The organism is Candidatus Ornithobacterium hominis, assembly GCF_900538215.1.
GTDB classification, from domain to species: Bacteria; Bacteroidota; Bacteroidia; order Flavobacteriales; family Weeksellaceae; genus Ornithobacterium; species Ornithobacterium hominis.
The window spans coordinates 1-115,343 of sequence record NZ_UNSD01000006.1; the positions used below are offsets into that span (position 1 = coordinate 1).

At 36.1% G+C, this 115,343-nt stretch carries 95 protein-coding genes, 5 tRNA genes and 1 other RNA gene (1 of these 101 running past the window's edge); 50 read left to right on the forward strand and 51 right to left on the reverse strand.

The window, feature by feature from the left end; genetic code table 11:
- Positions 1-473 precede the first annotated feature (473 nt).
- The 4 genes from D5J18_RS06155 to D5J18_RS06170 all read left to right on the forward strand — a co-directional run bounded on the left by D5J18_RS06155 (position 474) and on the right by D5J18_RS06170 (position 6,618).
- On the forward strand, positions 474-1,511 hold the full coding sequence (locus D5J18_RS06155) for an FISUMP domain-containing protein (RefSeq protein WP_119058142.1): 1,038 nt from the start codon (positions 474-476) through the stop codon (positions 1,509-1,511).
- A gap of 328 nt (positions 1,512-1,839) precedes the next feature.
- Complete coding sequence (locus tag D5J18_RS06160) at positions 1,840-3,189, forward strand: Gfo/Idh/MocA family protein (RefSeq protein ID WP_260377560.1); 1,350 nt, start codon at positions 1,840-1,842, stop codon at positions 3,187-3,189.
- Positions 3,190-3,344: 155 nt separating this feature from the next.
- Positions 3,345-5,465, forward strand: a complete 2,121-nt coding sequence (locus D5J18_RS06165) for a S46 family peptidase (RefSeq protein WP_119058144.1) — start codon at positions 3,345-3,347, stop codon at positions 5,463-5,465.
- Between the two features lie 133 nt (positions 5,466-5,598).
- Entirely contained in the window at positions 5,599-6,618 is a 1,020-nt protein-coding gene (locus D5J18_RS06170; protein WP_119058145.1) for a M28 family metallopeptidase, read from the forward strand.
- Between the two features lie 115 nt (positions 6,619-6,733).
- Here D5J18_RS06170 and D5J18_RS06175 read toward each other — a convergent pair whose 3' ends face one another.
- Together D5J18_RS06175 and D5J18_RS06180 are read right to left on the reverse strand one after the other, a co-directional pair.
- Positions 6,734-10,126, reverse strand: coding sequence for a glycosyltransferase family 117 protein (locus D5J18_RS06175; RefSeq protein ID WP_119058146.1), 3,393 nt, complete (start codon positions 10,124-10,126; stop codon positions 6,734-6,736).
- Positions 10,127-10,280: 154 nt separating this feature from the next.
- Positions 10,281-10,670 carry a hypothetical protein gene (locus D5J18_RS06180; RefSeq protein WP_119058147.1) on the reverse strand — a complete coding sequence of 130 codons (390 nt, stop codon included), beginning with the start codon at positions 10,668-10,670 and terminating at the stop codon, positions 10,281-10,283.
- 86 nt (positions 10,671-10,756) lie between these two features.
- Between D5J18_RS06180 and guaB the strand changes: the two genes are divergently transcribed.
- The 5 genes from guaB to rnhB all read left to right on the forward strand — a co-directional run bounded on the left by guaB (position 10,757) and on the right by rnhB (position 17,879).
- Complete coding sequence (gene guaB, locus D5J18_RS06185; protein ID WP_119058148.1) at positions 10,757-12,226, forward strand: IMP dehydrogenase; 1,470 nt, start codon at positions 10,757-10,759, stop codon at positions 12,224-12,226.
- Between the two features lie 189 nt (positions 12,227-12,415).
- The gene (locus D5J18_RS06190) at positions 12,416-13,048 is read left to right on the forward strand and encodes a porin family protein (protein ID WP_119058149.1); all 633 of its coding nucleotides are present in this window, start codon (positions 12,416-12,418) and stop codon (positions 13,046-13,048) included.
- Positions 13,049-13,183: 135 nt separating this feature from the next.
- A complete protein-coding gene (locus D5J18_RS06195; RefSeq protein WP_119058150.1) occupies positions 13,184-15,928 on the forward strand; it encodes a 2-oxoglutarate dehydrogenase E1 component in 2,745 nt (914 codons plus the stop codon).
- Between the two features lie 8 nt (positions 15,929-15,936).
- Positions 15,937-17,178, forward strand: a complete 1,242-nt coding sequence (gene odhB, locus D5J18_RS06200; RefSeq protein ID WP_119058151.1) for a 2-oxoglutarate dehydrogenase complex dihydrolipoyllysine-residue succinyltransferase — start codon at positions 15,937-15,939, stop codon at positions 17,176-17,178.
- Positions 17,179-17,282: 104 nt separating this feature from the next.
- Positions 17,283-17,879, forward strand: a complete 597-nt coding sequence (gene rnhB, locus D5J18_RS06205; RefSeq protein WP_119058152.1) for a ribonuclease HII — start codon at positions 17,283-17,285, stop codon at positions 17,877-17,879.
- Between the two features lie 29 nt (positions 17,880-17,908).
- On the opposite strand, the gene coaD is transcribed toward rnhB, so the two are convergent.
- Together coaD and D5J18_RS06215 are read right to left on the reverse strand one after the other, a co-directional pair.
- Positions 17,909-18,373, reverse strand: coding sequence for a pantetheine-phosphate adenylyltransferase (coaD, locus tag D5J18_RS06210; protein WP_119058153.1), 465 nt, complete (start codon positions 18,371-18,373; stop codon positions 17,909-17,911).
- Between the two features lie 16 nt (positions 18,374-18,389).
- A complete protein-coding gene (locus D5J18_RS06215) occupies positions 18,390-19,367 on the reverse strand; it encodes a D-alanine--D-alanine ligase (RefSeq protein WP_119058154.1) in 978 nt (325 codons plus the stop codon).
- Positions 19,368-19,487: 120 nt separating this feature from the next.
- Here D5J18_RS06215 and D5J18_RS06220 point away from each other — a divergent pair, with 120 nt between their 5' ends.
- Positions 19,488-20,486, forward strand: a complete 999-nt coding sequence (locus D5J18_RS06220; protein WP_119058155.1) for a PASTA domain-containing protein — start codon at positions 19,488-19,490, stop codon at positions 20,484-20,486.
- A 3-nt stretch (positions 20,487-20,489) separates the two neighbouring features.
- Positions 20,490-21,533, forward strand: coding sequence for an RluA family pseudouridine synthase (locus D5J18_RS06225; protein ID WP_119058156.1), 1,044 nt, complete (start codon positions 20,490-20,492; stop codon positions 21,531-21,533).
- On the opposite strand, the gene D5J18_RS06230 is transcribed toward D5J18_RS06225, so the two are convergent.
- On the reverse strand, positions 21,512-22,876 hold the full coding sequence (locus D5J18_RS06230; protein ID WP_119058157.1) for a hypothetical protein: 1,365 nt from the start codon (positions 22,874-22,876) through the stop codon (positions 21,512-21,514). The two genes, D5J18_RS06225 and D5J18_RS06230, sit on opposite strands and share 22 nt — an antisense overlap.
- A gap of 89 nt (positions 22,877-22,965) precedes the next feature.
- Between D5J18_RS06230 and D5J18_RS06235 the strand changes: the two genes are divergently transcribed.
- The 22 genes from D5J18_RS06235 (at position 22,966) to D5J18_RS06340 (ending at position 41,367) form a co-directional block, all read left to right on the forward strand.
- Positions 22,966-23,217, forward strand: coding sequence for a type B 50S ribosomal protein L31 (locus tag D5J18_RS06235; protein WP_119058158.1), 252 nt, complete (start codon positions 22,966-22,968; stop codon positions 23,215-23,217).
- A gap of 171 nt (positions 23,218-23,388) precedes the next feature.
- Positions 23,389-24,384 (forward strand): PLP-dependent cysteine synthase family protein, encoded by a 996-nt coding sequence (locus tag D5J18_RS06240; RefSeq protein ID WP_375730850.1) that lies wholly within the window; start codon positions 23,389-23,391, stop codon positions 24,382-24,384.
- A 5-nt stretch (positions 24,385-24,389) separates the two neighbouring features.
- On the forward strand, positions 24,390-25,241 hold the full coding sequence (locus D5J18_RS06245; protein WP_119058159.1) for an SDR family oxidoreductase: 852 nt from the start codon (positions 24,390-24,392) through the stop codon (positions 25,239-25,241).
- Positions 25,242-25,244: 3 nt separating this feature from the next.
- Positions 25,245-26,504: an aminotransferase class I/II-fold pyridoxal phosphate-dependent enzyme gene (locus D5J18_RS06250; RefSeq protein WP_119058160.1), complete on the forward strand. Its 1,260-nt coding sequence runs from the start codon at positions 25,245-25,247 to the stop codon at positions 26,502-26,504.
- A gap of 60 nt (positions 26,505-26,564) precedes the next feature.
- The gene (rpsU, locus tag D5J18_RS06255; protein ID WP_119058161.1) at positions 26,565-26,759 is read left to right on the forward strand and encodes a 30S ribosomal protein S21; all 195 of its coding nucleotides are present in this window, start codon (positions 26,565-26,567) and stop codon (positions 26,757-26,759) included.
- A gap of 55 nt (positions 26,760-26,814) precedes the next feature.
- On the forward strand, positions 26,815-27,702 hold the full coding sequence (locus D5J18_RS06260; protein WP_119058162.1) for a tyrosine-type recombinase/integrase: 888 nt from the start codon (positions 26,815-26,817) through the stop codon (positions 27,700-27,702).
- Positions 27,703-27,707: 5 nt separating this feature from the next.
- Entirely contained in the window at positions 27,708-28,007 is a 300-nt protein-coding gene (hpf, locus tag D5J18_RS06265; protein WP_119058239.1) for a ribosome hibernation-promoting factor, HPF/YfiA family, read from the forward strand.
- A 107-nt stretch (positions 28,008-28,114) separates the two neighbouring features.
- Positions 28,115-28,188 (forward strand) — tRNA-Thr (locus tag D5J18_RS06270).
- A 12-nt stretch (positions 28,189-28,200) separates the two neighbouring features.
- A tRNA-Tyr gene (locus D5J18_RS06275) sits at positions 28,201-28,283 on the forward strand.
- An 8-nt stretch (positions 28,284-28,291) separates the two neighbouring features.
- Positions 28,292-28,364 (forward strand) — tRNA-Gly (locus tag D5J18_RS06280).
- Positions 28,365-28,373: 9 nt separating this feature from the next.
- Positions 28,374-28,445: transfer RNA gene (locus D5J18_RS06285), tRNA-Thr, on the forward strand.
- A 51-nt stretch (positions 28,446-28,496) separates the two neighbouring features.
- Positions 28,497-29,684: an elongation factor Tu gene (gene tuf, locus D5J18_RS06290; protein ID WP_119058163.1), complete on the forward strand. Its 1,188-nt coding sequence runs from the start codon at positions 28,497-28,499 to the stop codon at positions 29,682-29,684.
- Between the two features lie 61 nt (positions 29,685-29,745).
- Positions 29,746-29,818 (forward strand) — tRNA-Trp (locus D5J18_RS06295).
- 15 nt (positions 29,819-29,833) lie between these two features.
- On the forward strand, positions 29,834-30,028 hold the full coding sequence (gene secE, locus D5J18_RS06300; RefSeq protein WP_119058164.1) for a preprotein translocase subunit SecE: 195 nt from the start codon (positions 29,834-29,836) through the stop codon (positions 30,026-30,028).
- Between the two features lie 6 nt (positions 30,029-30,034).
- A complete protein-coding gene (nusG, locus tag D5J18_RS06305) occupies positions 30,035-30,577 on the forward strand; it encodes a transcription termination/antitermination protein NusG (RefSeq protein WP_119058165.1) in 543 nt (180 codons plus the stop codon).
- Positions 30,578-30,622: 45 nt separating this feature from the next.
- Complete coding sequence (gene rplK / locus D5J18_RS06310) at positions 30,623-31,063, forward strand: 50S ribosomal protein L11 (protein WP_119058166.1); 441 nt, start codon at positions 30,623-30,625, stop codon at positions 31,061-31,063.
- 4 nt (positions 31,064-31,067) lie between these two features.
- Positions 31,068-31,757: a 50S ribosomal protein L1 gene (gene rplA, locus D5J18_RS06315; protein WP_119058167.1), complete on the forward strand. Its 690-nt coding sequence runs from the start codon at positions 31,068-31,070 to the stop codon at positions 31,755-31,757.
- An 18-nt stretch (positions 31,758-31,775) separates the two neighbouring features.
- On the forward strand, positions 31,776-32,300 hold the full coding sequence (gene rplJ, locus D5J18_RS06320; protein ID WP_119058168.1) for a 50S ribosomal protein L10: 525 nt from the start codon (positions 31,776-31,778) through the stop codon (positions 32,298-32,300).
- A 45-nt stretch (positions 32,301-32,345) separates the two neighbouring features.
- Complete coding sequence (gene rplL, locus D5J18_RS06325) at positions 32,346-32,723, forward strand: 50S ribosomal protein L7/L12 (RefSeq protein ID WP_119058169.1); 378 nt, start codon at positions 32,346-32,348, stop codon at positions 32,721-32,723.
- A 148-nt stretch (positions 32,724-32,871) separates the two neighbouring features.
- Positions 32,872-36,705 carry a DNA-directed RNA polymerase subunit beta gene (gene rpoB, locus D5J18_RS06330; RefSeq protein ID WP_375730851.1) on the forward strand — a complete coding sequence of 1,278 codons (3,834 nt, stop codon included), beginning with the start codon at positions 32,872-32,874 and terminating at the stop codon, positions 36,703-36,705.
- Between the two features lie 41 nt (positions 36,706-36,746).
- Positions 36,747-41,042: a DNA-directed RNA polymerase subunit beta' gene (gene rpoC, locus D5J18_RS06335; protein ID WP_119058170.1), complete on the forward strand. Its 4,296-nt coding sequence runs from the start codon at positions 36,747-36,749 to the stop codon at positions 41,040-41,042.
- Between the two features lie 7 nt (positions 41,043-41,049).
- Positions 41,050-41,367, forward strand: coding sequence for a DUF3467 domain-containing protein (locus tag D5J18_RS06340; RefSeq protein WP_119058171.1), 318 nt, complete (start codon positions 41,050-41,052; stop codon positions 41,365-41,367).
- A 61-nt stretch (positions 41,368-41,428) separates the two neighbouring features.
- Here D5J18_RS06340 and speB read toward each other — a convergent pair whose 3' ends face one another.
- The 4 genes from speB to D5J18_RS06360 are packed head-to-tail and all read right to left on the reverse strand — an operon-like array spanning position 41,429 to position 44,645.
- Positions 41,429-42,280 (reverse strand): agmatinase, encoded by an 852-nt coding sequence (speB, locus tag D5J18_RS06345; protein ID WP_119058172.1) that lies wholly within the window; start codon positions 42,278-42,280, stop codon positions 41,429-41,431.
- Between the two features lie 18 nt (positions 42,281-42,298).
- Positions 42,299-43,378 (reverse strand): glycine cleavage system aminomethyltransferase GcvT, encoded by a 1,080-nt coding sequence (gene gcvT / locus D5J18_RS06350; protein WP_119058173.1) that lies wholly within the window; start codon positions 43,376-43,378, stop codon positions 42,299-42,301.
- Positions 43,375-43,890, reverse strand: coding sequence for an isopentenyl-diphosphate Delta-isomerase (idi, locus tag D5J18_RS06355; RefSeq protein WP_119058174.1), 516 nt, complete (start codon positions 43,888-43,890; stop codon positions 43,375-43,377). Before idi ends, gcvT begins: the two co-directional genes overlap by 4 nt.
- Before the next feature lie 17 nt (positions 43,891-43,907).
- Positions 43,908-44,645: a biotin--[acetyl-CoA-carboxylase] ligase gene (locus D5J18_RS06360; RefSeq protein ID WP_119058175.1), complete on the reverse strand. Its 738-nt coding sequence runs from the start codon at positions 44,643-44,645 to the stop codon at positions 43,908-43,910.
- A gap of 77 nt (positions 44,646-44,722) precedes the next feature.
- Here D5J18_RS06360 and rsfS point away from each other — a divergent pair, with 77 nt between their 5' ends.
- Complete coding sequence (gene rsfS, locus D5J18_RS06365) at positions 44,723-45,082, forward strand: ribosome silencing factor (protein WP_119058176.1); 360 nt, start codon at positions 44,723-44,725, stop codon at positions 45,080-45,082.
- Positions 45,082-47,073 (forward strand): ATP-dependent zinc metalloprotease FtsH, encoded by a 1,992-nt coding sequence (gene ftsH, locus D5J18_RS06370; RefSeq protein ID WP_119058177.1) that lies wholly within the window; start codon positions 45,082-45,084, stop codon positions 47,071-47,073. Before rsfS ends, ftsH begins: the two co-directional genes overlap by 1 nt.
- Before the next feature lie 263 nt (positions 47,074-47,336).
- Here the strand turns inward: ftsH and D5J18_RS06375 are convergent, their stop codons facing one another.
- The 20 genes from D5J18_RS06375 to dinB all read right to left on the reverse strand — a co-directional run bounded on the left by D5J18_RS06375 (position 47,337) and on the right by dinB (position 72,219).
- Positions 47,337-48,002 (reverse strand): copper homeostasis protein CutC, encoded by a 666-nt coding sequence (locus tag D5J18_RS06375; protein ID WP_119058178.1) that lies wholly within the window; start codon positions 48,000-48,002, stop codon positions 47,337-47,339.
- A 262-nt stretch (positions 48,003-48,264) separates the two neighbouring features.
- Positions 48,265-49,515 carry a DUF4302 domain-containing protein gene (locus D5J18_RS06380; protein ID WP_165844973.1) on the reverse strand — a complete coding sequence of 417 codons (1,251 nt, stop codon included), beginning with the start codon at positions 49,513-49,515 and terminating at the stop codon, positions 48,265-48,267.
- A 4-nt stretch (positions 49,516-49,519) separates the two neighbouring features.
- A complete protein-coding gene (locus D5J18_RS06385; RefSeq protein WP_119058180.1) occupies positions 49,520-50,431 on the reverse strand; it encodes a zinc-binding metallopeptidase in 912 nt (303 codons plus the stop codon).
- 29 nt (positions 50,432-50,460) lie between these two features.
- The gene (locus tag D5J18_RS06390) at positions 50,461-52,026 is read right to left on the reverse strand and encodes a RagB/SusD family nutrient uptake outer membrane protein (RefSeq protein ID WP_119058181.1); all 1,566 of its coding nucleotides are present in this window, start codon (positions 52,024-52,026) and stop codon (positions 50,461-50,463) included.
- 12 nt (positions 52,027-52,038) lie between these two features.
- Positions 52,039-55,368, reverse strand: coding sequence for a SusC/RagA family TonB-linked outer membrane protein (locus tag D5J18_RS06395; RefSeq protein ID WP_119058182.1), 3,330 nt, complete (start codon positions 55,366-55,368; stop codon positions 52,039-52,041).
- A gap of 729 nt (positions 55,369-56,097) precedes the next feature.
- Entirely contained in the window at positions 56,098-57,927 is a 1,830-nt protein-coding gene (yidC, locus tag D5J18_RS06400; RefSeq protein WP_119058183.1) for a membrane protein insertase YidC, read from the reverse strand.
- A 5-nt stretch (positions 57,928-57,932) separates the two neighbouring features.
- The gene (pyrG, locus tag D5J18_RS06405) at positions 57,933-59,552 is read right to left on the reverse strand and encodes a CTP synthase (RefSeq protein WP_119058184.1); all 1,620 of its coding nucleotides are present in this window, start codon (positions 59,550-59,552) and stop codon (positions 57,933-57,935) included.
- Positions 59,553-59,741: 189 nt separating this feature from the next.
- An RNA gene (gene ffs / locus D5J18_RS06410) (signal recognition particle sRNA small type) lies at positions 59,742-59,840 on the reverse strand.
- 61 nt (positions 59,841-59,901) lie between these two features.
- Positions 59,902-60,486: an acyl carrier protein phosphodiesterase gene (locus D5J18_RS06415; protein WP_119058185.1), complete on the reverse strand. Its 585-nt coding sequence runs from the start codon at positions 60,484-60,486 to the stop codon at positions 59,902-59,904.
- A gap of 85 nt (positions 60,487-60,571) precedes the next feature.
- Complete coding sequence (locus tag D5J18_RS06420) at positions 60,572-61,933, reverse strand: tetratricopeptide repeat protein (RefSeq protein ID WP_119058186.1); 1,362 nt, start codon at positions 61,931-61,933, stop codon at positions 60,572-60,574.
- Positions 61,934-62,011: 78 nt separating this feature from the next.
- The gene (gene menD, locus D5J18_RS06425) at positions 62,012-63,682 is read right to left on the reverse strand and encodes a 2-succinyl-5-enolpyruvyl-6-hydroxy-3-cyclohexene-1-carboxylic-acid synthase (protein WP_119058187.1); all 1,671 of its coding nucleotides are present in this window, start codon (positions 63,680-63,682) and stop codon (positions 62,012-62,014) included.
- A 72-nt stretch (positions 63,683-63,754) separates the two neighbouring features.
- Positions 63,755-64,882, reverse strand: coding sequence for an N-acetyl-alpha-D-glucosaminyl L-malate synthase BshA (gene bshA / locus D5J18_RS06430; RefSeq protein ID WP_119058188.1), 1,128 nt, complete (start codon positions 64,880-64,882; stop codon positions 63,755-63,757).
- A gap of 224 nt (positions 64,883-65,106) precedes the next feature.
- Positions 65,107-66,042, reverse strand: a complete 936-nt coding sequence (locus D5J18_RS06435) for an aldo/keto reductase (protein ID WP_119058241.1) — start codon at positions 66,040-66,042, stop codon at positions 65,107-65,109.
- Positions 66,043-66,180: 138 nt separating this feature from the next.
- On the reverse strand, positions 66,181-66,423 hold the full coding sequence (locus tag D5J18_RS06440; RefSeq protein ID WP_119058189.1) for a hypothetical protein: 243 nt from the start codon (positions 66,421-66,423) through the stop codon (positions 66,181-66,183).
- A 54-nt stretch (positions 66,424-66,477) separates the two neighbouring features.
- A complete protein-coding gene (locus tag D5J18_RS06445) occupies positions 66,478-67,656 on the reverse strand; it encodes an aspartate aminotransferase family protein (protein WP_119058190.1) in 1,179 nt (392 codons plus the stop codon).
- Between the two features lie 8 nt (positions 67,657-67,664).
- A complete protein-coding gene (locus tag D5J18_RS06450) occupies positions 67,665-68,012 on the reverse strand; it encodes a hypothetical protein (protein WP_119058191.1) in 348 nt (115 codons plus the stop codon).
- On the reverse strand, positions 68,009-69,295 hold the full coding sequence (locus D5J18_RS06455; RefSeq protein ID WP_119058192.1) for a glycosyltransferase family 4 protein: 1,287 nt from the start codon (positions 69,293-69,295) through the stop codon (positions 68,009-68,011). The genes D5J18_RS06450 and D5J18_RS06455 overlap by 4 nt, the downstream gene beginning before the upstream one ends.
- Positions 69,289-69,954, reverse strand: coding sequence for a uracil-DNA glycosylase (ung, locus tag D5J18_RS06460; protein WP_119058193.1), 666 nt, complete (start codon positions 69,952-69,954; stop codon positions 69,289-69,291). The genes D5J18_RS06455 and ung overlap by 7 nt, the downstream gene beginning before the upstream one ends.
- 56 nt (positions 69,955-70,010) lie before the next feature.
- Positions 70,011-71,078 (reverse strand): glycoside hydrolase family 18 protein, encoded by a 1,068-nt coding sequence (locus D5J18_RS06465; RefSeq protein WP_119058194.1) that lies wholly within the window; start codon positions 71,076-71,078, stop codon positions 70,011-70,013.
- Positions 71,079-71,142: 64 nt separating this feature from the next.
- On the reverse strand, positions 71,143-72,219 hold the full coding sequence (dinB, locus tag D5J18_RS06470; protein WP_119058195.1) for a DNA polymerase IV: 1,077 nt from the start codon (positions 72,217-72,219) through the stop codon (positions 71,143-71,145).
- A 373-nt stretch (positions 72,220-72,592) separates the two neighbouring features.
- Here dinB and D5J18_RS06475 point away from each other — a divergent pair, with 373 nt between their 5' ends.
- Positions 72,593-73,615, forward strand: coding sequence for a TIGR04086 family membrane protein (locus D5J18_RS06475; RefSeq protein ID WP_119058196.1), 1,023 nt, complete (start codon positions 72,593-72,595; stop codon positions 73,613-73,615).
- Between the two features lie 286 nt (positions 73,616-73,901).
- Positions 73,902-74,696 (forward strand): thymidylate synthase, encoded by a 795-nt coding sequence (locus D5J18_RS06480; protein ID WP_119058197.1) that lies wholly within the window; start codon positions 73,902-73,904, stop codon positions 74,694-74,696.
- A 371-nt stretch (positions 74,697-75,067) separates the two neighbouring features.
- On the opposite strand, the gene cysK is transcribed toward D5J18_RS06480, so the two are convergent.
- Positions 75,068-75,979, reverse strand: coding sequence for a cysteine synthase A (gene cysK / locus D5J18_RS06485; protein ID WP_119058198.1), 912 nt, complete (start codon positions 75,977-75,979; stop codon positions 75,068-75,070).
- Entirely contained in the window at positions 75,976-76,800 is an 825-nt protein-coding gene (locus D5J18_RS06490) for a serine O-acetyltransferase (RefSeq protein ID WP_119058199.1), read from the reverse strand. Before D5J18_RS06490 ends, cysK begins: the two co-directional genes overlap by 4 nt.
- A 179-nt stretch (positions 76,801-76,979) precedes the next feature.
- Here D5J18_RS06490 and lpxK point away from each other — a divergent pair, with 179 nt between their 5' ends.
- The 3 genes from lpxK (at position 76,980) to D5J18_RS06510 (ending at position 80,468) form a co-directional block, all read left to right on the forward strand.
- A complete protein-coding gene (gene lpxK, locus D5J18_RS06495; protein ID WP_119058200.1) occupies positions 76,980-78,008 on the forward strand; it encodes a tetraacyldisaccharide 4'-kinase in 1,029 nt (342 codons plus the stop codon).
- The gene (locus D5J18_RS06500; RefSeq protein WP_119058201.1) at positions 77,992-78,813 is read left to right on the forward strand and encodes a purine-nucleoside phosphorylase; all 822 of its coding nucleotides are present in this window, start codon (positions 77,992-77,994) and stop codon (positions 78,811-78,813) included. The genes lpxK and D5J18_RS06500 overlap by 17 nt, the downstream gene beginning before the upstream one ends.
- A 581-nt stretch (positions 78,814-79,394) precedes the next feature.
- The gene (locus tag D5J18_RS06510) at positions 79,395-80,468 is read left to right on the forward strand and encodes an FISUMP domain-containing protein (RefSeq protein ID WP_119058203.1); all 1,074 of its coding nucleotides are present in this window, start codon (positions 79,395-79,397) and stop codon (positions 80,466-80,468) included.
- Between the two features lie 183 nt (positions 80,469-80,651).
- On the opposite strand, the gene hutU is transcribed toward D5J18_RS06510, so the two are convergent.
- From hutU to lptB, 5 genes are all read right to left on the reverse strand, one after another.
- Positions 80,652-82,652, reverse strand: coding sequence for a urocanate hydratase (gene hutU, locus D5J18_RS06515; RefSeq protein WP_119058204.1), 2,001 nt, complete (start codon positions 82,650-82,652; stop codon positions 80,652-80,654).
- Between the two features lie 29 nt (positions 82,653-82,681).
- The gene (locus tag D5J18_RS06520; protein ID WP_119058205.1) at positions 82,682-84,139 is read right to left on the reverse strand and encodes a polysaccharide deacetylase family protein; all 1,458 of its coding nucleotides are present in this window, start codon (positions 84,137-84,139) and stop codon (positions 82,682-82,684) included.
- A 36-nt stretch (positions 84,140-84,175) separates the two neighbouring features.
- Positions 84,176-85,408, reverse strand: a complete 1,233-nt coding sequence (gene hutI / locus D5J18_RS06525; protein WP_119058206.1) for an imidazolonepropionase — start codon at positions 85,406-85,408, stop codon at positions 84,176-84,178.
- 4 nt (positions 85,409-85,412) lie between these two features.
- Positions 85,413-86,912 carry a histidine ammonia-lyase gene (gene hutH / locus D5J18_RS06530; RefSeq protein ID WP_119058207.1) on the reverse strand — a complete coding sequence of 500 codons (1,500 nt, stop codon included), beginning with the start codon at positions 86,910-86,912 and terminating at the stop codon, positions 85,413-85,415.
- A 289-nt stretch (positions 86,913-87,201) separates the two neighbouring features.
- On the reverse strand, positions 87,202-87,930 hold the full coding sequence (gene lptB / locus D5J18_RS06535) for an LPS export ABC transporter ATP-binding protein (protein WP_119058208.1): 729 nt from the start codon (positions 87,928-87,930) through the stop codon (positions 87,202-87,204).
- A 115-nt stretch (positions 87,931-88,045) separates the two neighbouring features.
- Here lptB and D5J18_RS06540 point away from each other — a divergent pair, with 115 nt between their 5' ends.
- From D5J18_RS06540 to mutS, 4 genes are all read left to right on the forward strand, one after another.
- Positions 88,046-88,333, forward strand: coding sequence for a hypothetical protein (locus D5J18_RS06540; protein WP_133298118.1), 288 nt, complete (start codon positions 88,046-88,048; stop codon positions 88,331-88,333).
- A complete protein-coding gene (bshC, locus tag D5J18_RS06545) occupies positions 88,333-89,904 on the forward strand; it encodes a bacillithiol biosynthesis cysteine-adding enzyme BshC (RefSeq protein WP_119058210.1) in 1,572 nt (523 codons plus the stop codon). The genes D5J18_RS06540 and bshC overlap by 1 nt, the downstream gene beginning before the upstream one ends.
- Before the next feature lie 135 nt (positions 89,905-90,039).
- Positions 90,040-91,950: an amino acid ABC transporter substrate-binding protein gene (locus D5J18_RS06550; protein WP_119058211.1), complete on the forward strand. Its 1,911-nt coding sequence runs from the start codon at positions 90,040-90,042 to the stop codon at positions 91,948-91,950.
- Between the two features lie 88 nt (positions 91,951-92,038).
- Positions 92,039-94,630 carry a DNA mismatch repair protein MutS gene (mutS, locus tag D5J18_RS06555; protein WP_119058212.1) on the forward strand — a complete coding sequence of 864 codons (2,592 nt, stop codon included), beginning with the start codon at positions 92,039-92,041 and terminating at the stop codon, positions 94,628-94,630.
- A 96-nt stretch (positions 94,631-94,726) separates the two neighbouring features.
- Here mutS and D5J18_RS06560 read toward each other — a convergent pair whose 3' ends face one another.
- The 7 genes from D5J18_RS06560 to D5J18_RS06590 form a co-directional block, all read right to left on the reverse strand.
- Positions 94,727-96,040, reverse strand: a complete 1,314-nt coding sequence (locus D5J18_RS06560) for an ABC transporter permease (RefSeq protein WP_119058213.1) — start codon at positions 96,038-96,040, stop codon at positions 94,727-94,729.
- Between the two features lie 2 nt (positions 96,041-96,042).
- Entirely contained in the window at positions 96,043-96,957 is a 915-nt protein-coding gene (locus tag D5J18_RS06565) for an ABC transporter ATP-binding protein (RefSeq protein WP_119058214.1), read from the reverse strand.
- A 41-nt stretch (positions 96,958-96,998) separates the two neighbouring features.
- Positions 96,999-98,474: a polysaccharide deacetylase family protein gene (locus tag D5J18_RS06570; RefSeq protein ID WP_133298119.1), complete on the reverse strand. Its 1,476-nt coding sequence runs from the start codon at positions 98,472-98,474 to the stop codon at positions 96,999-97,001.
- A gap of 130 nt (positions 98,475-98,604) precedes the next feature.
- A complete protein-coding gene (locus D5J18_RS06575) occupies positions 98,605-99,312 on the reverse strand; it encodes an LOG family protein (protein ID WP_119058216.1) in 708 nt (235 codons plus the stop codon).
- A complete protein-coding gene (locus D5J18_RS06580; protein WP_119058217.1) occupies positions 99,281-100,591 on the reverse strand; it encodes an exonuclease domain-containing protein in 1,311 nt (436 codons plus the stop codon). The genes D5J18_RS06575 and D5J18_RS06580 overlap by 32 nt, the downstream gene beginning before the upstream one ends.
- 29 nt (positions 100,592-100,620) lie before the next feature.
- Positions 100,621-100,836, reverse strand: coding sequence for a helicase HerA-like domain-containing protein (locus D5J18_RS06585; RefSeq protein WP_119058218.1), 216 nt, complete (start codon positions 100,834-100,836; stop codon positions 100,621-100,623).
- Between the two features lie 58 nt (positions 100,837-100,894).
- Positions 100,895-101,872 carry an endonuclease/exonuclease/phosphatase family protein gene (locus D5J18_RS06590; RefSeq protein ID WP_119058219.1) on the reverse strand — a complete coding sequence of 326 codons (978 nt, stop codon included), beginning with the start codon at positions 101,870-101,872 and terminating at the stop codon, positions 100,895-100,897.
- A 152-nt stretch (positions 101,873-102,024) separates the two neighbouring features.
- Here D5J18_RS06590 and D5J18_RS06595 point away from each other — a divergent pair, with 152 nt between their 5' ends.
- The 4 genes from D5J18_RS06595 (at position 102,025) to D5J18_RS06610 (ending at position 104,026) form a co-directional block, all read left to right on the forward strand.
- On the forward strand, positions 102,025-102,222 hold the full coding sequence (locus tag D5J18_RS06595; protein WP_119058220.1) for a membrane or secreted protein: 198 nt from the start codon (positions 102,025-102,027) through the stop codon (positions 102,220-102,222).
- Positions 102,219-102,764 carry an RNA polymerase sigma factor gene (locus tag D5J18_RS06600; RefSeq protein ID WP_119058221.1) on the forward strand — a complete coding sequence of 182 codons (546 nt, stop codon included), beginning with the start codon at positions 102,219-102,221 and terminating at the stop codon, positions 102,762-102,764. Before D5J18_RS06595 ends, D5J18_RS06600 begins: the two co-directional genes overlap by 4 nt.
- A 50-nt stretch (positions 102,765-102,814) precedes the next feature.
- Complete coding sequence (gene lipA, locus D5J18_RS06605) at positions 102,815-103,687, forward strand: lipoyl synthase (RefSeq protein WP_119058222.1); 873 nt, start codon at positions 102,815-102,817, stop codon at positions 103,685-103,687.
- A 129-nt stretch (positions 103,688-103,816) separates the two neighbouring features.
- Complete coding sequence (locus D5J18_RS06610) at positions 103,817-104,026, forward strand: CinA family protein (RefSeq protein ID WP_221407274.1); 210 nt, start codon at positions 103,817-103,819, stop codon at positions 104,024-104,026.
- A gap of 49 nt (positions 104,027-104,075) precedes the next feature.
- On the opposite strand, the gene rimM is transcribed toward D5J18_RS06610, so the two are convergent.
- The 5 genes from rimM to D5J18_RS06635 form a co-directional block, all read right to left on the reverse strand.
- Complete coding sequence (gene rimM / locus D5J18_RS06615; protein WP_119058223.1) at positions 104,076-104,594, reverse strand: ribosome maturation factor RimM; 519 nt, start codon at positions 104,592-104,594, stop codon at positions 104,076-104,078.
- Complete coding sequence (locus D5J18_RS06620; RefSeq protein WP_119058224.1) at positions 104,595-105,086, reverse strand: 30S ribosomal protein S16; 492 nt, start codon at positions 105,084-105,086, stop codon at positions 104,595-104,597. It abuts the gene before it with no gap.
- Between the two features lie 343 nt (positions 105,087-105,429).
- The gene (gene gldD, locus D5J18_RS06625) at positions 105,430-105,996 is read right to left on the reverse strand and encodes a gliding motility lipoprotein GldD (RefSeq protein WP_119058225.1); all 567 of its coding nucleotides are present in this window, start codon (positions 105,994-105,996) and stop codon (positions 105,430-105,432) included.
- Positions 105,980-107,329: a gliding motility-associated protein GldE gene (gene gldE / locus D5J18_RS06630; protein WP_260377559.1), complete on the reverse strand. Its 1,350-nt coding sequence runs from the start codon at positions 107,327-107,329 to the stop codon at positions 105,980-105,982. Before gldE ends, gldD begins: the two co-directional genes overlap by 17 nt.
- 26 nt (positions 107,330-107,355) lie before the next feature.
- Entirely contained in the window at positions 107,356-107,817 is a 462-nt protein-coding gene (locus D5J18_RS06635; RefSeq protein ID WP_119058227.1) for a single-stranded DNA-binding protein, read from the reverse strand.
- Between the two features lie 152 nt (positions 107,818-107,969).
- On the opposite strand from D5J18_RS06635, the gene uvrA reads away from it, so the two are divergent.
- The gene (uvrA, locus tag D5J18_RS06640; RefSeq protein WP_119058228.1) at positions 107,970-110,771 is read left to right on the forward strand and encodes an excinuclease ABC subunit UvrA; all 2,802 of its coding nucleotides are present in this window, start codon (positions 107,970-107,972) and stop codon (positions 110,769-110,771) included.
- 602 nt (positions 110,772-111,373) lie between these two features.
- The gene (locus D5J18_RS06645; RefSeq protein WP_119058229.1) at positions 111,374-113,095 is read left to right on the forward strand and encodes a phage tail-like protein; all 1,722 of its coding nucleotides are present in this window, start codon (positions 111,374-111,376) and stop codon (positions 113,093-113,095) included.
- Between the two features lie 312 nt (positions 113,096-113,407).
- Here the strand turns inward: D5J18_RS06645 and D5J18_RS08820 are convergent, their stop codons facing one another.
- The 3 genes from D5J18_RS08820 to D5J18_RS06655 form a co-directional block, all read right to left on the reverse strand.
- Positions 113,408-113,578 (reverse strand): hypothetical protein, encoded by a 171-nt coding sequence (locus D5J18_RS08820; protein WP_165844974.1) that lies wholly within the window; start codon positions 113,576-113,578, stop codon positions 113,408-113,410.
- A 42-nt stretch (positions 113,579-113,620) separates the two neighbouring features.
- Positions 113,621-114,817, reverse strand: coding sequence for a tRNA 2-thiouridine(34) synthase MnmA (mnmA, locus tag D5J18_RS06650; protein WP_119058230.1), 1,197 nt, complete (start codon positions 114,815-114,817; stop codon positions 113,621-113,623).
- A gap of 141 nt (positions 114,818-114,958) precedes the next feature.
- A protein-coding gene (locus tag D5J18_RS06655) for a Crp/Fnr family transcriptional regulator (RefSeq protein WP_165844975.1) crosses the window boundary here: on the reverse strand, positions 114,959-115,343 show its 3' portion. 179 nt of this gene lie beyond the right edge of the window; the window shows 385 of its 564 coding nt (coding positions 180-564); its start codon lies off the right edge, out of view — the gene reads right to left on this strand; the stop codon is at positions 114,959-114,961.

Sequence of the window (115,343 nt, forward strand, 5' to 3'; positions counted from 1 at the left end):
ATGTTAGCACAAGGTGTAGTGTAAATGATCATTTAAGTTCACCTACCTCAAAACAAATTTGCATAATTCAAAAACGTAAAATACATTTGCGGGCAGGTTGAGAGAAGAGAAAAATCTCAACGAAAATTTTTAACAAAAAAATAACGAAATTTTAACAAATGAAATTTGTGAGTTTCAAAATAAAGTGTAAACACACACACACACACACACAAGCAATGAGCTAAACAACTCATTATCAGTAACTTATAATAATTTTTTGCTTCCCCTCGGGAGCGAACCGCAAAACCGTGCAAGAAAATCTTGTGCGGTTTTTCTATTTTCACCTGTGTGGAAGTAGTAATTTCTTCAAAAAGAAGAGCCTCACGGGTTGGGGCTCTTTCTAAAAGAAGAAGCAAAAAAACAGCAAAAAAACAGCAAAAATTTAATTAAGAAAAGAATAAATCAATAAAATATTAACCAAAAAATTAAAACAAATGAAGAAATTATTACTTTCTTTCGTTGTATTGCCAGGGGCTTTAGCTATGGCTCAGGTGGGCATTAATACAGATGAGCCAAAAGCCATGCTAGACATCAGCGCAAAAGGCAACCAAAGAGGAGACCTGCGCATACAAGATGTTAAGGAGGAAAAATCTACCCAATGGCTTTTAATTTGGGATGAAAAAGATAATAAGCTGGTGAAGCGTACAAGTCTTTCAGAGATTAAAAGAGAAATATTGAATGAGATAAGGATAGATTATATTCGTAAGAAGTATCCAGACAGAGCAGGGGAGATCATCAATAAAATCAAACAATGTACGCCAGAAAACATACTTTTTGACAAGCACTTTGGTGACGGCAAGCATGATTTTGTGTATTGTGCCACAATTGTAACTGAAACTGCTACTAATTATAATAAAACATGGCTCAACCTCAACCTTGGTGCAGAATATGCAGACATCCATAGTTCTGATTTTAACCCTACCGTTAATAAAACAGGAGAAACTATCCACGGTGACAAAAATCTCTACGGTTCATTATACCAATGGCAGAGAGTGAGTGATGGGCATGAGTTTAGGAATAGAGTTAGGAGTAGAGAAAAGACCTTTGTAAAAGCCCCAAGTTGGACAAACACAGACAAAGCAGCAGGGAAGTTTATTTTTGAAGACCCTAACTGGGTAGAGGGTGGTGAAAATGCATCAGGTTCAGATTTAGCGTTGTGGAGAGCAGGAGGACGTAATAACCCTTGCCCGTCTGGTTACCATGTTCCGACGCTAGAGGAGTGGGAGGAATTACTCAAAGCTGTAAGACAAGTAGGTTCGAGTCAAGATGTATTGCCAAACCTTGCAGCTGCTGGCTACTATTACTATCTCGATGGTCTACTGAGCTACGAGGATTCTGGCGGGTACTACTGGAGTAGCTCTGCTAGCGACAGGAACTTCGCTCACCACATGTACTTCAACAGTGGCAACAGCGGTGCGAACGGCCGCAGCAGCCGAGCTAACGGGTTCAGCGTGCGTTGTATTAAAAATTAAAGCTTTTTAGCCCTCCGTAAGGAGGGCTATTTTTTTATAGCTTTTTTTAGTTTAATGCTTTTTATTCTGCTAAATCAAAAGGCATGAAGGGTTAATTATTTAAAAGATTCAGTTATTTAAAATGCACAACGGGCCAAAAACATGATATTCTCCTAAAATTTGTAATTACAAGAGGAAAAAATTAAATTTGAGAATTCATAAAAAACAATAGAAAATTAAAAATAGAATGAAAAAAGTTACATTGTTTTTCCTGTTGTTAAACTCCTTTTTATTTTGGAGCTGTGCAACACAAAACTCAAACACCGCTAAGACGACAGTAAATTCAAACATGAATTTTAATGACTATGAAAGAAATGCTCTGGGGCAGATTGTAACCAAAGTACCCACAAGACCTGCAGGGCAAAAAGATGTTGTGGGCTTACGAGCACCTAAGCTAGAGACCGTACGCGTAGGTTTCATCGGCTTAGGAATGCGGGGGCCAGGTGCTGTAGAGCGATTCACGCACATCCCTGGGACTCAGATTGTTGCTTTGTGTGATATTGAGCCAAAGCGTGTAGAGAAAACACAAAGAATATTGGCTAAAGCTGGCCTGCCAAAAGCCGCAGATTATTCTGGCAGTGCAGATGCTTGGAAAAAAATGGTGGAGCGAGATGATATTGATTTAATTTACATCGTTACCGACTGGAGAACACATGCAGATATGGCTGTGTATGCAATGGAACAAGGAAAACATGTAGCTGTAGAGGTACCAGGAGCAATGACAATGAAAGATCTTTGGCGTTTGATTGATACTTCAGAAAGAACTCAAAAACATTGCATGATGTTAGAAAACTGTGTTTATGACTTCTTTGAATTAACGACTTTGAATATGGCACAGCAAGGTGTTTTTGGAGAAGTTTTACATGCAGAAGGAGCTTATATTCATAATCTAGCAGACTTTTGGAAAGCTTATCACGACAACTGGCGTTTAAAATTTAATAAAGATAACAGAGGAGATAATTACCCAACGCATGGCATGGGGCCAGCGGCACAACTTCTAGACATTCACCGTGGAGATAAGATGAATTATTTGGTTTCAGTAGATACCAAGGCAGTGAACGGCCCTGAAGCTTGGAAGAGTGCTTATGGCGTAGCTCCAGATCATTTTGAGAATGGAGACCATACCATCACGATGATAAAGACTGAGAAGCAAAAAACCATCCAAATTCAGCACAATGTAGTGAATCCAAGACCTTACTCTAGAATGTACCAATTGACTGGAACAAAAGGTTTTGCCAATAAATATCCTGTGTCAGGTTATGCGCTGGAGCCAGAGCAAGTTTCCTCTGATATAACGCCAGACCATGAAAACTTAAATTCCCATGGCTTTGTACCTGAAAAAGTAAAAAATGCATTGATGGCAAAATATAAACACAGAATTCACAAAGAATTAGAAGAAAAAGCAAAGCAAGTAGGAGGCCACGGAGGGATGGATTTTATCATGGATTACCGCTTGGTATATTGCTTACAAAATGGGCTGCCATTAGATATGGATGTTTATGATTTAGCGGAATGGAGTTGCTTGCCAGAGCTTTCTAAAATTTCTTTAGAAAACGGTAGCGCACCAGTTGTAATTCCTGACTTCACGAGAGGTCATTGGGATGATGTAAAAGGCTACAGACACGCTTTTGTAGATTGATTTTCTTTTTAAAAAAAATTAAGCCTTTAAAAATCCGTTAGAATAATTTTCTAATGGATTTTTTTAAGCCTTAAAAAATTTAAATCAAATTCACAAAAAAGTTAAAAAGCATCTATTTCACAGATATTAATTATATTTAATGCAAAATAAAACGAATGAACTTTAAATTTTCAACACTACTGATTTTTGTCGGGAGTTTTCTTTTCGCCCAAACTGGCGGCGGAATGTGGATCCCTACAGAATTGAACGAAAAAGAAATGAAAAAAATGGGCATGAATATATCTGCAAAAGATATCTTTAATTCCCAAAAAGCCAGCATCAAAGATGCAATAGCGCATTTTGGCGGTGGTTGTACCTCAGAAGTCATTTCACCGCAAGGGCTTCTGTTGACCAATCACCACTGTGGGTACAGCCAAATTCAGTCGCACAGTACCTTACAAAATAATTATTTGCAAGATGGATTCTGGGCAAAAAGTATGAGCGATGAATTGGCTAATCCTGGCCTGACGGCGACTTTCATTATTGATATTAAAGAAGTTACAAACGAGGTTTTGATAGGTGAAAATATGACTGAGAGTGCAATAAAGGAGAACATAAAAACTATTGTAAATAAGACTAAAAAAGAAAATTGGCAAGAGGCTTTTGTGAAGCCATTCTACAAAGGGAATAAATACTACCTATTCATCACAGAAACCTATAGAGATGTTCGCTTAGTGGGGGCGCCACCTAGTAGTATTGGGAAATTTGGTAGTGATACCGATAATTGGGTTTGGCCACGCCATACGGGAGATTTTTCTTTGTTTAGAATTTATGCCGATAAAAATAATCGACCAGCAGAATATTCCCCAGAAAATATTCCTTATAAGCCAAAACATTTTTTACCAATAAATATCAAAGGTTTAGAAAAGAATGATTTTACTTTTGTTTTTGGATTCCCAGGTTTGACGGATGAATATTTGCCAGCTTCTGCTATTGAGCAAACGGTGAAAACTTTGAATCCTGCAAAAGTTGAAGTAAGAGATGAGGCACTGAAAATTATGGATGCTTACATGAAGCAAGACCAAAACATTAAAATCAAATACGCATCAAAATATGCGAGTATTGCCAATTATTGGAAGAATATGATTGGTGTAAATCAAGGAATTCAGAAGTCTGGAGCTATTCAGATAAAACGAGATTACGAGCAGCGTTTGCTGAACAAAATCAGAGAAAAGTGTAAGACAGAAAAAAGTGAAAGATGCGTACAATACCCATCGATGATTGAAGATTTAAATCAATTGTACCAAAAGATAGAGCATTATAATTTAGCGAAAGCTTATTTTGATGAAGCGATTTATAGAAATTCTGAAACCTTCCGCATAGCGTTAACTTTAAGTGATTTATCAAAAAATGAAGGGCAAGTCTCTCATGAACTTAGAAACCGAGTTTCTGATTATTTAAAGTCTCTGTATAAAGATTATGAACCTCAAGTAGATAAAGATGTTTCTTTAGCCGTTTGGAATTTGTATAAAAAAAATGTTCCTGCTGAATTTCAGCCAGATAACACCAATATCACAGCAGAGGATTTAGATACATCAATCATTACAGGTGGTAGAAAAATCAATCAAATTTCTTTGATTGAAAATCCGAAATTATTTTTGAGTCAAGAAAATTTAAAGGAAATTTTGAATGCAGATCCTTTGATTCAAAAAATCAGAGCAATAGAATCTGCTTACAGTGCAAAAGCCTCTCCCAAGCGAATAAGCTTGCAGAATAAAATAGATGATTTGCTCAAAAAATATATGAAAGCGCAAATGGACTTTATGCAAGATGAAAAGAAATTCTTTCCTGATGCGAATTCTACTTTGCGCGTGACTTATGGTAAAGTGAATGGCTATGCGCCGAGAGACGCCGTGTATTATGACAATACAACTTACCTGAAAGGCGTGATGGAAAAGTATGTTCCTGGTGATTACGAATTTGATGTTCCAGAAAAATTAAGAAGTTTGTACGCAAAAAAAGATTATGGCGTTTATGCTAAAAATGGCAAAATGCCCGTTAACTTCATTGCCACAAACCACACGACAGGTGGTAACTCGGGTTCGCCAGCCTTGGATGCAGACGGGAATTTAGTTGGATTGAACTTTGACCGTGTGTGGGAAGGAACGATGAGCGACTTGTACTATGACCCAGAAATTTCTAGAAACATCATGGTAGATGCGCGGTATATTTTATTCATTATTGATAAATATGCTAACGCCGACCGACTAATCAAGGAAATGAAATTGGTGAAATAAATTTCCTAAGGCTTTTTAAAGAAAAAGCTACTTTCGAACTGAAGGTAGCTTTTTTTTATGGAAAATTTTTTAAGCCTTAAAAAATTTTAAGCTATTAATCAGATTTCCATTAATTTTACAAAAAATCGAATGAATGAATTTTAAAACCTTACTTTTAAGCTTTTGTAGTGTCATTTTCAGTCAATGTCAGTCACAAAATGAAGTGAAAAATGCTTTACCCAAAATTGAAACTTTAGACTTCAAACCAGAATATTTAGAACTAATAGATTCAATCGAAGTCAAAAAAGAACTTTATGTTTATGCTAGCGATGAAATGAAAGGTAGAGAAGCTGGGACAGAAAATGAAGCTTTAGCAACTGATTTTTTGGTAGAAAAATATAAGGATTTAGAAATCAAAGGAGCTGGAGAGAATGGCGATTATTTGCAAGCGATTCCTAAAGGAACGTTTCGTGCGATGGAGGAAGTCGGGCACAATGTCATTGCTAAAATTGAAGGAAGCGAAAAACCTGATGAATATGTTGTGATCTCTGCACATTTAGACCACGTGGGCGAGCAGTATGGGGAAATCTTTAACGGAGCAGATGATAATGGGAGCGGTACCATTGCAATTCTAAATATTGCCAAAGCCTTTAAAAAATTGGAACAAAAGGGATTTAAACCAAAGCGGAGTCTCATCTTTTTGCATGTGACTGGTGAAGAAAAAGGGCTTTTGGGCTCTAAATATTATGTTGAAAATTCATGGTTTCCTTTAGGAAATACAGTGGCGAATTTGAATATTGACATGATTGGTCGTGTAGATGAAAAGCATCAAAATCAGCCGAATTACCTTTATCTGATTGGCGGAACGCGCCTTAGCAAAGAATTGGGCTCAATTGCAGAGAAGCTTAACGAAAATCACTTTGGCTTGGCATTAGATTATACTTACGATGCTCCAGACCACCCAGAGCGTTTGTATTATCGTTCAGATCACTATAATTTCGCTAAAAATAATATTCCCTCTATTTTCTTTTTTAATGGAATTCACGAGGATTATCATAAACCGACCGATACTGCTGATAAAATCAATTACCCTTTGTTGACTAAAAGAACGCAGTATGTTTTTGCGATAGCTTGGGAATTAGCTAACCGAAAGGAGCGACTGAAACTGGATTGATTTTCAGGCAAGAAAATTAAGAAAAGGGAGAAATTTTTTAAGCCTTAAAAAATTTCTCCTTTTTTTTGATTTAAGAATTTGTTTGAAAATTTAGACGGATTTTTGCTAAAATTTATTATTTCTCGATGCCTATTTGAGACATTATATTCTTGACTTCATCAAATTTTTCTTCCGCATAGATGGAGTCAATTTCTGCTGCCAGCGGGATCAGCGAACGTTGAGAAGAAATCGCACTTGTTAGTTCGTTTTGTTCTTTTTCGGTTAAATTATTTAGTCCGACGCTTTTGGCTTTTTCTATCAAACTAGAAATTTGCTGAACCACAGGAAGGTAAATTTTTTCAAAAGCTTTTTTAGCTTCCTCTTTTTGTCCCTTTTTCAAATAATTTTCAATTAAAATTCCAGCAAAATATTGTTGTTCACTTTGCAGTCTTCGCCAGTCAGAGAGGATGCTTTGCTGTTTTCTTGGAGGCAAAGATTCATAGAAGTTTAATTCCTCTTGATTTTGTTTTAGCAAATAATCTTGGAGTTTTTCTGCTTTTTGATTTTCGCCTAAATTTTGATAAATCGGGATGAGCCCATAGAGAGAATAGCCTGTTTCGTAACGTTCTAGTGGAATTTTTTCCATCAGTAAGTCAATGATTTCCTTCGCTTTTTCTTTTTCTCCATTATCGGTTAAATCTTTCGCCGTTCTTATCACCGCATTGCGGTAAGTAAGAATATTATTGGTGCTAGTTTGGTCAAAATAAGCATCAGGATTGTTAAAATTAGCCCATCGGTATTTTTTGATTTGTTGATACATATCTTCACTGTCTACCAGTGCATCGCTACCGTATTGCGATTGAGAAGCCAAGAGAGGAACTAGTTTATAGCTGAAGCCTTCAAATTGTAAATAATCATTGGTATAGAAAATATTTGCATTATCATATAAACCGCCGCTGGAGAAGTAAATCGGGCGAGTCCAGTCGTAATTTGCAAACAAATCTAGCATGAAGAGCTCGTTCTTGTAGTTGATGGCATTGCTAGGAATCGTAATGCTAAGATTCGGTAAAATTTTATCGTAATATTGGGGTGAAACTAATTTGTTTTTGATTACATTTTCTTTGTTAACTGGGATAATGATTTTGTTGGTAGGTAAAATATTATCTAGATTAGGATTATAAATTTGCTTTAGAATAGAAAGCAATTCATTTTTGGCGGGATTTGGTTTTAGAATCCAATTCATGGCTTCTTTTGCTGTCATTCCGTTATCGTTGTAAGGCTGAATTTTATCTAAACTTGGTAGCAATTCAGGGTTTTGTTCAGCGGCATATTCTCTTAATTGACTGAGAAGATTCGCTGATAAAATCAAAATTGCTTCATTCCGGCCTTCACGGTAATCGCTTTCAGTCATCTGATGGGGTATGGCCTCAGCTTGGTAAGTTTTTCTATGGGCTTGGCTGATGTTCCAAGGGGAACCCAAAAGCGTGTAATTAGCAATTTTGATATCGGTTCGGAACTCTTCTGTCTCTTGAATGGCCCACAGCGGATACGTATCATTATCGCCATAAACGAAGAGAATGGCGTTGGGGTCTAAATTGACTAAATAATTGTAAGCCAAGTCGTGTGCTGCTAATCGCTCAGATCGGTCATGGTCGTCCCAGTTTTGGAAGCCCATCAAGAGTGGAGCGATAAATGCCAAAGCAGTAACGCCGAGTGAGGGTTTTACGTCTATTTTTATTTTGGAACGAAGGAATTTAAAAATCGATAATAAACTTAATCCAATCCAAATAGCAAATACAAAAAAGGAGGTCACCACGGCATAATCTCGCTCACGTGGCTCAAAAGGTTTGTTGTTGGTGTATAAAATAATGCCTAATCCCGTTAGTAAAAATAGGGAGATGAGTGCAAAAGTTCGCTTGGGGTCTTCTTTCCAATGAAAAATAAAGCCGATGATTCCAAGAATTAAAGGAATTCCAAAATAGATATTACGAGCTTTGTTATCTTTAAATTTTTTGGTAAGCAGACCTTGGTCTCCTAGAAAATAAGAATCAATAAAGGGAATCCCAGTAATGGTATTACCTTTCGTTACTTCCAAATGACCTTCAAAATCATTTTGTCTTCCAACGAAATTCCACCCAAAATAACGTAAATACATATACCCCACTTGGTAGTTGAGGAAAAACTGAATGTTTTGCCAAAGGCTTGGTTTTCTGATATGTTCAGTTCGCTCGCCAGTCACGGGGTCATATGACTGGTAACGCTCCACTTCACCCATGATAGCTTGGTAATTATCAGCCATTTGAGGATTGTGCATTCGTGCAAAAATACCTGTGTGGGCATCGCTGTAGACATAGCTGTATTTTCTCCCGACTTCTTCATAAATCCCTTTCTTCTTATTTTTTTTATAAATAGGCCCATCGTCTTTTCTTTTATAAGTTCCATCTGGGTTTTTCTCAACGCCATTAGAGTCCATATGCGCAGTGTAGAGAGGTCCATAGAAAACTGGCCAATCACCATATTGCTCTCGGTTGAAGTAATTTAGTAACCCAATTGCATCATCTGGGTCATTAAGGTTCATATGCGGGTTAGCCGTAGCCCTGATGGGAATTACCAGCCAACTAGAAAAACCAATAATCATAAATAAAATTGATAAAACAACTGTGTTTGCAGTCACCCAATTCTTTTTTTGCGTATACCAAAGAGCAAAAAAGAAAACGATAAAGAATAAAATAATCCCGACCAGCAATCCACTTTGGAAAGGCATTCCGAGGGTATTGATTAAGAAAATCTCCAATTTCCCAAAGAAGGACATCGTGTAAGAAAAAATAACTTTAAAGATAAAATAGAAAATCAAAATCGTGAGAAGATTCGCTATAGCAAAGCTCTTCCAAGTAAACTCATAATGCCTGAAGTAGTAAATGTAACAAATCGCTGGAACGACTAAAATCGCCATTAAATGCACCCCAACACTCAGCCCGATGAGCAAAGAAATTAAAATCAACCATTTATTTTCACGTGGCAAGCCAGCATCATTTTCCCATTTGCAAGCCAACCAGAGCATCAAAGCAGTGAACATGGATGCCATGGCATAAACTTCTCCCTCCACAGCCGAGAACCAAAAGGAATCAGAAAAAGCAAAACATGCAGCTCCTAATACACCTGCCCCCAAGATTAAGATAATTTGAGTAGACGAAAGAGAAGCACTATTTTTTAAAAATAAACGGCGCGCCAAATGCGTAATCGTCCAAAAGAGAAACAAAATAGTCAATGAACTAGAAAGCGCAGATAAAGCATTAATGAGAATGCTATACAAAGCACCATTACCAAAGGCTAACCCAGCCCATACAGCTCCAATTAACTGAAAAACAGCAGCTCCAGGAGCGTGTGTGACACCTAGTTTTGCACTGGAAACAATATACTCACCACAATCCCAAAAACTAAATTTAGTTTCTATCGTCAGCAAATAAAGTATCGAAGCCAATGCAAAAACTACCCAGCCCACTAAATTATTAAGCTTTTTAAAATCCATAACGCTTATTTTTATATCATGCGAAAATAAGATTTTTATTAAAATTTTTTAAGGCTTAAAAAAAATTAGGCAGAAATCCTCCAGCTTAAATTATTTATAATTTAAAATAACTCCCATCAGTCATTATTAATTGATTATCTGAGCCTTAGAAAAATTAAGTCCATTCAATCTCTAGACTTTCAAAAAAAGCATTTAATTCTTGTAGCGATTCGTTATCAATTTTGTTAGTATTAATTTTTATGATCTTGCTCCCAGCGTTGATTTTATAATCGCCAGCAAACTTCCGAATACTTTGAATTTGGTCTAAATTTACTTTCTTCCCCAATGGCCCACCTACTTGCATAATTCCATTTTGGATACTCACGTAAGGGTATCTTCTGTTGTAGAAATAAATCGAAATCCAAGCGATAGAAATGAGAATCCAGCCATAGCTTAGCCAATCCCGTTTTTCTTTGTGTGTGAATACTAGCAAAGAATACCCAGACCAAATAAGTGCAAAAATCAAATGATGTCGAACTAGTTTTTGTTTGTATTTTAATTTCATCAATTCGGAATTTAAAATTAAGTGAAGTTAAATAAAATTTTTTAAGGCTTAAAAAAAAACGCTAAATTTGTGCGGCAAAAGGAAATATGTCTTTAAACGATAAAATTTTGCAAGAAGCCTACACTTTTGATGACTTATTATTAGTTCCAGCTTATTCAAATATACTACCCTCAGCGGTAGATCTCTCAACTCCATTGACTGATAACATAACACTACAAATCCCCATCGTAAGTGCAGCGATGGACACTGTATCAGAAGCTCGCCTAGCCATAGCATTGGCACGGCAGGGAGGTTTATCCTTTATTCACAAAAACATGACGATTGAGCGGCAAGCAAAAGAAGTCGATTTGGTCAAACGTTCTGAAAATGGGATGATAGCTGACCCCATAACTTTGCGACCCGAGCAATTGTTGCAAGATGCTGAGCAACTAATGCGTAAATACAAAATATCTGGTTTGCCCGTGGTGGAAGAAGACAAAACTTTAATCGGAATTTTGACTAATCGTGATATTCGCTACCAAACAGACATGACTCAGGTAGTGACGGATGTGATGACTAAAGAAAACCTGATAACTTCTGGAATTGAGACTAGCTTGGAAGACGCAAAAGAAATTCTATTGAGAAATAGGATTGAGAAGTTACCGATTGTAGATAAAGATTATAAATTAATCGGTTTAATCACCATCAAAGATATTGACAATTTGGCAGAATACCCTAATGCGTGTAAAGATGCCCGTGGCCGCTTGCGCGTGGGTGCTGGTGTAGGCGTGGGAGAAGATACGCTAAGTAGGGTAGAAGCCTTAGTAAGTTCAGGGGTAGATGTTATAGCTTTAGACTCAGCACATGGGCATTCGCAAGGTGTTTTATCCAAAATCAAAGAAGTGAGAAATGCTTTCCCAAATTTGGATATTGTGGGAGGAAATATTGTAACGCCTGAAGCCGCAAAGGCTTTAGTAGAAGCAGGAGCAAATGCGCTGAAAGTTGGCGTAGGGCCAGGGTCAATTTGTACAACGCGTGTAATCGCAGGGGTTGGGGTGCCACAGCTTTCGGCGATTAGTAATGTTTATGAATATGCTAAAAATAAAGGCGTTAGAGTAATTGCAGATGGCGGAATTAAATTGTCAGGAGATATTGTGAAAGCTCTCGGAGCTGGGGCAGACTGCGTAATGTTGGGAAGTCTATTTGCTGGAACAGATGAAGCGCCTGGTGAAGAAATCATCTACCAAGGGCGGAAATTCAAAACATATCAAGGAATGGGGTCTTTAGCAGCAATGAAACGTGGAAGTAAAGATCGCTATTTCCAGAATGAGGCAACAGATGCAAAAAAATTAGTGCCAGAAGGCATTGAAGGACGTGTACCCTACAAAGGAGAAGTAAAAGACGTGGTTTACCAATTATGCGGAGGTGTAAGAGCTGGAATGGGCTATTGTGGAACGCCAACAGTGAAATCGCTAAAAGAAAACGCAAAATTTGTGAAAATAACGAATGCTGGACTGCAAGAAAGTCACCCCCATGATATTGTAATAACAAAAGAAGCTCCGAATTACAATGGCTAAAATTGTGAAAACATATATTCGAGCCACTAAAATTCAAGTGATTTTCAGTTAAATTGAGATGTGTTTTTTCGATTTTTTTAATCTGACAATAGAATTTGTGAAGTTAATAATTTCTTAAGACTAGGAATTTTTCTTTTTTGGCACATGAATTGATTTATTTAGAACATAACTTTAAAAAAAATAAAGAAAATGAAAAAGTTAATATTAGCAGCTTCGGTTGCATTTGCAGGAATGATTGGTTTGAATGCACAAAGTATGGAAGCACTTCAGATTGGAGCAAGAGCAGGATATAACTACTCTACACTGAGAGGCGATGCTGCGAAAAACATGAACACAAAAGGTCTATCTGGCTTCCATGTAGGTTTATTTACTGAAATCCCAGTGGCAGACCGCTTCTCAATTCAACCAGAAGTGCTTTACTCAACCCAAGGTGCTAAGTGGACTTTAGGAAAAGAGACTTATGATTTCAAAACGCAAAACATTAACGTTCCAGTCTTAGCGAAATTTTATGTTGCAGAAGGTTTGAACTTACAAGCAGGGCCACAATTAAGCTTTAATACAGGTTCTGAATTCAAGTATGATGGAGCGTTAGGTAAAACTTCGAAGAAACTAGATAAAGATGCTTTTTCAAAAGTAAACTTTGGTGCAGTTGTAGGAGCTGGGTATAAATTAGCTCAAGGTTTGACTGTTGATGCACGCTACAACTTTGGGTTAACTAATGTGTTTGATAAAAATAACAAATCACTTCAAAGCTTAAAAGTTTCAGAAAAGAATAATTTCAAAAATGGTGTATTTTCAGTTGGTTTAGGTTACCAGTTTTAATAAAAAAGTATACGATTGAGGGCCCTGAAAAATTTCAGGGCTTTTTTTTTATTTTTCTATCAATATAAAGGCTGATAAATTAAAGAAAATTTTATCTTTGTTATAAATTGCTAAAGCAAAAAAGAATAAGATGTAATGGATAGATTTTCTTTCCTAAATGCAGTACATGCAGAATTTGTAGAGTCACAATACGAAAAGTATAAAAAATACCCAGATAGTATTGAACCTTCTTGGAAAGCTTTTTTCCAAGGATACGATTTTGGGCAATCAGGATATGCCAAAGAAAACACAGCTGAAATTGATTCCTTGAGTGATCTTCCTGAGAAGCTTCAAAAAGAATTTAAAGTCATTGACTTAATTAATGGTTACCGCACTAGAGGTCATTTATTTACAAAGACTAATCCTGTAAGAGAAAGAAGGGAGTACCGCCCGACTTTGGCCTTAGAGAATTTTGGCCTGACCGAAAATGATTTAGAAACGGAATTTAAAGCTGGTGAAATTTTAGGTTTTAAAAATTCCATGACTTTAAAAGAAATCGTACAACACCTTGAGAATATGTATTGCCGCTCTATCGGGATAGAGTATATGTATATACGCAAGCCAGAGGTGGTAGATTGGATTCAAAAATGGCTCAACAAAAATTTAAATACTCCACAATTAACGCCCGAAGAAAAAAGGCAGGTTTTTCATAAATTGAATGAAGCAACAGCTTTTGAAGATTTTTTACATAAAAAATTTGTAGGGCAAAAAAGATTTTCTGCGGAAGGCGTAGAAACTATTATTCCAGCTTTGGATGAAATCATTACTCGTGGTGCAGAAGGAGGTGTGAAGGAGTTTATTGTAGGGATGGCTCATCGCGGACGATTGAATGTTTTGGCAAATATTTTTAAGAAATCTTACTCTCAAATTTTTAGTGAATTTGAAAAGAAGGATTTTGATGATGATTATTTTGATGGAGATGTGAAATACCATCTAGGTTCAACTACTCTCACAAAAACCAGTAAAGGGAAAGAGGTTAAAATCAATATAGCTCCAAACCCTTCTCATTTAGAAACTGTAGATGCTGTAGTAGAAGGAATTACCCGGGCAAAAATAGATTTAGAGTATCAAAAAGATGCGAGTAAAGCGATGCCCATCCTCATTCACGGAGATGCGGCTATTGCTGCTCAAGGAATTGTATATGAGGTAATCCAAATGGAAGCCCTTGATGGCTATACCACTGGTGGAACGATTCATATCGTAACTAATAATCAAATTGGATTTACGACTAATTACTTGGATGGAAGATCAAGCATTTACTGTACAGATATAGCCAAAGTGACTTTGAGCCCTGTAATCCACGTGAATGCCGATGATGTAGAAGCGGTGATTCATGCCATTCGATTTGCGGTAGATTATCGTTTAGCATTCAATAAAGATGTATTTATTGATTTACTAGGCTATAGAAAATATGGGCACAACGAAGGTGATGAACCACGATTTACACAGCCAAAGTTGTATGAAGCTATAGATAAGCATGATACGGCAAGAGAAATTTACAATCAAAAGCTGAAGGGAGAAAAAATTGTCGACGATCAGTTTCTTGATGAAATGGAAAATGACTTTAAAAATATTCTTGAAAATAATTTAGAAGATTCTAAAAAGATTGAGAGAAATTCATTAGATCCTTTTATGCCAGAAGCATGGAAAGATTTTGAAATTAAAAGGGAAGAAGCCATTTTAGAAGATGTTGATACAAGATTTCCTCTCGATAAATTAAAAGAAGTAGCTAAAACAATAAGTACTTTACCTGAAGGAGAAGATTTTATTCGTAAAATTGAAAGACTTCATCAGCAACGCCATGATATGGTTTTTGAAGAAAATGCTATTGATTGGGGGATGGCAGAATTGCTGGCTTATGGCAGTTTAATGACAGAAGATTTTAATGTAAGAATTTCGGGTGAAGACGTAGAGCGAGGAACATTCTCTCACCGCCATGCTGTCATTAAAACGCAAGATGAAAAAGAGTTTATTTTATTAAACAATATTCCTCATAGAAATGGAACATTGGAAATTTATAATTCACTTTTATCAGAATATGCAGTATTAGGTTTTGACTATGGTTATGCGATGGCTGCTCCTAAAACCTTAACGATTTGGGAAGCACAATTTGGAGACTTCTCCAATGGGGCTCAAATTATCATAGATCAATATATCTCTGCGGCAGAAGATAAATGGAAAATCCAAAATGGAATTGTAATGCTGCTCCCCCACGGGTATGAAGGTCAAGGAGCAGAGCACTCAAGCGCACGTGTAGAGCGATATTTGCAGCTGTGTGCGATGGGCAATATGATTGTGGCAAATTGTACGACTCCAGCCAATTTTTTCCACTTATTGAGAAGGCAAATGAAGGTGAATTTCCGTAAACCATTAATTGTTTTTACACCCAAAAGCTTGCTGAGACACCCATTGGTAAAAAGTTCTCTAGAGGATTTAACTGACGGGAAATTCCAGCCACTCATTGATGACAATATAGAGAAAGAGAAAGTAGAAAGATTAGTCTTCTGTAGTGGTAAGCTTTACTATGATTTATTAGAGCATAGAAAAGAAGCAAAAATTGAAAATGTGGCATTAGTTCGGTTAGAGCAATTATATCCACTAGATCATAAGACAATAAATGAAGTGATAAAATCTTACCCGAACCATAAATCTTTGATTTGGGCACAAGAAGAACCTGAGAACATGGGTGCGTGGTCTCATATTCTGAGACATCTAAACCAATACTCTTGGAAAATGATTTCACCAAGAGAGAGCGCTTCACCAGCATCTGGCTCTTCTAAAAGATGGAGTATCAATCAAGCAAATGTAATTAATCGAGTTTTTGACCTGAACGAACAATAAGAATTATTATGAGTATACTAGAAATGAAAGTCCCTTCACCGGGAGAATCTATATCAGAAGTGGAAATAGCCGAATGGCTAGTAAAAGATGGTGATTATGTAGATAAAGATCAAGCCATTGCAGAGGTGGATTCTGATAAAGCTACATTGGAATTGCCAGCTGAAGAAAGTGGCATTATCACCCTAAAAGCCGAAGAAGGCGATGTAGTACAAGTAGGGCAAGTTGTTTGCTTGATTGATATGGGAGCAGAGAAACCCAAAGCTCAAGAAAAGAAGACGACACCTAAAGAAGTGGAGACAGAAACACCTAAAGCTCTTTCTAATGATACAGAAAAGGCAATAGAGAAAAAGAAAACTTATGCCAGCGGTACAGCTTCCCCAGCAGCTAAAAAGATTTTAGCAGAAAAAGAAATTGATGCATCACAGGTGAAAGGCACGGGAAAAGATGGAAGAATAACAAAAGAAGATGCGGAAAATTATACACCAGCGATGGGTTCTGTGCCAAGCTATGCCAATAGAGGTACTGAAAGAAAAAAGTTGTCTTCGCTCAGAAGAAGATTAGCAGAACGATTGGTCTCTGTGAAAAATGAGACAGCGATGCTCACCACATTTAATGAAGTGGATATGACGGAAATCTTTGAGCTTCGAAAAAAGTACAAAGAAGAATTCAAAGAAAAGCATGGCGTGAGCCTAGGTTTTATGTCTTTCTTCACCAAAGCCGTTACTAGAGCGCTGCAGGAATACCCAGAAGTTAATTCAATGATTGATGGAGATTACAAAGTTTTACATGACTTTATGGATATTTCTGTCGCTGTATCTGGACCAAAAGGTTTGATGGTTCCCGTTGTGAGAAATGCAGAGATGCTTACTTTTAGAGGAATTGAGCAAAACATCAGAGATTTAGCCATCAAAGTAAGGGATAATAAAATCAGTATTGATGAAATGACAGGAGGCACATTTACAATTACCAATGGAGGCGTATTTGGTTCAATGCTTTCTACACCAATTATTAATCCGCCACAATCTGCTATTTTAGGAATGCACAATATTGTAGAAAGACCTGTGGTGAAAAATGGAGGAATTTCGATTGCACCAATTATGTATGTAGCCCTTTCTTATGATCATAGAGTCATCGATGGAAGAGAATCAGTAGGTTTCTTAGTCGCTGTAAAAGAAGCCATAGAAAATCCTGCTGAAATTTTGATGGGTGGGAATGATGATTCTTCTATCAGAAGAGCATTAGAATTATAGAAATTTTTTAAGCCTTAAAAAATCCGATAAAAAAAAATATCGGATTTTTTCATTCTAAAACTTTAGTTTTTACTTTTAAAAATTAGTAGTCATAATTTTATTGCATGAAATTATCTTATCAAAAAAAACTACTAGAAGCAGGACTAGACGAAGTCGGGCGAGGTTGTTTAGCTGGCCCAGTCTATGCGGCAGCAGTAATTCTACCTTGGGATTATCACTCCTCTATACTCAATGATTCTAAAAAATTATCTAAGAAAAATAGAGAAAAACTAGCAATAGAAATTAAAAAAGAAGCTTTAAGCTTCGGTATCGGATTCTGTTCTGCACAAGAAATAGATGAAATAAATATTCTAAATGCCAGTTTTTTAGCAATGCACAAAGCCTTGAAAAAATTAAAACAACAGCCAGGATTTCTAGCTGTAGACGGCAATCGATTTAAAGTTTATGAGGAAGTTCCCTTTCAATGCTGTGTAAAGGGCGACGCTCATTACCTTAATATAGCAGCGGCATCAGTTTTGGCCAAAACCGAAAGAGATTCCTTCATGGAAGAATTGCATGCAGAATATCCTCAATATGATTGGGTAAATAATAAAGGCTACCCTACCAAGAAGCATCGCGAAGGGATTTTAAAGACAGGAATATCCCCCTACCATCGGAGGAGTTTTCAACTGATTCCACCCCAGCTGAAATTAAACATTTAAAATTTTTTAAGCCTTAAAAAAAATCACATTCAATTGATTTTCACAGCATTAGGTACGAGGAGGCTATAGTCGCCTTTATTCCTTATTACGTCACGCACGATGCTAGAGCTGATGTAAGATTTCCCTGATGATGTGAGTAAAAAAACGGTTTCTAATTCTTGGTGAGTTAGAGCACGATTGGTATGAGCGATAGCTTTTTCAAATTCAAAATCAGCTGGATTTCTTAAACCTCTTAAAATAAAATTAGCCTTTTTCACTTTGCAGTAATCGACGGTTAAACCCTTGTAAGTATCAATCATAACATTCGGGAAACCATGAAAGGTTTTCTCCAAAAAATCGATGCGTTGTTCTAGTGAAAACATATAGTTTTTTTGAGCATTTTCACCAATTGCTACGATGATTTTATCAAACAAAGGAATAGCTCTTTTTACAATATCAAAGTGACCAAGTGTGATGGGATCAAAAGAGCCCGGGAAAACGGCGATTCTTTGCATAATAATGAATTTTTGACTAATCTAATGATTTTAAAGCAGATTCAATTTCATTGGTAATGAAATCTTGAATGCTAATTTTAGCATACGCCAGCTGCTGGGGGAGAATACTTGCTGGTGAAAACCCTGGTAAAGTATTGATTTCTATGAAATAAGGAGTATTGTCTCGTAGAATGAATTCACTTCTCGACATGCCCTTTAATCCCAAAGATTTATAAATATGAATGGCTGTAGAAGAAATTTTTTCATACAAATCTGATGGAATATTGGCCGGTGTAATTTCCTTGGATCGGCCTTCGTATTTAGCTTGGTAATCAAAGAAGTCGTTATAAGAAATAATTTCGGTAATACCAGGCACTATTATTTCATTTTTGTACTCAATCACACCTACCGAAACCTCGGTGCCGTCGATAAATTCTTCGATTAAAATATCTTGATCTTCTTTGAATGCAATTTCTAAAGCCTTAGAAAAATCTTCCTTTTTTTTCACTTTTGAAATGCCTAAACTACTCCCAGATTGGTTGGGTTTGACAAAACAAGGCAAGCCCAAATTTTCTATAATTTCGTCAACATCGTAGTCATTATTTTCTCTTAAATAAACTGATCGAGCAGTGGATATTCCATATTTATTTAAAACGGCTAAGCAATCTTTTTTATTAAAAGTCAGTGCAGAGAGGTAGTGCCCGCAGCCAGTGTATTTTTGGCCCACCAAATCCCAGTATGCTTGTAAATACCCGTCCTCGCCTGGCGTCCCATGAATGATGTTGAAAACGCAATCAAATTTTATTTTTTGACCATTTTTGGTAAAAGAAAAATCGCTTTTTTCAATAGGAAATTTCTTTCCATCGATGACGACTTGCCAGATGTTGCTTAGAATTTGCACGTCAAAAGCATGGAATTTATTTTTATCGATATGATTTAGAATTGTTTGTCCACTTTTTAGAGAAACTTTATGCTCGTCTGAAAAACCACCTGAAACGACTGCAATATTTTTCATAAAAAAATTTTTAAGGCTTCAAAAATACTATTATTCTTTTTCAAAAAAATATTTTTTTGGTAAATACAAATTTAGCAAGCCTTTAAACAAAACTTTTATATTTGTAAATTATTTAAATGTATGAAATTTTTTAAAGCTTTAATAAATTGGAAATTTTGGTTGTCTTTAATTTTAGGTGCGCTTTTTCTGATTTCGACTTATTTTTTTACTTTTAAATGGTTGAACGATTATACCTACCATAATATAGAAGTAGAAGTGCCAGATTTGTCTAAGATGAAGATACAAGATGCAACGGCAAAACTTGATGAGATGAACCTACATTATACTGTAGACAGCGTTAAATTTACTGAAGATGTAGAGCCCTTTACGGTTATTGATTTTTACCCCGCAGCGGGCTCGCAGGTAAAGCCAGGGCGAAAAATTTTCATAAAAAGCAACCCGAGCGACTACCCACCAGTGGAGCTACCTAACTTGATAGATAAAAGTAAGCGAATGGCATTTACACAATTAGCGATGCGAAATCTGGTGGTGGGTGATACGATTTATGAAGAAGACCCGGCAAGAGATGCCGTGTTGCGTGTTTTGTATAATAATAAGGTGATACAAGCGGGAACTTCCTTGCCACGTGGAGCAAAGGTTGATTTGGTCTTGGGGCGTGGCTTTAGTGTAGATGTAAATGTGCCAGATTTGTTGGGGTTGAGTTTTCAAGAAGCAAAACGAGTGTTGAAGGAGCGATTTTTTAACTTAGGGAATGTTGCATTTTTAGGTGAGAACAATGATACGATTTTGAGTAGTGTCGTTTATCAAGACCCGCCATCTACTGATTTGTATGATGAAGGATTGCCTGTTTCCATTTGGTTATCAGATAAAAACAGAGGAGAGTTACGTTCAAAAATTGACTCAATGGATATTCTTTTCCGTAGGAAAGTGAGTAGAGACGATTCTTTATACTATAATTCTGTACAAAATGCAAATAAAATAGACCTTAGTGATTTACCTGAAGAAATCAGAAATCAAGTGAAGCACGATGAGCGGGCAAAACAGAATATGGAATTGAACAAAACACAGCAGGCTCCTGCAAAACCTAAAATTGATACGACAGGAATTTCAATTGAATAGAATATGCAAGAATTTCATGAAAGGCCAGAGGAAGATGAGGATGAAGAAGAGTTGTATGAACACTATAGATTTCGTGCAGAGAAAGGGCAGAAGCCACTTCGGGTAGATAAATATTTAATGAATTTTATAGAAAATGCTTCTAGAAATAAAATCCAACAAGCCGCCAAAGCTGGGAATATTTGGGTAAACGAAGAACCCGTAAAGCAAAACTACAAAGTAAAAACCAATGACATCGTCAAAGTAGTTTTGAGCTATCCGCCCAAAGAAAATCAAATCATTCCGCAGAATATTCCAGTAAATATCATGTATGAAGATGAAAGTCTTTTACTAGTAAACAAAGAAGCTGGTATGGTAGTTCATCCCGGGCATGGAAACTACAGCGGGACACTCGTGAATGCTTTGAAGTACCATTTTGATCATTTACCTAGTATACAAAGTGAGTTAGAAAGACCAGGCTTAGTGCATCGGTTAGATAAAGATACCAGTGGGCTTTTGGTCATAGCTAAAACTGAATATGCAATGGATTATTTAGCCAAACAGTTTTTTGAAAGAACAACGCGCAGAAAGTACATCGCACTAGTGTGGGGCAACGTAGAGTCGGATGAAGGAACGGTGAAAGGAAATATTGGAAGAAACCCTTCAAACCGAATGCAAATGGCGGTTTTGGAAGAGCCAGAAGGTAAACACGCCATTACACATTATAAAGTTTTAGAACGTTTTGGCTACGTAACTTTGGTAGAATGTCGTCTTGAGACAGGCAGAACTCACCAAATCCGAGTGCACATGAAACACATTGGGCACACTTTATTCAATGATGAAAGATATGGTGGAAATCAAATTCTGAAAGGCACAACCTTCAATAAATACAAGCAATTTGTACAAAATTGCTTTGAGACATGCCCTCGGCAAGCCTTGCACGCCAAGACTTTAGGATTTCAGCATCCAGTGACGAAGGAAGAAATGAAATTTAACTCAGAAATCCCTTCTGATATGCAAAATTTAATTGAAAAATGGCGAGGCTATGCTCAATCAGCTATAGAAGCATAAGCACCCAAGTCTGGCGGACTCTTTCGACTTTGGTCATTCAAATCAGTAGAGATCCCTTCAATAGAAATCCCTTTCTGTTTTGCAGGTGAATTTTTCTGGAGCGATAAATCTAAAGCCTTTAGAAAAATAGATTTAAATAAAGGTTCGCGGGTAATGATGGCATTAAAAATATGATTATCATTCAAATCAAGATTTTTATCATCATCATTTTTGATCAAAACATGACTGAAAATCATTGGCTTAGAGGGTTTTGAGCCAAAAACAACCCCTTGGCGGTATCGCCCATGAAAAATCGAGTTGATGATTTTGAATGGCTGATTTTGATAATCTTTAATTTCCATAGGAATATTTTCGCCAAACGACTGAGCATATTGGTGAATTCCAGGGTTGGCAAAACTTGAATAAATGATTTCAGTTTCCAGCGGCCCCTCTAGAAGTAAAGTCGCCTGAGATGCATTGAAAAACACGGAATTAAAAATTTTTAATTTGCTCTGCTTGGCACGGACACCGTAAGTTCCAGAATTGATAATGAGGCTTTTGTCGATGACTAAATCTGATTCATCAGCATCCAAACCAATTTCAGCCGCTTTGATTTCAGTAGAGTGGAGATTGATTTTGGCATTTTGAGCTTTGATTCCTTTCCATTGCAAAGGTATCGAATCATAACCAGCATCATTTCTAAAGCCTTTGAAAATCACTCTTTTTTCAGGCGTTCCATTAGAATTTAATTCGCTATTGGGGTTTAAAATTACTTTAGACTCATGGAAAAACAACAACTTTGTTTTTGGTTGAATATTTAAAGTTTGATGTTGAGCCACGACTAAATCTTTTGTAAAAATATGAGCTATATCGTTGTGAAGCGTCGCTTGATTGTTTTGAAAAATTAAATCATCAGTATTTTTATAAATTTTTGATTTCTGAATAAAACCTGAAATCTCAATATTTTTTTGATTATTTTCTAAGCCTTTAAAAATTATTTTTTCTTTTATTTCTTTAGACTCAGTTGACTCGGGAGCAACAATTTGAAACAAAATTCTCAAGCTATCACCTTTCAATAACAGGACATTATGAAAATTTTGACCACTTTTCCCATGAATATTTAAATGAATATAGCTGGAAGTATTTTCGAGATAAATTTCAGGAATAAGAAGATTTTTTTTAGTTTGATTTTTAATCTGGAAAGAAAAAACAGGTGATGAAATTCCAGAATAAATGGTGTCCAAAAACAAACTGTCTTGAGCAATGGCGAAATGCAAATTTTGATTTTTCACCTCTAAATCCTCTCGGCAAGAAAGAAAAAAAGTAGCCCAAAATGTGAGCAAGAAAAGAAATAAAGCTCTCATACTTTAAAGTTTAAACAAAAATAAATAAATATTTGCTACAGAAATAATTATTTGTATATTTGCAGTCCGATTTTAGAAATAAGGTAGTTATGCGTAAAGATATACATCCAGAGAATTATCGATTAGTAGCGTTTAGAGACATGAGTAATGAAGATACGTTTATTACCCGTTCTACAGCTGAAACAAAAGATACCGTAGAAATAGATGGTGTTGAATATCCATTGGTGAAATTAGAAATTACATCTACATCACACCCTTTTTATACTGGTAAAATGAAGTTGGTTGACTCTGCGGGTAGAGTAGATAAGTTTATGAATAAGTATAAAAAGTTTAAGAAATAAAATATTTTCTCATAATAGTAATTTTTAGGCTTCGGTTTCTCCGAAGCTTTTTTATTTTTGATAAACTAATAAATAAACTATAAAAATTTATAAAGGCTTAAAAAAGCTTTCACTTTACAATTTATATAAGCCGTTAAAAAAATTGTATTTTTGTTTTCAAATCTGAAAATTTTGAAAAATAAAATCAACCAAAATATTTTAGAATTGGTAGGTAATACGCCAATTGTAAAGTTAAATAAGATTGGAAAAGATTTACCCTGCCCTGTTTTTGCAAAATTAGAATTTTTTAACCCTGGGCATTCATCAAAAGACCGAATTGGGCTTCACATCATTGAAGAGGCAGAGAAAGAAGGCATCTTGAAGAAAGGAGCTACTATTGTAGAGACGACTTCTGGCAACACAGGTTTTAGTATTGCGATGGCAAGTGCGGTAAAAGGCTATAAATGTATACTTGCAGTTAGTGATAAGACAAAAGAAGACAAAATTGCTTTTCTGAAGGCTTTGGGCGCAGAAGTGCATGTTTGCCCAGCGAATGTACCAGCAGAAGACCCTAGAAGTTATTACGAAACGGCGAAGAGAATCCATCAAGAAACGCCCAATTCTATTTATATCAATCAATATTTTAATTTAAAAAACATTGATGCTCATTACTTGAGTACGGGGCCTGAGATTTGGGAGCAAACCGATGGACAAATCACGCATTTGATTGCAGCTTCAGGGACAGGCGGTACAATTTCTGGAGTGGGGCGCTACTTGAAAGAGAAAAATCCCGAGATTAAAATCATAGGAGTAGACGCTGATGGTTCTGTGATTAGAACTTATCATGAGACGGGAGAATTAGATAAATCTAAAATTAAACCTTACAGGATTGAAGGTTTAGGGAAGAATTTGATTCCTGGGGCAACAGATTTTTCCGTCATAGACGAATATGTAACCGTGACGGATGAAGATAGTGCCTATTGCACTAGATTGTTAGCGCTAGAGGAAGGAATCTTGGCAGGGTACACAAGTGGAGCCGTTATTCAAGGGTTGAGAGAATATAAAAACAGATTATCTGAAAATGATTTTGCTGTATTGATATTCCCTGACCATGGCTCTAGGTATATGAATAAAGTTTATAATAATGATTGGCTGAAAGAACAAGGCTTTAATCAAAAGGAATTTTAGTTTTTATGATAAAATATGCAGTAGTGACTGGAGTTTCATCTGGAATAGGTAAAGCAACCGCTCAGAAATTTTTAGAAAAAGGTTTTTTTGTGTTTGGAAGTGTGAGAAAAAGAGAAGATGCACAAGAATTTGAACAAAATTTTCCCGAAACGTTCCAGACATTGGTTTTTGACACAACAGACTACTCTGCTGTAGACCAAGCTGTTCAGCAAATTGAAGAAAGAATTGGTAAACAAGGTTTGAGCGTTTTGGTAAATAATGCAGGCGTAGCTAAGTATGGCCCAATTCAATACGTGGATATAGAAGAGTTGAGAAATCAATTTGAAATTAATGTATTTGCACCAATTTACTTTACACAAAAACTTTTACCTTTATTGGGCGCATCCAAAGAAGCCAAATGGAAAGGAAAACTTTTCATGATTAGCTCTACTGCTGGCGTGATGACTAGGCCTATGCTTGGCCCTTATTCAGCTTCAAAGCATGCTATTGAAGCAGTATTTGATGCGTTACGCAGAGAGATGATGTTGTATGGGCTAGATGTTATCATTATAGAACCAGGGCCAATCAAAACAGAAATTTGGGGGAAAGCAAAAAACAAAGAAAATCCTTACGTAGGCACTGATTATGAATTGATTTTTGAAAAATTGGATGAAGCAGTGAATGAAATTGAAAAAGTAGGATTACCAGTAGAAGCCGTTTCTAATAAAATTTGGGAAATTTATAAAAGCCCCAAACCCAAGACAAGATATGTGATAGCGCCTAAAAAGTTATTTTTTAAAGCAGCAATGTATCTCTTGCCAGACAAGACTTTAGATAAAATTTTCTTTAAAGATTTAAAAAAAATAATGAATAAATAAGATATGGATATTTTTGAAAGAATAAAACAGAATAGAGGCCCATTAGGACAGTTTGCAGATTATGGAGAAGGTTATTTTATTTTCCCTAAGCTAGAGGGGGAATTAGGCCCACGAATGAAATTTCAAGGGAAAGAAGTTATTTGCTGGAGTTTAAATAACTATTTAGGTTTAGCTAATCACCCTGAAGTTCGAGAAATAGATAAAAAAGCCAGTGAAGAATATGGCTTGGCTTACCCTATGGGAGCTCGAGCGATGAGTGGCCACACCGAAAAGCATGAGGAGCTCGAAAATAAATTAGCAAAATTTGTAAACAAAGAAGCTGCATATTTATTAAATTTTGGATACCAAGGGATGCTATCTATCATAGATACACTATTGAGCCCAAAAGATGTGGTAGTATACGATAGTGATAGTCATGCATGTATAGTAGATGGAGTTCGATTGCATTTAGGTAAACGATTTACCTACCAACATAATGATGCTGAAAGTCTTGAGAAAATGCTAAAAAGAGCTCAAAATATTACAGAAAAAACTGATGGAGGAATTTTAGTGATTTCTGAAGGAGTTTTTGGAATGCGAGGCGAACAAGGGAATTTAAAAGAAATCGTTGCACTAAAGCAAAAATATGACTTCAGACTATTAGTGGATGATGCGCATGGTTTTGGAACCTTGGGCAAAACAGGAGCAGGTGCTGGAGAAGAGCAGGGAGTTCAAGATGAAATTGATGTGTATTTTTCAACCTTTGCAAAATCAATGGCAAGCTTAGGAGCATTTGTTGCAGGCAATAAAAATGTAATAGAATACTTACAATATAATATGCGCTCTCAAGTTTTTGCTAAATCTTTGCCCATGGCATTGGTGATTGGTGCGCTAAAAAGATTAGACATGCTACAAAATCAGCCAGAGCTAAAAGATAAACTTTGGGAAAATACCAATAAACTTCAGTCAGGATTAAGAAAAGCTGGATTCAATTTAGGTAGTACAAATACTTGTGTAACACCAGTTTTCTTAGAAGGATCCACGGTAGAAGGCACGTTACTAGTCAAAGATCTTCGTGAAAATTATGGAATTTTCACCAGCATTGTCGTTTACCCAGTCATTCCAAAAGGAATGATTTTATTGAGATTAATTCCAACCACAGCCCATACAGACAAAGATATCGAAGACACCATCGATGCCTTTACAGCCATTCGAGATAAATTAGTATCTGGACAATACGCAGAAATTGAGAAGAAAATGGATGTAGAATATCAACAATATTAATTTGTATATTAATTATTTTTGTTTAACTTTGCCTTTCATTAATAAAAGAGATGTAATTTTATGTTAATAGTTCCAGTAAAAGACGGAGAATCAATCGAAAGAGCTTTAAAACGCTACAAGAGAAAATATGATAGAACAAAGGTTTTAAGAGAATTAAGGGAAAGACAACAATTCACAAAACCTTCAGTAAAACGTCGTCAGGAGATATTAAGAGCTGCGCACAAACAGCGAATGCAGCAAGAAAACGAAGCTTAAATAAGTTTTACAATAAACTAAAAAACCGCTTATCTTTGTATAAGCGGTTTTTTTTATGTTAGTAGATCAGTTTTTAATTTACATCAGAGACGAAAAAAGATACTCCAAGCATACATTGCATGCTTACGATTTTGATTTAAATCAATTTATTGAATTTTTAGAATCCAAAGGAATCTTAGATTTTCATGAAGTAAATTTAGTGATATTGAGAAGTTATATAGCTTTCTTGAATCAACAGAATTTAAAGGCAGTAACTATTAACAGGAAAATCAGTGCAATAAAAAAGTTTTTTAGTTTTTTGGTTGAGTTAAAAGAAATATCACTTAACCCAGCAAAAGATTTAAAATTTTTAAAGCCTTTAAAAAATATTGATCCACCATTATCAGAATCAGAAGTAAAAAAAATTCTAGAAATGGAATTTGATTTAGAAGAAGTAAATCAAAGAAGAGATTATTTAATCATTCAAATGTTTTTTTTCACAGGAATCAGAAGAGCAGAATTGATAGGTTTAACTAGCTCTGATGTCTTACTTGGTGAGAAGATGATAAGAGTGCGAGGAAAGGGAAGCAAGACACGAATGATTCCGATATCTTCTTATTTAGCAGACCAAGTAGAACAATATATGAATTTGATGCAGGATAAAACAAGATTAAATTTAAGAGAATCCCTTTTTTATACACATAAAGGAAATAAGATTTATCCAAAATTTGTACATAACTTAATCAATTCGTACCTTAGTATAGTTTCCACAAAAAGGAAGAAAAGCCCACATGTTTTGCGTCATACATTCGCGACGCAATTATTGAAAAAAGGTGCGGATATCAATAGTGTAAAAGAATTAATGGGTCATTCAGCTATATCATCAACAGAAAAATATACCCATTATGACATTGAAGAATTAAAAAAAGTGTATAACCATTCTCATCCAAGAGAAAAAAAATGAAAATTATGAAAGTAAATTTGCAAGCAGTAAATTTTAGAGCAAAACAAGAATTAGTTGAATTTATAGAAGAAAAATTAAATAAATTAGATCAATTCTCAGATCAGATTGTAGGAGCAGAAGTTTATTTAAAGTTGGATAACAATCATAATAAAGAAAATAAAGTAGTAGAAATCAGATTGCAAGTACCTGGAGATGATATTGTTGTGGAGAAGAATGGCTCTTCTTTTGAGGAAGCGACCAATCTTGCCGTCGACACATTAAAACGTCAAATAATCAAGAAAAAAGAAAAAACTGCGAATAAATAATTTTTTTTCATCAATAATTTTGTTAGAAAAAAAAAGTGTTTTATATTTGCAGTCCGTTTGTGAAAGAAACTTTCTTTAAAGTTGTTTTTTATAAACGTACAAGAGTTGCCTCTGTAGCTCAGCTGGCTAGAGCAGCTGATTTGTAATCAGCAGGTCGTGGGTTCGAGTCCCTCCAGAGGCTCTTTATTGAAATGGGCAGATACTCAAGTGGCCAACGAGGGCAGACTGTAAATCTGCTGTCTTTCGACTTCGGAGGTTCGAATCCTTCTCTGCCCACTTTTTTTGCGGGAGTAGCTCAATTGGTAGAGCTTCAGCCTTCCAAGCTGAATGTTGCGGGTTCGAGTCCCGTCTCCCGCTCAACTTTTGGCCGATGTAGCTCAGGGGTAGAGTGCTTCCTTGGTAAGGAAGAGGTCACGGGTTCAAATCCCGTCATTGGCTCAACGGTTAGATTTGAATAATTAAACACAAATAGAATTAATTTTTTTTAAAATGGCAAAGGAAACTTTTAACCGAGACAAGCCGCATTTAAATATAGGTACTATTGGTCACGTTGACCATGGTAAGACTACTTTAACTGCAGCGATTACTAAAGTATTAGCAGATAAGGGGTTTTCGGAAGCGCGTGCTTTTGATCAAATTGACAATGCTCCTGAAGAGAAGGAGAGAGGTATTACAATTAACTCTTCTCACGTTGAATATCAAACAGAAAATCGTCACTATGCGCATGTTGACTGTCCTGGTCACGCTGATTACGTTAAAAACATGGTAACAGGAGCTGCGCAAATGGACGGCGCAATTTTGGTTGTGGCTGCGACAGATGGCCCAATGCCTCAAACGCGTGAGCATATCCTTTTGTGTCGTCAGGTAAATGTTCCAAGAATTGTTGTTTTCTTGAATAAAGCAGACATGGTTGATGATGAGGAATTGATGGAGCTTGTAGATATGGAAGTGAGAGATTTGCTTTCTTCTTATGAGTATGATGGAGATAATACTCCTGTAATACAAGGTTCTGCCTTAGGGGCTCTGAACGGGGAAGAGAAGTGGGTTGACACTGTATTGAAGTTGATGGATAGTGTAGATGAGTGGATTGAAATTCCAGAAAGAGATCAAGATAAGCCTTTCTTGATGCCAATCGAGGATATCTTTTCAATTACAGGTCGAGGTACCGTTGCTACTGGGCGTATCGAAGCAGGTGTGATTAATACAGGAGATCCTGTTGATATTGTGGGTATGGGAGATGAGAAGTTGACCTCTACTATTACAGGAGTTGAGATGTTTAGAAAAATTCTTGACAGAGGTGAAGCTGGGGATAACGTAGGTCTTTTGTTGAGAGGTATTGAGAAAAGTCAAATTAGCCGAGGAATGGTTGTTGCAGCTAAAGATAGCGTTACTCCTCATGCTAAATTTAAAGCAGAGGTCTATATTTTGACTAAAGAAGAAGGTGGGCGTCACACTCCGTTTAAAAACAATTACCGTCCTCAGTTTTATGTGAGAACTACTGACGTTACAGGTGAAATTCACTTGCCTGAAGGAGTTGAGATGGTGATGCCTGGAGATAATATCACTATTGAAGTTGATTTGATCCAACCGATTGCACTCAACGAAGGTCTTCGATTTGCAATTAGAGAAGGTGGTCGAACTGTAGGTGCTGGTCAGGTAACTGAAATTTTAGATTAAATATATTTTTAAATTTGAATAGAGGTGTTTCTGACATAAAATCAGAAACACTTTCTGTCATACGGGCGTAGCTCAGCTGGTAGAGCAGTGGTCTCCAAAACCAAAGGTCGAGGGTTCGATCCCTTCCGCCCGTGCATAAAGAATTTTCCATGAAAGAAATCGTTGATTTTGTGAAAGGCTCTTATGAAGAGTTTGCAAATCATGTGACTTGGCCCAAATGGGATACCCTTCAATCAGCAACGATCGCTGTAGCGGTGTTTACTTTGATATTGTCATTGTTTTTATATGGTGTAGACACATTATTTAGTGATATTATTAATGGATTATATAGATTGTTAAAATAATCTTCTATGAGTGAAATGAAATGGTATGTTCTTAAGACGATTAGTGGAAGGGAGCATAAGGTCAAAGAGTACATTGAAGATGAAATTTCTTATCAAGGTTTGAGTAACCATTTAGGGCAGATTGTTGTTCCTGTAGAGAAAGTTATTCAGATTAAAAATGGGAAAAAGTTACAAAAAGAGCGAGTTTATTACCCAGGATATGTGATGATTGAAGTGGATTTAATAGGTGAAATACCTCACATTATCAAAAATGTAAATGGTGTGATAAGTTTCTTGAGTTCTACTAAAGGAGGGGATCCTGTCCCTATGCGAAAAAATGAAGTTAATCGTATGTTAGGTAGAATGGATGACCTTTCTGATGAGGAAGAATTAGTTAATATTCCTTATATGGTTGGCGAAACAATCAAAGTTATTGATGGTCCTTTTAATAATTTTAATGGAGTTATAGAAGAAATCAATGAAGAAAAAAGAAAATTGAAAGTTATGGTTTCAATTTTTGGTCGTAAAACTCCTTTGGAGTTGAATTATGTTCAAGTAGAAAAAATTTAGGCTGCTTCCAAAAATAAACGCTTAATTTTTTAAAGTAAATTAAAGATGGCAAAAAAAATTCAAAAAATTGTAAAACTTCAGGTTAGAGGTGGGCAAGCAAATCCTTCCCCACCCGTAGGTCCTGCTTTAGGTGCTGCCGGGGTAAATATTATGGAGTTTTGTAAACAATTTAATGGTCGTACACAAGACAAGCAGGGTAAGGTTTTACCTGTGGTTATTACTGTTTATCAAGATAAATCTTTTGATTTTGTTATTAAGACTCCTCCTGCTGCTGTTCAGTTACTAGAGGCTGCTAAATTAAAAGGAGCTTCAGGTGAACCTAATAGGGTCAAGGTTGCTACTGTAACATGGGATCAAGTTCAAGCGATAGCAGAAGATAAAATGGCTGATTTGAATTGTTTTACAGTTAATTCAGCAATGAAAATGGTAGCTGGAACTGCGAGATCAATGGGGATTAATGTGAAAGGTGGAACTAAACCAGAGTAATTATATGGCAAATTTAACTAAAAATCAAAAAGAGATAGCGAAGAAATATGATAAGACTAAAGCTTACACTTTAGAAGAAGCTTCTTCGATTGTAAAAGAGATAAGCACGGTAAAGTTTGATGCTACGGTTGATATTGCTGTTCGCTTAGGTGTAGATCCTAAGAAAGCAAATCAAATGGTAAGAGGCGTTGTTTCTTTGCCACATGGAACAGGAAAAGATGTTAAAGTTTTGGCTTTAGTTACTCCAGATAAAGAGCAAGAAGCGAAAGATGCGGGTGCAGATTATGTGGGTCTTGATGAGTATTTAGAGAAAATCAAAGAAGGTTGGACAGATGTAGATGTTATTGTAACTATGCCTGCTGTGATGGGGAAATTAGGTCCATTAGGTAGAGTTCTTGGACCACGTGGGCTAATGCCAAATCCTAAAGCTGGAACAGTTACGATGGATGTTTCAAAAGCAGTGAGTGATGTGAAAGCTGGAAAGATTGATTTTAGGGTTGATAAAACTGGCATCGTTCATGCTATTGTAGGAAAGGTTTCTTTTCCTGCAGAAAAGATTATGGAAAATGCAAAGGAATTGATTCAAACTTTACAAAAAATGAAACCTACTGCAGCAAAAGGTGTTTATATGAAGAGTATTTACTTATCTTCAACGATGAGTCCTTCTGTACAAGTAGATCCAAAAAGTGTTTAATTCGAAATTGATTGAAAGATGACAAGAGAACAAAAAGCGCAAATGATAGATGATCTTCAACAGATATTGGTTGATACAGATACTATATATTTAACAGATATTTCGGGATTAAATGCTTCTGAGACTTCAATTTTAAGAAGAGCTTGTTTTAAGAAAGACGTTCAGCTAAGAGTGGTGAAAAACACTTTGTTGAAAAAAGCTATGGAGCGTGTAGAAGATAAAGAATATGAAGAGTTGTATGATGTTCTGAAAGGGAACACTGCAATTATGATTTCTGATAAAGAAAATGCTCCAGCAAAGGTAATTAAAGATTTTAGAAAAAAATCGGAGAAACCTATCTTAAAAGGAGCTTGGATTCAAGCCGCAGTTTATGTTGGTGATGACAAGGTTGATACTTTATCTAACTTGAAATCTAAAGAAGAATTGATAGGCGATGTAATCAATATCCTACAGTCACCAATGAAAACAGTTGTTTCTCAACTCCAAAGCGGAGGACAGAAATTATCTGGATTAGTTAAAACGCTAAGTGAGCGTTCAGAATAAAAAATACACTCAATAATTATAAATAAAATTTAAAAAGCATTAAAAATGGCAGAATTAAAAGAATTAGCAGAACAGTTGGTAAATTTAACTGTAAAAGAGGTAAATGAATTAGCAGATATTTTAAAAGAAGAGTATGGTATTGAGCCAGCTGCTGCTGCAGTAGCTGTAGCAGGACCAGTTGCTGGAGGAGAAGCAGGAGGAGAGGAAGAGAAATCAGAATTTGATGTTATCCTAAAGTCTGCAGGAGCTTCTAAATTAGCTGTTGTGAAATTAGTTAAAGAATTGACTGGTAAAGGATTAAAAGATGCTAAGGATTTAGTAGATGGTGTTCCTGCAACATTGAAAGAAGGTGTTTCAAAAGAGGAAGCAGAAGCTTTGGCTAAACAATTAGAAGAAGCTGGTGCTGAGGTTGAATTGAAATAATTTCAATAGAGTTTTAATTAAGGGTTTAGACCTTCACTTTGGGTGATAGGTCTAAGCCTATTTTAGGTAATAAGAGTCTTAAACCGTTCAAAGGTTTTGTTAATAGAGGGTAAAATAACTCTATAAAATTTAAAACATAATAACCAATATGAGTACATTGGCAAAGAAAGAGCATAAAAGAAATAATTTTTCATCAACAAAGAATATTGCTGATTTTCCTGATTTTCTTGACATTCAATTAAAGTCTTTTGAAGATTTTTTCCAGCTAGAAACGCGTCCTGATCAAAGAAAAAATGAAGGCTTATTTAAAACTTTTGCAGAAAATTTCCCTATAAGTGACACAAGAAATCAGTTTGTTTTAGAATTTCTTGATTACTTTGTTGATTCCCCTAGATATTCTATACAAGAATGTATCGAAAGAGGTTTAACCTATAGTGTCCCCTTAAAAGCACGATTAAAACTTTATTGTACGGATCCTGAACACGAAGATTTTGAAACAGTGGTTCAAGATGTTTATTTAGGTACAATACCTTATATGACACCGAGTGGTTCTTTTGTGATTAACGGAGCAGAAAGAGTTATTGTTTCTCAATTACACAGATCTCCAGGTGTGTTTTTTGGTCAATCTTATCACGCCAATGGAACTAAATTATACTCTTCTAGAATTATTCCATTTAAAGGATCTTGGATTGAATTTGCTACAGATATTAATTCTGTAATGTATGCTTATATTGATAGAAAAAAGAAATTGCCTTTAACGACTTTGTTGAGAGCAATTGGTTATGAAAGAGATAAAGATATTTTAGAAATTTTTGATTTAGCTGAAGAAATTAAAGCTAACAAATCTAATTTAAATAAAGTCCTTGGACGAACACTAGCGGCAAGAGTTTTAAATACATGGCATGAAGATTTTGTAGATGAAGACACAGGCGAGGTTGTTTCAATTGAAAGAAATGAAATAGTTTTAGATAGGGAAACTATTCTTGAAAAAGAACACATCGAAGAAATTTTAGATTCAGGTGTGAAAACAATTTTGTTGCATAAAGAAGACAATAAAGCTTCTGATTATGCTATTATTTTAAATACGCTACAAAAAGACCCCACTAATACAGAAAAAGAAGCGGTAGAATATATTTATCGTCAACTAAGAAATGCTGAACCACCAGATGAAGAGACAGCAAGAGGAATTATAGATAAACTATTTTTTTCTGACACTCGCTATAGTTTAGGTGAAGTAGGGCGCTATCGGTTAAATAAAAAATTAGGGCTTAATATTTCAGAAGAAATTCAGGTTTTGACGAAAGAAGACATTATCTCTATTGTTAAACATTTGATAGAATTAGTGAATTCAAAAGCTGAGGTGGATGATATCGACCACTTGTCAAACCGTCGAGTTAGAACCGTAGGTGAGCAAATGGCAAACCAGTTTGGTGTAGGTTTAAATCGTATGGCAAGAACCATTCGAGAAAGAATGAACGTAAGAGACAATGAAGTCTTTACACCAATTGATCTTATTAATGCTAAGACTTTATCTTCTGTTATCAATTCATTTTTTGGGACAAACCAACTTTCTCAGTTCATGGATCAAACAAATCCATTATCTGAAGTAACTCATAAGCGTAGACTCTCAGCTTTAGGACCAGGAGGTTTGTCGAGAGAGAGAGCTGGGTTTGAAGTACGAGATGTTCATTATACGCACTATGGTAGACTTTGCCCTATCGAGACACCTGAGGGACCAAACATTGGTTTGATTTCCTCTCTTTGTGTTTATTCTAAAGTCAACAGTATGGGATTTTTAGAGACACCTTATAGAAGAGTTGAAGATGGGAAAGTTAATCTAAAAGAAGCTCCTGTTTATTTAACTGCAGAAGAAGAAGAAGATCAAATTATAGCCCAAGCAAATGCTAAATTAAATGATGATGGTAACTTCGTAAATGATAGGGTTATTGCAAGAGAAGATGGAGATTTTCCAGTAGTAGAACCTAATCGTGTTAATTTGATGGATGTTGCTCCCAATCAAATTGCTTCGATTTCAGCTTCTTTGATTCCATTTTTGGAACATGATGATGCTAACCGTGCGTTGATGGGGTCGAACATGATGCGTCAAGCTGTTCCTTTGTTGAAACCCCAGTCTCCTATTGTGGGTACAGGACTAGAAGGTTCTGTAGCGAAGGACTCTAGAATTTTGATGAATGCTGAGGGAAATGGCGTAGTAAAGTATGTCGATGCACAAAAAATTACGATTGACTATGAAAGATCTGAAGAAGAAGAAGCCGTAAGCTTTGATTCTTCAGAAAAAACATATGAGTTAATTAAATTTAGAAAAACAAACCAAGGTACTTGTATTAACTTAAAACCTATTGTGAAAGTAGGGGATAAGGTAGTAAAAGGACAAGTTTTATGTGAAGGCTATGCGACAGAAGAAGGTGAATTAGCTTTAGGAAGAAACTTATTGGTTTCCTTCATGCCTTGGAAAGGATATAACTTTGAGGATGCGATTGTAATCTCAGAAAAAGTTGTAAGAGAAGACTGGTTTACTTCTATTCATATCGATGAATATTCAATGGATGTTCGTGATACTAAATTAGGTATGGAGGAATTAACTAACGATATTCCAAATGTTTCTGAAGATGCAACCAAAGATTTAGATGAGAACGGTTTAATCAGAATCGGTGCAGAGGTAAAGCCTGGAGATATTCTTATCGGTAAAATTACTCCTAAAGGAGAATCAGACCCAACGCCAGAAGAAAAATTATTGAGAGCAATTTTCGGAGATAAGGCAGGCGATGTGAAAGATGCTTCACTCAAGGCTAATCCGTCATTGAGAGGGGTGGTAATTGATAAAAAATTATTTTCAAGAAGTATAAAAGATAAAAATAAACGCGCAAAAGATAAAGTTACCATTGAGAAATTAGATAAGAGTTTCCAGAAAAATTTTGATGAATTAAGAGATGTTTTACTCGAAAAATTATATAAACTTTTAAATGGGAAAACTTCACAAGGAATATTTAATGACTTAAATGAAGAAGTGATTCCTAAGGGAGCTAAATTCACACAAAAATTATTATCAAGCGTTGATGACTATTTGAATTTAACAGGAGGAACTTGGACGACAGATGAAGATTTAAATGAACTTGTAAAGCAATTATTGCACAATTATAAAATTAAAAATAATGATTTGCAAGGTGTATTAAATCGAGAGAGATTTACCATTTCTGTAGGAGATGAATTACCAGCTGGTATTATAAAGCTTGCAAAAATTTACATTGCTAAAAAACGTAAATTAAAAGTGGGTGATAAAATGGCAGGACGCCATGGTAACAAAGGTATCGTTGCTCGAATCGTAAGAGATGAAGATATGCCATTCTTAGAAGATGGAACGCCAGTAGATATAGTATTAAATCCATTGGGGGTACCTTCTCGTATGAATATTGGGCAGATTTTTGAGACCGTACTAGGATGGGCTGGTAAAAAATTGGGAGAAAAATATGCAACACCTATTTTTGATGGAGCTCACATTGATGAAATTAATGAACTCACAGACAAAGCAGGTATTCCACGATACGGAACAACTTATTTGTATGACGGTGGAACGGGAGAACGATTTGCCCAAAAAGCTACCGTAGGAGTTATTTATATGTTGAAATTAGGACATATGGTTGACGATAAAATGCACGCAAGATCTATCGGACCATATTCATTGATTACACAGCAACCATTAGGTGGTAAAGCACAGTTTGGTGGCCAAAGATTTGGTGAAATGGAGGTTTGGGCTTTAGAAGCTTATGGAGCATCCAATATTCTTCGAGAAATTTTGACTGTTAAATCAGATGATGTTATTGGTCGTGCAAAAACTTACGAATCGATCGTGAAGGGGGATGCGATGCCAGAACCAGGTATTCCAGAATCTTTCAATGTATTATTGCATGAGCTGCAAGGTCTTGGATTGGATATTGATTTACTTCAATCTGAAAATCAATAAAATAACATCATATAATTATTAATTTATATATAGAAAATTCTATGTCAACTAATAAAACGCTTTCGAGCAAATTTGATAAAATTCGTATAGGTTTAGCCTCTCCAGAATCTATTTTACAAGAGTCTTATGGTGAGGTTTTAAAACCAGAAACAATCAATTACCGTACGCATAAACCAGAAAGAGATGGCCTTTTCTGTGAGAGAATATTTGGCCCAGTAAAAGATTACGAATGTGCTTGTGGTAAGTATAAAAGAATTCGATACAAAGGTATTGTATGTGATCGCTGTGGAGTTGAAGTTACAGAAAAAAAGGTACGTAGAGATCGTATAGGGCATATCAATCTTGTTGTTCCTGTAGCGCATATTTGGTATTTTAGATCTTTGCCTAATAAGTTAGGTTATATTCTAGGAGTTCCATCCAAGAAATTAGACATGATTGTTTATTATGAACGATATGTAGTCATTCAACCAGGTATAGCAAAAGGGCTAGAAGGAGAAGAACTTCAAGTAATGGACTTCTTGACAGAGGAAGAATACTTGGATATCATGGAAACGCTTCCTATTGAGAATCAATATTTAGATGATTCTGATCCTAATAAGTTTATCGCTAAAATGGGAGCTGAATGCTTGGAAGAATTACTGAAAAGAATTGATTTAGATGAGCTTTCTTATGACCTTCGTCATAAAGCTCACAATGAAACTTCAAAGCAAAGAAGAACAGAGGCCTTGAAACGCTTACAAGTGATTGAATCTTTGCGTGAATCAAATGAAGGAAATAAAATTAATCGCCCAGAGTGGATGATTCTTAAAGTTATTCCTGTTATTCCACCAGAGTTAAGACCTTTAGTTCCTTTAGATGGTGGACGATTCGCTACTTCTGATTTAAATGATTTGTACCGACGAGTTATTATCAGAAACAATCGTTTAAAAAGGCTTATGGAAATTAAAGCTCCAGAAGTCATTCTTAGAAATGAGAAAAGAATGTTGCAAGAGTCAGTAGACTCTCTATTAGATAATACTCGAAAATCTTCTGCTGTAAAGGCGGATGGGAATAGACCATTGAAGTCACTTTCAGACTCATTGAAAGGAAAGCAAGGGCGATTCCGTCAAAATTTATTGGGTAAACGTGTTGACTATTCAGCTCGTTCTGTTATCGTAGTAGGACCAGACTTAGAATTACACGAATGCGGTTTGCCAAAGGATATGGCGGCTGAACTTTATAAACCTTTCATTGTTAGGAAATTAATTGAAAGAGGGGTTGTGAAGACAGTTAAATCAGCGAAAAAAATCATTGATAGAAAAGAGCCTGTTGTTTGGGATATTTTAGAAAACGTACTAAAAGGACATCCCGTCTTGCTTAACCGTGCTCCAACTTTGCACCGTTTGGGAATTCAAGCATTTCAACCTAAATTAATAGAAGGTAAGGCTATACGTTTACATCCATTAGCATGTACAGCATTCAACGCAGACTTCGATGGAGATCAGATGGCAGTGCATTTACCTTTAGGGCCAGAAGCAATTTTAGAAGCACAGCTTTTAATGTTAGGTTCGCAAAACATTTTGAATCCAGCCAATGGTTCGCCAATAGCTGTCCCTTCTCAAGATATGGTTCTTGGTTTATACTATATGACCAAGATTCGCAAAAGTGATGAGAATTATAAAGTAAAAGGAGAAGGCTTGATATTTTATGATGAAGATGAAGTAAGAATCGCTTACAATGAGAAAGCTGTTGACTTAAATGCAAGTATTAAAGTTAGAGCTTCTGTGAAAGAAGGAGGGGAATTAGTTACTAAATTAATTGAAACTAGTGTAGGGCGAGTCTTATTTAATCGAATTGTCCCAGAAAATATTGGTTTTATCAATGAAGTTTTAACTAAAAAATCTTTAAGAAATGTTATTGGTAAAATTTTAAAAGAAACAGATTTCCCAACCACAGCAGCATTCTTAGACCGAATGAAAACATTAGGTTATACCAATGCCTTTGAAGGTGGACTTTCATTTAGCTTAGGAGACATTTTGATTCCAGACCAAAAAACGGAAATGATTCAAGATGCAATTACCCAAGTGGATGCTATTCGAGGAAATTATAACATGGGATTAATTACCAATAATGAGCGTTACAACCAAGTCATTGATGTTTGGACTAATACCAATGCAAGTTTAACGGAATTGGTGATGAAGAGAATGCGGGAAGACCAGCAAGGATTTAATTCAGTTTATATGATGCTTGATTCAGGTGCTCGTGGTTCTAAAGAACAAATTAGACAGCTTTCAGGAATGCGTGGATTGATGGCTAAGCCACAAAAAGCAGGTTCTTCGGGAGGTGATATTATTGAAAACCCGATTATTTCTAATTTCCGAGAAGGACTTTCTATCTTAGAATACTTCATTTCCACACACGGAGCTCGTAAAGGTCTTGCAGATACGGCTCTGAAAACAGCTGATGCAGGATATTTAACACGTCGTTTGGTTGATGTCTCTCAGGATATTATCATCAATGAGGATGATTGTGGTGCGTTGAGAGGTTTAGAAATCACTGCATTGAAGAAAAATGATGAAATTGTAGAACCTTTAAGAGATAGGATTTTAGGTAGAACTTCATTGAACAATGTTTACCATCCAGAAACAGATGAAGTTTTAGTAGAAGCAGATCAAATCATAACAGAAGATATTGCCGAAGCTATTCAAGCAGCTGATTTAGATATGATAGAGGTTCGCTCACCATTAACGTGTGATTCTAAATCTGGAATTTGTGCTAAATGCTACGGGCGAAACTTAGCCACTAATCAAGCAGCTCAGTTAGGCGAAACCGTAGGTGTTGTAGCAGCTCAATCTATTGGAGAGCCAGGTACACAGTTGACTCTGCGCACCTTCCATGTAGGGGGTACAGCGGGTAACGTTTCAGAAGAATCTACTTTGAAAGCTAAACAAAGTGGTAGAGTAGAATTTGATGAATTAAAAACAGTAAGAAGTGAGAATGAAGTTGGAGAAGCAGTGGATATTGTCATTTCTAGAACAACTGAACTTAAGCTATTGAATAAGAGAGGTGAAGTTGTGATGACCAATAATATCGCTTATGGTTCTGTGTTACACGTAGCGAACGGTCAAGAAGTGAAAAAAGATCAAAAAATTACTACTTGGGATCCTTATAATGCTATTATCATTGCAGAAACAGCAGGTAAAATTGAGTTTGAAAACATCGAGCAAGGTTCTACCTTCCAATTAGAAGTTGATGAACAAACCGGGTTTACTGAGAAAGTAATTTCAGAAAGTAGAAACAAGAAATTGATTCCTACGCTTAAAGTTATTTCTAAAGATGGAGAAGAGAAATCTTATAACCTGCCAGTAGGAGCTCATTTGATTGTAGAAGATGGAGAAGAAATTAAAGCAGGTAAAACTTTAGTTAAAATTCCTAGAAAATCAGCTAAAGCAGGAGATATTACTGGTGGTTTGCCACGTGTTACAGAGTTGTTTGAGGCTCGTAACCCATCAAACCCTGCAGTAGTTTCAGAAATTGATGGTTTAGTTTCTTTTGGTAAAATTAAAAGAGGTAACCGTGAAATTATTGTCGAATCAAGAAGTGGAGAAATAAAAAAATACTTGATAAAATTATCTAATCAGATTCTTGTTCAAGAAAATGATTATATTAAAGCAGGAATGCCACTTTCGGAAGGAGCAATTACACCAACGGATATTTTGAGCATCAAAGGCCCAACAGCCGTTCAGGAATATTTGGTGAATGAAATACAAGAAGTTTATCGTTTGCAAGGAGTGAAAATTGATGACAAACACTTTGAAATCATTGTAAGGCAAATGATGAGAAAAGTTAGAATCATCGATGCTGGAGACACGAGATTCTTGGATTCTAGTTTAGAGCATAAAATTGACTTCATTGAAGAAAATGATAGGATTTTTGGAATGAAAGTCGTAGAAGATGCTGGAGATAGTGAGGTGTTGAAACCAGGACAAATTCTAACGGTACGCGAATTAAGAGATGAAAATTCTAAATTGCGTAGAGATGATAAGAATTTGGTGGTAGCAAGAGATGCCATGCCAGCTACAGCAGAACCTATTTTGCAAGGGATAACACGTGCTGCATTACAAACGAAATCATTCATCTCAGCCGCTTCTTTCCAAGAAACGACAAAAGTGCTCAATGAAGCTGCCGTAGCTGGAAAAGTAGATGATTTGAATGGACTGAAAGAAAACGTAATTGTAGGGCATTTAATTCCTGCCGGAACAGGTCTTAAAGAATATCAAAACATCATCGTAGGTAGTAAAAAAGAATACCAAGAGATGACCGGAGAAGAAAGTGAAAAAAATACAGTAACTCAATAAATAAATTATGGAAAATAATAATCAAAATCAGCAAGTAAAAAATTTCGATATTGAAATCAATCCTGAAACAGCTTCAGGAATCTATTCAAATTTAGCTCTTATCAATCATTCAAATACAGAGTTTGTTGTTGATTTCATTCAAATGATGCCAGGAATGCCTAAAGCACAAGTGAAATCTAGAATTGTATTGACTCCACAGCATGCTAAGCGATTAGCACAAGCGTTGGTAGATAATATCAATAAATTTGAAAATCAATTTGGTGAAATTAAAGAGCCAGAGCAAGGTCAGGTTCCGCTGAATTTCGGTCCGAAAGGAGAGGCTTAAAAATTTTTTAAGGCTTAAAAAAAAGCGATGAATTTTATAGATTCATCGCTTTTTTTAATTTTTATTTGTTAAAGTAGTAAGCCAGCATTTTGTAATACAATTTTGCAGCTAAGAAATCTGTTGATTTTTCATCTTCTCTCGCAGCTAATTCTACAATATCAAAGCCGATGACTTCATATTTTTTAAAGACTTTTTTGAGTAGTTTTAAAACTTCATAAAATCCTAATCCACCAGGTTCTGGCGTTCCTGTAGAAGGTGCAATGGACGGGTCAAATCCGTCTAAATCTATCGTAATGTAAACTGGTAATTTTTTAAAGCGCTTCAAAACCTCTTTTTGCCAATTTTTTTGTTCATAAATTTCATGTGCAAAAAATACATTTTTAGGGTTCATATGTTCTACCTCAGAAGCATCCATCGAACGAATTCCAACTTGTATCAAGTTATTTTTTTGACTCGCTTCATAGACTGCACAAGCATGATTGCATTGACTGCCTAAATATTCTGGGCGTAAATCGGTGTGAGCATCAATTTGTAAAATATTCAACTTACCATGATGTTCATGCATAGCACGCATGGCACCGATACTGATGGAATGTTCTCCTCCAAATAAAGTGACGAGCTTACCCTTCCCCAAATTATTTTTTACGGTTTTATAAACTGCCTCTGTCATTTTTTCAGGGCTATCATTCTCATCTACACTATCGTGAAGATAAACACCGTTTAAATAAGGCTCACTAGCAGTTTCGATGTCATAAAGTTCCATGTTTTCTGCGGCATTCAAAAAAGCTTCAGGGCCTTTATCAGCTCCCTTCCCCCAAGTGCTAGTCCCATCGTATGGGACGGGGATTAAAATGACTTTAGCATTTTCTTCTAAACCATATTTTTCTTCAACTCCTGCAAAGGTTCTTTTCATTGTTTGTTTCTTAATAAATTAAACAAAAGGTGTTTTTACAATTTTTGCACCCACATTTTTATTTCTAATTTTCAGCCAAATTGTAGTTCCAGGGGCTGTAAATTCTTTTTTTACATAGCCTAAGCCAATGCCTTCATTTAAAATAGGAGACTGCGTTCCAGAAGTTACTTCACCGATTTTTTCTTCTTTTTCATTAAATATTTCATAGCCTTTCCTAGGGATTCCTCGCTCAGTCATTTTAAAGCCAATTAATTTCCTAGTAACCCCTTTATTTTTCTGTAGTTCAATGACTTCCTTCCCAGTGAAATTTGTATGGAGTTTTGTAACCCAGCCCAGTCCAGCCTCTAGGGGAGTAGTCTCTTCATTGATGTCATTACCATATAGGCAATAGGCTTTCTCCAAACGTAAAGTATCTCTGGCAGCCAATCCACAAGGTAAAATATTGAAAGCTTCAGCCGAATCAAAAATTGCTTGCCAAACTTTTTCCGCATGTTCTGCTGGCAGATACAATTCAAAACCGCCCGAGCCCGTATAGCCCGTGGCAGAAATGATGACATCATCAATCCCAGCAAAGTTTCCTTGCTTAAATTGGTAATACGGAATTTTATTTAATTCAACAGGCGTTAAATTTTGTAAAGCCTTTGTAGAATTCGGTCCTTGCACAGCAATCAGTGCCGTTTGCTCGCTGATGTTTTCTAACTGACAATCATCAAAGTTATTGTGTTTTGAAATCCAATCCCAATCCACATCTATTCGGCTGGCATTAACCACTAGCATAAAATCATTTTGAGCTAGTTTATAGACGATTAAATCATCTATGATTCCACCCTTTTCATTTGTCAAGCAAGAATACTGTGCTTGCCCGACTTTTAATTTAGAAACATCATTAGAAATTAAATTTTGAATTAAGGCTTGGGAATCACTACCAGTAACTTTAAATTGCCCCATGTGGCTAACATCAAAAACGCCTACATTTTCGCGTACAGCCATATGCTCTTCCTTTACGCCAAAATATTGAACAGGCATTTGGTAGCCAGCGAACTCCACCATTTTAGCACCCAAATTTTCATGAATTTGATTAAGCGGTGTTTTTTTCATAATAAATTATTTTTGTACTCGGTTAAAATTATTTTGAACCATTCGGTATAAATTTCAGGATTTTTTTTAAGGCTTAAAAAAAGTTTATCCAAAGAAATCCATTGAATCTCAGAAACTTCTTTTGGGTTTAAATTAAAATCACCATCATATTTGCCTACAAAAACATGATCCAATTCATGCTCCCATAAATTTTGCCCCACATCAGCTTTGTAGATAAAGTGAAAGCTTTCTTCTAAATCATTTAATTCAATGCCTAATTCCTCCTGTAGTCGCCGTAAGGCACCCGCCTTATAACTCTCATTATCAAATGGATGGCTGCATACCGCATTAGTCCATAGCTGAGGGCTGTGATACTTTGTCTTTGCTCTTTTTTGCAGCAATGTTTCTCCTTTTTCGTTAAACAAAAAAACGGAAAAAGCTCGGTGGAGCACAGCTTTTTCATGAGCTTCTAATTTTTCCATAAGCCCCAAACGCTCGTCTTTTTCGTTTACCAATACCACTTGATTCTTCATGATTCAAATTTAATAATTTAATACATTAGAGAAATTTCTTTGATGTCAAAACTTTCAATTACCTCAGACTTTTCTCTCTTTACTAGCAAGCGACCATGCTGATCAATTCCATATATAATCCCAGAAAAGCACACCCCATTTTGCTCAAATGTATTGATTTTCTGAAAACCTAATAGCTGTTGATTATAAGATTGATATAAATTATTTTTGTTTTCTAGCTTAAGTTTTTTACGGTTTTCAAATAAAAAGTTTATCAAATTCATCTCAAAATTTTTTAAGCCTTTAGAAAATTCAGGGAATTCATTTTGAATACTTGTTGCTTTTTTTAAGCCTTGAAAATTTTTTTGATAAACGTTTAGCCCAATTCCCACAACTGCAAATTGAATTTTTTGCCCTTGAATTTGATTTTCAATTAAAATTCCGCCCGCTTTTTTTTGATGAATTATAATATCGTTGGGCCATTTGATTTTTGACTCAATATGACAATCTGACAGGAATTTTTGTAAATAAATCGATACCCAAATGGAAATTAAATGCGCCTCGTGGCTGGGGAAATCATCAAAACGAAGAAGGAAACTGAACGTTAAATTTTCATTCGCAGATGATTCCCAAGTACTGCCGCGCTGCCCTTTGCCGCTGGTCTGATGCTCGGTAGATACAACGGTGAATTCTGGGAAATTGTTCTTTGCCAGTTGGTACAACTTTTGATTTGTAGACCCCAAAGTTTTATATCTGAGATAAGTAAAATTTTTCATATTGAAACTCTAAGGTATACATATTTTATAATATATGATATAATTACTACTTTTGTAGTTTAAACTAAATTTTTTGAATGACAGAAAAAGAAAATCCACTACTTCATCAAATTATTGACAGTATTCAAGATGTGAAAGGAGAGGACATCACCATTCTAGATTTGAGAGAGATAGACAATGCGATTTGTCAATATTTTGTGATTTGCAGCGGGAATTCAAATACGCAAGTTTCTGCTATTGCCAGCATGGTAGAGAAAAAAGTGAGAAATGAACTAAAAGAGCGACCTTTGCAGGTTGAGGGGAAGGATAATGCGCAGTGGGTTTTACTCGATTATGCTTCTATCGTCGTGCACGTTTTTCAAAAGCATATCAGAGAATATTATGATATCGAAAGTATGTGGGGTGATGCTAAAAAAATTAACATTGAACTGAATTAATGGACAAAAAAGAAGATAATAACAATAGAAAAAAAGTTAGTTTTAATTTAAATTGGCTTTACACCCTCTTGGCTCTATTTTTAGTGGGATGGTTTTTTTTCATGAGCGGAGGATTGAATAATGGAGCAAAACAAATCAAGGAAGCTCAGTTTTTTGAATACGCTCGCGATGGGTATATACAAAAATTTACATTAAACAAAGATGAAGAAAAAGTCTTGGTTTATTTAACTTCAGAGGCATTAGAAAAACCTGAATTTAAGGGATTAAAGCAAACACCAGGTTTTCTAGGTGAGTCACCCAATATGCACTTTACCGTGGGAGATAGAACTTTATTTTTACAAAAATTTGATCAACTCCCCGAGGAAACTAAAGCAGAAGTTTCAATGAGTATAGAGGAGAATAATCCTTGGGTCAATGTGATTGTACAAATATTGATTTGGATACTTTTGATAGGACTTCTATGGACATTTATTTTCAGAAGAATGGGCGCTGGGGGAGGAGGTCCTGGTGGGCAAATATTTAATATCGGTAAATCAAAAGCAAAACTCTATGACCAGAATGAGAAGGTAAAAGTTTCCTTCAAAGATGTAGCTGGTTTAGAAGGAGCAAAAGAAGAGGTAGAGGAAATTGTTGAGTTTCTGAAAAATCCAGAAAAATTTACTCGCCTAGGAGGTAAAATCCCAAAAGGTGCATTGCTGATTGGTTCTCCAGGAACAGGTAAAACTCTGTTGGCTAAAGCTGTAGCAGGTGAAGCTGAAGTTCCGTTTTTCTCGCTATCGGGGTCAGATTTTGTAGAAATGTTTGTAGGTGTAGGAGCTTCACGCGTACGTGATTTGTTCAAAAAAGCAAAAGAAAAATCACCTTCCATTATTTTTATTGATGAGATTGATGCCATCGGTAGAGCTCGAGGTAAAAATGCAATGATGAATAGTAACGATGAACGTGAAAACACACTGAATCAGTTGCTTACAGAAATGGATGGTTTTGGAACAAACACCAATGTCATTGTATTGGCTGCAACCAATCGTGCTGATATTCTAGACAAAGCTTTGATGAGAGCTGGGCGATTTGACCGAAGGATTTATGTCGATTTACCAGAATTACATGAGCGAAAACAAATCTTTAAAGTTCATACAAAAGATTTGAAAATCAAAGAAGAATTAGATTTAGAATTTTTAGCAAAACAAACGCCAGGCTTTAGTGGAGCAGATATTGCTAATATTTGTAATGAAGCAGCTTTGATTGCCGCAAGAAAAAATAAAGAATATATTGACCGTCAAGATTTCTTAGATGCTGTAGACCGCATCATCGGTGGTTTAGAAAAAAGAGGGAAAATCATAAAATCGAGTGAGAAGAAAAGAATCGCCTACCACGAGGCTGGTCATGCCACTGTCAGCTGGTTGCTAGAGCATGCCTCTCCGCTTGTAAAGGTAACGATTGTTCCACGCGGTAGAAGCTTGGGGGCTGCTTGGTATTTGCCAGAGGAAAGGCAAATTACGACAGAAGAACAATTACTCGACGAGATGAGTGCTCTTCTGGGCGGTAGAGCAGCAGAGGAAGTTATGTTTGGAAATTACTCTACTGGAGCTCAAAATGATTTAGAGCGAGCCTTTAAGCAAAGTATGGCAATGGTAACGATTTATGGATTGAGTGATAAAATTGGTCACGTTTCTTATTATGATAGTTCGGGGCAATCAGATTATTCATTCAACAAGCCTTACTCTGAGCAGACCGCAGAAAAAATTGATGATGAGATTAAGCGAATTATTGATGAGCAGTACCAGCGTTGTATTAAACTTCTAAGTGATAACAAAGATAAATTAACGCAATTAGCCGAAATTTTATTGGAAAAAGAAGTCATATTCAGAGATGATTTAGAGAAAATTTTCGGGAAGAGAGAATTCTCTAATGCACAAGACCCATTTGAAGAAACGAAAAGCGAAAAAGTCATCTATGAAGAAGTAGCTCAAGAAAAAAAAGAGGAGGAGTAAATGTTAATCATCTTTCGTTTTGTTCAAAAATGACAGAATTAATAATTTTAAAAATATCTTAATAATTGATGATGAAAAACCAAGATTTCATCATCAATTATTATAAGAATTCACAGGAATAATCATAAAAATAAAAACTATGATTTCCCATTCCTTTAAATTCTTCAGCCCATTAATTTTTTGTAGATTTTTTATTTCTCTTTTTGCAAGAGCTCTCATTCAATTATGTTTCTGAAATTCTAGATGAATAAACTTTAGAAAATTTACTTCAGAATTTTTTTAAGCCTTGAAATTTCTGTGGTAGAAATTTGGCTGTTTTCTACAATTGCTGAAGAATGAAACCAATTACAACCTGATTCGCTCACGATTTTAGCCAAATTGCTACTTCTAATTCCTCCACCAGGCATAATGTTGATTTGCTTGCCATATTTTTCTTGAGCCAATTGAATATTTTTTAATCCTTTCTCGGCGGCACTCGCTCCACCAGAAGTCAGCACTGTACGGAATCCCAATTCAATGATTTTTTCTAAGCCTTCAAAAAAAATTGGAGTCTGATCAATCGCACGATGGAAAGAGCAGGGGAGATTACTAGCCATGTCTAGTAGTATTTTACAATTTTCTTCATCAATATGGCCATTGGTATCAAGCAAACCAAATACAAAGCCATCTGCTCCAGCATTTCTAAATTGCTCAATGCTGTTTCTCATTCTTAGAACTTCCGCTTTAGAATAAACAAAGTTCCCGCCCCGCGGCCGAATCATCACAAAAATGGGTATCGACGCATTTTTTTTCAAGCCTTTAAAAATTTCTAAATTTGGAGTCGTTCCGCCTAAGGACAAATCATCACAAAACTCAATGCGATCGGCTTCAGATTTCAGTGCAATTTGCGCAGCGATTTCAGTAAAACAAGCAATTTCTAAGTGTTTCATGGTGTATTAAATTAAGCTAAGCATAAATTTACTAACGAATATGGCGATTTTTATTATCATAACCAAAATGTTGATAAACTCATTGCTAGTTTTATTGCTTATCATTTCCTGTCTAAAAAAATAAGTTTAAGTATTCAAACTTGCTATAATGAAAATAAATAAAGCTTCTTACCGCTGCGTAAGCACGTTAACCAATTACAAAAAAAAAGCAAGGCTTTCAAAAATTTTTGAAAGCCTTGCTTTTTTTGACTAAGATTTCTAGTTAGGAGTTTCTTCTATTGAGAACAAACCAAAAACTTGGATTATCAACACTAATGAGCTTCACTTGTGTTGGGTTTTTAGCATCGTTTAGCTCAAGTTTATAAGGAGTATTTTTTGTGAAAATATCCTTCAGTGGGTTTAAATGACGATAGAATCTCCAGTTAGTACTTTCTCCTGCTTCTTTTATCTCTAAGTATTCTTTACCTAAACTACTTCCGCTAAAGTTTAATGAAAATGCAGCAAGATAAAATTTAGTTCCTTTTCCAGTTATAAATTGAATGCCGACTTCTTTTCCTCGTTTTCCAAAGAAGATTTTAGATAGAAGTGTTTCGTCTTCCTTTTTCAGATTTTCTTCAAAAACACTTTGAAACGTCTGCTGGATGATATCTGCTCGCTGCTCTGGGATTGAAATGTCTAATTCCCATCCCGTTGAGCTTAAATCAATTGCTGGAACGAAGATTTTGAGTACAAGATCTCCATTATCGGGAAGCATTTGTGTTTTTTCCTCGTTGAAGTTAAAATTTTGATATTTTTTTCCAAAAATTTCAACGGGTTCATAGAGTGAGATTCCTTTATCGGTATAAATGAATGCTTCTGCTATCAATTTATTTTCACCATTTTCTTGGAATGAAAAGTGAATTCTGCGTTCATTGATGTTTACAGATATATTGTTGCCTCCAAGTTCACCTATAATTTTTGCTATGGGGAGGAGATTTCGGTTAGCAGTTACTTTGTTGTTATAATCTGCCCAAGATTCTTTTAATTTGATAAAGCGCATTTTATTGCGTGTTTTTCTACCCATGATGTTAATGGTATCATTTGTAGAAGAGTCTAGTAAATTATACTCAAATTCTCCCCCAAATGCTTGATATCTATCAGCTGTAGGGGTTGCGAAAAAGTGTGCATAGTTATTGTAAGTGTCTAAGGATAAATAAACTCCACTAGATTGCTTGATGGCGTAAGTTGACGTTAGGATATTTGTTGTAACGTCTAGAAACTCATAAGAGGTCTTTAGTGTATTATTATCTTCAAAATTGAAATAGAAATTATGCCCACCATGCTGTTGATCGCTAGAAGGGAAGCTCTGAAGAACCCAACCGTGCTCAGAATTTTTTAAGATCTCATTAAATCTATTTTTTTGTTCTAAGAACCTTTCTGTAGGATTCTTATCAAAAGTAGGTGTAAAATCTTCGGTACAGGAACTTGACAGGAAGCCAACAATTGCTATAAGTAAGTATTTTATATTTTTCATCTTTTTAGGCATTAGTTTTATTAAGATCTATTTCGTTTAATTTAGCAGCTCTTCTCAGTACTTCATCTCTTAATTTATTAATATCAATAGACCATTTTTCTTCCATATAGGTGGAAATGATATTCATTTTTTGATTGATTTTGGTAGCTCCTTCTTTTCCGGCTGCATTTAATTTTTCTTCCCATTTTTCTGGTGAAGTAGTAATGTAATGAGCTATTAATTCTACAAAATCTTCATTTCTTTCTTTGGATGAATAATCGCTAATGAATCCTTTTTTCAGAGATTCTCCGTCTTCCCATGCTTTGTTCCACTCTCCACCTACATAGTCAGTTTCACTAATTTGTTGAAAAGCAGGTGTGTAATCTACTGTTTGGTGTAAAATGTGTGAAAATTCGTGAAAAATAGTTCTAAAATAGAACTCAAATAACCTTTGAATGATTGGTTGCAGCTCTTCTTCTGTTTTACCTTGAATGTCATTTAATTGATTAACATCATATAAGGTGATTTTAACGCCACCTTCTGCTGTACCGAGTACCATTGTTCCGTTGTTTCTGTAAGCAGCAGAACCGACGAGCATGATGGTTTTTGGGAAATATTTTTTCAGAAAATCATCAGGGGCTACAGATTCGTAAGCATCTAAAGCTAAGTATTTTACAATATTAGCCATTTGCACTGATTTAGAGAGACGAGCCGGTACAAGGGCGTAGTTTGTGTCTGATTCTTTATCATCCCATTTGTAGATAAACTTAATATTATATTTATCTGTAAAAATGGTTTTAAGATATTCATCAAATTCGGTTTGTTGTCTACTGTCAATAGTGATGACATCAACGTTTTTATCTACATTATCTTCTTGGCAGCCACCTAATAAAAGGAAAGCACCCAAAAGCATACTTGTAATTTTTATATTTTTCATGATTTATATTTTTTTTATAGTTATGATAATTATCTAGGATTTGCTTCTAAACCTGCAGAAATTACATCAGCGGGTAATTGTAATGCTCTTCTTGGGTCATTGGGCTTTAGTGATTCTGCTATGCGAGGTATACTTGATGCATCATACTGAATTCTAAAAACTTCTATCCCATAGCGTTTTAAATCAAACCATCTTAGACCTTCATGAATGGTTAAAATTCTTCTACAGTGTAGCAAGTAATGGATTAGATTTTCCTGAGTTCCTGCACTTACTGTAAACGCTGGGTTTAGTTTATTCTTCACGCTTAGTGTTTCACTGCTAGCATAAGGAATATTGTCATAGAACTGGTTATTTTCTTCGATGCTCACTTGCGTATTTACTTTATAGAAATTAGATGTCCATAAATGAATGTCTTTTAGTCCTTCATCAAACTTTCCTTGCAGAATTCTAGCTTCGGCTCTCACCAAAAGTGTTTCCTCTGCATGCAAAGGAGTTAAAACACTTCGATTATATCCAGTTCCAGTGACAGGATCTGTATATTCAAATAGATAAGGCATTTTATGTAATAAAACTTTATCTAAGTTAGTGGCAGGGTAAACGCTTGGGCGAACGTGAAAACTTGAACTTTCAACACCATTTGGTGCCCAAGGCATAGGTGCATTGAAGGTAAGTTTATCATTCACAAACTGGGTGTGGCTAAATCTCCCCCCAGTGTAGTAAGCTCCAAAGATTAAGCCAATGTTTGAAGTAGAAGTTTGAAGCAAATAGTTTGAATTGTCCTCAAAGTAAGCTTTAGAAAGAACCTTAGCACTTTTAGAGAGTGTGCTCATTTTTTCCCAGTTTCTTAGCTTTGGGGTGTTGCCTAATGCTAGGTCAGCATATTTTTCTGCTTTGTCCCATTTTTCATAGAAAAGATAAAACCTTGCAGCAAATGCGTAAGCGGCACTTTTTGTAAAGTGGAATTTACTTACTTTGTAAATTTCATCATTAATTAAAGGAAGTCCGGCTTCTAAATCTCGTTCAATTTTTTCATAGATAGAAGCAACACTTTCTCTTTTATAGGTAGGGTTAAGTGTTTTCTCAGGCTTTTCCATATAAACCACGCCTAGGTCGCTACCACTATTTGCTGGGTTATAATTTTTTGAAAAAACATTGACCAAGAGAAAATGTAAGTAAGCTCTTGCGACCAAAGCTTCTCCTTTCTCTGCAGACAAATCTTCCTTGCCATGGTATTCTTCTATCGAATGAAGAGCTTGGTTGGCATTTGCAATGGATAAATAACATTCTTCCCAAAAATTCTTTAGGTCATCGTTATTGATTTCTGTAATGTCTTTCCAATAAGAGATTTGCTCAAGAATCCGCTGAGTATTGGGGTTTGAAATTCCATAATCAGCAATGTTGTCAGATGAAATTTCAGTTACTAGAGCGTAGCTGTTCTTGGATAAATAAGCAGAGTTTAGTAACTTCTGAATCTTAACTTTAGAATCAATTTGAGTTCTATTGTCGGGGAGCTCATCTAAATAATCATTACACGAGGCAAAAGTTAATAAAGATAAAGCAGCTATGATTTTTGTTTTAAATATATATTTTTTCATTTTTCTAAATTTTTATAATCCTGCTCTTAGGGTTAATGTAAATTGCTTTGGCACAGGGAGTGCAACACCACCGGAGTTAATGAATTCCGGATCTTGCCCCTTTAGCTTCTTATCAGCATAGAGTAAGAATAAGTTTGTAGCTTGTAATTTTAATGATAAATTTCTAAAGCCTATATTTTTTATTAGATTATGAGAAAAGTCATAAGATAATGATACTTCTTTTAGTCTAATGAAATCACCGCTGGCAATTCTACTGGTAGAGTAGTTATAGGCGTTGTAAGCAATGGCTAAGTCATTACTACCATAAGCGTTAATCATCCTTTTATCAGCCAATACTGGAATATTGGTGCGTTTTTCATCTCCAGAGACAGTCCATCTGTTTTCGAAGTCTCTTGGCAATGCAGCTAAGTCTGAGTAAGAATTACTAAATACAGGATTTAATCTTACTACGTTACCAAAGGAATAAGTAGTGAAAATATTTAACTTAAAGCCTTTGTACTGGAAGGTGTTGCCAAAACTACCTACATCTGTAGGGTCGGCATTACCTGAGTAGACTAAATAGTCTAATTTTTCTCTCTCTTGGAAGTAAATGTCAGTTACGGTAGTTTCTCCATTTTGATTTAAAAATGTAGGTAGACCTTCTTCGTTCAAGCCTTGGAAAGGGATGGAGAAAATAGACCTCACAGGCAGGCCTTCTTTAGCAAAACCATTGCTAGTAACTAAATCAATCGTACGAGCACGTGTTTTCAGATTGGTTACTTTATTCTTAATTTTTGAATAAATAAAGCTTGTATCCCAGCGGAAATCATCTGTTTTGATGTTTGTTGTCTGTAGAGATAACTCAAGTCCGCTAGACTTCATATCAGCGATGTTACCAAACTTTTGAATTTGCCCACCCAAGCCTTGTGTTGTTACAACGCCAATCAAATCATAATTGTTTCTTTTATACCAATCTGCATTGAACATAATTCTATTGTCTAAAAAGCCCGTTTGTAATCCTAAGTTCAACTCATGTTTTTTCTCATAAGTCAGTTCGCTATTCTCTAATTGATTGATGTATAGCGAGCCTTCTCTATACTCAGATAATGGTTTCCAGTAATTTGAACTCCTGATATCAACCAAAGAGTTAGTCACGCTCGCAGGGCCTCTATCTGCAGTTAAACTATATGAAGCTTTAACGATTAAATCTGAAACAGTTGGGTACAAATCATCAAAGAAATTTTCACGAGAGACATCCCAAGCACCAGAGATATTCCATGTAGGTAACCACCTAGCAGATCTGGATTTCCCTAGTTTATTTGTCCCTTCATAACGTAGTGTGGCGTTTAGCGTATATTTCTTTTTCCAAGAATAAGTTGCATTAGAGAAGAAAGCTAAGTTTCTATATTTGGAATTGTAAAGCCCATAATACAAATTGTTTTCTTCAACCCCTTTTTTAAATAATTCATAGATATAAAAAGGATTTTCGCCCAAAGAGTATTGCATTCCCCACCCAGTGAAGTTATTTCTCTTTCTATCGGCAGCATTCATCTCTGCACCTAAATAGAAATTAACGGTATGAATATTATTGAATTCATTTTTATAAGAAGCCGTAGCACGCATATCATAACCATACATAGTATGATCAGTTTTTGAGTAGATACCACCTGCCGGCAAAACACTAATCGGAAGAGCATAAGGATTGTCAGGATTGGTGTATAAATACGGGTTATTATCTCTCACCGTTGTATTAGGCATTGCACGATAAGCTTTTGCTTGGTTAGAGAATTCAGTAACGTGATGCTCTTGTGAAGTGCTTTGATATTTGATTGCTCCTAGAAGTGATGTTTCAACAGACTTTATAGGTTTCCACTTTAATTCTGTTTGGAATTTTAAATCAGCAACATTGATGTCAATATAATTCTCATTTAATTCATGTTTAATATTAAAAGGAGCATAATTTCTAGTATAGAATTTATCAGGATCTAATGTTCTGGAAGAATTCAAAGCAAAAGAATATGGATTTATATCAAAATCTCTTTTTACCTTACCAGAAACTATATCAACATCTTGAGCTAAAGTTCCAGGGGCTTTTTGCTTACGGTAAGAACCGCTGCTCAATACCATTAAATTTAAATTATCTCTGATTTTAAAATTAGAATTAAAATTCGCTGTATATCGATTAACATTACTAGACAACGTCCATCCCGGGTCTACCAAGGCACTCAGAGAGGCATAATATGTTGATTTTTCTGTACCAGAAGACAAACTAACAGAGTGGCTCTGTGAAATATTCGAATTAAAAAGTTGCTTAAACCAATCTGTATTTCGGTACTGTGCTTCTCTCAAGAAAGCCGCTTTGCTCTCTGGTGTGTTTGCCAAAAGGAAATTTCCATTTGAATCCAATTTATTTAGTAACTCATACATTTTACCATAAATACCACTTTCTCTAGCATTTACCAAGTCGCTGTAGTTTAGCCATCCTGCATTTCTCATTTCCTCATATACAGATATTTGCTGTTGGGAATTCATGATATTAAAATTAGAATAACTTGGTATTTGGCGGTAAGTAAATTCGCCTGTATAGCTAATATTGCTCAGGCCAGCAGAACCTCTTTTGGTCGTAACCACAATCACACCAGCCATAGCTCTTGCCCCATAAATTGATGTAGCCGAGCCATCTTTTAGAATCTCAAAACTCTGGATATCATCTGGGTTTAGCCCAGCAATTGCGGAGCTAATCAAAGTCAAAGCATCACCAGAAGCCAAATCATCAGCATTCATTTCTACAACGTCTTCCATAATGACGCCATCCACCACCCATAGCGGCTTAGAGCTACCATAAATAGAGGTGGCACCACGCACACGGATTTTTGGTGCAGAACCAAAAGACCCCGAAACATTCTGAACAGTCACCCCGGCCGAGCGCCCCTCAAGACCACGGCTCACATCTGGTAAACCATCAATTTTTACCGAAGAGGCATCCAATCGATCAGAAGCTCCAGTAAACAAACGCTTATCTGTAGATGTGATTCCTGTAGTTACAACCTCACTAAGCTCCTGAATATTGCTATTCACTAAAGTGACATTCATTGCCTTAGTTGATTTACCAACCTTTTCTGTTTTCTTAGCAAAACCGATGTAATCAAAAACAATCACATCACCTTCTTTTGCCTGAATGCTATAATTCCCATTCTCATCACTCAAAACTGAATTTTCAGTTCCTTGAACTGAAATAAAAACTTCCTGCAGTGGGAAACCATTACTGTCAACCACCTGTCCTTTAATTGTTCTTTCCTGTGCGAATACAAAACTTAAACTGCACAAGAGAAGAAATAAATTAAATAAAAATCTACGCTTCATACTAAATTAAATTTATTTTTAAAAATTTTAGTTAATTATTTACCTTCTCATCAAAATTATTTAATAAATCACATGCTTAAATTCAAACTTAAATTCAAAAAAATGATAAATCCTTTAGGCTTTGAAAAATTATGATGAATGCCAAAAGTAAAAATATTTTTAACTAAACCAAAAAGAATTAAGATTTTTTTTGAGTATCTATATTTTTAAAACCACTGATTTTTGAATAAACGATAATATTATAATTTTTATTTGAAAAATCATCAAAAAACACTCAAATATCACAGGGTTATTTAAAAGATATTTAACAAAAAAAAAATAAAAAATTTCTAAAGCCTTTAAAAATTAGAGATTAGACTCTTGGGCTCAAGGGGGTATTTGCCCGTAGCGTATTTGGAAAATAAAATAAAAAACTTACTCATGGAATTACAATAATTAGCGTATTCATTTTTTTATTGAGAACGCTATTGTAAGAATATCAATTTATCATCGGTTTAATAAGGAAAGAATAAGATTTAAGAAGATGGAGAAAATAATTGTATTCTTTTTCGTAGGAGTTGTATTAACGATTGCACATAATAATGATTTTTTTGAATGAATCAAACAAAAATTATTTAGTGTATGTTGTTATTAATCTTAATGATAATTGTTATCTACTACAATATGAAAAAGGCTAATGGTAAATAAAAAAGTAGCCGCCCCAATTTTTTCTATTGAGACGGCACTTTTTTATTTAGTCTTTTTATTTTTCATTTCATTTTGAATGCGCTGTTGCTCTTGAGCCTGTCGCATTGCTTCGTCCAATTTCTGAGCCCATTTGCTTTTTTTCTTCTTACGAGGATTTTTCTTGTTTGCTTGGATTTTCGCATGTATTTTTTCATCATCGATGAACACATTTTTTATCAAGAAAACCAAGCCAATATTAATTGCATTTGAAACAAAATAATAAAGTGAAAGGCCTGATGCATAGCTGTTTAAAAAGAAAATGAAGAAAATCGGCATTATCATCATCAGCTTACGCATATCGGGCATACCCTCCTGCTGAGGAGCGGAAATCATATTGCCCGAGATACGGAAATACAAAATCATCGTTACTACATACAGTAAGGCAAATAAACTCACATGGTCTCCATAGAATGGAATATTGAAAGGTAAATCTAGAATAGAATCATAAGCCGTTAAATCTGTTGCCCACAAAAAGCTTTTTCCTCTTAAATCAATCACATTCGGGAAAAAATTAAATAAGGCGTAAAAAATTGGAATTTGCAAAAGAGCTGGCAAACAACCTGCCATTGGGTTTACGCCTGCAGTGCGGTAAAGCTTCATGGTTTCTTGCTGGCGTTTCATTGTGTTTTCTTGCCCTTTGTATTTTTGGTTGATTTCTTCCATATCAGGCTTTAGCACCTTCATCATTGCACTTTGCCGGTACTGGCGGTACATAATGGGCGAGGTGATGAGTTTGATGAAAACAGTAAGCAATGCAATCACCCATCCGTATTTTAACCCCCAGGTAGCCATGAATTTAAAACTTGGTAGAATAATCCATTCATTAATCCAGCCAAAAAATCCCCAGCCAAAAGGAATGATTTCCTGAAAATCTTTTTTGTAATCTTTCAGTAAATAATAATCTAAGGGTAAGAAATGCCATTGCATTTGTTCATTTAGCTCTCCATTGACGCTAATGGGAGCAAAAAGAGTAAAGGTTTTAGAATAAATGGAATCTTCTGCTTCTTCAACGGCAATTTTCACATTTTTAAAGCCTTGTTCTTTTTCTAAAATTGTGCTGAAAAATTGTTGCTTAAAGGCGATCCAATCTACACTTTCTTTGGCCTTGGCTTCAAAGCTGCTAGAAGTGTAATCAACATCATTATAATTATTTAAGCTATAATAAAATTCCGTGTATCTTTCTTCCCAAGATTTCCCCTTTTCTTGGCTCAAAGCATGTAGCGTGAAGTTTAAATCGACTGTTTTATCAGGGGAAATTTTATTAAAACCTTGCGAACGTAAGTTGAAATCTAAATCAAAATCATTTTTTAGCGTATATTCATATTGAATTTCTCCACCATTTTCTTGGGTGCTAAAAATAATGGTATTGCCATTTTTTAAGGCTTTAAAATTTCTCTTGCTCAAGTCTACTTTTCTTCCTTGAGTATCGGTAAAATGAAACCCGAAAGTTGAATTCTGATTGTCGATTAATAGCAATGGTTTTTGATGATTTTCAGAGACTTCATCATAAGCATTATAATTTTTTAATTCTGCGTGAACTAGTTGAGCTCCTTTAGATGAAAATTTTAATAAAATTTTATCGTTCTCTAGTGTGAAATTTTCAGTGGGTGTTGTGTCGAAATCTGTGCTTTCGCCAGAGGAGTCTGCTGCAGCAGAATTTGCTGTATTTTTTTGTGATACTTCTTTTTGTTTCTGCTCTTGGATGAGCAGTTCTTGCTTTTGAGCTTCAATTTCTTCTGGTGTTGGTCTGGTTAAAAAATAATAACCTAGAAAAATTACAAACATCAAGGCAAAACCAATGATTTGGTTTTTATCAATTTTCTTTTCCTGCATTTAAATCAATTTTTTTTGTATTCTAAGGCTGCTTTGATAAATTCTATGAATAAAGGGTGTGGCTGAGCCACAGTACTTTTGTACTCTGGGTGAAATTGTACCCCGATGTAAAACGGGTGATTATCGTATTCCACCGTTTCTACCAAACCTGTATCAGGATTTGTTCCCGTCAATCGGAAGGCAGCGCGGTCAAAATCATCGTAATACTCATTATTGAACTCATAGCGGTGGCGGTGCCTTTCTTTAATTTCTTTAGTCCCGTAGATTTCTGCAATTTTAGACCCTTCTTTTAGTCTACAATCCCAGTTTCCTAGGCGCATAGTTCCGCCTTTATTAGTCACATTTTTTTGTTCATCCATCAAGCTGATGACTGGATGTGGTGTGGTAGGATTAGTTTCTGCACTTTCCGCTTCTTCTAATCCTAAAATGTTTCGGGCAAATTCTAGAACCATCATTTGCATTCCTAGGCAAATTCCAAAGAGTGGAATACCATTTTCTCGAGCGTAGCGGCAAGCCAAAATTTTACCGTTTAGTCCACGGTCTCCAAAACCAGGAGCAATCAGGATTCCGTCTACATTTTTTAATTTATTTTGAATATTTTCTTCATCCAAATCTCCTGAGTAAATCCACTCTACTTCCACGCGAGTATCTAGCGCTGAACCTGCATGGGTAAAGGCTTCTGTAATAGACTTGTAGGAATCTTGTAACGAAACATACTTTCCTACCAAAGCAATTTTCACATTATTTTCAGGATTCTTATGCTTATGGAGGAAGTTTTTCCAATTAGTTAAATCCGCTTCTTCTTTGATTTCCATGTGGAGTCCTTCCAATACAATTTTATCAAAATTCTGCTCTTGTAGCATCAACGGGACATCATAAATGGTTTTAGCATCCAAACATTGAATTACACTGCCTTGCTTCACATTACAAAATTGAGCTAATTTAGAAAGCAAAGATTTGGGCAACTCATGCTCGGTACGGCAAACCAAGACATCGGCTTGTATCCCGCTTTCCATCAGGTAGCGTACACTATGCTGAGTTGGCTTTGTCTTTAACTCTCCACTGGCAGCCAAGTAAGGAACCAAGGTTAGATGGATAAACAAGCAATTTTCTTCACCAATATCCCATCGCAATTGGCGAATAGCTTCTATATAAGGTAACGACTCTATGTCGCCCACCGTTCCACCAATTTCTGTGATGATAATATCATAATCACCTTTTCGGCTCAACATTTTGATGCGCCGTTTGATTTCATTGGTAATGTGTGGAATAATCTGTACCGTTTTACCTAAATAATCTCCTCGGCGTTCTTTTTCTATTACAGATTGATAAATCTTACCTGTGGTAACGTTATTAGCCTGAGAAGTTGCTTGATTGAGGAAACGCTCATAATGTCCCAAATCCAAATCGGTTTCAGCACCATCTTCGGTAACATAACATTCCCCGTGTTCATAAGGATTTAAAGTTCCTGGGTCGACGTTGATATAAGGGTCTAGCTTTTGTATAGTGACTTTGTAACCTCTTGATTTTAAAAGCAAGCCAAGCGAAGCTGCTACAATTCCTTTCCCTAAAGAAGAAGTAACTCCACCAGTTACAAAAATGTATTTCGTTTGTTTATTTTCCATGAGCCATGAGTGAAAATCAAATGCAAAAATAGGTTTATTTAAGCTGAATCACAAAAGCAGTACCTGAAAAAGTATTAGAACTTATTTGAATTAGGATGAAATATTTTTTATAGAACTTAAGCTTAATAGCTTATGCTAAAGTTTTTAGAAGATTTTTAAATAAATAAAATTTAAATAGCCTAAAAAGAAAAAAGGCAAGCTACCTACATCACACCGCTGCGACCACCTACCCTTGCTACGTTCCCGCCCTGGGGGATTCAGCAGGAGCTGGTTGTGTAGGACTTGCCTTAGAAGCGCAAATATACAAAGTTTATTTTTCTCTGAAAAACTATTGAGCCTTTATTTTTAATTATTCCAAGGCTAAAAAATTTTTTGAAGCCTTTAAAATTTTAGGGAAAAACTCGTTAAACTCTTGATTAAAAGCTTCTTCTTGCACATACAAATCCTTCACTGCCATGTGCATATTGTTGGTAAATTTGGTTCGTTTGCTCAGATGTTGAAGCGTGATTTCTAAACCCTCTAGAGTTCCATATTTCTCAAACCAATCATATTTTACCATAGCTTGGGTGGTTTTGAGCAATCTAGATGGGTAAATATCTTTGTGTTCTAAGAGTCTTTGGTAAACATTTTTTTTAAAGCTTAAAAAATTTTCATCAGAATACTTTTCCCAATTTTTAATCAATAAATAATCATAAAAAATATCAATGATAATGGGCGAGTACTTTCGGTATTTTTGGTGCAGCCGTGCTGTGCTACGTTTTACGGTTTCATCTGTATCAGTGAAATTATCAATAAAGCGATGCAACAGAATTCCGGTAACGATCTCTGGTGAATAGTCTTCAAAATTTCTCCCCTTTACAACTTCACCCAAATGGTTGCCAACTTGCCATTTAGGCTGATTGAAGGATAATAATTGATGTGCAACAAGATTCATTAGCCAAAAAAATAAATGAAATTCATTTTATGATTTTTTATGAAAAAGATTAATCCTAAACACCAAATTTCAATAAATTTTTATGTTACTGCAATAAATCTGAATTCTTTAGAATAGGATATTTTTGAATCATTTCATCAAATAAGCGAGAATTTTTCTCTTTAGCTAATTTTAAATTTTCTTTACCTCGCTTTTGGTCTCGTAGCAGAAAATAGCAGTTGCTCAATTGGTAATAGCTCTCTGCACGATTAAATTTCTGGATGGAATTTTCTAGCTCAAGAATAGCTTTTTCATAATGCCCCAATAGAATCAAAAGCTCGGTAAAAACGTAGGAATTCAGGAATTTTCCAGATTCCATTGCCAAAATAATTTCATACTCTTCTAATGCTTCCTCTAAAAAACCTAGCTGAACGTTGAGAGAAGCTAACTTTTTACGGTAATTTAAATTCGGAGAATCTAGCTCCAATGCTCGAGAAGTGTAATGACGTGCTTCTTCTAAATTTCCTAATTTTTCATAAATTGCAGCAGCGCCAATCCATGCCAAGTCCAGCTGAGGATCCTCATGAATGGATTGTAAATAAAATTTTAAAGCCTTAAAAAAATCTTCCATTTTCTCGTACATACGGGCAATCCTCAGATGTGTGTAAGCGGCAGAATCATCAAATTCTAAGGCTTCAATGTAGGTTTCTATCGCTTTTTCAGGATTGTTTAGCTTTTCATAGCAAGTCCCCATTTGCATCAGCCCAGTAATGCTTTTGGGGTTGATTGCAAGAGAAAATTCCAAGGCATTTAGAGCCTCTTTATAATTCTTTATTTTCATGTACTGCATCCCCAGTTCAAACCAAGCAACATCATGGTAAGGGTCATAATCAATGATTTGCTTCAAGAATTCAATGCATTCTTTGTGCAAATGAATTTCATTAAAACACTCGATGCAAGAATAAAAAGCAATCTCATCATCCATACTGATTTCTAATGCCGCTTTGAAATAAAACAAGGCTTGGCCAATTTCACCTATCGCTAAGTATTCATTGCCTAGGCAGTGGTAAATGTAATCCTCTTCTTCGCCAGCATCTAGTGCCATTTTGTAAAAGCGAATCGACATTTTATGCTGATTTTTTAGTGACCAAAACTTCGCCTGTGCAATCACAAAATCCAAATTCTGGTCTGGGTACTGCTTCAATTCTTCAATTAATTCAGCACTTTCTTTCAGCAAATGAAGTTCAATCAAAAGTTCTAATTCTTTGATTTTGAAAACATAAAGATTAGGATGCAATGAATTAGCATAATTCAATGCCTTCTCTGCAAAAGGTAAATTACCGATGTCAAGATAATAGCCAATGATGTCTTCCATCTCATTGGTATCAAAATAATAGTTTTCATTTGATTCTATCATTTCCTCAAACCGAAGAATTAATTCATCTTCCCAAAATTCCTCTTCTCCCATACTGATAAAAGTAAAAACTTATTTGATTTCTACATCAAATCTCAAGTTTTGTTTATAAACAATTCGTAAACAATTTTTTTAAGCCTTCATAAATTCCTTCAAAATCCCGCTATTGTCTTGATTATAAGTATTTACAGCTAAGATTTTTGGTTTATTCCCCTGCCATAAGCTATTCAGCTGCTGTTGTAATTCATCTAAATTATTCGCTTCCAGGTATTTAAAATGATAAAGATTTGCTAAATGAAGAGGATTCAACTGATGAGGTGTGAAGAAAAATTCATTCAAGACTCCCGTTTCACTCGGTCCTGGGATGATTTTGAAAATATCACCACCTCCATTGTTGATGAGAATAATTCTAAAATTACTTGGTATGTACTTGTTCCACAATGCATTACTATCATAGAAAAAACTCAAATCCCCTGTCACTAGCGTCGTCTGGCGCTTACTTAGCATCGCATGCCCTATTGCGGTAGAAGTAGAGCCGTCTATACCGCTAGTGCCACGATTACAAAAAACTTGGATGGAAGCTTCATGCTCAAAGAGTTGCGCATACCGAATCACTGACGAATTAGAATAATGGAGCTGAATGTTTTGTGGTAAATTTTGAATGATTTTTTCAAAAACCTTCAAATCAGAAAACGATGTGTTTTCTAAAAAAGCAGCTTGCCTGTTATTTTTTTCTTCTTTCAAATTCAGCCAAATAGAACGGTAATTGGACTTTTCCTCAAGCTTTAAATTTTTAAAGCCTTGTAAAAATTCCACAGATTTTGCTTGAATTTTTTTGCTCAAAACATAAAACGTATCTGGATGCCAATACGGGTCAACATGCCAGTGCGTTTTGGGTGGATTTTCTCGTAAGAAATTTTTAATTTTTTTAGAAATGATATTTTGCCCTAAAGTAATCAATAAATCCGGAGCAAAATCTTTTTTCCTTTCCCTTGGCATGGTAAAAAGCGCATTATCAATCTGGCTGATGATTGCTTTGGTATGCAAATTAGAGGTGTTTTCCGTCAAAAAAATCACATTCGGCAGAGCAGAGATTTCCTCCACAAGGCTATTGAATTCGGCATCAAAATCGTGCATCCCGACTAGGAACATGATTTTTTGACTTTCAGTGACTATTTTTTCAAAATCTTTAAAACGGATTTTAGGCTTTTCGGTGCGAGGTAAAGTTAGTTTTTCAAAATGAATTTTTAAATCAGAAACTTTTTCATACAAAGGCTCGGCCAAAGGGAAATTGATGTGCACAGGGCCGCTTTTTTCAATGCATTTGGTGACTGATTTTTTAAGGCTTAAAAAATTTCCTGTCAAAGTCTCATCGTCATCACCTTCCAGTAGATTTTCATTATGATATGTGTGCTTTTCAAATAAATTTTCTTGCCGAATCGTTTGCCCATTAAACTGGTCTATAAATTTCCTTGGTCGGTCGGTAGTCAAAACAATTAAAGGAATATTTTGATAAAAAGCCTCGGTCACTGCGGGGTAATAATTAGCGGCTGCAGAACCTGATGTGCAACAAATCACGACTGGTTTTTTCAATTTCTGAGCCATGCCCAAGGCAGTGTAAGCAGCACTACGCTCATCTACCAATACATAGGTTTTAAAGCTGTTCAAGGCATTAAAATGCATCATCAGTGCGCCGTTTCTACTCCCTGGCGAGAAAACAATATGTTCTACCCCCATGGCTTCTAGGCTGGCCGCCAAAAGTTGAACGTTCAGATTTGCTGAGAAATGAGGTGATAAATTCATGCAGAGTGCAAAATTATAAAATATTCACGATTTTTTATTCAGACTTTGGGGTAGAAAATAATCTGATTTTTTTTAAGCATTTTTTTTAATTACACTTTGATATAATTTCTCATACTGTGGCAAAATTTGATTTAAGTCAAATTTCAAAGCATTTTGTCTGGCATTTTTCTTAAACTGCTCAAGTTTTTCATCGTCAGATAAAAGCTTGATGGAGGCTTGCGACATGGCTTCTACATCGCCAATATCTCGCAGAAAACCAGTGGAGTTTTCAATGTTTACTTCAGGTATTCCACCTGCATTAGAGCTTACAACGGGTACGCCAGCAGCCATGGCTTCCAAGGCGGCTAAGCCAAAACTTTCTTTGCTACTTGGTAGTAGAAACAAGTCAGAAATACATAGAATTTTATTTAAATCTTTTACTTTACCCAAAATTCTAACTTTATCTTGCAAATGGAATTCATTGATTAAATTATTCATTGCTTCGAGTTCAGGTCCTTCGCCTACGATGATTAATTTACATTCGACTTTTTTTTGAATTTCATTAAAAATTTTGATGACATCGGTCACACGCTTTACCTTTCTTAAATTACTGACGTGAATAACGATTTTTTCTTGTTTCTGAGCCAAATTTTCTCTCAAATCTTTACAATCAAATTTGTAGAGAGAATTATCTATGAAATTAGGAATTACTTGAATGTCTTTCTGAATGTTAAAGACCTCGTAAGTGTCTTGTTTTAGACTCTGAGAAACAGTCGTGACTACATCACTTCTATTAATGCTAAACTCTACAGCTGATTGATAAGACGGGTGCTTACCCACAAGTGTAATGTCGGTGCCGTGGAGCGTAGTAATAATGGGAAGTTCGATATTTTTTTCTTTCAAAATTTGTTTAGCGATGTAAGCGGCATATGCATGCGGAATCGCGTAGTGAACGTGAATTAAGTCTAAGCCATTATTTTCAGCAATTTCTACCATCAACGTGCTGAGTGCCAAAGAGTAGGGCTGGTAGTGGAAAAGTTCATACTCTTCAATATGGACTTGGTGGAAAAAAATATTTGGAATCGTAACGTCCAGTCTGGCGGGTAAACTATAGCTGATAAAATGGACGTTGTGTCCCTTTTTAGACATTTCCATTCCTAGTTCAGTCGCTACAATACCGCTTCCCCCATAAGTGGGGTAGCAAACAATTCCTATATTCATGGGTTTTGCTCCTGCAAAAATAATACCTTTAAATGTAAACTTTAATGGGAAATCAATAAGTTTAGCATAAATTCGGTAGATTCAAGCGTTAAGATTATTTTTAAATTTTGAATGAGTTAGAAAAAAGGAGAAAAGTACTCCCCTCTTTCTGAGAGAGGGGAGGCAAAAGGGCTGTGCATTTATCTTAAAAGTTTAAAAGTGAAGCAAATATGAGCAACCCAGCATTAAGCCCAAATATCGCCCGTCGTGTAGGGAGCATCGCCGTTGATAAGTTCAGTGCCGTCCACAAATCTGAAATTAGTATTAAGCTGGTTGATTTCTTTCATTTGAGCATCACTCAGTTCAAAATTCAAAGAGTCTAAATTTTCTTTTTGATTTTTAGCATTATCTGATTTAGGAATCACAATAATTCCTCGCTGAATTTGCCAAGTCAACAGCACTTGAGCTGGTTGCATTTGGTTAGTTTGGGCGATTTCTTGAATCACAGGATGCAGAAAAAGCCCAGGTAAATGCTGGTTTCTCATTGCATCAGTTTGCTTTCCGCCGTTGCCTACAGGTTTATAGCCTGTTAAGAAGTAGCCTCTGCTGTCTGCATGTTCTTTCAGATCAGCTTGGGAAAGGTAAGGATGTAGCTCCACTTGGTTCACTTCTGGCATTTCACCCGTCTCGTTAAAAATTTCTTCAATTTTACCTGAGCTGAAATTAGAAACACCGATGTGCTTCACCATTCCTTGCTTCTTTAACTCTATCATCGCTGCCCAAGTTTCACCTAGACTCACTTCATCTAAACTATAAAACGCCTCGCCCTTTTCATCTTTGTAAGCAATTGGCCAGTGGATGAGGTACAAATCCAAATAATCTGTTTGTAGATTTTTTAGCGTCTTTTCCAATGCAGGTTTGGCATCCTCATAGCGATGCGCATTATTCCAAAGCTTTGAGGTAATCCATAAATCTTCTCTTTTCAAATTATTTTTAAAGGCTTTAGAAAAATGCTCACCAATTTCTTTTTCGTTTTTGTAAATATGAGCGCAATCAAAATGACGATAACCTAAATCCAACGCTGACTGAATGGCTTCTGCAATCTTCCCCTTTTCTGTCCTCCAAGTTCCTAGCCCAAGGATTGGAATTTTATCACCGTTTTTAAATTTTAAATATTTCATCTTTTCCATACGAATTCAACTGAAAATTTTGTGCCAATAAAGCATAATTATAAATTCATTTATCAAATTTTTTTAAGCCTTAAAAAAAACTACGGAGAAAATCCGTAGTTAATAAATTATGAATAATAAGGGAAATGACTAAACGCCTTGTTCAATTTTATTTCTTTTGATTTCAAAATTTTCGATAGCGTTAGTAATAATATCTAAGGAATCAGCTGAGCTTTGGTGAACTTTTTCCAATTCTTTATCCAACTCTTCTGACTGAATTTCAAATAAATCAACTTGCACTTGGCCTAGTTTTTCAATCAAACTTTGTTGTGTGTTTTTAATGTCCTCCATTTTGTTCAAGACACTATTCATTGTTTCAATTTTACTTACCATAATTTCTAAATTTTGCTAATTTATGTGCAAACCCTGTTCCATAAAAAATTTTGCTTAGACTTCTTCCAAGCAATTTAGCAAAATCTCACAACCTTCTCTGATTTCTTCTAAACTGATGGTGAGCGGTGGAGTGATACGCAAAATATGTGTTTCATAGAGCAACCAAAAGAGAATTAAACCCTTTTCCATCGCTTTTGCAGCTACTTTCTGCACGAGCACTTCGCTTTCTAATTCCAAACCAATCATCAAGCCTCTGCCACGGAAGGATTTAATTTTAGGATGGATCAATAATTCTCGAAATAAACTCTCTTTTTCAGAGATTTCGCTCATTAAATTCAATTCTTCTACCTGTTCTAAGGTCGCCAATGCTGCCGCTGCAATCACTGGGTTTCCTCCGAATGTAGTAATGTGCCCCAATTTAGGATTTTTTTCTAAAGTTTTCATATGCGCAGTACTCGCTGTGAAGGCACCAATGGGTAAGCCACTCGCCATGCCTTTGCCCATGCACAGGATATCGGGAACAATTTCTTCGTGCATAAAGGCAAACCATTTTCCCGTTCGGCCAAAGCCAGGTTGAATTTCGTCTAAAATCAATAAAGTACCAGTTTCATCGCATTTCTCTCTCACCTTTTTTAGCCATTGATTTTGAGAAGAAATGAAGCCCGCAGCTCCTTGTATGCTCTCTAAAATCACTGCGGCTGTGTGTTTATCAATTTTTTCTAAGCCTTCAAAATTATTGAATTCAATGAAATGAACATCGGGTAAAAGTGGGCGGAAAGCTTGCTTAAACGATTCATTTCCAGACACACTCAGCGCGCCGTGCGTATTGCCGTGATAGCTGTTTTTTGCCGAAACGATTTTAGATCTTCCTGTTACACGTTTTGCTAGTTTTAGGGCGCCATCAATCGCTTCAGCTCCGCTGTTGACCAAGTAAGTTACTTCCAACGGAGCGGGCAAAATTTCAGCCAGTTTTTTACAAACTTTTACGGGCATTTCTTGTGCATACTCGCCGTATACCATTACGTGCATGTGCTTTTGAAGTTGTTCTGTTATTTTTTCTATCACCGCAGGGTGGCTGTGCCCTAGAGTGTTAGCTGAAACGCCAGCAACGAAATCTAAATACTTTTTGCCATTTTTGCCATAAATGTAAGAGCCTTTAGCATAATCAACTTCAAAGCCTGAAGAAAAAGGCGTAGTTTGAGCTTGGTATTTATAAAAATCTTTTTTTAACATCTTTTTTTTTATTTTATAAGGAAATAAATCAAAACACCAATAGCCCCATAAGTAGCAAAAGTCAAAGCATCTGAGCGGCTTCGGGAAAATACAGAATGCTTGACAGCTGTGATTTGATTTTCAGCCAGTTTTACCGTATCTCGTTTATTCCTGAGGACGAGCAAAGAATCCTTTTGCCATTCCAGCATTTGAATTTTGAAGTTTTCGTTGGCCGTAGAAATTTCATATTTTTGATTTGGCTTCAGTTGTTGGCGAAAACTCGGCATTTGCTCACTCGGCAGAGGTTCATACGGGCGGTAAATATAACATGACTGAAGTGCTAAAGTTAAAATACATAAAAAAATAAAATTTTTCATAAACTTTTTTCAATTAGATATTGAATTCTCTGAGCTGCAGAAGCTCGTGTAAAATTATTTTTAAAAGGTTTAAAAGGAATCGTTGAATTTAAGTATTTTTCTAAAAAACATTTCACTCCCATTGCATCACCAAAATTAATCATTTCTCCCGATTGTGTTTGCTTCAAAATTAAATCTAAATCGGTTTGTTGCTTCCCAATCGCTAAAATCGGCCGCTCTGCCGCTAAATACTCAAAAAACTTCCCAGGCACAATGCCTTGAATGTTGGGCGTATCGTTCATCAGAAGCAATAAAATAGTAGCTCGGTGTAGATGCTCAATCACTTGCTCATGAGGCATGTAGTCTAAGAAAACAGTTTTTTCCTTTAATTTTTTAAGGCTTAAAATCTTTTGTTTGGTTTCCTCAGCAATATTACCAATGAATTTAAGTTTAAAGACTTGGGCGGGATTTTTGGCTAAAAAATCATCTAAACTTTCCCACAGGAAATTCGGGTTTCTATCGTTGTTGAGCGAACCCACGTAAGTGATTTCTGGTAAAGAATTTTTTAAAGGCTTAGGAAATTTTATAGAAAAATCTTCTTCATCAAAGCCATTGTAAACCACTTCTACTTTTTCTGCACCTAAATTTTCTAAACCTTTAGCCCAGCTTGGTGAAACGCTCGTTACGATGTCGGCTTTTTTTAAGACTTCATTTTCTAATTTCTGATGTTTTTTGATAGATTTTGAAGTGAAAGGTAATTGCTCAAAATAGTCAATCTGCGTCCAAGGGTCTCTAAAGTCAGCGAGCCAGACTAAATTAGGATAAGTTTTCTTTAAAGCCAAGGCAATCAAGTGTGTGGAATGCGGTGGCCCTGTGGAAATTACGGCATCAAACGTGTTTTTTTCTAAATATTTTTTTAAAAATTTTACTGAACTTGGAATCCAAAACATTCGCGCATCTGGAATGAAGTAATTGGCTCGAATCCATAGCAAAAAATTAGCTGTGAGTGATTTTTTTTCCTTTGATTTTAGATTTCCTTTTTTGAAATTTTGACTCTTTGGGCTCAGTTTTTCTGCCCAAGCGTAGGGCTCCCAAATTTTATTCTGAAGATTTAGGGTGTTTTCAGGAATTTCCTGATTTAGACTTTCATCAGTAATTGGGTAGTCTGCATTTTCTGGGGAAAAGACGCTTATCTCAAAGTGTTTCGCTAAATATCGACTCATTTTGAGCCAACGTTGTACGCCAGCGCCACCAGCTGGGGGCCAGTAATAGGTGATGAGCAACAGTTTTGGCTTGTTTACCATTCGATGGGTTTTAATCCTTTTTGAACCAAATAATAATTGGCTTTAGAGAAATGGTGAGCGCCAAAAAAGCCTCGATGTGCTGAGAACGGACTGGGGTGAGCAGACTTTAGAATATAATGTCTATTTTCATCAATTAAGTCAGCTTTGCTTTGTGCGAAATTCCCCCAAAGCATAAAAACAATGTGATTTTGTGTTTGAGCAATTTTCTTTATTACAGCATCAGTAAATTGTTCCCAGCCTTGATTTTGGTGAGAACCCGGTGATTTTTCGCGTACCGTTAAAGTCGCATTTAGTAAGAAAACACCTTGTGTTGCCCAGCGTGTTAAGTCGCCATCCTCAGGTGGTAATGTGCCAATGTCGTCTTGAATTTCTTTGAAGATATTTTGCAAACTCGGCGGTTGCCGAACACCAGGATTGACCGAAAAAGATAAGCCATTTGCTTGGCCTTTGCCATGGTAGGGGTCTTGCCCTAGAATCACGACTCTGATGTCTTGTGGAGCTACAGCATCAAAGGCTGCAAAAATCTTGCTCCCCGGGGGGTAAACTTGATGCTCAGCATATTCATTCTTAACAAATTGAATGAGTTTTTTAAAATAAATTTTGTCAAACTCAGTTTGTAGAAAAGATTGCCATTTTGGGTGAATTTTAACTTCTGTCATGAATATTTTTAAGCCTTTAAAAATTTTTTAAATAAAGTTTGAATAGCGTTTAAATTCTATTTTAAATCAATAAGTTGATAAAGTCCATCTTTAGGGGAGTCGGTACCCAATTCCCAATACATGATTCCGCCCAAATTTTGGTCTTTGACGTATTGCACCTTTCGTTTGATTGATTTTTCGGTATCACCAGTTACAAAAATTTGATTTTCAGAATTATAAGAAAATCCAGCGGCATTTTTCTCATCCCAATAGTGTTGAAAGCCCTTTTCTGTTGAGAATAATTCCCGAGCTTCGGCATAGGGTACATAGGCTTTGAATTTCCCAGGCTGGTAAATGCCAAAATTTTTGTTGGGAACGTTCTCAAAAGCTCTAGAATACAAGGCAGCACCAATGATGACTTTTCTCAGAGGGAAATTAATTTTTTTAAAAAATTGGATGGCATTGTCAGCAGATTGCTCGCCATCATAAGAAGAAAAAAGCGGAGTGTGGTGTCCCGTCTTGGTCGAATACCCGTTGACTAAATCGTAAGACATTAAATTCACAAAATCAACATAAGGTTCAATCCCTTGCCAATCAATAGAATGGTCTAGATATTTTTGGAATCCTCCTGCTGCAAATGAAATAAATTTATCTTCTAATTTCTCGTCTAGCAAACGAACCAATCGTGTGAAATTATCTTTATCTGCGGGCGTGTACAGATGCCCAGGGAAACCTTCAATAGCTGGGTATTCCCAGTCTAAGTCGATGCCGTCTAAGTCATAGTAATTTAAAAAATTCTTGACTGATTGTACGAATGCTTTGGTTAATTTCTCATCATTAAAAGTTTGAGAACAAAACTCACAGCCAATCCAGCCACCAAGTGCTATTGCTGTTTTTAGTCCAGGGTTTTCTTTTTTGATGATTTTCATGGCTTCTAAAACGCGTAAATCTTTATCTGAATTAGGCCCAAATACGCCATCTACCACATCTCCAAAGCCATAGATGAGGTGAGTCATTCCTTTGAAATCATATTTATGGAGTTGTGCGCTATCGGCTGAATAATAGGCGATTACTTTATAATCATTCTGTGCCTGTAGAAAATTTAAACTAAAAATGAAACACCCAAAGACTAAAAAATTTTTCATCGAATTTGTAATTTTTTATAACTTGTAAAAGTTAAAGGTAATAAAATTTAAAATTTTTTAAGCCTTAAAAAAAATCATGAAAAGGAATTTTCAGTTGAATCTCTTTTTTAGCATGAATATTCAATTGTGAAACCGAAACACCCAACAATCGAATGGATTTTTCTAAGGGTTCATTTCTTAATAATTCAGATGCGGTAGAAAAGATTTCTTCCACATCGTCAGTAAAATGCTGTTGTGTGATGCTTCTGGTGATAATATTAAAGTCTTCAAACTTGATTTTCAGGGTAATCGTTTTGCCTTTCACGTTTTTTTTCTGCAATCGCTGAGCCACTTTTTCCACAATCGGCAGCAAGGCATTTTGCAAATCATTTTCTTCGGATAAATCAGATTCAAACGTATTTTCTGCACCCACAGATTTCGCCAAGCGATTGGGGTTTACCTCGCTCAAATGAATGCCACGAGCGATGTTGTAATAATATTTGCCACGATTACCAAAATTTAAATTCAAAAATTCTAAAGATTGATTTCGTAAATCTGCTCCTGTGAAGATCCCTAAACTTCTCATTTTCTCAGTCGTAACTTTACCAATTCCGTGGAATTTTTGAATCTTCAAAGGCAAAAGGAAATCATCAATATCTGCTTCGGTCACAGTCTTTTGTCCATTTGGTTTATTAAAATCGCTGGCAATTTTTGCCAAAAATTTATTGATAGAAATGCCAGCCGATGCCGTTAAACCTGTTTTTTCTAAAATCTTTGCCCGAATTTCTTTTGCCAAAAGTGTTGCCGAAGGCATATTTTTTTTGTTTTGCGTAACGTCTAGATAAGCCTCATCCAGTGAAAGCGGTTCTACCATATCAGTGTATTCCAAGAAGATTTCACGAATCTGCTGAGAAACAGCTCGGTAACGGTCAAATCTTGGTTTTATAAAAATTAAATCAGGACACATTTTGGCTGCCAAAACACTACTCATAGCACTTTTTACCCCAAATTTACGAGCCTCATAACTCGCCGCTGCCACCACGCCACGCTCACTGCTTCCGCCCACAGCAATCGGTTTCCTTTTCAATGCAGGATTATCCAACTGCTCCACCGACGCATAAAACGCATCCATATCAATATGAATTATTTTCCTGTTGGGCATTGTGAGCGTATTGGGGAGCAAAGATATGGAGATACGTTATTTATTTGGCTTAAAATTTAAATGAAGTAATACCGTACATTATAAAGCGAGATTTATTCTTGGGTTATTAATAGTTATTAATATTTCTGTTGAACACAATTGAGATACCACTATAAAGTTTCAAATTATTAAAAATGCACAACGGGTAGGGTAATTGTAAAATTCACAACTCTAAGATGCGATTTCTTGCAGCATTGTTATATAACTTTTTTAACTATTTATTTTTGTTGATTACCAAGGATTTGTTTATCTTTAGCAATAGACTATCCAATGAATTTATAAAAAAATTTTTTTCCTAATAAATTTAACGTTATTTTTGCGAAAAATTATATTTATGAATAACAAATCTTTTTTACAAAATGAACCTATGGAAAGCACCGAAGTGCACACCACAGTAAATGCATCATCAAAGAAAACATTCTCTTGGTCATCTGTATTTGCTGGTACTGTGACTGTATTGGCAATCCTTTTGGTTTTAAATCTTATCGGAGTTTCTATCGGCCTTTTTAGCTTTGACCCAGCCAGCGAAAATAACCCAGCTAGCGGGTTAGGAATAGGCTCTTCCATTTGGTGGATTATCACAAACATTATCGCTCTATTTTTGGGTGGTTTTGTAGCAGGGAGGCTTAGTCCTTCACTAGCAAAAGACACAGCTATAATTCATGGTTTTATCACTTGGGCACTTTATGCACTTGTAAGTGTATGGCTGATCACAAGTACGATAGGCTCTATTTTCTCTGGTCTTGGGAATCTTGTAGGTGGCATCACCAAAAGTGCGACAGGAATAGCTACTAACGCTATTGCAGGAACTGATTTTTCTACCGATGGGAAAAGCTTTGACCTTGACTTTAACAAAGCCAAAAATGAACTACAAGCTCTCCTTAGAGATACTGAAAAAAAAGAACTTCAGTCAGAGAATCTTGAAAACAAAGTAGAAAATCTTGCTAATGATGCTGAAAACAAAGCAGAGAATGCAGCTAAAAATCCAGAACAAGCAGACACTGAAATTGATTCATTTTTTGATAGATTGAAAAATGAAGGACGTGATGTAATAGATGTTGCAGATAAAGATGCCCTTGTGAATATCGTGAAAAACAGAACAGATATGAGCGAAGAAGAGGCAAGAAATGCTGTAGACCAATACGAAGCTAAGTTTGAAGAGCTAAAAGCTGCTGCTAAGCAAGAGTGGGAAAAAATTAAAGCAAACACAGCAGAAACTGCAGAGCAGGTAACTGACACAGCAGGTAGCTTGGCAATTTGGGCTGCAATAGCACTTATCATTGGAGCCATTGCTGCAATCTTTGGTGGGCTATATGGTTCAAAAATGAAGACCAAAACTCTTTGTGTAAGAAAATAGTAAGGCAGAACCTAATTAGTTATTCAAAAATCCTTGCTAGAGCATATTTAGCAAGGATTTTTTTTGACTAAGCTGTGGCAGATTCATCATGTATTCCTTTTTTTTAATCAACTTTCTCATCAACGGAGAATTTCTTAGTTTTGTTTATTACTACTTAGGGGGTATTTTTAGATTTTTTTAATGATTGCTTTGACTTTTTTTCTCATTGATTTTTAGCTAAAAAAACGCTGAATTTTTTAAGGCTTAAAAAAAACACTTTTATTATGCTTATCAAAATTTTAATTATATGAAAGCTTATCTCAATTTGGTCAATCAAATTTTAAACGAAGGTATAACTAAAACCGACCGTACTGGCACTGGCACCAAAAGTGTTTTTGGACACCAAATGAGATTTGACTTAAGTGAAGGCTTCCCACTACTTACGACTAAAAAATTGCATTTAAAATCAATTATTTATGAACTTCTTTGGTTTTTGAAAGGAGATACCAATATTCAATATTTAAACGAAAATGCTGTGAAAATCTGGGATGAATGGGCCGATGAAAAAGGAGATTTAGGCCCAGTATACGGGCACCAATGGCGTAGCTGGGCAGCACCCAACGGCAATAGCATAGACCAAATTCAAGAAGCGGTAGAAACCATCAAAAACAAGCCCGACTCACGTAGAATTATTGTCTCCGCTTGGAATGTGGGAGAACTAGAGCAAATGGCACTGATGCCGTGCCACGCACTTTTTCAGTTTTATGTTGCTAACGGGAAATTATCACTACAACTTTACCAGCGTAGTGCCGATGTTTTCTTAGGAGTGCCTTTTAATATAGCATCTTATGCTTTGTTGTTGAAAATGATGGCTCAAGTAACTGGTTTAGAAGCTGGAGAATTTATTCACACTTTTGGCGATGCACATATTTATCTTAATCACTTGCCACAAATGCAGAAGCAGCTTGGGAGAGAGCCTAAACCTTTGCCACAGATGGAATTAAACCCTGAGGTGAAATCTATTTTTGATTTTCAATTTGAAGATTTCAAACTTAATGATTACAATCCACATCCGCATATCAAAGGGAAGGTTTCTGTTTAGATTTTTTTAAGGCTTAGAAAAATTTCTTTTAACCATGACACATTATTGAAGGAGATTTATAATTAAATAGCCAATCCTTGAAAATAAATAAAGCTAAAGAGCTATGATATCCAATGAAGTGAATGCTTGTAAGTTGTGATATTCTATTCAATTATATTTTATTAAATCAATGAATTTCGCCTGTTTTTCAATGAAAACCAAGAGGGAAATTAAGAATTACAACACTTTATTTTTTTACTTTGAATATAATTTAAAGCAAATTTAAAGATGATTTAAAGAAAATTTGATTAAAATGTTTCTGAGGCTGAATTATTAAAAAAAAATCAGGCTTTCACCTGATTTTTTAGTATTCACAAACCTTCATTTACTATTTAAAACAAACCTTCGATACTTAAATATCTTTCGCCTGTATCATAATTAAAACCTAAAACCGTTTTACCTTTAATTTCAGGTAATTTCTGGGCAATTGCTGCTAAAGTCGCTGCTGATGAAATTCCCCCCAAGATGCCTTCTTCTTTGGCAGATTTTCGGAAGAAATCAAAGGCTTCTTCTTTCGTTACTTGAATGCTTCCGTCTAATAAATCGGTGTCTAAATTTTTAGGAATAAATCCAGCTCCAATTCCTTGTATGGCGTGTCCTCCTGGTGCTTTGCCACTGATGACGGGCGAATCTGTTGGCTCTACTGCATAAACTTTTAGCTGTGGGAATCTTTCTTTCAGCAATTTAGCTACGCCAGTAATGTGCCCGCCAGTACCTACGCCAGTAATCAAATAATCGATACCCCCGGGGAAGTCTTCTAAAATTTCTTTTGCAGTATTTTCATAATGTGCTTTGATATTTGATGGATTCTCAAACTGAGAGGGCATCCACATATTTTCATTTTGATTTGCCATTTCGGTAGCTTTCTCTATAGCAGCTTTCATACCGCCTTCTTTTGGAGTCAAAATAAATTCAGCACCGTAAGCTGACATTAGTTTCCGCCTTTCTATAGACATTGATTCTGGCATTATCAAAATCACTTTGTAGCCTTTAACCGCACCTACCATAGAGAGTCCCACGCCAGTATTTCCACTGGTTGGTTCAATAATGGTCGTTTTTTCGGGAGAAATCTTTCCTTCTTTTTCAGCATCTTCTATCATTTGCAGAGCAATTCTGTCTTTGATGCTTCCGCCTGGGTTTGCTTTCTCTAATTTGATGTAAACTTTCGCCTCATCACCAAACAATCGATTGATTTTTACGATGGGCGTCTTGCCAATCGTTCCCAAAATGTTTTCAAATATCATATCATAAAATTTATAGGGTTATTTTCTGTTTTTATATTTTTTACTTTCACATCAGACTTTGTGTAAACGATGGAATAGGGGTCAACACTTTTTGTCAAAAACACATTCCCACCAATGATGGAGTGATTCCCGATGATGGTACTCCCGCCCAAAATCGTCGCATTCGCATAAATTACTACGTGATCTTCTATCGTGGGGTGTCTTTTTATATTTTGCATACTCTTTTCTACCTGCATAGCACCTAGAGTCACACCTTGGTAAATGTTTACATATTTTCCGATTTTACAAGTCTCGCCAATTACTACACCTGTTCCGTGGTCAATCAAAAACGGAACGCCAATTTCTGCGGCTGGGTGAATATCAATGCCAGTTTTGCTGTGAGTATATTCTGTGAGCATTCTCGGCCAATACGTTAATTGTAATTTTTGATGAATTAAATGTGCTAAACGATAAATTGCAATTGCATAAAACCCAGGGTAGGTATGTAACACTTCGCCCAAACACTGTGCGGCGGGATCTTTTTTGAGGAACTCTTTGGCGTCTTGCAACAAATCTTGATGAACTTGTATCAAGTTTTCATACATCACAGCCGTATATTGTTTAGCATTTTCTTCAGTAATACCCACATTCAAAACCAAATGCTGAAATAATTTTTTGCTCGACTGTATTCTAGAATTAATTTCCTGTTCAGATGTTTTTTGATAAGGAAAAAGAATTTGAATTAAATCATTTAGCCAATCAAATAATTTATTCTTTTCAGGCACTTTTTCGTATTCCTCCTCGTAATTTTTGATTATATTTTGAGAAAGTTCGGAACTCATAATTAATAATGTTTAAGAGAAATAGGTTCTCAAACTCAATACCAATAATAGAGAATTTTTAAATAAAAAAAGCAAAAAAATGTGCTAAATTATCTAAATTTTTTTTAAGCCTTTAAAAAAAATCTAAAAATTATCTGCTAAAGGTTTATAAAACTACCCCGCCTCGCTATATTTGCAAAATGATTTGGAGAAAATTATTGGCACCACTGGCAGCGATGTATTGGGTAGGGAGCGGATTAAGAAACATATTTTATTCTATTGGAATGTTTCCTTCCAAGAAATTTAACAAAGCTGTGATTGTCGTTGGTAATTTAAATACGGGCGGAACAGGGAAGTCCCCACATACGCTTTATTTACTTAATTTTCTCAGACAAGAATTTAAAGTCGGTATGCTTAGCCGAGGATATGGCAGGAAGACCAAAGGATTCCAAATAGCTAATTACGAATCTAATGCGAGAACGATAGGCGATGAACCGATGCAGGTTTTTAACCGATTCAAAAATAGAGTAGTGGTGGCCGTGGGCGAAGACCGTATATCGGCGTTGAAAGAGATTTTCCGCCTCTTCAGGCTAGATGTCGTCGTTTTAGATGATGCTTACCAACACCGCAGGTTAAAAACTGATTTCAATCTTTTACTCACCACTTTTGATGACCCCTACCACAAAGACTGGCCACTACCCATGGGGAATTTGAGAGAGCCCATTGCTGGCGCTTCAAGGGCGAGTGCCGTGATTGTGACCAAATGCCAGCCTGACTTGAGCATGGAAGACAAAATTAAATTTAGAAAAGATTTAAGGCTGAAAAATCATCAACATATATTCTTTTCTTCGATTATTTATAATGATGAGGTCATCTCTTTGCACCAAAATCTATCTGTGGCAGATTTAAAAGATTATAACGTCATTTTAGTTACAGGAATTGCTAATGATAAAGATTTTCTAAGCTTTGCAAAAAATCATTGCGCCAGCGTACAGCCCATGCATTACCCAGATCATTATAACTTTTCGCCAGAAGATATTAAGCAAATAGACGAAGCTTATGCAAATTTACCTGAGCCAAGCCTTATCTTGACGACAGAAAAAGATTACATGCGATTACGCTCAGAGCATCGAATTGTCCAAAAATTGTATTATCTTCCCATTCAAATCGAAATAGATAACCCAATTCAGTTTCAAAAATTAGTCAAAGATTATGTACAAAAATATTGAAGAAGCAGCTCAATACATTCAATCTCAAATTTCTCATCAACCCGATATTGCCATCATCCTAGGCTCAGGGCTGGGCGGACTGAAAAACGAAGTAGATATTGATTTAAAAATTTCATACCAAGATATACCACATTTTTTAAAATCCACAGTTGCAGGGCATTCAGGTGAATTAATCTTCGGCTATTTTCAAGGGAAAAAAATCTTGATGATGTCGGGCAGATTTCATTACTATGAGGGCTATGATATGAAGCAAATTACATTCCCGATACGTGTTTTTAAAAAATTAGGAATAGATAAACTTATTGTCAGCAATGCCTCGGGGGGAGTTAATAAAGCCTTTGCCCCTGGAGATGTGATGTTGATACGAGACCATATTAACTTTTTCCCTGAAAACCCATTGAGAGGAAAGAATTTAGACGAATTCGGGCCTCGTTTTCCTGATATGAGTGAACCCTATGATTTAAAATTCCTGCAAGGCTTAAAATTAGTAGCAGCAGAAAGGAATATCCCTGTTTTTGAAGGCGTTTATTTAGGTTTGCAAGGGCCGACATTTGAAACCCCAGCCGAATATGGAATGGTGCAGCGATTGGGCGCCGACGCCGTGGGAATGAGTACCGTGCCAGAAGTCATTGTAGCCAAACACCAAGGCATGCGAGTAGCGGCAATTTCTGTGATTACCGATGTAGGCGGGCCAGACTTGAAAGTTCCAGTTTCTCACGAAGAGGTTTTAAACGCTGCCAATGTAGCCATGCCCAAAGTTATTTCATTAGTCAGTGGATTTTTGAAAAATTTAGATCAGTTTTAACAGAAAAGCTGATAGAAAATAGAGCTTTTAAAGCTCAAGAATTGAAAAAAATAGAAACTGCTACTGAGAAATATAAAGATTTAATCATTGAAAACTGGAAAGAATTTCACGGAGAATAAATGAAAAAATTTCTAAAGCCTTTAAAAAAAATCCTCTGCCTCAAAAAAAACAAATTTGCATAATTCAAAAACGTAAAATACATTTGTGGGCAGGTTGAGAAAAGTGAGAAAATCTCAACAGAAATTTTTAACAAAAAAATAACGAAATTTTAACAAATGAAATTTGTGAGTTTCAAAAAAAAGTGCAAACACACACACACACACACACAAGTAATAAGCTAAACAACTCATTATCAGTAACTTATAATAATTTTTTGCTTCCCCTCGGGAGCGAACCGCAAAGCCGTGCAAGAAAATCTTGTGCGGTTTTTCTATTTTCACCTGTGTGAAGGTAGTAATTTCTTCAAAAAGAAGAGCCTCACGGGTTGGGGCTCTTTCTAAAAGAAGAAGCAAAAAAACAACAAAAATTTAATGAAGAAAAAGAATAAATCAATCAAATATTAACCAAAAAAATTAAAATAAATGAAGAAATTATTACTTTCTTTTGTTGTATTGACAGGAGCTTTAGCCACTGCCCAAGTAGGCATTAACACAGAAGAGCCAAAAGCCATGCTAGACATCAGCGCAAAAGACGACCAAAAAGGTGACTTGCGCATACAAGATGTTGATAGATTATACGGAGTTGATTGGATTCTGACTTGGGATGAAAAAGACAAAAAGGTAAGAAAAATGTCGATTAAAGACATAGAGTGGGATATAAAAAATAAAGAGATAATTGATTACATTAAGGGTGCGGTAAAAAATCCAAATGAGGTCATAGAAAAGATAAGAAAATGCCCTGAAGATAGATTAGTATATGATAAATTATTTAGGAAAGATAATGGCAAGCATGATTTTGTGTATTGCGCTACAACTGCAACTGGTGTAACTGGTGTAACTGGTACTAGTTACATATGGCTCAACCTCAACCTTGGAGCAGAATACGCCAACATCCATAGTCCTCATTTTGAACCTACCGTTAGTAAAACAGGCACAGATGCCCATGAAGATGCTAAAACCTACGGTTCATTATACCAATGGCAGCGAGCGAGTGATGGGCATGAGTTTAGGGGTTCACAAGTTACCGATAAAAAAGCCACAGATTGGAGAGACACAGGCGATTCAGCAGGGAAGTTTATTATGTCTCAAGACGGTAACTGGGTAGAGAATGGTGAAAAAGCAACAGGTTCAGAATTACAGTTGTGGCAAGCAGGCGGAGTTAATAACCCTTGCCCGTCAGGTTACCGTGTTCCGACTGATCAGGAGTGGAAGGACTTTCATCAGGCTGTAACGGGTAGCCGTTCTGATGTTAATAATAATCGAATGTGGAGTCAAAATAAGTTGCCAAACCTTGCAGCTGCTGGCCACCATAGCAATTACACTGATTTGCTGAACTACGAGGGTTCTCGCGGGTACTACTGGAGTAGCTCTGCTAGCGACAGTAACTACGCTCACACCATGTACGTCAGCAGTGACCACAGCGGTCCGTACGACTACGACAGCCGAGCTAGCGGGAGCAGCGTGCGTTGCATCAATAGTAGTGAGGTGGGAGATTAATGGCTTGAGACATGGGATGGTTTAATCTTAAAAAAAACATAAGCATGAAAGTAAATCGTGCTTATGTTTTTTCATTTTATAGTGTTTTTTAAAAAGTTTAGAAGAAATAATTTCTTAAAACAAATGAAAATTTTTTAAGGCTTTAAAAAAAATATTTGTTACGAAATGGTTTTTCTAAAAATTTTACAACTGTTCCAAAACCTCATCATCCACCAAGTTAGGAATCGTAACTTTCAGTTCTGGTGAGCGTTGCATTTCTCTTTGGATGGCAAAAAGAGCTTCATCATTTCTTGCCCAAGCTCTGCGGGCGATGCCGTTATTTACATCATAGAAGAGCATGGACTTCAAGCGTTTGCTGGCTTCGGGTGTTCCGTCCAAAAGCATTCCAAATCCACCGTTGATGACTTCTCCCCAGCCAACGCCTCCACCATTGTGAATGCTCACCCAAGTGGCTCCGCGGAAGCTGTCGCCAATCACATTGTGAATCGCCATATCTGCCGTGAATCGTGAGCCGTCATAGATGTTGCTGGTTTCTCTGTAGGGCGAATCTGTTCCGCTGACGTCGTGGTGGTCTCTCCCCAAAACCACTGGTGCAGAAATTTCTCCATTGGCAATGGCTTCATTGAATGCTTGAGCGATTTTGGCTCTTCCTTCGGCATCGGCATACAAAATTCTGGCTTGCGAACCTACCACCAGTTTATTTTCCAAGGCGTGTGCTATCCACTGAATATTATCGGCCATTTGTTGCTGAATTTCTACTGGAGCTTTAGCTTTGATTTCTTGCATTACTCGCAATGCAATTTCATCAGTTTTGGCTAAATCTTCTGCTTTGCCCGAGGCGCAAACCCAACGGAACGGGCCAAATCCGTAATCAAAACACATCGGGCCAAGGATGTCTTGTACATAGCTTGGGTATTTAAATTCTTTCCCGTTTTCTCCTTTAATATCTGCTCCTGCTCGTGATGCTTCTAACAAAAAAGCATTTCCGTAATCAAAGAAATACGTTCCTCTTTTGGCGTGGGCGTTGATGGCGTTGGCTTGTCTTCGTAAAGATTCTTCCACCAAAGCTTTGAATTTTTCTGGCTGATGAGCAATTAGCTCGTTGGCTTCTTCAAACGAAACTCCAACAGGATAATAGCCGCCAGACCATGGGTTGTGCAGCGAAGTTTGGTCTGAACCTACGTGCACGTAGATATTTTCATCTAAAAACTTTTCCCAAACGTCCACCACATTTCCGTTAAAAGCGATAGAAACTACTTCCTCATTGGTTTGAGCCAATTTCACTCGTTGCACTAATTCATCCAAATCATCTATTAATTCATCCACCCAGCCTTGATCGTGGCGTTTTCTGCTCGCTGCAGGATTCACTTCAGCGCATACGGTAATACAACCTGCGATATTTCCCGCTTTGGGTTGAGCTCCAGACATTCCGCCCAAGCCAGCCGTCAAGAATAATTTTCCTTTTGGTGTTTCGTTTTGGTTTAGGATTTTTCTGAAAGCATTCATTACTGTGATTGTAGTTCCGTGCACGATTCCTTGCGGGCCGATGTACATGTAACTTCCCGCCGTCATTTGCCCGTATTGTGTAACGCCCAATGCATTGAATCTCTCCCAATCATCTGGTTGAGAGTAATTTGGGGTCATCATTCCGTTGGTTACCACAACGCGTGGCGCATCTTTGTGCGAAGGGAAAACTCCCATCGGGTGACCAGAATACATGTGCAAAGTTTGCTCATCAGTGATCTCTGAAAGATATTGCATCGTTAGCAGATATTGAGCCCAATTCTGGAACACAGCACCGTTCCCGCCATAGGTAATCAATTCATGTGGATGCTGAGCTACTGCTGGGTCTAAATTATTCTGAATCATCAGCATAATTGCCTTAGCTTGTTCTGATTTTCCAGGATATTCAGCAATATTTCTGGCTTTCATTTCATAATCTGGACGAAAACGGTACATATAAATTCTGCCATAAGTATCTAATTCATCAGCAAATTCTTGAGCCAATTCTTTATGCCAATCTTTGGGGAAATATCGCAAAGCATTTTTAATGGCTAATTTTCTTTCCTCTTGGTTCAATATTTTTTTACGGACGGGGGCATGGGAAACGCTTTCGTCTCTATTTTGTTTCGGGGGTAATTCTTTTGGGATTCCCTCTTTGATTTTATCTTGAAAAGTTGTCATATTTTTTAAGCCTTAAAAAATATTTATGATTATTTTCTTTGATTATAAACTTGTCCGCTTTTCAATGTTTTCCCAGAGAAAAGCTGATCTATTGTAACTAAATGATAACCCTTAGCCTTAAGATTTTTAATCACGGTTGGCATCGCATCCACGGTAGATTTATGAATATCGTGAGCCAATAAAATTCCGTTGGGCTTCCCTTTGCTCATGCGTTCAGCCACCGTTTTGGAATTTCTGTCTTTCCAATCCAATGGGTCTAAATCCCATAGAATAATAGGTAATTTAGCTGTAGACTTCACTAAATCATTGTATGAACCATACGGCGGGCGTAGAATAGTGGGTTCCACACCTGTGATGTCTTTAATTACTTTATTGGTGTCAAAAATTTGATGCTCAATTCCTGAGCGGCTTAATTTCTTTAAATCTTTGTGGTCCCAGCTGTGGTTCCCGATTTGGTGACCTTCTGCATGGATGCGCTGAATCGTATTTTGCTGAATTTTAGCCGATTTCCCTAAAACAAAAAAAGTAGCTTTAGCTTCGTTTTCCTTCAAAATATCCAGCAACTGAGGGGTGTAATTTGATGGCCCATCATCAAAGGTCAAGGCAACGCACGGCACCTCTCCACAATCTATATCATCCGTGGGTAAGACTTGTGTAATTGTGGTTTGTTCTGTTTCAGATTCCTCTTTTTTTGGCTGAATGTGCAATAGAGATTGATAGTTTGGATTTAATAAATCGCTGTATTCATCAGGACTTAAAGTTACCTCAAGCGCTCCTAAATCGCCTGAAGAGATTTGATATTTATTGAAATAAATTTTTAAATTCCCAGATTCATCCCAAGAAAAAGCATTATAATTTTCATCATTAGCTACAGTACCTTGCTGAAAAGTTTCAATATTATTTTCCCACATCATTTTTTTATCTTTTTCAGTTAGATTTTGGCTGATTTGTTCTTTGATGTTTTTTTCAGCTTTAGCTTGAATTGTATTGACTATTTTTTTGAAATTTTCTCTCGGGAATAAATCAGAAAAAACAATCAATTTTTCATTTTCCATATCATAAACGTGCGTGAAATACTGGTGGTTATAATTATTGCCCAAAGACGTATTTCTTTCAATCAAAAAAGAAAGAAAACGAGCGTTTTTATCAATAATTTCAAAATGTTGAACGAAATCAATGCCAGACGGAGCGCTTGCATTAATGTCTTTAGTAGCTTCTTTAAATTCATTTAAATATGATTGAACAAAATTTTCTTCATTTTCGTTAACGAACGAATAAAAAGTTTTAGCAAAAGAAGCATGAAAAAGATTTTTTTCCTTTGAGCCTTCAGAGCCTACTTGCAATTTTTTGATTTGAATACTATCGGTTAATTGTTGTAAATCAACATGTTCTGTTAATGTAATTTCATCAGAAGCATTGTTTTCAACTGTGTTTTTGCAGCCAAAAGTGATGGCTAAAAATGAAAAGATTAATAATGTGTTTCTCATAGAATTTATTGATAATTTTGAATTGTTTTAAAAATTTTAATTCACAAAAACTTTTTCGCCATTGATGTAAACCATTTCTGGCAATAAACGTCCTTGTTGATAGGTGATTTCTTGATAGTTATCCGCGTCAAAAATAGTAAAATTGGCTTGATTTCCTTCTATCAAACTCCCAAATTTTTCAGTCCGCAAAGCGTAAGCAGCTCTGGCAGTAACCCCAGCCAAAACCTCGGCATTGCTCAATTTTTGGAAACTTGCTAAAATCGCAGCTTGTGCAATTATATTTCCCTGTGGAGCGGAACCTGGATTCCAGTCGGAGGCAATCGCCAAACAAGCTCCAGCATCCAACAATGCACGAGCTGGCGTAAACGGACACCCCAAGCCCAGTGAAGCCCCTGGCAAAGCGGTAGCTACTGTATCTGAATTGGCTAAAAGCTCAATTTCCTTGGCTGTGCTTACCTCCAAGTGGTCGGCACTCACGGCACCAACTCGCACAGCAATTTCGCTCCCTCCCGTTGAAAATTGGTCGGCATGCACCGTAATATCAAAACCTAAATCTTTAGCTTTTTCAAAATACGGAATCGTAGCTTTGGCATCAAACGCTTCTTCTTCTATAAAAGCGTCTATCCTTTTCGTTAAATTTTCTTCAACTAAAATCGGAAACAATTCATTTTCAATTGATTCCAAGTATTGTTGATGCGTTCCGTCAAAATCTTTAGGCAGAGTATGAGCAGCCAAACAAGTGGAAATCAAATTTTGCTTCGTGTACTGATTGGCTTCTTTGATGGCACGTAACATTTTCAGTTCAGATTCTACCGAAAGTCCATAGCCACTTTTCACCTCAACGGTGGTGATGCCTTGTTTTAATAAATAATCTGCTCTTTTGATGATGATTTGAGTTAATTCCTCTTGGCTGGCTTTTCGGGTATTTAGCACGGTGCTCCAGATTCCGCCGCCTTCTTTGGCGATGTCTAAATAGGATTTCCCTGCATTTCTCATCGCAAAATCTTTAGCGCGTGTTCCACCCCAGCAAATGTGCGTATGGCTATCTACAAAACCGGGCAAAGCTACTTTTTCACCTGTGATTTTCACGATTTCAGCCGCTGGATTTTGAGATTTTAATACATCAAAATCATCAATGACTTGAATTTTTTCTTTATCGATTAAAATTCCTGCATTGGTTTTAATTTCAAGTTGTTCGTCTTTCAATGCTCCTTTCAAAGGTAAATCAGACATCGTTAAAACTTGTGCAAACGGACCTATAAGTTTCATTTTTTTATTTTTTTAAATTTCCTTTTTGAATCAATTTAATTCCCTTTTCTATATATTCACCAAAAAATTCGTCTTTTTCAAAAAACGGAATAATTTCTCTCACTTTTGAATGAATTTCTTCTAAAATTGGTGAAGTTTTCAACGGACGGTTAAAATCTAAAGCTTGACAAGCTGTGAGCAGTTCTATTGCTTGAATTTTTTCTACATTATCTAAAATCATATGCAATTTTCTGCCCGAAATGCTTCCCATACTCACATGGTCTTCTTGCCCCATAGAGGTTGGCACAGAATCTCCGCTGGCGGGGAAAAGCAAGGATTTGTTTTCGGTAACCAACGCTGCCGTGGTGTATTGCCAAATCATAAAACCAGAATTCAAACCCGTTTCTTTCAGCAATAATTTGGGCTGACCAACTTTTTCGCCTTCTAAACTTAAATAAACTCTTCTGTCAGCGATGTTTCCTAATTCTGCGGTAGCTAAAGCTGCGTAATCCAAAACTATTGCCAAGGGTTGCCCATGGAAATTTCCGCCAGAAATTGCTTCTCCGTTAAGGGTAATAATGGGGTTATCCGTTACGGCATTTAATTCAATTTCAGTCAGTTCCTTCAAGTGTTTCCAAGCATTTCTACTCGCTCCGTGAACTTGCGGCATACAACGCAAAGAGTAGGGGTCTTGTACTCTATCGCAATTTTTGTGCGAAGCTGGAATCTCTGAATCGGCTAAGTAATTTCTTAAATTTTCTGCCACTTGTTGGGTGCCCTCGTACGGACGAATTTCATGCAATTCTTTTTTGAAAGGCGAAGTGGAACCTTTTAATGCATCTAGCATCAACGCACCGATTAAATCAGCGTTTTCTAAAGTGTTTCCCATTCGGTGAACACCCCAAACGGCGTGAGCTAAAATAAATTGCGTTCCGTTAATCAAAGCCAAACCTTCTTTTGCTCCTAAATCAATCGGTTTTAAATTCAATTCTTGATACACTTTTTCTGTAGCAACAATTTCATTTTTGAATTTCACTTTTCCAAGACCAATCAATGGCAAAAATAAATGTGAAAGCGGAGCTAAATCACCCGATGCACCAACAGAGCCTTGCGCTGGGACTTGTGGCAAAATATCATTTTCAAACAAAAATTGGATTCTCTCTACGGTTTGCAATTGAATGCCAGAAAAGCCTTTGGAGAGTGCGTGTAATTTGGTTAAAAGCATTAATCTCACCAAGTTATCTTCCAATGGATTTCCTACGCCAACAGCATGTGATTTCAAAATATTTTCTTGCAGTTTACGCGTTTCTTCTTTAGTGATTTTCACTGTGCAAAGCGGGCCAAAACCAGTGTTTATGCCGTAAACCGTTTGGTCTGAATTGACAATATTTTCAACACGTTGTGCAGATTCATTGATGATTTGTTTGGATTTTTCTGTCAAAAGAATTCCTTTCTCTTTACGAATAATTTGAATGCAAGTTTCAACATTTAAATTTTCTTCGCCTAGCTTAAATGGTTGATTCATTATTTTCTTTTTTTGAGCCTAAAGTTAAAAATACAATTGTTCAATGAAAATTTTGAGCCAAAAAATGCGACGTTTGGGCAACTTTAGTTTAAACTAAAAATTTTAGTTTTAAATTTCAAAGAATTGATTGAGCTTAAGATGAAAAAAATGTTAGCAAAAAAATAAAGCTTTATAAAAATTTCTATGGGCTAAAAATGCTTGAAAATTTTTTAAGCCTTAAAAAAAAAGCTAATAATTTATAAATAACTTTCTAAATGCTCTAGAATTAATAAATTAATCACTAAAAAACCTAAATCTTCTCAAAACGGAAGTTTTCGCCCAAATAAACCCGACGAACATCAGGGTCGTTTGCTAATTCTTCTGGGCTTCCTTCTTTTAGTATTCGCCCTTCAAACATGATGTAAGTTTTATCTGTAATAGCTAAAGTTTGCTGAACGTTATGGTCTGTAATTAAGATGCCTATATTCTTTTTCACCAGTGAACGCACAATTTTTTGAATATCTTCTACCGCAATTGGGTCAACCCCGGCAAAAGGCTCGTCTAATAAAATGAACTTAGGATCAACGGCCAATGCACGTGCTATTTCAGTTCTTCTGCGTTCGCCTCCCGAGAGTAAATCGCCACGATTATGGCGTACGTGTTCTAAGCCAAATTCTGCAATCAACTCATCGCGGCGGGTAATTCTTTCTTTTTTAGAAAGTTTCATCATCTCTAGCACGCTCATGATGTTATCTTCTACCGATAGTTTTCTGAAGACAGAAGCTTCTTGTGCCAAGTAGCCGATTCCCTTTTGGGCTCGGCGATACATGGCGTTTCTAGTAATGTTATCATCATTTAAGAAAACCTTACCCTCGGTTGGTTTTATCAAGCCTACAATCATGTAAAAAGTCGTTGTTTTACCAGCACCGTTTGGCCCTAGTAAACCGATAATCTGCCCTTGCTCCACACTGAGCGAGACATCTTTTACAACTCTTTTTTTACCGTAGTTTTTAATTAAGTTTTCTCCTTTTAGTATCATTTCAATCCCAAAAATATTTAATTAAAATTAATTCTTCTCAATATTTTGAATGAATAATTCTTAAAAATACTATATTTGTTAATATGCATTGTTACGTAAAAATATTTTTTTCTCTGTGTTTTTAGCTTTTTCTGAATATACAAGCGAATATACAAGCGAATATATAAGCGTAAAAAAAAATCAATTAGCAGCTGAAATGATGATTTCTGTGACGACAAGAAATATGGAAGAGTTAAATTGGGTTTTAGAAAATGAAATTCCGTTAAATGAAATGATTGCTTTTACAGGAACGAAACTTTCTTCCTTAGAGTTTTCCCTAACGCTTGAAAACACACCCAACAACGTAGGAACTTTGGGCAACTTTTCTCGCCCTTTAGAAGTTTATAAAACCTTTTACCCATAATGCAAACATACCCATTGCAAAATACTGGAGTCTCGAGATTAATCCAAGATTTTCTAAACGAATCCCCTGGCTTGAAAAACTTTTACACTCAAAAAGTAAGCCGTGAGAGTTTGATGCAGCAGGCCAAAGTTAAAACTAAAGGTTATAAAAACCGAGCAGTTCTTACGCAGGTTTTATCTGCTCAAAACCAAATTCTTACAGCTAAGCAGCAAAAAAATTTAAAGGCTTTAGAAAATCCAAATGCCGTTACGGTGACAACTGGGCATCAATTAAATTTAGCAACTGGGCCGCTTTATTTTATTTATAAAATTTTGCACACGGTGAAAATGTGTGAGGAAATGAACCGAAGCCAAGAGCAATTCACGTTTGTTCCGATTTTTTGGATGGCGACGGAAGATCATGATTTTGAGGAAATAAATCATTTTAGTACCTACCAATCGACCTACCGCTGGCAGCGAGAAAGCGGTGGCTTTGTAGGGGAAATGGGAACCGACGGGGTTTTAGCTGTTTTTACCGAATTTTTTAAAGGCTTAGAAAAAAATCAAGCGGCTAAGAATTTAGAAAAAATGATAACCAAGGCTTATCAAAAAAAAGATTTAGCCGCATCAACAAGGTTTCTAGTGCAGGAATTACTGGGCGAATGGGGTGTTTTAATTTTAGATGCCAACCACCCTGAATTGAAAAGATTAGCAATTCCTTATTTTGAGAAAGAGTTGAGAAATCAATTGGCGCAAGAAGCCGTGCAAGCGACCAATCACCAACTGAATAAATATAAGGAACAGGCTTTTGCCCGAGAAATCAATTTGTTTTATTCAGAAAATGGGAAAAGAGAAAGAATTGACTTTGAAGATGGCGTTTACTTTTTGGTTGATAGTTTAAAGAAATTTGAGGGTGATGAAATTTTTAAAGCCTTAGAAAATTCTCCCGAAAAATTTAGCCCCAATGTGATCCTGCGTCCGCTGTACCAAGAGATTATTTTGCCCAATGTTTGCTACATAGGTGGTGGCGGAGAAATAGCTTATTGGCTACAGCTTAAGCGAATGTTTGCACAATTTGAGATTGAATTCCCGCTCATTATGCTCCGAAATTCTTTTCTGATTTTAACTAAAAATCAGTGTGAGAAAGCTACAAAATTTGGGATTTTACCTCAGCACCTTTTTAGTCCTATATCAGAATTGAAGAGCGAATGGGTAAAGCAACAAACAGATTTGTTTGAAGTTTTAGAAAAATTAAAAGAAAACATCGAGCAAAAATTTTTTAAGGCTTCAGAAATTGCGGAGAAAACTGATGATACGTTTCGGCAAATGCTTTTGGCTCAGCAGCAAAAACAGCTCAATGGCTATGAGAAAATGAAAAAAAGACTGCAAAAAGCGGAAGAAAAAAGATTGAGGAGTAAGATTCGTAGACTGGAGAATTTGTATGAAATTATGTTTCCTAGTGGGACTTGGCAGGAACGGAAAATTAATTTTTCTGTTTTTTATCAAAAATATGGTGAAAATTTCTTTGAAGCGGTGTATGAAAGTTTAGATGCTTTTGAATCAAAATTTGTTGTAAAATGTTTTGATTATTAGTATCTGAATGAGTTTTAATGGATTGAAATTTAAAGCAAGGGAAAGAAGTAGTTGTTTTTTTTTGGAAAAGCGCTAAAATTTAAACTGAGCTTAAAGATAAAATAAATTGTATTTTTGCATAAAATATACTTTTGAATGAAAAAGATAGTTTTGCCTTTGTTTTTTTTGATTTCAGTTTTGATGTTGGGGCAGACAAGAACGCACAATGTCCAAGCAAAAGAGACGATATATGGCTTAAGTAAACGATATAAAATTACGCAAGAAGCGCTGAAAAAAGCAAATCCTTTTTTGTATAAACGCCAATTGCAAAAAGGTGATGTGCTCACAATCCCTGGGAATAGCGATAATGCTGCTGCAGAAGTAGATACACCACAGCAAATACAGAAGGAGAGTACGCCAAAATTTAAGAATTATCAAGATGATGAGTTCTATTATCGTGTGATAGAGCCTAAAGAAAATTTGTACTCGCTGGCAAAGGAATATCAGACCTCGCAAGAAACAATAAAGAGTTTGAATCCATTTGTAGCAGAGCGAGGTTTGCAGGTAGGAGATGTTTTGAGAATTCCGAAGGAAAAAGTTTTAACAAATCAAGAAAATCCAAAAGGCTTGCATAAAGTGAACCCTGGAGAGACAGTATATACGATTGCCAAAAAAAATGATCTGGAGCCAGCCGATGTCTATGCAGCTAATCGTGATTTGCAAAAAGAAGGTTTAAAGGTGGAAGAGTATATCAAAATCCCAGAGAAAAAACGAGTTACCTTTGAGAATAGTCAATTTAAGCATAAAGTTCAGCCCAAGGAAACTATTTTTTCGATTTTAAGAAAATACGAAATTACATTAACGGAACTTTTGGAGAGCAATCCAGCTCTTAGCAATGGGCTAAAAAGTGGAATGACGCTAGAAATTCCTACAGTAAAAGGAGCAAATTTGGCAGACCTAAATCTAGAGCAAATGGAGCTAAAAGATTATGATGCCTCTAAAGATGAGCAAATAAATGTAGCTCTGATTCTTCCGTTTTATTTAAATCAGCCAAATTCTTACAAAGGAGAACGCCAAGTTGCGAAAGAATTTTATATGGGAGCGCAAGTAGCGCTTGATGAGTTGATAAAAAGAGGGAAAAAGATTAATGTGAAAATTGTGGATAGCGAAAATAGCAATACGACTGTAGATCGATTTATTAAATCCAATGAGATTTATAAATATGATGCACTCATAGGGCCGTTTTTTCAAGATGGGTTATTACATACGGCACAGACTTTAGAGAAGTTGAATATTCCAATTTTCTCTCCAGTAGTCAATACAGAGATTTTGGAGCAGTTTGAAAATATTTATTTACCGACGCCGAGAGATCAATATTCGGCAGATATAATTGCTGAAGAAATAGCGAAAAGATATCAAGGGGAACCAATTCAATTATTGACTACTAGCGGAGAAAAGAATGTAGCAGAATATTTGAAGTCAAAATTAATTAAAGTATTGAAAACCAATAGGGTAGAGGTTATTACCAACGCTGATTATATAACTTTAGATAAAGAGATGGTTTCAGGTAAAGATGAGAACGGTAACGAAACAAAAGTTGAGATAACGAAACCTGCCATTGCAGTTTTGGTGTCTGAAGATAATGTGTTGGGTAGAAGTTATATTGATAATTTGCTAAATCAAGATTTAGATAAAATCAAGGGATATAGCGTGTTCTTTGTGCCAGCGATAGACGTTTTTGATGCCTCAAATGCTGCCACAATTAATAAACTGAAGAAAATTAATTTTGTATATACAGCAAGCCGAATGATTAACAGCTTCGGGCAATCAGAGAAAGAAGTTCTAAATGCTTTTGATGAGAAATTCTGTCAATTACCAACCAAATATATGGCGATGGGATACGATATTATGTTTGATGTTGTTGACCGAATGAATAGGAATGGTTTTATATCTGATTTTGATGCTAAACGAGTAGAAACACGCTTGTCAGGTAAGTTTAGTTACGAACAAAGTGAAAAAGGAAAGGCGAAATTAAATAAGGCGATCAGGATTATTCGTTTAAATTAAAATTTTTAAAACTCCAAAAAAACCGTTCTTTTTTAATTTTAAAAGGGATGAATTTTATTATTTTAGTCAGCCCAACAATCGTGTTTAAATGAGTGAAAAAACATCAAAAGCGACGCCTTTAATGAAGCAGTACAATGGGATAAAATCTAAATATCCTGATGCTATTTTGTTGTTTAGGGTAGGAGATTTTTATGAAACCTTTGGTGAAGATGCTATAAAAACATCAAAAATTTTAGATATTGTCTTGACGAAACGAGCCAATGGTTCCTCTCACACAGAACTTGCTGGCTTCCCATATCATTCGTTAGACAGTTACTTGCCAAAATTAGTACGTGCCGGCTACCGTGTTGCCGTGTGTGACCAGCTAGAAGACGCTTCACAAGCAAAAAAAATCGTAAAAAGAGGCGTTACAGAACTGGTAACCCCTGGTGTGGCACTCAATGACCAAGTGATAGGATCTTCTCGTAATAATTTTTTAATGGCGATTCATGCACAAAAGAATCAATTTGGTGTCGCTTTATTAGATATTTCTACGGGGGAATTTTTCTTGCAAGAGGGAAATCAAGAGGAAGTTTTAAAATTAATTCAAAATTTTTCTCCAAATGAAATAATCTACCAAAAACACCAAAAAATAGACTTTATTCCCCCACACATCAGCCTCTTTGGCTTAGATGATTGGGCCTTTCAATATAGTTTTGGCTATGAAAAATTAACACAACATTTCAAGACTAAATCACTCAAAGGTTTTGGAGTAGAGGATATGAATGAGAGCATTGTAGCTGCTGGGGCTGTTATGGCTTATTTGGATGAGACGCATCATTTTGAATTGCAGCACATCAATGTATTACAGCGTATTATTAATCAAAAATACGTTTGGTTAGATGCCTTTACCGTACGGAATTTAGAACTATTCAATTCACCTCACCCAGATTCTGTTTCTTTGTTGGATGTTCTAAATCATACACTTACGCCCATGGGGTCACGTTTAGTCCGACGTTGGATTGCCTTGCCACTCAACGACCAGAAAATGATAGAAGCAAGGCTCAACACGGTAGATTATTTATTAGAAAACAGCGATGTAAGCCTAAGTCTAGCGGAATCTTTGAAAAATATTGCAGATCTAGAAAGATTGTGCTCCAAGATTGCTACGGGGAAAATAACACCGAAACAATTAACGCAGTTAACCGATTCACTATTCGCTGTTCAAGAAATTTCAGATAATATCCCATCAGATTATTTACAAAAAAAGAATCTTATCCCAATTAAACCCAATACGCTGTCTCAGCTTCGGGAAGCCTTGGTAGAAAGCTTGTCTGATGACCCACCTCATTTCATCAACAAAGGAAATGTAATACGAAAAGGCGTTTCACAAGAGCTAGATGAGCTGCGAAAAATTTTGGAAGGCGCAGAAAATTTTATGGAAGAAATGCGCTTACGCGAAATAGAAAATACAAGGATTTCAAATTTGAAAATAAACTTTAATAATGTCTATGGATATTATATAGAAGTAAGAAATACACATAAAAGTAAAGTGCCCAAAAACTGGATACGAAAGCAAACCTTGGTGAACGCAGAACGCTACATCACTCCTGAATTAAAAGATTATGAGGATAAAATTTTAGGAGCGGAAGAGAAAATCCTTCAATTAGAAACACAACTTTTTCAGGATTTGATTCAGCAAGTTATGCCTAAAATACCTGAAATTCAGAAAATTGCAAAAACGGTAGCTGAACTTGATTGCCTATTGAATTTTGCCAATTTGGCACAGAAAAATCATTACGTTAAACCCAAAATAAGCTCCAATCCTGCACTGCAAATCATCGATGGGCGCCACCCCGTGATAGAACAACAGCTACCAACGGAGTCGCCATACATTGCCAACAGTATTTATTTAGACGACAAAGAACAGCAAATAGTGATGATTACAGGCCCCAATATGTCGGGTAAAAGTGCCTTGCTTCGGCAAACAGCTCTCATAGTACTCATGGCACAGATGGGCTGTTATGTACCTGCTAAATCTGCAGAAATCAGTTTGGTCGATAAAATCTTCACACGTGTGGGTGCTTCAGACAATATTTCGCAAGGGGAAAGTACCTTTATGGTAGAAATGAATGAAACAGCACAAATCCTAAATTCTGTTACAGGAAAAAGTTTAATTGTTTTAGACGAAATTGGGCGTGGAACAAGCACTTACGATGGGATTTCTATCGCTTGGGCTATTACAGAGTACCTGCATCAGCATTCGGGAAAACCCAAGACGCTATTTGCAACACATTATCATGAGCTGAATGAAATGGCAAAGAGTTTTGAACGAATTAAAAATTATAATGTCAGCATCAAAGAAACCAAAAACAAGATTTTGTTTCTCAGGAAATTACAGCCTGGGGGTAGCGAGCATAGTTTTGGAATTCATGTGGCAGAAATGGCAGGAATGCCACGCTCAGTGGTGAAGAGAGCAAATGAGATTCTAAAAGTTTTAGAAAATTCGCACGGCGGAGACCAGCTAAATAAAAAAACGAAAAAATTAACACAGGAGAATATGCAATTGAGTTTTTTTCAGCTAGACGACCCAATTTTAGAAAGCATTAGAGATGAGATACGTGATACCGATATCGATACACTGACACCCGTGGAGGCTCTAATGAAATTAAATGAAATTAAGAAAAAATTAGGTTTCTGAGAATGAAATCTTGCCCTCCTTTTTCATTAAAATTTTTTAAGGCTTAAAAAAAATTAAAAATATGAAATCTAAAAATTGAGGCTAAGTTTATCTAAATCAATATTTAAGCCACTTCATCCATTCTTTGATCGAAGGTTTTTTGCCATACATTAAAATCCCTACTCGATAAATTTTAGAAGCAAACCAAACCATCGCGATTACAGATAAAATCAGTATTGCAATGGAAGCAATTAATTGCCAATAGGGTACGCCATAGGTGATTCTAGCCATCATCGTTACTGGTGAAGTGAATGGAATCATCGAAAACCAAAATCCAACAGGACCATCAGGGTTCTCAAAGATACTTAATGAACCATAAACACCTAGAAGTAAAGGCATAATGCCAACCCACATAAATTGTTGTGTCTCGCTATCATTTTCTACCGAGGCTCCAATTGCTGCAAAAAACGAGCTGTAAAAAATATAACCCAAAAAGAAATAAATAAAAAAGACACTGATAATTAATGGAATATTTAAAGTAAAAATAGACTGAATAACGTCATTAACTTGCTCTGGAAAGCTTTCTACTTGAGCTGCTGCTGGGTTTATGGCAGAAACCTCTGATATAGATTCGCTCAAAAATAAAGGCAAAATTGACATCAAAAAGAGAATCAGTGCAATCCAAATAGCAAATTGAGTGATGGCAACCAAGGTTGTGCCTAAGATTTTCCCCATCATCAGATTAAAGGGTTTGACTGATGAAATGATGATTTCAACAACACGATTATTTTTTTCTTCTAAAACGCTTCGCATTACTCGGACACCGTACATCATGATAAAAGTAAAAGTGGCATACATCAATATTCCAGAGAAAACAGATTTGATGGCTTCTAGCGTTTCATTAGTTTTTTGCGTTTCACCAGAAGCCGTCTGTTGAGTCACGTTTAATTTAACATTGACTTTAGCTTTTTCTAGTATTTCCTCAGAAATCCCCTTTTTCTTTAAATTTAGAAACTCCAGTCGTTCGCTAAGTTTACTTTGAATTTTACTGATTTGAGAAATCCCTAAACTCTTATTCGCAGCAAAATCAATATCTGATTTCAAGTTTTGAAAACTGCTGTCTGTTTTAGGAATATGCAAAATACCTTGTAAAAAATCACTAGTCTGTAGCGTGTCCATCATCCCCTGTAAATCCTCTACAGGACGGTACTCATAGCGTTCCTTTTCGGTAGAATGAAATGTCGAGGCAAAATAGCCACTCTCATCTACCACCGCAATGTTCATCGTTTCTTGATTAGCTTGCCCCAAGAAAACAACGATTGCAACAAAAGCCACCATCAAAAAAGGAACGGCTAGCGTCATCAAGATAAATGACTTTTTTCTAATTTCATTAAAATACTCCCGTTGAGTAACCAAAAAGATTTGATTCATTTCTATTGATTTACAGCGGTTAAAAATACTTGATTCATAGACGGGATTTCTTCTCTAAATGTAATGATTTCGCCCAAACCATTCAGTTCAGTAATTAATTCTCTAGATGTAAGGTTTTCTTGGAAGATTTTAAACTTTTTTAAACCATTCCGTTCATCAATGTTTTCTAAATGATGAGAATTTTTAAAGGCTTCAAAAAAATCAGATTTTACATTTTTTAATTCCACCCAATAAGCCTCTTGTTTAAATTTTTCTTTGATAGAGTGAATTGGTCCGTCCAAAATTTTCTCTGAACGATGAATCAATGCGACATGGTCGCACAAATCTTCTACAGATTCCATGCGATGTGTAGAGAAAATAATCGTAGCACCTTTCTTTTGAAGTTCTAGAATTTCATCGCGAATGATGTTGGCGTTCACTGGGTCAAAACCGCTAAATGGCTCATCAAAAATCAATAATTTAGGCTCGTGTAATACCGTCACGATAAATTGAATTTTTTGGCTCATTCCTTTTGAAAGCTCTCTCAATTTCCTGCCCCACCAATCAGAAATATTTAATTTCTCAAACCAAAAATTTAATCTTTTTTTAGCTTCTTTTTTACTCAAGCCTTTCAGTTGAGCCAAATAAATGCATTGGTCTCCAACTTTCATATTTTTATAGAGACCTCTCTCTTCAGGCATATAGCCGATTTGTGAAATATGTTTGGCAGAAAGTCTTTCCCCGTCTAAAATCATTTCACCAAAGTCGGGCATCGTGATCTGGTTAATAATCCTTATAAACGTGGTTTTCCCAGCTCCATTGGGGCCCAGCAGACCATAGATGGAAGCCTTTGGAATTTGTATGCTAAAATCTTTTAACGCAACTTTATTACCATAAGCTTTGGTCACATTTTTTGCAACGAGCAAGTTATTTCCCATCGAGTTCAAGTTATTAAAAATTTTTTAAGCCTTAAAAAAAATTATTTTTTCTCTCCCGAAAAATATAGCTGATTTTTCCTTAGCTTTTGATGAGCCAAAAGCTTTTTTAAACTAACGACACGAGTGCCGTTTTCTCTATAATTCTGCAGAGCCTTCGCTAGAGCTTCCACCGTAGTAGCATTGATGTCATGAACCAAGATAATTCCATTTTTTGGCGGATGAGAGAGCGTATTTACCAAGCTATCTACATTTTTATTCTTCCAATCTTTAGAATCTAAAGTATAAGAAATAACTGGTTTTTCAATTATCTTTAAAACTTCAGGCGTATAAGCACCATAGGGAAACCTGAAAAATTCGGGGCGGTAACCAGTAATTTCCTCTATAAGATCATCAGAAGCATTCAGTTCTGATTTTATTTCTTTGGCTGAAATACGTGTGAAATCTTTGTGGTTAAATGATTGATTACCAATTAAATGGTCTTCATTAATAATACGGCGAAGCAAATCTGGCTGATGTTCAGCATTTTGACCGATGACAAAGAATGTCGCCTGCGCGTTGTAACTTTTGAGCGTATCGAGTAATTGCTCGGTAAATTGAGTAGGGCCATTATCAAAAGTCAAAGCAACACAATTCTCTTTAGAGCAATCAATAGAATCGTTGGCTTTCGGCGCTTCAAATTTCAAACTTTTTAGGCGAATGGGTAGCGGCGTTTGTGTAATTTTCTCTACCAATGAGGGTTTTAAATACGCTTGAATTTCTTCTTTTTTAAATTGAAGTTCTAAACGCCCTAAAAGTCCAGGAGCAATTTGGTTTGGGTCAAAAATAACATGCCATTGATTGTCTGGTGTAAAGTAGAGAGAGTTATAATTTTTCTCAAGAGCTTTTGTGCCTTCAGTAACTTGAGATTCGATATCCTTCAGCAGTTGATTTTTCTCTTCAGGGTGTAGATTTTTTTGATTTTCCAGCCGTTGAGTCAAAGAATCTTTTGCAATTTGCTGAACTTTGATGGCAAATTTTTTAAAGCTTTCAAAATCTTTAAAGATATTTTCTATTGTTAATTTTTTCTTCTCATTCAAATCATAAATTGTTGCGCTCTGCGCGGTATTGTAGTCACCACCAGTAGAAGCGAAACGCGTGTACAGAAAGGTGATGAAATTCTCACTCTGAAAAGGAATTTTAAAATTTTGGATAAAGTCTATTCCAGTGATGAATTCTGGATTTTTATTTGACGCCGTTCCAAATTCTGACTTAAATTGATTTATAAAATCCAAGGCGAATCTCTCCTCATTAGCATTAATGAAATTATACGCTGTGATGGGATAAGAAGCGAGCAAGCGATTTTCCTCCTTATGATTTCCAATTTTTAAAGTTCCTACACGCAAGTTTTCCTTTGCTGCGACTTTTTCAGCAATATTTTCTATTTTTTCCGGTTTTACCGAGATGTCATTTTTTTCTTTGAGCTTGCATTGTGTTAAAAAAATAAGAATAAAAAAAATAATAAGAAATCGCCAATTCATAAAGCATATTTTATAGTAAAAATCTTTCAAACCTAATGCCAAGTAAAGCTTTTTGAGCAGTATTTCCAATTTTTTTTCAAAATCCAAACATATTTTAGATTTAATTGGATTTAAACAGAGGCTAAAAGTTTTAGAAATTTTGTTTTACGGTATATTTGTCATAGAAAGCCTTGATGTGCCCCACAGCTTCTTCACTCGTATCAACTACACGAAACAACTTTAAATCTTTTTCGCTAATTTTTCTTTCTTGTAGTAAAGTGTCTTTAAACCAGTCAATTAACCCTCCCCAATATTTTCTACCAACGAGTACAATGGGGAATCGCCCAATTTTATCAGTCTGAATCAACGTTATGGCTTCAAAAAGCTCATCCAGAGTTCCAAATCCGCCAGGTAAAACGACAAAACCTTGTGCATACTTGACTAGTAAAACTTTACGTACAAAGAAATAATCAAACGAATGACTTAAATCTTTGTCAATGAATTCATTATTGCCACTCTCGAAGGGCAATTCAATCCCGAGCCCGATAGATTGCCCACCGCCACGGCGAGCTCCTTTGTTAGCAGCTTCCATGATGCCGGGCCCGCCACCGGTGATGATGCCAAAGCCAATCTGAGTAATGCCGTAGGCAATTTCCTCTGCCAAAGCGTAGTAGCGGTGATCTACCTGCGTACGTGCAGAGCCAAACATACTCACACACGGCCCGAGGCGAGACATTCCTTCAAACCCCCGCACAAATTCTCCCATGATTTTAAAAATCATCCAAGAGTCATTGATTTTAATTTCGTTCCAATTTTTTTGTCTGAATTTATCTGAAATTCTTTGATCTTTTTCTGTCATTTTCTTTTGGTAATTTAATGTTTTCGCCTGGTTTGAAACTTATTTTTTGTTTGAAATGATGAAAATTTAGCCAACTGCGTACCAATGCTGGCGTTATTTCTTGTGATGTCACAGGGACTAAGATCGCATGCCGAACGGAGGTCTCCTCCAATTGATTGTAAAATTTAAAGAATCCGAAACCTAGAATTTCATTTTTTTCAATCTCGATGAAGGATTTCTCTTCCGCAGTTCGGCCTTTGTCGATGAGGATAAAATGATTTTCATTAGAAGTGAGATTTTTTAAGCCTTGAGAAATTTCTTCATTATTTCCCAAATTTTCTTCCATCGTCTCGCATGAGTCTAAAGCTTTATAAGCCTTGTTTTTTGTTGGGAAAATCAGAAAAGGGATGCCCTCGGTGGTATTTAATTTTTCTATTCTTGTTGGGTTTAAAAATAATCCAAATTTGAAATAATTTTGCTTGTTTTTGATTAAATTTTGATGATTGATTTCTTCTTCCATTTGCATAAGAAGAGCGATAAAAAAACTTCCAGTAATTTCAAAATGAACCTCCTTCACGCGTGTTTGGATGTGTAAGCTCTTTTTGCTTGCGTTTGTAAAATCATGGTTTACAGACATTTGAATATTTCTTGCAGCTTGCAGGTAAAAAATTTCGCCATCGGCATCTAGGTAATAGTAGATGCCACTCTGCGTTGGCAGGTTTCTCTGTAATTGGAGCAATTTAGAAATCTGCTGTTTGCTCTTCGGGTCATTTTGCCCAAAGGCTTTGATGATATTTTTGGTTTTATCTTTTTTGAGTAAAATTTTAAATAATTCTAGAGTTGCTCGCGTATCCCCAGCAGCACGATGCCTATCTGCCAAGGGGATGCCCAGGTTTTTGCATAGTTTACCCAAGGAATAAGTTTCGAGATTGGGCAAAAATTGATGACTGAGTGTTAGCGTATCTAAAGTTTTATGCTCAAAATTATAACCCAAAGATTGAAATTCTTGCCGCAGCATTCGGTAGTCGAAATCTACGCCGTGGCCTACAATCACACAATCTTTTGTGATTTCCACAATTCTTTTGGCAAGTTCATGAAATTTGGGAGCTTGGCGTACCATTTTTTGCGTAATACCCGTCAAGTTCTGAACAAATTTATCAATCTCACGCTCGGGATTTACCATACTGGCAAACTGGTCGGTAACCTTTTCACCATCAAATTGGTAGATGGCAATATCAATGATTTTTTCAGTCCCCTTTTTCCCGCCAGTGGCTTCGATGTCTAGAATGGCAAAATTCATCTTTTTCTGTAAGTTTTTTCAATTCCCACTTAGGATTTTTTTTCAAAGATAATTTGTAGTGTTTTAGTCCTTCCCGTTCCAGTAGCACCAGCAATTAAGCTATGGCGATTTAGGGTTTTGAGCGGAATGTTAACGCTAGCTTTTGGTTCGATTTCATTTTGAAATTTCCCTTTGCCCAGCGTGAAAATTTTCCCCTTGAGCATATAGCCTTTTGAGATTTCTTGAATAAAATCTTGAGAATTCATAGACTTAAAAGTATTAATTCCTCAAAGATAAAAATATGTTGCAATTATAAGCTTTTATTTAGAGTTTGATTTCTGCAAGAATTGGGAAATGGTCAGAATAATCTACCCTTTTGACTTCAAATGATGCCGTCTGAAAGCGTGGGTCGAGAAAGATATAATCTATTTTGATAGGAAACTTATAATTATGAAAAGTCGTTCCTAGCCCTGAACCTCCTGCTACAAAAGTATCTTTTAAGCCTTTTTTTATTTTGAAATATTCATAAGAATTCGGTACAGCATTGAAGTCTCCACCTACAATCACTGGGTGTGGGCTTTGCTCAATAAATTTCTGAATTAAATTGATTTCCCGTTGATGAATTTTAAAAGCCTTGTTTAAATTTTGATAAATTGTAGCAGCATTGGGTTTAAAGCTTTTCTTTTCCATCAAGCCTTTCACCAATTTTTTTTCGATATGGAAAGATTCTAAATAAACATTAATGGCTCTGATGGTATCTCCATGCACTTTTATATCAGCATAAAAACATTCGATTTTCTCTTTTTTATCAAAAGCACGATTGATTTCAATGATTGGGTATTTGCTGGCGATGCCCCACCAGGTGAAATTGCTGGTGTAATACTTTTCGTCTGGAGGTAAAACGGACTCGGCATCTGCACCGATTTCTTGAAGGAAAATTAAATCAGGACTTTCTTCTTTTAACATTTCTTTGATTCCCGCTTGGTTATCAAAAAAATAATGAACGTTGTAGCTTAAAACTTTAAAGTTAGGCTTTACTACCTTTTCTTTACCGTAAAAATGATAAATTCGATTCAATGGAATGACTAATAGCGATGATGCGACTAAAAAAAATAAGGCGTATTTAGCTTTGATGAAAATCCAAAGAAAAATCAGTAAGGTATTGATGAAAATGAGAATCGGAAATCCTAAAGCTAAAAACTGAAATAAAGTCGTAGCATTAGGCCCCACAAACTGATTGAGTAGGCAAGCATAGCAAAGCGCTAAGAGAAATAGGTGTATCGGTAGCAGTAGCTGGCGCATTATTCTTCAAACAGCAAAACTAAAAAATTTTTTAAGCCTTAAAAAAAAATAATAATTTTTGACTTGAAAAAACTATGTTTATAAAAGGTTAAAAAAGAGCTTTAATTCCAGATTACAATAACAATTAGTAACTTTGTGATAAGTTTAAAATTATGAAAATCTTATTAGTTACCATCGCTTTACTTTTATTAGCAGTGGCTGGAATTGCCATTAAAATTTGGGCGAAAAAAGACGGAAAGTTTGCGGGGACTTGTGCTAGCCAAAATCCGCATCTTAACAAAGAAGGAGAGGCATGTGGCTATTGTGGTAAAATGCCTGAAAATTGTGAAAACCAGGCATCTGTTTCTTGAGCAATATAGAACTTTATCAGATTATACAAGAAAGCAAAAGAGGAATTCAGCGTTCTCAGAATACGTTGATGAATCTTTTTTGGGATAAGATTTATTATTTTATTCTTAGTAAAACTCATAATAAAGCTGAAGCAGAAGACATCACGATTCGTACGTTTACTAAAGTGTTCAAGAAATTAAAGTTGTACAATGATGATTTTGATTTTTATACTTGGGTAAAGGCGATTGCCTACAATACGATGATTGACCAGTTACGCAAAAAAAAACATAATAATATATCGCTAGATGATGAGCTGAATCCCATAGATATAGAGGCTGCAATGCCCAGCCCAGAGCAATACCTTATTTCTAAACAAAACGCAAAAAAGCTAAATGCAGAAATAGAAAACTTGCCCCCAATCTATAGAGAAGTGATTGAGTTGAGGTATTTGGAAGATAAAACGTATAAAGAAATTGCAGAAGCTTTAGATTTAACACTTTCTAACGTGAAAGTGAGGTTGCTACGCGCAAAAAAATTATTAGAAGACTCTATTTCTATGTAAATTTCATTCTTTTGATGGGATTTTTGTAAATTTGAATTAGAAAGATTGATATGGCAGAACAGGTACAAGAGAGAACACATGCTACCAAACCGAAGTGGCTAAGGGTAAAGTTGCCAACAGGCAAAAAATTTAAAGAATTACGAGAAACGGTAGACAACTATAAATTAAATACAATTTGCCAAAGTGGGAGTTGTCCCAACATGGGGGAGTGCTGGGGGGAAGGAACAGCTACCTTTATGATTTTAGGAAACGTCTGTACACGTTCGTGTGGATTTTGTGGAGTAAAAACGGGTAGACCTCTTCCTGTAGACTGGGCTGAACCAGAGAAAGTGGCTCGCTCCATCAAACTGATGGATATAAAACATGCAGTTTTGACCTCGGTAGACCGAGATGACCTAAAAGATATGGGCTCCATCATTTGGGCAGAAACGGTAGATGCCGTTCGGCGAATTAGCCCTGGAACAACAATGGAAACATTGATTCCCGATTTCCAAGGGATAGAAAGACACATCGACCGCCTGATTGCCGTACAACCTGAGGTGATTTCTCATAATATGGAAACCGTTCGCCGATTGACAAGAGAAGTTAGAATTCAAGCAAAATACGATAGAAGTCTCGGCGTATTAAAATACTTAAAAGACAAAGGGCAACGACGTACCAAGACGGGGATTATGCTCGGGCTGGGAGAGGATATGGATGAAGTTTACCAAACGATACAAGACGTTCACGATGCTGGTGTAGATGTGATTACCATTGGACAATATTTACAACCGTCTAAAAAACATTTACCAGTAAAACGATTTGTAACGCCAGAGGAATTCAATGATTTAAAAGTTTTTGCTGAATCATTAAAAGGTTTTCGTCATATAGAGAGCAGCCCCTTGGTACGTTCTTCTTATCATGCAGAGAAACATATTCTTTAAATTAGAGTAATTAGAAGAATGATTTTTTAAGCTTTTTAAAAAAACACTTGAAATTTCTGATAAGTCTCAATAAAACTAGAAAGTAAACTAAGAGAAATCAGAATTTTCCTCCAAAGAAATGAGAAAACTTTGGCAGTTGCAAAAAGTTTCACTTCAGGTGCTTTAGCTATGGCAGAAAATGTAAAAAAACTAATGGGAGCAGATTATGGCATTAGTACTACGGGCGTTGCTGGCCCAAGTGAAGATGAATTTGGCAGTGCCGTTCAGCATGGGTTGGAATCTCATTTAAAAAATAGACTAAAGCTTATTTTTTTATTTAGAAAATCAATCTCGTACTGAGTTTACACAAAAAAAAATTTCTAAAGCCTTAGAAAAATTTTATACCTTCTTACAAGAAGATGTCTAGTAAACCTTCTGGAACTTGAAATTGAATGTATTGCTTTTCGCGATTGAATGCAATGATAAATTCGTCAATCAAAGGAATCAAAATCTCTTTATCTTCATCATTTTTGATGACACACAAAGCCTGAGTTTGACTGTCTATCACATCAGAAACTTTGCCAATACGATTTTGATTTTCATCGATGGCAGGTAAACCAATAATTTCATGAAAATAAAAGCGTTGCCCAGAGAGTGGGGGTAAAGTAGAAAGCGGTAAAAACACATCTCGATGGATGAAACGTTCAGGCTCATCAACATCTTTCAGATGAATTTTCAAATGGGTATTACGGTGTAATTCTGCTTTCGTTAAAAAAAAAGGAACCAATAACCCATCTCTCTCAATGAGTATTGATTCCAAATTAATGTAATTTTCAGGTTCATCAGTATCTAAAAATAGATTTAAATCACCTTGGTAACCTATTTTTTTTGTAATTGTACCTAAGTAGTAACAATCTTTTTTGTTCATCTATTCTTCTTCGCTAGCAGATTGCTCTGGAGCTTCTTCTGTTACTTCTTCCGCTACTACCACACGGGCTTCAGCAATTCTCTTTTCAGCGTCTAGGCGTTTTTGTTTTTCCTCTTCTTTCGCTTTAGATAAACCTTCACGTTTTTGGTTGATTGTGTTTTCTTTTTCTTCTAACCAAGCATTGAAGCGCTTCTCCATTTCTTCTTCATTAAAGGCGCCTTTAGCAACACCACCTAGAAGATGTTTTTTTAATAAAACACCTTGATGAGATAAAATAGATTTTGCTGTGTTGGTGGGTTGAGCTCCTTTCTGTAGCCATGCCACTGATTTATCAATATCTAATTCGATGGTGGCAGGGTTGGTAATGGGATTGTAAGAGCCCAATCTTTCGATGATTTTACCATCTCTCTTTACGCGAGAATCTGCTACAACAATGTGATAAAAAGGTCTACCTTTTCTACCGTGTCTCTGTAATCTGATTTTTACAGCCATAATCTTTTAATTTTGAGGATCTCTGTCCCCGATTAATAAAAATGTTAAATTCAAAACGCGAATATATAAAAAATATTTTGAATAGAGGAAATTTAATATAAAAACTTTAGTGATTAATTATTAGTTCTCGGCAAAGATCAAGTAGAGTGGAAGAATAACAATATTTAAAACTAAGGCATAAGACAACTTTTAAATGTGAATTGAAAAAGCTCATCTTCAAAAAAAGGCAGCTAAACTTTACTCACTACAATATGTAAGGGAGATATTTACTCTTCACTGCCACCAACTATACTCACAAAATTTTCTAAGGCTTATAAAATTAAATAGTCTCGGAATCAAACTTTCATTTCCATTCTAACGTTTCCATCAAATGTTGAATATTTTTTAGCATATAATCTTTTGCTGGAGCTAGAGAATCAGGATTGGGGTAAGCGTTGAAATACAAAGCACCACGCAGAAAATGCTGTGTGCTATCGGTCAGGTGAAATTGGTAATTTAAGGCCGCATTCCCGCCAAGTTCATACAATGTGCCATAAACCTTTTCGTTGGGGCGAATGATGAGTTGAGGTTTGATGTAGGAAGCGCGAGAAGTGTGTGGTTCGTACACTGATTTTTCGGCGTCGTCTATCAAAGCATTTAAGTTTTGATTTATAGGTTCATAAGTGAGATAAATTGTAGCCTTGAGTCGAGGGTAATAAATATCAAAACTACAATTTCTCTCTTTGTTTTTGATTTGAGAAAAATCAGCTACTTGGAATTTAAAAGCGCAAGGTTTTTCGAAATTAGAAAAACGCGGTTCGGCGTAAGCTAGGCGCAAATGCCCAAAAGGTTTAGGTAGTTCTTTGCCTCTTGAACATGAAAAAAAAATAAGGCTTAAAAAAAAACAAATAAAATTAATCGTTACTTTCATTATGAGTTGTAGGCATTCGGCTGACTTTTATTCTTTTAATCCTTTTTTTGTCGATAGATTCGATGGTGAAACTGAAGTTGTGGAAATTAATTTTCTGCCGTCGATTAGGCGTTTCCCCATTGATTTCGAGTACAAAACCAGCTAGGCTTTCTGCTTCTCCTTTGTGTTCTTCAAACAAATCTTCTTCTTCTACCTCCATGATTCGGAAAAAGTCTTTCAGACCTGTTTTCCCTTCAAGAATAAAATTATCATTATCTAATTTAGAGAAATAAATATCTTCATCATCAAATTCATCAGAAATATCTCCTACGATTTCCTCCATCACATCTTCCAAGGTCACTAAACCAGAAGTCCCACCGTATTCATCTACCACGATGGCCATGTGAATTTTCCTTTCTTGAAAATCCGCTAGTAAATCATCTAGTTTTTTATTTTCAGGAACAAAAAAAGCTTTTCGCAAGAGCGAATTCCAATTTAAATCTTCCTCATTGAGGTACGGTAACAAATCTTTTGCATATAGAACGCCACTAATTTCATCAATACTTTTGTCGTAGACGGGCACACGAGAAAAGCCTTTTGATGAAATTTTCTTGAGCACCTCAGGGTAGGTGTCGTCCAGCGAAAGGCTAAAAACGTCCACACGAGGCGTCATAATTTCACGAGTTTCGGTATTGCCAAAATTCACAATACCCTCTAAAATTTTTTGCTCTTCGTTGGTAGTCATTTCATCCTCTTGTGTGATTTCTAAGGCTTGGGAGAGCTGGTCTACCGAAATTGTGCTTCCTGGTTTGATTTTACCTTCAAGTAAATTGCTAAACCAAAGAAGCGGAGCACCAATTGGCCGAGTGAGCATGCCTACAAACTGGAGTAGGGGAGCGGTGAGTTGTGCAAAGCTTAACTGATTTAGCCCAGCATAAATTTTGGGGATAATCTCTCCAAATAACAAAAGTAAAAATGTAATAACGACAATGTCGAACAATAGAACTAAATTCCAACCTAAGATAGAAAATTCTTCTAAATATGGATGAATAAATGTGGTTGAAATATAGGTGGATAATAAAACGATGCAAATGTTGACAAAGTTGTTGCCTATCAATATTGTGGAAAGCAACTTTTGCTTGTTGCGGAGTAATTTCTCGATGGATTCTATGCGATGAGTTTTCTTATCGCGAGCTTTTATTATATCCTTCTTCTTCAATGAGAAATAAGCAACTTCTGAACCAGATAACAATGCAGAGAGGGCTAAAAGTATCAATAGTAAGAAGATGCTAGCAAAATCAATAAAGCTAAAGCTTAGCGGGGATAAAAATAAACTCGAGAGTTCTGTTTCCAAAATATCGAAATTAGTTCAATATCAATTTAGAAAGGCAAATCATCAGTATCGTCCTCTTGGTCAAAATCACTTGTTTTCTCGCTCGCCACAGAAACAGAAGATTGAGAAGCCGTAAAATTACCCTCCTTACCCGCAACGTTATTTCCGCTAGAATTTTTAGTACTCAGAAACTGAATGCTAGAAGCGTGAATTTCTGTCGAATAGCGAGTGTTCCCATTGTCATCCCATTTACGGGTTTTTAATTTCCCTTCCACATACACCGTGTCTCCTTTAGAGAGATACTTGCCGCAAAGCTCAGCTAACTTGTTGCGAGTCACGATATTGTGCCATTCAGTTTGGGTCACTCTTTCGCCAGTTTCACGTGTGGTATAGAATTCGTTGGTAGCTATGGGGAAACGACCGAGGCAATTGCTCTCATCAAAATGATGCATTTTTACATCGTCTCCCAAATTTCCTACTAATATAACTTTATTAACTGAACCACTCATAATTCTTATAACTTATAATTGCAAATATAAAAAATAATTGTGATTGTGAATTTAGTAAAATTTTTCTAAGCCTTAAAAAAAAATACCTTTTTTTCTTCTTTCTTTCCAACGTAAAAAATCAGTAATTTTGCATAGAATCACTAACCCAACCTATGCCAAAATCAGCGGAAACATTTAATTCAAAGAAACACATCCAAATCGAGGGAGCGAAACTGCACAACCTGAAAAACATTCATTTAACTCTACCCAAAAACAAACTTATTGTCATCACGGGGCTTTCAGGGTCGGGGAAATCCTCTTTGGCTTTCGATACGCTCTATGCCGAGGGGCAGCGTCGCTATGTGGAGAGCCTTTCCTCTTATGCGCGTCAATTTTTGGGGCGGCTAGATAAACCTCAAGTAGACCAAATTCGTGGTATTGCACCCGCCATTGCCATTCAGCAAAAAGTTAATTCAGTGAATCCTCGTTCTACCGTTGGCACAAGCACAGAAATTTATGATTATCTGAAATTATTATTTGCACGTATTGGCGAAACTTATTCTCCCGTGAGTGGCAAAAAAGTGACCAAAGATACCGTGACAGATGTTGTTAATTACATTCAATCACTGCCAGAAAATACAAATGTGAATATAATTTCACCACTTTTGATTCCAGAAGAGCGTGATTTTCAGCAGCAATTAGATGTTTTGCAAAAGCAAGGTTTTGCACGTGTAGATATAGATGGCAATACGCAAAAAATTCAAGATTTAATTGATTTTAGCTTTCAGCCACAGGAAAACATGAAATTAAATCTCGTGATAGACCGTGTGGTAACAAAAAATGACGAAGATTTTTATCATCGTTTGGCAGATAGCATTCAAACAGCCTTTTATGAAGGGCATGGCGAGATGATGGTTCACTTGCCTGATGGGAATAAAGAGCAAGTCTTTTCCAATAAATTTGAACTCGATGGCATTAGCTTCATTGAGCCGAGTTTACATTTCTTTAGTTTTAACAATCCGCTCGGGGCATGCCCTACCTGCGAAGGCTATGGGAAAATCTTGGGAATTGATGAAAATCTAGTAGTTCCCAACAAAAATTTAAGCATTTATGAAGACGCCGTAGCCGCTTGGAAAGGCGATAAAATGAGCGAATGGAAAAAGGAATTAATTCGAGCAGCAGAGAAATTAGATTTCCCGATTCATAAGGCTTATTATCAGCTCTCACCAGCACAGAAAAAAACTCTATGGGACGGGCAAGGCACGTGGCAAGGCATTAATGGATTTTTTCAAATGCTAGAGGAAAATACCTACAAAATTCAATATCGAGTAATGCTTGCTCGGTATAGAGGAAAAACCACTTGCCCAAGTTGCCAAGGCAAACGCCTGAAAAAAGAAACCGATTACGTGAAAATCAGCCAAAAAAACATTTCAGATTTAGTAGATTTACCGCTGAATGAATTACAAGAATTTTTTAAGGCTTTAGAAATTTCAGAACATCAAAAGAAAGTAGCCAAAAGAATTTTGTTGGAAATTGAATCTCGTATTCAATTTTTACTAGATGTAGGCTTGAATTATCTAACGCTCAACCGAACCAGCAATACTCTTTCAGGCGGGGAATCACAGCGAATTAACTTAGCGACTTCCCTAGGAAGTTCTTTGGTAGGGAGCATGTATATTCTAGACGAACCTTCCATTGGGCTACATTCCAGAGATACCGCAAATCTCATCAAAGTTTTATTAAAATTAAGAGATTTAGGCAATACTGTGATTGTCGTAGAACATGATGAGGACGTAATGAAAGCCGCAGACTTCATTGTAGACATTGGGCCAGAAGCTGGTTCAAACGGGGGAGAAGTCGTCTTTGCAGGGACTTATGATGAATTGCTGAAAACAGAGACCTTAACGGCACAATACCTCAACGGGAAAAGAGAAATCCCCGTGCCAAGAGAAAGAGCAACTTTGCATGACTTTGTAGAAGTGACAGGAGCACGAGAGCATAACCTCAAAAACATCACGGCTCGCCTGCCGCTGCACGCTATGGCCGTCATCACGGGAGTGAGCGGCTCGGGGAAAAGCACGCTGATTCAAGATATTTTTGCCCCAGCAATAGAGCGAGAACTAGAAATTTACAGTCAAAATATCGGTGATTTTGAAAAAATTCAAGGTGCAGTAAAGCAAATCAAAGCCTTGGAATATATAGACCAAAACCCGATTGGTAAATCCTCTCGATCCAATCCTGTAACCTATATCAAAGTTTATGACGACATTAGAAAACTCTTTGCTGAGCAAAAACTGAGCAAAATGCGTGGCTATAAAACCAAGCATTTTTCATTCAACGTAGAGGGAGGACGTTGTGAAGTTTGCCAAGGCGAAGGAAGCATCACAATAGAGATGCAGTTCATGGCAGACGTGACGATAGAATGCGACCAGTGCCACGGGACACGCTTCAAAGATGAAATACTTGATGTTAAATTTGCAGGTAAAAATATTTCTGATGTGCTTCACCTAACGGTAGACGATGCAATTGAATTTTTTAAAGAAAATCAACAATCTAAAATTGCCGAGAAGCTCCAGAGCCTGCAAGACGTTGGCTTGGGCTATGTGCAGTTAGGGCAATCGAGCAGCACATTATCTGGCGGCGAGGCACAGCGCATCAAGTTAGCATCATTTCTCACCAAAGGCAATAATGCGAAGAAAACACTTTTTATTTTTGATGAACCATCTACAGGATTGCATTTTCATGACGTTCAAAAGTTGCTGATTTCATTACGTGCCTTGATTGAAAACGGGCACAGTGTGTGGGTGATAGAACACCATCCTGACATCATCAAATCAGCAGATTATTTGCTAGATTTGGGCCCAGAAGGCGGGAAACAAGGCGGGGAAATAGTAGCCAGCGGAACTCCTGAAGAAATTATAAAAGTGAAAAAAAGCCATACCAGCAAATATTTAGCCGAGAAATTGAAGATTTAGGCTCAGGGTTATTTTGAATTTTAAATGTTGAATTTTGAAATAAATTATGTTCGTTCAATCGGGCAAAATGGGCAAGTAAAAAAATTAAGGCTTAAAAAAATATATTCAATTATATTCTCAAAAATTTCTAAAGCCTTAAAAAATTTTTTCTCACCTCCCCAGCTTCAAAAAAACAAATTTGCGTAATTCAAAAACGTGAAATACATTTGCGGGCAGGTTGAGAAAAGAGAAAAATCTCAACGAAAAATTTTAACAAAAAAAATAACGAAATTTTAACAAATGAAATTTGTGAGTTTCAAAATAAAGTGTAAACACACACACACACACACACACACACAAGTAATGAGCTAAACAACTCATTATCAATAACTTATAATAATTTATTGCTTCCCCGCGGGAGCGAACCGCAAAGCCGTGCAAGAAAATCTTGTGCGGTTTTTCTATTTTCACCTGTGTGAAGGTAGTAATTTCTTCAAAAAGAAGAGCCTCACGGGTTGGGGCTCTTTCTAAATGAAGAAGCTAAAAAAGTTGAATAAAAAACAGCAAAAATTTAATTAAGAAAAGAATAAATCAATAAAATATTAATCAAAAAATTAAATTAAATGAAGAAATTATTACTTTCTTTCGTTGTATTGCCAGGAGCCTTAGCCACCGCTCAGGTGGGCATTAACACAGAAAACCCAAAGGCAACATTAGAAATCAAAGCCAATACTCAAGACCCTGTAAGTGGGCTTTTAATTCCTAAAGTAAATACGACAGAGCGTAACGCTTTTGTGAAACCAGAGCAGGGATTGATGATTTACAATACTGATTTAAAGTGTCATGAATTAAACGTTGGGACGCCCATCGCACCAGCATGGGAATGTGTAGCTACAGCTAAAAACGTACAAACAGTTTCCATTGAGCCTGTTGGTTTTATCGGGAATTTTAAATTAAGAGATAGAAACGATCCGAATACTCATAAAGTTGTTTTTAGAGTAACTAACAATACAAGCAGTCAATTAACAGGAATAGATTTAAGTTTTGTAAAAGTAGATGGAGTAGCTCAATACGTTGATTATGGGCAAAATGATAATATATCGATACCCGCCAATAGCAGTGTTGATTTAGAATATGGAATTTCTGGTACAAACTGGAGAGATGCTGTATTTACTTTAACATATGATCAATATAGCTCTGCAAGTTTTACTTTAAATATAGATAAGTCAATACCAGAAGGAGACCTTTCAGACAGAGGTAGAGGAGATGGTGGTACCGCTGATTTTGGTAAAATGGAACAAGAGTACTTTTTAGTAAAAGACGATAAGTTAGCAAGCTCTATCGATATTAGCAAGATTATTTCTAGCAATTCACCTCTAATTGTAGAAATTCCATTCACGAACGGGAAGGGAAATTACTTAGCCTATACCTCAGAGGAAGTTACACTGACTGATATTACAGGGACAGAGCGAAAAATAAAATTATCTTATGAAGAAGGGAATTTAGATATAGGGAAGGGCGTCATCAAGGCAAAAATTACAAGTGTAGACGGCAATGATTTAAAATTGCCTCAAGTTGCTTTAGGTGAGAGAAAATTAATTGCTCAAATTCCTATCAAATTAAATAATACTGAGAAGGGAACCTATGATTTGTATGCTTTTGGGGGGATTCCTGATAAAAAATTTAATGAGAGTACTAAGCATAAATTTGTGTATATGCCAATAGTTTCCCCAACAGGAAGAACATGGTTAAACAACAATTTGGGTGCGGAATATAATAGAACAGATTCTGATGTATTTAACCCAAATCAGCAAGCCAAAACGCTGGATGATAAATATGCTTTAGGGAGTCGTTTTCAATACCATAGAGATTCAGATGGGCATGAACTTACATCAATACAAAATGGTGAATATAAACTTAATTCAGAAGTAATTTATGATTTAGCTCAAAATTTTTCTCCAAATCATTCAAAATTAATTCATAATCAATTGTCAAATGAAGAGTCGGTTCTAAAAAGAAAATATAATTGGGTTGAGGAGGATTATTTAAATAATAACAGAGCAGAATGGGAAAAACTTTGGGAAGTGGATGGAGCGAACAACCCTTGCCCTCAAGGTTATAGACCTCCAAAAACAAATGAAATACAAAAAGAATTAGAGTATCTAAATAGATTAAATAGAAAAGGAATATTTGATTCTAAATTAAAATTAGTTTCAGCTACGAATAATATATTAATTTGGTCGCTAGAAGGAAATAATAGACTTATGGCTAATCCAAGTAATGTATATATGTCAGGTCTTGCTGACCAGTATAGAGTCCATATTCGTTGCATCAAACATGAATAAAAAGACACTACCCAACACAAACTGTGTAAGTTAAAAAATTAAAGGCTTGGATTTATAATCTGAGCCTTTTGTCAAAAAAAAGCATAAATTGGCTAAGAACAATACCCCAATTTTGGGCAGGCATCGTCCACTTTTTAAGGCTTGTAAAATTCCTTGTTGTTTAATAATTCTTCTTTGTTAATCATAACTATGTAGGTTTAAAAATAATAAAAAGTTATTATCGAAAAATTTTTTGAACTAGAAAAGATTCAAAAATTTTCAGAATAACTTTTTATTGTGGGGTACTACCCTTGAAATTCTAAATGAGAGCTATTAAGCCGTATCTCTAGGTAAATTATGTTCTCTTTTAGCTGTTTCTTTTGGGTTAATTTTTTCGCCCTCCGTTGCTGTTTTATTAATGGCAGACTCTTTTTTTGATTGATTTGTTTCCCTATTTTCAGGTTTTACGATTTCGTCTTTTGATTTCTCGTTGTTCTTATTCATAATACTCAATTTTCATTGAAATATAAAACAAATAATGTGCCGTTATTCAGCAATTACACCACTTCCCAGCAATTCATCATCCATATACCAAGCGGCAAATTGACCAGCAGTAATGGAGCTTTGAGACTCTTCAAATACCAAAAAAAGCTGCTGGTGAAAGAGGTAAAGCTTGGCTTTTTGTAGTGGTTGACGATAGCGAATCCGTGCAGAAACCTCCATGCAGTCGCCATTATTTTGTAGCGCCAAATCTTCACGAACCCAGTGTACATCTTCGGCTGCCACCCGAAGCACTTTCCGCCACAGCCCTGGGTGGTTTTTCCCTTCCCCTACGTAGATGATATTTTTTTCTACATCGGTTGCCAGCACAAACACGGGCTCCACTTTTCCGCCCACGCCTAAGCCTCGGCGTTGCCCGTTGGTGAAGTAATGAGCTCCTTGGTGCTCACCTACTTTTTGCCCGTCAGTAGGCTGGTAAACAAAATTTTTAGAAAATTTTTCAAGGCTTAAAAAATTTATTTCATCCAAGTTTTGAGATTTTTGGTAAGCCTCAAAATCCGAAGAAATTTCAATAATGTCGCCTTTTTTTGGTTGCAGCTGTTGCTGTAAAAAGTCGGGTAAACTCACTTTGCCAATAAAGCAAAGCCCTTGGCTATCTTTTTTATCTGCCGTTGCCAAATCATGCGCCCGAGCCAATGCGCGAACTTCGCTTTTTTGTAGCTCACCAATTGGGAATAGAGCTTTTGATAGCTGAAATTGATTGAGCTGGCACAAGAAATAACTTTGGTCTTTATTCTGGTCTTTGCCTGCTAAGAGACGATAAACTTTTTCACCATCTTTTTCCCATTCTGCTTTGCGGCAATAGTGTCCCGTAGCTACAAAATCAGCGCCGAGATTGAGTGCTGTTTCTAAGAAAACATCAAACTTTATCTCACGATTGCAGAGCACATCAGGGTTGGGCGTACGCCCTGCTTCATACTCGGCAAACATGTAGTCTACGATGCGTTCTTTGTAAATATCGCTCATATCAATCACCTGGAAGGGGATCCCTAATTTCTCTGCGACCAGCAGCGCGTCGGCACTATCTTCCACCCAAGGGCAATCGTCCTCGAGTGTTACACTGGCATCGTTCCAATTGCGCATAAAAAGTCCGATCACTTCATAGCCTTGCTGCTGAAGCAACAACGCCGCTACACTACTATCTACCCCGCCTGAAAGCCCAATGACCACCTTTTTGCTCATGATAAAATTTTTTTTTGCAAAGATACGTTTATTTTCAGGGAATGAATTTTTTTAAAGCTTAGCGAAAAATCTTAAAATTTGTTTAACTTTCCTTAAAATATAAGTTGAAATTATTTGGATTTTTAGAGGGAAATTAGGGGATTAAATCTCTTTACCTCTGATTCTACTCAAGGTTTCTTGCGATATGCCGAGATAAGAAGCTACCATGCCTAGTGGTGCGCGAAGTATAATGTCGGGATTTTCGCTGAGGAGTTGTGCGTATCTTTCTCTGGCAGTCGTGTGTTGCAACGAAGCCAGTCGGGTAATGAGCTGAGTCATCAAATTACCGAGCAAGTAGCGGCTAAAGTTGGCTGCAGGCAGTGAAACCTCGCACAATTGATTTAGCTTCTCATAATTACAAAAAGTAATGGTGCTTTCCTCTAAGGTTTCGATGTTGTATTGGGTGGGTTTTTGCGTGAAGATGGTATCGATGTTCCCGAAGACTCTGCCTTCTGGGTAAAAGTTGGTCGTAATATCTTTGCCGTTT

Excerpts from the sequence above, each read along its gene's own strand:
- D5J18_RS06155 (WP_119058142.1), top strand. The coding sequence starts at position 474 with ATGAAGAAATTATTACTTTCTTTCGTTGTATTGCCAGGGGCTTTAGCT.
- D5J18_RS06160 (WP_260377560.1), top strand. The coding sequence starts at position 1,840 with ATGAATTTTAATGACTATGAAAGAAATGCTCTGGGGCAGATTGTAACC.
- D5J18_RS06165 (WP_119058144.1), top strand. The coding sequence starts at position 3,345 with ATGAACTTTAAATTTTCAACACTACTGATTTTTGTCGGGAGTTTTCTT.
- D5J18_RS06170 (WP_119058145.1), top strand. The coding sequence starts at position 5,599 with ATGAATTTTAAAACCTTACTTTTAAGCTTTTGTAGTGTCATTTTCAGT.
- D5J18_RS06175 (WP_119058146.1), bottom strand. The coding sequence starts at position 10,126 with ATGGATTTTAAAAAGCTTAATAATTTAGTGGGCTGGGTAGTTTTTGCA.
- D5J18_RS06180 (WP_119058147.1), bottom strand. The coding sequence starts at position 10,670 with ATGAAATTAAAATACAAACAAAAACTAGTTCGACATCATTTGATTTTT.
- guaB (WP_119058148.1), top strand. The coding sequence starts at position 10,757 with ATGTCTTTAAACGATAAAATTTTGCAAGAAGCCTACACTTTTGATGAC.
- D5J18_RS06190 (WP_119058149.1), top strand. The coding sequence starts at position 12,416 with ATGAAAAAGTTAATATTAGCAGCTTCGGTTGCATTTGCAGGAATGATT.
- D5J18_RS06195 (WP_119058150.1), top strand. The coding sequence starts at position 13,184 with ATGGATAGATTTTCTTTCCTAAATGCAGTACATGCAGAATTTGTAGAG.
- odhB (WP_119058151.1), top strand. The coding sequence starts at position 15,937 with ATGAGTATACTAGAAATGAAAGTCCCTTCACCGGGAGAATCTATATCA.
- rnhB (WP_119058152.1), top strand. The coding sequence starts at position 17,283 with ATGAAATTATCTTATCAAAAAAAACTACTAGAAGCAGGACTAGACGAA.
- coaD (WP_119058153.1), bottom strand. The coding sequence starts at position 18,373 with ATGCAAAGAATCGCCGTTTTCCCGGGCTCTTTTGATCCCATCACACTT.
- D5J18_RS06215 (WP_119058154.1), bottom strand. The coding sequence starts at position 19,367 with ATGAAAAATATTGCAGTCGTTTCAGGTGGTTTTTCAGACGAGCATAAA.
- D5J18_RS06220 (WP_119058155.1), top strand. The coding sequence starts at position 19,488 with ATGAAATTTTTTAAAGCTTTAATAAATTGGAAATTTTGGTTGTCTTTA.
- D5J18_RS06225 (WP_119058156.1), top strand. The coding sequence starts at position 20,490 with ATGCAAGAATTTCATGAAAGGCCAGAGGAAGATGAGGATGAAGAAGAG.
- D5J18_RS06230 (WP_119058157.1), bottom strand. The coding sequence starts at position 22,876 with ATGAGAGCTTTATTTCTTTTCTTGCTCACATTTTGGGCTACTTTTTTT.
- D5J18_RS06235 (WP_119058158.1), top strand. The coding sequence starts at position 22,966 with ATGCGTAAAGATATACATCCAGAGAATTATCGATTAGTAGCGTTTAGA.
- D5J18_RS06245 (WP_119058159.1), top strand. The coding sequence starts at position 24,390 with ATGATAAAATATGCAGTAGTGACTGGAGTTTCATCTGGAATAGGTAAA.
- D5J18_RS06250 (WP_119058160.1), top strand. The coding sequence starts at position 25,245 with ATGGATATTTTTGAAAGAATAAAACAGAATAGAGGCCCATTAGGACAG.
- rpsU (WP_119058161.1), top strand. The coding sequence starts at position 26,565 with ATGTTAATAGTTCCAGTAAAAGACGGAGAATCAATCGAAAGAGCTTTA.
- D5J18_RS06260 (WP_119058162.1), top strand. The coding sequence starts at position 26,815 with ATGTTAGTAGATCAGTTTTTAATTTACATCAGAGACGAAAAAAGATAC.
- hpf (WP_119058239.1), top strand. The coding sequence starts at position 27,708 with ATGAAAGTAAATTTGCAAGCAGTAAATTTTAGAGCAAAACAAGAATTA.
- tuf (WP_119058163.1), top strand. The coding sequence starts at position 28,497 with ATGGCAAAGGAAACTTTTAACCGAGACAAGCCGCATTTAAATATAGGT.
- secE (WP_119058164.1), top strand. The coding sequence starts at position 29,834 with ATGAAAGAAATCGTTGATTTTGTGAAAGGCTCTTATGAAGAGTTTGCA.
- nusG (WP_119058165.1), top strand. The coding sequence starts at position 30,035 with ATGAGTGAAATGAAATGGTATGTTCTTAAGACGATTAGTGGAAGGGAG.
- rplK (WP_119058166.1), top strand. The coding sequence starts at position 30,623 with ATGGCAAAAAAAATTCAAAAAATTGTAAAACTTCAGGTTAGAGGTGGG.
- rplA (WP_119058167.1), top strand. The coding sequence starts at position 31,068 with ATGGCAAATTTAACTAAAAATCAAAAAGAGATAGCGAAGAAATATGAT.
- rplJ (WP_119058168.1), top strand. The coding sequence starts at position 31,776 with ATGACAAGAGAACAAAAAGCGCAAATGATAGATGATCTTCAACAGATA.
- rplL (WP_119058169.1), top strand. The coding sequence starts at position 32,346 with ATGGCAGAATTAAAAGAATTAGCAGAACAGTTGGTAAATTTAACTGTA.
- rpoB (WP_375730851.1), top strand. The coding sequence starts at position 32,872 with ATGAGTACATTGGCAAAGAAAGAGCATAAAAGAAATAATTTTTCATCA.
- rpoC (WP_119058170.1), top strand. The coding sequence starts at position 36,747 with ATGTCAACTAATAAAACGCTTTCGAGCAAATTTGATAAAATTCGTATA.
- D5J18_RS06340 (WP_119058171.1), top strand. The coding sequence starts at position 41,050 with ATGGAAAATAATAATCAAAATCAGCAAGTAAAAAATTTCGATATTGAA.
- speB (WP_119058172.1), bottom strand. The coding sequence starts at position 42,280 with ATGAAAAGAACCTTTGCAGGAGTTGAAGAAAAATATGGTTTAGAAGAA.
- gcvT (WP_119058173.1), bottom strand. The coding sequence starts at position 43,378 with ATGAAAAAAACACCGCTTAATCAAATTCATGAAAATTTGGGTGCTAAA.
- idi (WP_119058174.1), bottom strand. The coding sequence starts at position 43,890 with ATGAAGAATCAAGTGGTATTGGTAAACGAAAAAGACGAGCGTTTGGGG.
- D5J18_RS06360 (WP_119058175.1), bottom strand. The coding sequence starts at position 44,645 with ATGAAAAATTTTACTTATCTCAGATATAAAACTTTGGGGTCTACAAAT.
- rsfS (WP_119058176.1), top strand. The coding sequence starts at position 44,723 with ATGACAGAAAAAGAAAATCCACTACTTCATCAAATTATTGACAGTATT.
- ftsH (WP_119058177.1), top strand. The coding sequence starts at position 45,082 with ATGGACAAAAAAGAAGATAATAACAATAGAAAAAAAGTTAGTTTTAAT.
- D5J18_RS06375 (WP_119058178.1), bottom strand. The coding sequence starts at position 48,002 with ATGAAACACTTAGAAATTGCTTGTTTTACTGAAATCGCTGCGCAAATT.
- D5J18_RS06380 (WP_165844973.1), bottom strand. The coding sequence starts at position 49,515 with ATGAAAAATATAAAATACTTACTTATAGCAATTGTTGGCTTCCTGTCA.
- D5J18_RS06385 (WP_119058180.1), bottom strand. The coding sequence starts at position 50,431 with ATGAAAAATATAAAAATTACAAGTATGCTTTTGGGTGCTTTCCTTTTA.
- D5J18_RS06390 (WP_119058181.1), bottom strand. The coding sequence starts at position 52,026 with ATGAAAAAATATATATTTAAAACAAAAATCATAGCTGCTTTATCTTTA.
- D5J18_RS06395 (WP_119058182.1), bottom strand. The coding sequence starts at position 55,368 with ATGAAGCGTAGATTTTTATTTAATTTATTTCTTCTCTTGTGCAGTTTA.
- yidC (WP_119058183.1), bottom strand. The coding sequence starts at position 57,927 with ATGCAGGAAAAGAAAATTGATAAAAACCAAATCATTGGTTTTGCCTTG.
- pyrG (WP_119058184.1), bottom strand. The coding sequence starts at position 59,552 with ATGGAAAATAAACAAACGAAATACATTTTTGTAACTGGTGGAGTTACT.
- D5J18_RS06415 (WP_119058185.1), bottom strand. The coding sequence starts at position 60,486 with ATGAATCTTGTTGCACATCAATTATTATCCTTCAATCAGCCTAAATGG.
- D5J18_RS06420 (WP_119058186.1), bottom strand. The coding sequence starts at position 61,933 with ATGGGAGAAGAGGAATTTTGGGAAGATGAATTAATTCTTCGGTTTGAG.
- menD (WP_119058187.1), bottom strand. The coding sequence starts at position 63,682 with ATGAATTTATCACCTCATTTCTCAGCAAATCTGAACGTTCAACTTTTG.
- bshA (WP_119058188.1), bottom strand. The coding sequence starts at position 64,882 with ATGAATATAGGAATTGTTTGCTACCCCACTTATGGGGGAAGCGGTATT.
- D5J18_RS06435 (WP_119058241.1), bottom strand. The coding sequence starts at position 66,042 with ATGAAATATTTAAAATTTAAAAACGGTGATAAAATTCCAATCCTTGGG.
- D5J18_RS06440 (WP_119058189.1), bottom strand. The coding sequence starts at position 66,423 with ATGGTAAGTAAAATTGAAACAATGAATAGTGTCTTGAACAAAATGGAG.
- D5J18_RS06445 (WP_119058190.1), bottom strand. The coding sequence starts at position 67,656 with ATGTTAAAAAAAGATTTTTATAAATACCAAGCTCAAACTACGCCTTTT.
- D5J18_RS06450 (WP_119058191.1), bottom strand. The coding sequence starts at position 68,012 with ATGAAAAATTTTATTTTTTTATGTATTTTAACTTTAGCACTTCAGTCA.
- D5J18_RS06455 (WP_119058192.1), bottom strand. The coding sequence starts at position 69,295 with ATGGTAAACAAGCCAAAACTGTTGCTCATCACCTATTACTGGCCCCCA.
- ung (WP_119058193.1), bottom strand. The coding sequence starts at position 69,954 with ATGACAGAAGTTAAAATTCACCCAAAATGGCAATCTTTTCTACAAACT.
- D5J18_RS06465 (WP_119058194.1), bottom strand. The coding sequence starts at position 71,078 with ATGAAAAATTTTTTAGTCTTTGGGTGTTTCATTTTTAGTTTAAATTTT.
- dinB (WP_119058195.1), bottom strand. The coding sequence starts at position 72,219 with ATGCCCAACAGGAAAATAATTCATATTGATATGGATGCGTTTTATGCG.
- D5J18_RS06475 (WP_119058196.1), top strand. The coding sequence starts at position 72,593 with ATGAATAACAAATCTTTTTTACAAAATGAACCTATGGAAAGCACCGAA.
- D5J18_RS06480 (WP_119058197.1), top strand. The coding sequence starts at position 73,902 with ATGAAAGCTTATCTCAATTTGGTCAATCAAATTTTAAACGAAGGTATA.
- cysK (WP_119058198.1), bottom strand. The coding sequence starts at position 75,979 with ATGATATTTGAAAACATTTTGGGAACGATTGGCAAGACGCCCATCGTA.
- D5J18_RS06490 (WP_119058199.1), bottom strand. The coding sequence starts at position 76,800 with ATGAGTTCCGAACTTTCTCAAAATATAATCAAAAATTACGAGGAGGAA.
- lpxK (WP_119058200.1), top strand. The coding sequence starts at position 76,980 with ATGATTTGGAGAAAATTATTGGCACCACTGGCAGCGATGTATTGGGTA.
- D5J18_RS06500 (WP_119058201.1), top strand. The coding sequence starts at position 77,992 with ATGTACAAAAATATTGAAGAAGCAGCTCAATACATTCAATCTCAAATT.
- D5J18_RS06510 (WP_119058203.1), top strand. The coding sequence starts at position 79,395 with ATGAAGAAATTATTACTTTCTTTTGTTGTATTGACAGGAGCTTTAGCC.
- hutU (WP_119058204.1), bottom strand. The coding sequence starts at position 82,652 with ATGACAACTTTTCAAGATAAAATCAAAGAGGGAATCCCAAAAGAATTA.
- D5J18_RS06520 (WP_119058205.1), bottom strand. The coding sequence starts at position 84,139 with ATGAGAAACACATTATTAATCTTTTCATTTTTAGCCATCACTTTTGGC.
- hutI (WP_119058206.1), bottom strand. The coding sequence starts at position 85,408 with ATGAAACTTATAGGTCCGTTTGCACAAGTTTTAACGATGTCTGATTTA.
- hutH (WP_119058207.1), bottom strand. The coding sequence starts at position 86,912 with ATGAATCAACCATTTAAGCTAGGCGAAGAAAATTTAAATGTTGAAACT.
- lptB (WP_119058208.1), bottom strand. The coding sequence starts at position 87,930 with ATGATACTAAAAGGAGAAAACTTAATTAAAAACTACGGTAAAAAAAGA.
- bshC (WP_119058210.1), top strand. The coding sequence starts at position 88,333 with ATGCAAACATACCCATTGCAAAATACTGGAGTCTCGAGATTAATCCAA.
- D5J18_RS06550 (WP_119058211.1), top strand. The coding sequence starts at position 90,040 with ATGAAAAAGATAGTTTTGCCTTTGTTTTTTTTGATTTCAGTTTTGATG.
- mutS (WP_119058212.1), top strand. The coding sequence starts at position 92,039 with ATGAGTGAAAAAACATCAAAAGCGACGCCTTTAATGAAGCAGTACAAT.
- D5J18_RS06560 (WP_119058213.1), bottom strand. The coding sequence starts at position 96,040 with ATGAATCAAATCTTTTTGGTTACTCAACGGGAGTATTTTAATGAAATT.
- D5J18_RS06565 (WP_119058214.1), bottom strand. The coding sequence starts at position 96,957 with ATGGGAAATAACTTGCTCGTTGCAAAAAATGTGACCAAAGCTTATGGT.
- D5J18_RS06570 (WP_133298119.1), bottom strand. The coding sequence starts at position 98,474 with ATGAATTGGCGATTTCTTATTATTTTTTTTATTCTTATTTTTTTAACA.
- D5J18_RS06575 (WP_119058216.1), bottom strand. The coding sequence starts at position 99,312 with ATGACAGAAAAAGATCAAAGAATTTCAGATAAATTCAGACAAAAAAAT.
- D5J18_RS06580 (WP_119058217.1), bottom strand. The coding sequence starts at position 100,591 with ATGAATTTTGCCATTCTAGACATCGAAGCCACTGGCGGGAAAAAGGGG.
- D5J18_RS06585 (WP_119058218.1), bottom strand. The coding sequence starts at position 100,836 with ATGAATTCTCAAGATTTTATTCAAGAAATCTCAAAAGGCTATATGCTC.
- D5J18_RS06590 (WP_119058219.1), bottom strand. The coding sequence starts at position 101,872 with ATGCGCCAGCTACTGCTACCGATACACCTATTTCTCTTAGCGCTTTGC.
- D5J18_RS06595 (WP_119058220.1), top strand. The coding sequence starts at position 102,025 with ATGAAAATCTTATTAGTTACCATCGCTTTACTTTTATTAGCAGTGGCT.
- lipA (WP_119058222.1), top strand. The coding sequence starts at position 102,815 with ATGGCAGAACAGGTACAAGAGAGAACACATGCTACCAAACCGAAGTGG.
- rimM (WP_119058223.1), bottom strand. The coding sequence starts at position 104,594 with ATGAACAAAAAAGATTGTTACTACTTAGGTACAATTACAAAAAAAATA.
- D5J18_RS06620 (WP_119058224.1), bottom strand. The coding sequence starts at position 105,086 with ATGGCTGTAAAAATCAGATTACAGAGACACGGTAGAAAAGGTAGACCT.
- gldD (WP_119058225.1), bottom strand. The coding sequence starts at position 105,996 with ATGAAAGTAACGATTAATTTTATTTGTTTTTTTTTAAGCCTTATTTTT.
- D5J18_RS06635 (WP_119058227.1), bottom strand. The coding sequence starts at position 107,817 with ATGAGTGGTTCAGTTAATAAAGTTATATTAGTAGGAAATTTGGGAGAC.
- uvrA (WP_119058228.1), top strand. The coding sequence starts at position 107,970 with ATGCCAAAATCAGCGGAAACATTTAATTCAAAGAAACACATCCAAATC.
- D5J18_RS06645 (WP_119058229.1), top strand. The coding sequence starts at position 111,374 with ATGAAGAAATTATTACTTTCTTTCGTTGTATTGCCAGGAGCCTTAGCC.
- D5J18_RS08820 (WP_165844974.1), bottom strand. The coding sequence starts at position 113,578 with ATGAATAAGAACAACGAGAAATCAAAAGACGAAATCGTAAAACCTGAA.
- mnmA (WP_119058230.1), bottom strand. The coding sequence starts at position 114,817 with ATGAGCAAAAAGGTGGTCATTGGGCTTTCAGGCGGGGTAGATAGTAGT.